Source organism: Nocardioides sp. (assembly GCF_030149505.1).
Classification (GTDB): Bacteria; Actinomycetota; Actinomycetes; order Propionibacteriales; family Nocardioidaceae; genus Nocardioides.
This window is the reverse complement of record NZ_JASBRN010000044.1, coordinates 1-103,300: the sequence shown is the minus strand read 5'-3', so window position 1 is coordinate 103,300 and position 103,300 is coordinate 1. Positions and strand designations below refer to the sequence as shown.

The following is a 103,300-nucleotide window of genomic DNA, read 5'->3' as shown; positions in this document are numbered from 1 at the left end:
TGTGGGTGAGTCGCTAGAGTTACGGCGGCCATAGCGAGAGGGAAACACCCGGTCCCATCCCGAACCCGGAAGTTAAGCCTCTCAGCGCCGATGGTACTGCGATCGCGAGGTCGTGGGAGAGTAGGACGCCGCCGGACATACTTTCGCAGAAGCCCCACCTCTTTCGAGGTGGGGCTTCTGTCATTTCTGGCTGCGCGTGGGCGAGCTGAGGCCGGACGGTCGGCCTCAGGCTCGCTGCCGGTGCCGGCCCGCCGGGCCTCCACAGGGCTGGGCCCCGCGCGCTCGTGCACACCTGCAGCGCGACCGCCTGCGCTCGCCGTCGCCGGCGGCGAGGCTGGTCGCAGGAGGTGGTCGGAAGTGACCCAGGACGTGGAGGACTGCAACGCGGTACGGCTGGTCGGGCGGGTGTCGTCGGCGCCTGCGGCGAAGGAGCTGCCGAGCGGGGACGTGGTGCTGCTGTTCCGGTTGGTCGTGCGTCGGCCGGCCGGGCACGTGTCGAGGCAGAGCGTCGACGTGCTCGAGTGCAGCGTGTGGGTGCCGCGGCTGCAGCGGACCATGGGCGCGTGGCGAGAGGGAGACCAGGTCGAGGTCGAGGGTGCGGTCCGACGGCGTTTCTACCGCGCAGGACAGGCGACGGTCAGCCGCGTCGAGGTCGAGGTGGGCCGAGGTCGGCTCAGGCGTCGCGCAGACGTCGCGTGACGATGCCCGGTCGGGGCTTGGGCTGGAAGGACGTGGCCTTCTCCGGCAGCAACCGGCCCTGGCGCACCACGCTCAGGACCTCGTCGAGGGTCGGTGCGGGGAGCAGCAGGGCGGTCGCCCCGCGGCGGCGGGCTTCGTCGAGTGCCTCCTCGGCCTCATGGTGGTAGCTGATGGGGAGGTCGAGGCCGGCCAGCAGGCGGTCGAGGGCCAGCACGGGGATGCTTCCGGTCGTGGTGAGCGCGCCGGGTCCGGTGCCGGGTGGGGACGGGGTGGGCGGCGGGGTGAGGGTGCGGGACCCGGTGCCGTGCGAGGCGACGACGCGTCCCGGGGCGATGCAGAGCAGCGGGTTGGTCGGCGTCCAGCCGGAGATGGCCCATCCGTGGGCGGTCGCAGCAGCCAGGACGTCGCCGCTGAGCACGCGGTGCACCGCAGCCAGGTGCATCGGGGTGTCGTCGTGGTCGACCAGGACGCTCAGGGCGCGGTCGGCCCCGGGGGTGCCGGAGGTGTGGAGCAGGCGGTGGGCGGCGTACCGGTGGTGACCGTCGGCGAGGAGGGCAGAGGCGTTGCGGAGCTCCTCGGCGACCAGGTCGAGCTCGCTGGGCCGCGTCACCGTCCACCAGCGCTGCCGCTGCTCGCGGAGCGTGCGCACCAGCCGAGGGGGCTCGGAGCAGACCTCACGCAGCAGCGAGCGCAGCGTGCCGGTGCCCCGGTGGACCAACAGGATCGGAGCCGGGTCGACGCGGCCGCGGGCCATCCGCTGCGCGAGCTGCTCGACCTGGTCGGGGTGGACCCGCTCGTGCGGGAGGACCACGCCGCGGCGGGCGTCGGTGGCGCCGGCGGCGAGGTCGAGCAGGCCGACGATGCCGCGGACGGTGTAGCCCGAGGCGGTCCACTCGTGCACCAGCAGCGCCGGTGCGCCCGCGTCGAGCCGCCCGCGCGGTCGGAAGGGGTGCAAGCGCAGTGGCCCTGCGAGGGGTGGGGGGGCCACGACCGGGTCGGACGCGTCCATCGGACCATCGTAGGCTGCCCGGGTGCTGGGCTGGAGCGAACGCGACCTGTGCGACGCGCACGACCTCGTGATGCTCGACCTGGACGGTGTGGTGTACGTCGGTGGGGCGGCCGTGCCTCGAGCCGCGGACTCCATCGAGGCCGCCCGCCGGCGAGGTGCCAGGCCGGCGTTCATCACCAACAACGCCTCCCGGACCCCCGAGACGGTCGCGGGGCACCTCGAGGAGCTCGGTGTCCGGGCGGAGCCAGGTGACGTCGTGACCTCGGCCCAGGCTGCGGCTCGCGTGCTGGCCCAGCGGCTGGCACCGGGGGCGCGGGTCGTGGTGCTCGGCGCGGAGGGGCTGCGCCGCGCGGTCGCGCAGGAGGGCCTGGAGCCGGTCGGGGTGGAGGACGAGGCCGAGGCCGTCGTCACCGGGTACGGGCCCGACGTGCTGTGGCGCGACGTCATGCGCGCGGCGGTGCGGATTCGCGACGGCCTGTCGTGGGTGGCCAGCAACACGGACCTGAGCATCCCGACGCCGTACGGCACGGCGCCGGGTCACGGCGTGCTGGTGGAGACGCTCAGCCGCTTCTCCGGCGTGGAGCCCGTGGTCGCGGGCAAACCGGCGCGGCCGCTGCTGGAGGAGACGGTCCGCCGCGTGGGGGGTGAGCGTCCGCTCATGGTGGGCGACCGGCTGGACACCGACATCGAGGGCGCCGTCGCCCTCGGCCTGCCGTCGCTGTTGGTGCGCACGGGCGTGACCGGCTTGGCGGAGCTGGTCGAAGCCCGGAGGCACGAACGGCCGACGTACCTCTCAGCGGACCTCGGTGGGCTCCTGGGTCCGCACCCGCAGGTCGGCCGGGAGGCCGGGGGGTGGACCTGCGGCGGGTGGCGCGCCACGGTCGCCGACGGTGCCCGGGTGGTCGTGGACGGCGACGGCGGGGAGGACGACTGGTGGCGCGCCGTGGTCTGCGCCGCGTGGGACCACCTCGACCGGACGGGCACGGTGGTCGCCGTCGACGGCCTCGTCCCGCCCGGCGTCGGTGGGCCGCGATAGCCTCCCCGGCATGGACGGGCAGGAGCAGGTGCGGACCGGTGTGACGGCCGTTGACGCGGTGATCGCCTCCGTGGAGTCGCTCGCCGAACGACCGCTGGCCGAGCATGCGGAGGTCTTCACGGCTGCGCAGGAGCGACTGCGCCGCGCCCTCGACGCAGACCCCGACGCACCCGCCCCCGCCCCAGCCGCTCCGGCCGCCCCGACCGGGCAGGACTGACCGCGACGTGCCACCGCGACGGCTGCGCCTGGACCAGGAGCTGGTCCGCCGGGGGCTGGCCCGATCCCGCGAGCACGCCGGGGAGCTGATCGGAGCCGGGCGGGTCACGGTGTCCGGTGCGCTCGCGCGCAAGGCCGCCACCGGTGTGACCACCGACGTGGCCATCGTGGTGCGCGAGGACGCCTCCCGGCCCGACTATGTCTCCCGCGGCGGGCACAAGCTGGCCGGGGCCCTGGACGCCTTCGCCACCGTCGGCCTCGACGTCTCCGGTCGCGTCTGCCTGGACGCGGGTGCCTCCACGGGCGGGTTCACCGACGTGCTGCTGCGCCGGGGGGCGGCCCGGGTGCTGGCTGTCGACGTCGGTTACGGCCAGCTGGCCTGGTCGCTGCGCAACGACGAGCGGGTGGTCGTCCACGACCGCACCAACATCCGCGAGCTGACCCCCGAGCTGGTCGGCGAGCCGGTCGACGTGGTGGTCGGGGACCTCTCCTTCATCTCCCTCGGTCTGGTGCTGGACGCGCTGATCGGCGTCACCCGTCCCGGGGGCGACCTGGCGCTCATGGTCAAGCCTCAGTTCGAGGTGGGCAAGGACCGGGTCGGCAAGGGCGGGGTGGTCCGTGAGCCCGAGCTCCGGGCCGAGGCGGTCCTGGGGGTGGCACGGGCGGCCGAGCAGCGGGGCTGGGGTGCCGTCGCCGCGACCACCAGTCCGTTGCCCGGACCCTCGGGCAACGTGGAGTTCTTCCTCTGGCTGCGGCAGGGGCCCGCCGGTGTCACGTCCGCGCAGGTCGAGGACCTGGTGCGGGGGAGCGACCCGCTGGCCGAGGCCGCGGGTGAGAGGCTGACGCCGTGAGCGACGCACCTGCCGACCGACCGGGCGAGGACACCCCGGACCCGCAGCGTCGGGTGCTCCTGCTGACCCACACCGGTCGCGAGGACGCGCGGGAGGTCGCCCTCGCCTGCTGCCGGGAGCTGTCCGGCCACGGGATCGTGGTGCGGATCCCGACCGCGGAGATGGAGGACCTCGGCATCACCGTCGGCGACCTCGGTCTGCTCGTCGAGCCCGCTCCGGAGGACGGGCGAGCCGGGGAGGGCTGCGAGCTGGCGCTCGTGCTGGGCGGGGACGGCTCGATCCTGCGCGCGGCCGAGGTCACGCACGAGACCGGCACCCCGGTCCTCGGCGTCAACCTCGGGCACGTCGGCTTCCTGGCCGAGGCCGAGCACGACGACGTCGAGACCGTCATCGGCGCGGTGGTGTCACGGCGCTACACCATCGAGGAGCGCACCACCCTCGACGTGCGCGTCCTGCGCGAGGGAGAGGTGGTCACCTCCACGTTCGCGCTCAACGAGGCCAGTGTGGAGAAGGCCGCCCGCGAGCGGATGCTCGAGGTCGTCATCGAGGTCGATGGCAGGCCGCTGTCGCGCTGGGGCTGCGACGGCGTCGTCTGCTCCACGCCGACCGGGTCCACGGCGTACAACTTCAGCGCCGGTGGGCCGATCGTGTGGCCCACCGTCGATGCCTTGCTGCTCGTGCCGATCTCGGCGCACGCCCTGTTCGCCCGGCCGCTCGTGGTCGCACCGACCTCGGTGCTGGCCGTCGAGGTGCTGGCCAACACGGAGGGCTCCGGCGTGCTGTGGGCCGACGGGCGGCGGGCCGTCGACCTGCCTCCCGGTGCGCGGATCGAGGTCCGACGCGGCGAGCGCCCGGTGCGGCTCGTGCGGTTGCAGGAGGCGCCCTTCACCGACCGACTCGTCGCCAAGTTCGGCCTGCCCGTGGAGGGCTGGCGCGGCTCGGCCGAGCGGCGGCGTCGCAGCGAGGCCGGAGGTCCCGCGTGATCGAGGAGATCCGGATCCAGTCGCTGGGGGTCATCGAGTCCTCCACCCTCGAGCTCGGCCCCGGCCTCACGGTCATCACCGGCGAGACCGGCGCCGGCAAGACGATGGTCGTGACGGCCCTGGGCCTGCTCCTGGGAGGCCGCGCGGACAGCGGCGCGGTCCGCACGGGCGCTCGCACCGCGCGCGTGGAGGGCGTCGTGGTCACCGACCGGCTGCCCGACCTCGCCGCGGCGGTCGAGGAGGTCGGCGGCACCGTCGAGGACGAGCGGGTCGTGCTCGCCCGCAACGTCGCAGCCGAAGGTCGCTCCCGGGCCTTCGTGGGCGGGGCCTCGGTGCCCGTGGCCACGCTGGCCAGCGTCAGCGAGCCGCTCGTCGCGGTCCACGGACAGTCCGACCAGCACCGGCTGCTGCGCCCCCGGGCCCAGCGCGAGGCCCTGGACCGGTTCGGCGGCGAGCCGGTGGCTGCTGCCGCCCGTGCCTACCGCGAGCTCTTCGACCGGCTGCGCGCGGTCGAGGTCGAGCTCGAGGAGGTCGTCACCCACGCCCGCGAGCGGGCCCAGGAGGCCGACCTGCTGCGCCTGGGCCTGGAGGAGGTCGAGGCCACTGCCCCCGAGCCGGGGGAGGAGCAGCGCCTGGCCGCCGAGGAGACCCGCCTCGGCTTCGCCGACACGCTGCGCACCGCCGCCGAGCAGGCCCGCGAGGCACTGAGCAGCGAGCACGGCCGCCCCGACGCCCTGGCGACGGTCGGCACCGCGCGGGCGCTGCTGGACGGGGTGCGCGAGCACGACCCGGAGGCCGCCGCCCTCGCGGATCGGCTGGCCGAGCTGGGCTACGTGCTGAGCGACCTCGCGACCGACGTGGCGTCGTACGCCGCCGGGATCGACACCGACCCGGCCCGGCTCGCAGGAGTCTCGGAGCGACGTGCCGCACTCGGACGCCTGACCCGCAAGTACGGCGCGAGCGTCGAGGAGGTCCTCGCGTGGGCCGAGCGCTCGGCGCTGCGCCTGGTCGAGCTCGACGGCACCGACGACCGGATCGAGCAGCTGCGTGCCGAGCGGGCGAGCCTGCGTGCGGGGCTGGCCGAGGCCGCGACCGCCCTCACGGCCCGGCGCGCCGAGGCGGCCGGGCGGCTGGGGGAGCAGGTGACCGCGGAGCTGGCGCTGCTGGCGATGCCGCACGCCCGGCTCACCGTCGCCCTGCGCCGGCACGAGGCCGAGGCGCCGGCGGACCCCGACGCCCCCGGCGTGCCGCTGCTCGTGGACGGCGGCTGGTGGCGTTTCGCACCGAGCGGCCTGGACGAGGTGGAGCTGCTGCTCGCCGCCAACACCGGCTCGGACCCGCGGCCCCTGGACAAGGGCGCCTCGGGAGGCGAGCTGTCGCGGGTGATGCTGGCCGTCGAGGTGGCGCTGGCGGGGACCAGCCCGGTGCCGACCTTCGTCTTCGACGAGGTCGATGCGGGCGTGGGCGGAGCCGCCGCGGTCGAGGTCGGCCGTCGGCTCGCCGAGCTCGCCCGCACCTCCCAGGTGCTGGTCGTGACCCACCTGCCCCAGGTGGCGGCGTACGCCGACCGCCACGTCGTGGTGCAGAAGTCGAACGACGGCACCATCACCAGCTCGGGGCTCACCCTGCTGGACGACGAGGCCCGCGAGCTCGAGCTCTCCCGGATGATGGCCGGGCTCTCCGGCTCCGACACCGCCCTGGCGCACGCCCGCGAGCTGCTCGACGTGGCCCGCGCCGCCCGGGCCGGCTGATCGGGCCGGCTGATCGGGCCGGTGAAGGGTGCCCTGTCCGGACCGGGGCGCGTGGCGAGGAAGCGATCCGCAGCAGATGACCTAGGATGGAGTTCCGTGAGGAATTCAGCCCCGACCAAGCACGTGTTCGTGACCGGGGGCGTCGCCTCCTCGCTCGGGAAGGGACTCACCGCCTCCAGCCTGGGTCGCCTGCTCCGCTCGCGCGGTCTCTCGGTGACGATGCAGAAGCTCGATCCCTACCTCAACGTCGATCCCGGGACGATGAACCCGTTCCAGCACGGCGAGGTCTTCGTGACCAACGACGGGGCGGAGACCGACCTGGACGTCGGCCACTACGAGCGCTTCCTCGACGTCGACCTCTCCGGTCGGGCCAACGTCACGACCGGGCAGGTCTACTCCAACGTGATCGCCAAGGAGCGCCGCGGCGACTACCTCGGCGAGACCGTCCAGGTGATCCCGCACATCACCAACGAGATCTGCGAGCGCATCCTGGCGATGCACGGCGACGACGTCGACGTGGTCATCACCGAGATCGGCGGCACCGTGGGCGACATCGAGTCGCTGCCGTTCCTCGAGGCCGCGCGCCAGGTGCGCCAGACGATCGGGCGCGAGAACTGCTTCTTCGTCCACGTCTCCCTCGTGCCCTACATCGGGCCCTCGAAGGAGCTGAAGACCAAGCCCACCCAGCACTCGGTCGCCGCCCTGCGACAGGTCGGCATCCAGCCCGACGCGATCGTGTGCCGCGCCGACCGAGAGCTGCCCGAGGGCATCAAGCGCAAGATCGCCGACATGTGCGACGTCGACCGCGAGGCCGTCGTCACCGCCGCGGACGCGCCGTCGATCTACGACATCCCCAAGGTGCTGCACCGCGAGGGCCTGGACGCCTACGTCGTGCGCAAGCTCGACCTGCCCTTCCGCGACGTGGACTGGCGCGAGTGGGACGACCTGCTGCGCCGGGTGCACCACCCCGAGGAGGAGGTGCGGATCGCGCTGGTCGGCAAGTACGTCGACCTGCCCGACGCCTACCTCTCGGTGGTCGAGGCGCTGCGCGCCGGCGGCTTCGCCCACCACGCGAAGGCCGAGATCGAGTGGATCGCCTCCGACGAGTGCGCGACCCCGGCCGGCGCGGCGCGGCTGCTGCAGGACGTCGACGCCATCTGCGTGCCCGGCGGCTTCGGCATCCGCGGCCTCGAGGGCAAGCTCGGCGCCCTCACCTACGCCCGCACCCACGGCATCCCCACGCTCGGCCTGTGCCTGGGCCTGCAGAGCATGGTCATCGAGTACTCCCGCAACGTCCTGGGCCTGGACAAGGCCGACTCCACGGAGTTCGACCCCGACACCCCGGAGCCGGTCATCGCGACCATGGCCGAGCAGAAAGCGTTCGTGGAGGGCGCCGGCGACCTCGGCGGCACGATGCGGCTCGGCATGTACCCCGCGCACCTCAAGCCCGGCACGATCGCCCGCGAGGTCCACGGCGAGGAGGTCGTCTCCGAGAGGCACCGCCACCGCTACGAGGTCAACAACGCCTACCGCGAGCGCCTCGAGAAGGCCGGGCTGGTCTTCTCCGGCACCTCGCCCGACGACTCGCTCGTGGAGTACGTCGAGCTCCCGCGGGAGGTGCACCCCTACTACATCGCCACGCAGGCCCACCCCGAGCTGCGCTCGCGCCCGACCCGGCCGCACCCGCTGTTCAAGGGGCTGGTGGGCGCCGCGATCGCCCGCCAGCGCGAGCTGCGGATCCCGATCGACGAGTCGGGCCTGCGCCGCGAGCCGGCCGACGAGGAGTGAGCGCCCGGTGAGCGCCGGGGCTCCTGCCGACCAACAGCCCGACCAGCAACCCGACCAGCAACCCGAGCTGCGTGACCGGGCCGACCGGTGGCCGGTGCGGGAGTCCCGGCACCTGCACCGCGACGCCTGGGTGGTGGGCCTGCGCGAGGACCGGATCACCCTGCCCGACGGCTCCGGCGAGCCGTTCCGACGCCTGGTGCTCGAGCACCCGGGCGCCGCGGTCGTCCTGGCCGTCGACGACCGGGACCGGGTGCTGTGCCTGTGGCAGTACCGCCACGCGGCCGAGCGGACGTTCGTGGAGGTCCCCGCCGGCCTGCTGGACGGTGGCCCGGAGGAGTCGCCGCTGGACGTCGCGCGCCGAGAGCTGGTCGAGGAGACCGGCTACGAGGCGAGCGAGTGGACGCACCTGGTGACGACGTACGCCTCGCCCGGCATCTCGGCCGAGATCGCCCACATCTACCTCGCGCGCGGGCTGACCCACGTGGGCCGCGGCGACTTCGAGCCCCAGCACGAGGAGGCGCTCATGCGCACCGGCTGGGTGCCGTTCGGCGACCTGCACGCGGCGGTGCTGCGCGGCGACGTGCAGGACGCCCCCGTGGTGATCGCGGTGCTCGCTGCCCAGGCTCGTGGTCTGATGTCCCCGTGAGTGCGCGACCCGGTCGAGTCGAGGGCGCCCCATGAGGGTCACCTTCTGCGGTGTGCGCGGCTCCACGCCGGCACCCGGACCCGACTTCGTGCGGTACGGCGGGCACACCTCGTGCGTCGCGCTGGCCCACGACGGGGAGCGACCGACCCTGCTGCTGGACGGCGGCACGGGACTGATGCGGGTCACCGACCTGCTGGGCGCCACCCCGTTCCACGGGACCCTGCTCATCGGGCACCTGCACTGGGACCACACCCACGGCATCCCGTTCTTCCGCAGCGGCAACGCCCACGGCAGCCGGGTCGACGTGCTGATCCCGCAGCAGGAGGCCGGGCGCCGGGGCGACGCGCACGCGACGCTCGCCCGCTGCTTCTCGCCGCCGCACTTCCCGGTGGAGCCGCGCGAGCTCGGCGGGGGCTGGACCTTCGACGAGATCGCCGAGGGCACCCGGGAGCTCGAGGGCTTCGAGGTCACCGCCCGGCAGATCCCGCACAAGGGCGGGCGCACCTTCGGCTACCGCGTCAGCCACGGCAGCACGACCCTGGCCTACCTCTCCGACCACAGCCCGACCAGCGTGGGGCCCGGCCCCGACGGGCTGGGGGAGCGGCACGAGTCGGCGCTGGCGCTGGCCCGCGACGCCGACCTGCTGGTCACCGACGCCCAGCACCTGGCCTCGCAGTTCCCCGACGTCGCCTTCCTCGGCCACGCGAGCGTGGAGTACGACGTCGAGCTGGCCGTCGAGGCGGGGGTGCGCACCCTCGTGCTCTTCCACCACGACCCGTGGCGCACCGACGCCGAGGTCGACGACGTGCTGGCGCTCGCCCGCGAGCGCGCCGCCGGTCGCGTCGAGGTGGTCGCGGCGCACGAAGGTCTCGAGCTCTCGCTCCCGGCGCAGGACGACCCGCGCCGGTAGGGTCCCGGGAGTCCGGACCGTAGAGAAGGAGATCCCTGTGAAGGTCGGCGTCCCGAAGGAAGTCAAGAACCACGAGTACCGCGTGGCCATCACCCCGATCGGGGTGCACGAGCTGGTCGCGCACGGTCACGACGTGGTCATCGAGACCGGCGCCGGGCTCGGCTCCCAGGTCACCGACGAGGAGTACGTCGCCGCCGGCGCACGGATCCTCCCGACGGCCGACGACGTGTGGGGCACCGCGGAGACGGTGCTCAAGGTGAAGGAGCCGGTGGCCGAGGAGTACCACCGCATGCGCGAGGGCCAGACCCTCTTCACCTACCTCCACCTGGCCGCCGACAAGCCGCTGACCGAGAAGCTGCTGGCCCGCAAGGTCACGGGCATCGCCTACGAGACCGTCCAGCTGGGCAACGGCTCGCTGCCGCTGCTCTACCCCATGTCCGAGGTCGCAGGCTGCCTGGCGCCCCAGGTCGGGGCGCACGCGTTGCTCAAGGCCCAGGGGGGCCGCGGGGTGCTGCTCGGCGGCGTCGGTGGCGTCGCCAACGCCAAGGTCGTCATCATCGGCGCCGGCGTCTCGGGCCAGAACGCCGCCAACATCGCCCTCGGCATGGGTGCCGACGTCACCCTGCTCGACACCGACCTGGACAAGCTGCGGATGTCGTTCTGGCGCTACAACAACCAGGTGCACGGCCTGGCCTCCTCCAAGCTGGCCGTCGAGCAGCACGTCCGCGAGGCCGACATGGTCATCGGCGCGGTGCTGATCCCCGGCGCGGCCGCGCCGAAGCTGGTCAGCAACGAGCTGGTCTCGCAGATGAAGCCGGGTTCGGTGCTCGTCGACATCGCCGTCGACCAGGGCGGCTGCTTCGAGGACACCCGGGCCACGACCCACTCCGACCCGACCTACCAGGTCCACCAGTCGACCTTCTACTGCGTGGCCAACATGCCCGGCGCGGTGCCGACGACGTCGACCTACGCCCTCACCAACGCCACGCTGCCCTACGTCGTCGCGTTGGCCAACAAGGGCTGGAGGCAGGCGCTGGCCGACGACGCCGCCCTGGCCAAGGGCTTGAACACCCACGACGGCACGCTCACCAACGTGCCGGTCGGGCAGGCCGTCGGCATCGACGCGGTGGACCCGGCGACCGTCCTGGCGTGAGCGCACCCGCCGGCACGACCAGCCCGCCCGACCCGAGCACCGGCGTCCGGCCGGTGGAGCGCGCCGTGCGGACCTACCTCGACCACCTCGTGGTCGAGCGGGGCGTCGCTGCCAACACCCTGTCCTCCTACCGACGCGACCTGCGGCGCTACCTCGGCTGGCTGGCCGAGCGGGGGATCGAGGACCTGGTCGGCGTCGACGAGCAGGTGGTGACCGGGTTCCTCGTGCGGCTGCGGGAGGGGGACGGCGACCACCCGCCGCTCTCCTCGACGTCCGCGGCGCGCACCGTGGTCGCGGTGCGCGGGTTCCACCGGTTCGCCGTGGCCGACGGGCTGGTCGGGCACGACCCGGCTGCCGGCGTACGACCTCCGCAGCCGGCGAAGCGGCTGCCGAAGGCGCTGCCGCTCTCCGACGTGGAGGCCATCCTGGAGGCGGCCGGCTCGCCGGGCACCGTGCTGGCGCTGCGGGACCGGGCGCTGCTGGAGGTGCTCTACGGCACCGGTGCGCGGATCTCGGAGGCCGTCGGGCTGGACGTGGACGACCTCGACGTCGACCCCGCCACCGGGCAGGGCACGGTGCTGCTGCGCGGCAAGGGTGGCAAGCAGCGGCTGGTTCCGGTCGGGTCCTACGCACTGGAGGCGGTCGACGCCTACCTCGTGCGGGGTCGCCCCGAGCTGGTCTCGACAGGCTCGACCACCGGAAGGGGGCGCTCGGACGGAGGACGGGCCGGCGCGCTGTTCCTCAACGCCCGCGGCGGGCGGCTCTCGCGGCAGTCGGCGTGGACGGTGCTGACCCGCGCCGCGGAGCGGGCCGGGATCACCCGGGAGGTCTCCCCGCACACGCTGCGTCACTCCTTCGCCACCCACCTGCTGGACGGCGGCGCCGACGTGCGTGTCGTGCAGGAGCTGCTCGGGCACGCGTCGGTGACCACGACGCAGGTCTACACGCTGGTGACCGTCGACAACCTGCGCGAGGTCTTCGCCACCGCGCACCCGCGCGCCCGGTGAGGGGACGGTGATTCCGCACTCGTCGGCGGGTGGTGCGAGCGTGGGCGCATGAGCAGCGCAGCGAGTCACGGCTGGCCGGCCCCGGGGGCGTCCGCCGACGAGGTCTACGCCGCCGTCACGTCGTACGCCGCCGGGCGCGGGTTGGAGCTCTACCCCCACCAGGACGAGGCCGTGATCGAGCTGCTCGCGGGCAGCAACGTCGTGCTCGCGACCCCCACCGGCTCGGGCAAGTCGCTGGTCGCCCTCGCGGCGCACGCGGCGGCACTGGCCTCGGACCGGGTGAGCTTCTACACCGCGCCGATCAAGGCGCTGGTGAGCGAGAAGTTCTTCGACCTGTGCGAGGTCTTCGGCGCCGACGACGTCGGGATGCTCACCGGGGACGCGTCGGTGAACCCCGACGCCCCGATCATCTGCTGCACCGCCGAGATCCTGGCCAACCTGGCGCTGCGCGAGGGTCGCGGCGCCGACGTGGGCCTGGTGGTGATGGACGAGTTCCACTACTACGGCGAGCCGGACCGCGGGTGGGCCTGGCAGGTGCCGCTGCTGGAGCTGCCCGACGCCCAGGTGCTGCTGATGTCGGCCACCCTCGGCGACACCCGCGAGCTGCGCGAGGACCTCACCGCCCGCACCGGCCGCGAGACCGTGCTGGTCGACCAGGCCGAGCGCCCGGTGCCGCTGTCGTTCACCTGGTCGCTGGACCCGCTGGCCGAGACGTTGGAGGAGCTGGTGACGACCGGGCAGGCGCCGGTCTACGTCGTGCACTTCACGCAGAAGGACGCCGTCGAGCACGCCACGTCGCTGCTCAACGCGGGCTGGGTCTCGGCGGGCATCTCCCGCGAGCGCAAGGAGCAGCTGGCCGAGCGGATGGCGGGGGTGCGCTTCGCCGCGGGCTTCGGCAAGACCCTCGGCAAGCTGCTGCGCAAGGGGATCGGCGTCCACCACGCGGGGATGCTGCCGCGCTACCGGCGGTTGGTCGAGCAGCTGGCGCAGGCCGGGCTGCTGCAGGTCATCTGCGGCACCGACACCCTGGGCGTGGGCATCAACGTGCCGATCCGCACGGTGCTCTTCACCGGGCTGGCGAAGTTCGACGGCACCCGGATGCGGGTCCTGCGCACGCGGGAGTTCCTGCAGATCGCCGGACGGGCCGGCCGCGCCGGCTTCGACACCGCCGGCTTCGTGGTGGTGCAGGCGCCCGAGCACGTCATCGAGAACGAGAAGGCCAAGGCCAAGGCGGCCGAGCGCGTCGCGTCGGGCAAGAAGAAGTCCAAGGCGCAGCTGCGCAAGCCGCCCGAGGGCACGGTGGTGTGGACCGAGGCGACCTTCGAGAAGCTGGTGGCGGGGGAGCCCGAGCCGCTGGTCCCACGGATGCGGGTCGACAACTCCATGCTGCTCAACGTCCTGTCCCGGGAGGAGGACGCCTTCCCAGTCATGCGGCGCCTGCTGATGGAGAACCACGAGCCGCGCCGCCAGCAGCTGCGACTGGCACGCCGTGCCCTGCGGCTGACCCGCTCGCTGCTGGCCTCCGGCGTCCTGGAGCGGCTCGAGGAGCCCGACGAGCACGGTCGCCGCTACGTCCTGGGCGTGGACCTGCCCGAGGACTTCGCCCTCAACCAGCCGCTCGCGCACTTCGCGCTCGAGGCGCTGGAGGTGCTGGACCCCGACTCGGAGACCCACACCCTCGACGTGGTCTCGGTCGTCGAGGCGGTGCTCGAGGCACCCCGCCAGGTGTTGCTGGCCCAGCAGTGGGCCGCCCGCGGCGAGGCGATCGCGGAGATGAAGATGGACGGGGTCGACTACGACGAGCGGATGGCGCTGGTCGAGGAGGTGACCTGGCCGCAGCCGCTCGCGGAGCTGCTCGGGGCGACGTACGAGGTCTACCGGCGCGCACACCCGTGGCTGCCCGAGGACCTGCTCGACCCCAAGTCCGTGGTGCGCGAGATGTGGGAGCAGGGGCTCTCCTTCACCGACCTGGTCTCGCGCTACCAGCTGGCGCGCTCGGAGGGACTGGTCCTGCGCTACCTCACCGACGCCTACCGCACGCTGCGGCAGACGGTGCCCGAGCAGCACCGCACCGAGGAGCTGGAGCTGCTCGTGGAGTGGCTGGGCGAGACCATCCGGCAGACCGACTCCTCGCTGCTGGACGAGTGGGAGGCCCTGACCGACCCCGAGGGCGCGCTGGCCCGGTTGGGGGCCGAGCTGACCTCGGCGCACGCCCCGCCGCCACCGCCGCGGCCGCTCTCCCAGCAGGGCCGGGCCTTCGACGTCATGGTCCGCAACGCGATGTTCCGCCGGGTCGAGCTGGTGGCCCGCGACGACCTCGACGGGCTGATGGCCCTGGAGCGCGCCGCCGCGGACCGCACCGACCCGCCGCGCGAGGTGCTGATGACCCGCTCGGCCTGGGACGAGGCGATCGAGGCCTACTACGCCGACCACGACACCGTCGACATGGGCCCCGACGCACGCTCGCCGCAGCTGCTCGTGAGGGAGCCGGGCACCGACGAGGAGACCGGCGCCCGGGTGCTGCGGGTGCGCCAGACCGTGCACGACCCGGCCGGTGACCACGACTGGGTCGTCGAGGCGGTCGTGGACCTCGACGCCACCGACGAGGTGGGCGAGCTGGTGATGCCCACGACGGCCTTCCGGCGGCTCTGACGCGTCGTCCCGCGCGCGGGGACGGGCGGGCCGCAGGGGTGGTCCCCACCGCGGGCCCGCGCTGGCAGGCTCCACGGGTGGACGACGCACTGCCCCTCCTGGGCTTCGGGCTGCCGGTGTCGGGGAGCTGGGCCCGCCCCCCGACGATGCTGCGGGTGGCGCAGCGCGCCGAGGAGCTGGACTACCACGCGCTGTGGACCTTCCAGCGCCTGCTCGTGCCTGCCGAGGGCACGATCGACCCAGCGTGGGACGAGCGGAACAACCCGGCGGTCCGCTCGGCCGACGACCCGTCGTACCGCTCGGTCCACGACCCCCTCCTGCCGCTCGCGTACGTCGCCGGCCACACCTCCCGGATCCGGCTCGGCACCGCGACCATCTGCGCGCTCTTCACCCCGCCCGTGGTGCTCGCGACCGCGCTGACCACGGCCGACCACCTCACCGGTGGGCGGCTCGACGTCGGGCTCGGCATCGGCTGGCTCCCCCACGAGTACGTCGCCGCCGGGGTCCCGCAGGAGCGCCGCGGCGCGCGGTTCGAGGAGTACCTCCGAGTGCTCGAGGCGCTGTGGACCGAGGACCCCGTGGAGCACCGCGGCGAGTTCTACGACGTGCCCCGCTCGCACCCCGGCCCGGCGCCGGTGCAGCGGCCGCGTCCGCCGCTGCTGCTCGGCGGCGCCGCACCGGCAGCGCTGCGCCGCGCCGGCCGCGTCGCCGACGGGTGGATCGCCAGCAGCCGCCAGGACCTGGAGCGGATCGGGGAGTCGATCCGCCTGGTGCGCGCCGGCGCCGAGGAGGCCGGGCGCGACCCGGGGACGGTGCGGGTCGTGGTGCGGGCGATCGTCGACCTGCACGAGCGGCCGGTGGGCCGGCGAGAGCCGCTGCAGGGCAGCGTGGACCAGGTCCGCGACGACCTCGTGGCGATGCGCCGACGCGGGGTGACCGAGGTCTTCGTCGACCTCAACTTTTCCCCGCGCGTCGGGTCACCGGACATCGAGCCGGACGTCGCCGAGGAGCACGCCCTGCAGGTGCTCGAGGCGCTGGCACCGCACGCGCTCGGCTGACCCCCGACGCGCCGACACCGGACGCACCGACGCCGGCCGCCCGCAGGCCGGCCGACGTCGGTGGAGCCGCTGGAGACGGGGTCAGGCCGCGTGCACCTTCGGCATGATCTCCTCGTGCAGCTGGCGCAGGTCCTCCAGCGTCTTGGACACCGGCACGTCGGCGAAGGGCGGCCACAGCAGCGGCATGGTGAGGCCGGCCTCCTTGTAGCGGATCAGCATCTCGGTGATCTGGTCCGCAGTCCCGACGAGGATGTTGGACACCTTGCGGTTGTCGGTCTGGTCGGTGGGCTCGTCGGTGATCGTGAACCAGATCATCGAGCTCATCTCGAGGTCGTCGATGGACTTGCCCAGCTTGTCCAGCTCCTCGGCGATCGCGTTGCGCCACTCGGTGAGCTCGCGCGGGGTGTCCTGGATGCCGATCCAGCCCTTGAGGCCGTACTTCGCGACCCGGTTGGCCGAGCGCTTGGGGTCCTTGAGGCCGGAGAACCAGATCGGGGGGCCGGGCTTCTGCACCGGCTGGTGACCGAAGCCGGAGGGTCCGAAGTCGGCGAACTCGCCGTGGTACTCGAAGGTCTCGTTGCTCCAGATGCCCTGGCAGATCTCGATCGTCTCGCGCACGTGCGCGTGGCGGCGGGGGAAGAGGTGGGTGGCGCTGGCGGCGTCGAACTCCTCGGGCATCCAGCCGGCGCCGACACCGACGTTGAGCCGACCGTTCGAGAGGTGGTCGATGGTGGAGCACTCAGCAGCGAAGACCGCCGGGGCGCGGTAGGGCGTGTCGGTGATGCTCATGCCGATCCGCACCTTCTCGGTGCGTGCGGCCAGCCAGGGCAGGATCGGCCAGCCCTGGAACCACTTGCCCGTGCTCATCACCGGCATCTGCAGCGGGAACTGCTCCATCATCCCGAACGGGTACTTCATCTCGCCGCGGTCCGAGGCCTCCGGGACGATGATCCGGTCCAGGGTCCAGACCGAGTCGAAGTCGAGCTCCTCGGCGAGGTCGGTCAGGTCGGCGAGCTCCTGCACCGTGACGTGGTTGCGGAACGTGGGCAGGTACAACGCGAGCTTCATGGGGCCTCCTCGGGGCTTCGACGTCCGCGACCCGGGGATCTCCGGCCCGGCACCGCGTGTGACCCACGCAACACCCGGCGGCGGGCGGGCGACAAGGGATCCCCGCTCAAGGTCTGCTCAACGCTTGGTCAACGCCGGCGGCAGTGAGTCCGTGCCCAGGCGCTCGCGGAGCTCCCGCTTGAGGACCTTGCCGTAGTTGTTGGTCGGCAGCGCGTCGACCAGGTGGTACTCCTTGGGCCGCTTGAACCGCGCGATCCGCTCGGTGCAGGCGCGCTCCAGCGCGTCGTACGTCGGGGAGGACCCCTCGGCGGGGACCACGAAGGCCACCACCGACTCACCCCACTCCGGGTCCGGCCGCCCCACGACCGCGACGGCGGCCACGTCGGGGTGCGTCAGCAACGCCTCCTCGACCTCGCGGGGGTAGATGTTCATGCCGCCGCTGATGATGAGGTCCTTGGAGCGGTCCCGCAGGGTCAGGAAGCCGTCCTCGTCCATGCTGCCCACGTCGCCGGTGTGCAGCCAGCCCCCGCGCAGGGTCTCTGCCGTGGCCTCGGGCTGCTGCCAGTAGCCGGCCATGACGACGCGGCCGCGGACCACCACCTCCCCGACCTCGCCCGGTGCGACCTCGCGGTCCTGCTCGTCGACCACCCGGACCTCGACGTCGGTGCGGGGGAAGCCGACGCCCTGCATCCGCTCGCGCCAGCGCGGGTGGTCGGTGTCAGCGTGGTCGGCCTTGGAGAGCCCGGTGATCGTCATGGGGGTCTCGCCCTGGCCGTAGATCTGCGCCAGCCGTGGACCGAGCGTCGCCAGCGCGACCTCCAGGTCGGCGAGGTACATCGGCGCCCCGCCGTAGATGACCGTCTTGAGCCCACCCAGGCCGGCGGGCCCGACGGCGGTGAGGGCGGGGTCGGTGGCGAGGCGACGGATCATGATCGGTGCCGCGAAGAACGACATGCCGGGCCAGCGATCCAGCAGCTCGAGCAGCTCGGTGCCCTCGAGCGCACCGGAGGTCGGGAAGACGCTCACGGCGCCGCGCGCCAGGTGCGGCAGTCCGTAGAGCCCCGAGCCGTGGGAGAGCGGCGCGGCGTGCAGGACGCTGTCCTCGGCCTCGACCTTGTCGATGTCGGCGTAGTAGCTCAGCGAGGCCATCAGCAGGTTGCCGTGCGTGAGCAGGGCGCCCTTGGGCCGCCCGGTCGTGCCGGAGGTGTAGAAGAGCCAGGCGCCGTCGTCGGGTGAGCGGTCGACCAGCACAGCGGGGGCGTGGCCGACCGCGGCGTCCCAGTCGGCACCGGGGGCGAGGAGCACCCGGAGCCCGGGGAGCCGCTCGGTCAGGTCCGCCACGTCGGCGCGGTGCGCCTCGTCGGTGACCACCAGGGACGTGCCGCTGTCGACGAGGATGTACGCCACCTCCTCGGGGTGCAGCCGTGCGTTGACGGGTACGGCGACCAGGCCGGCGTGCCAGGCGCCGAGCTGTGCCACGAGGTACTCCGGGCAGTTGGCCATGAGGATCGCGACCCGGTCGCCGGGAGCCAGGCCGTACCCGTCGGCCCCTGCGTCGGCGAGGGCGCCGCCCACGGCGGCGACCTCGGTGGCGAAGGCCTCCCAGGTGGCCCGCACCTGCGTGCCCACGGCGAGGGCGGGTCGCCCCCGCAGTCGCCGTCCGTTGCGCTGCACCCACGAGGCGAGGTTCATCCCGTCAACGTCGCGCCGTCGTGTGCGCAGGTCAAGCGCCCGCCGCGGGCGTTGAGGAAGCCTTGATGGAAGCCGGCGCCGCCGCGACCTAGCGTGGGGCCATGAGACTGGACGCCGACCAGGCCAGGGCGCGGCTCGAGGGCCACGTGCACGGGATCTTCTGCACGCTGCACCCCGACCGTGGGCCCGACCCCCAGCCGGTGGTCTACGCGATCAGCCAGGACGGTCACATCGGCGTGCCCATCGACAAGGTGAAGCCCAAGAAGTCCTCCCGCCTGCAGCGCGAGGACAACCTCGACGCCGACCCGCGCGGGGCGCTGCTCGTCGACCACTGGGACCACGAGGACTGGTCGCGGCTGTGGTGGGTCCGCGCCGACACCGAGCACGTCCCGGACCCCGCGGAGGCGCTGGTGGAAGAGCTCTCCGTGCGGCTCGCCGCCACCGTGCCGCAGTACGCCGACCGGCCCTTCCACCGCGTCCTGGTCTGCCGCATCACCAGGATCACCGGCTGGGCGGCCAGCGAGGACTGAGTCCTCCTCGTCGGCCCCCGGGGGCCTGGCCGCCGGACCGGCGGCTCAGCCGGCCTCGCGCCGGCCGTAGCGGTCCAGCCCCAGTCTTTCGCAGGCGGTCGCCGTGGCCGGGCCCGTGCCGAGCCGGATGGCCAGCAGCAGGTCGGCGAGGGTGTCCACGTCCTGCCGCGCCCGGCGCGGCACGTCCGACAGGGGCACCAGGCCCGCCGCCGCGTGCTTGCCGGCCGATCCGGGGCCGTAGCGCACCGTCACCGCGTGCTCGGGCGGCAGCACCAGCAGCGTCGTCCCCGTGCGGGACAGGTCCGGGACGAACGCCCCGCGGTCACCGGAGGAGGTGAGGACCCGGTCGACGTCACCGGGCCGCAGGCAGGGCAGGTCGGCCGGGACGACGCAGACGGCCGTCCCGGGGCGGTCCGCGTGGGCGGCGAGCACCCCTCGGCGCACGGCACCACCGAGGCCTGTGCCGCCGTCCGGGACCACCCGGACCCGGTCGGGGGCGGTGGCACGCAGGTCCTCGGCCACCTCCTCGTCGGAGGTCACGACGACCGCCGCGTCCACGCGTCCGGCCGTGAGCACGGCGCACAGGGTGTCGCGGGCGAACCCCAGCGCGAGGTGGCGGCGGTCCGGGTCCGGCAGCGCCAGGCGCGACTTGGCGTGCGCCAGCTCCTTGACCGGCAGGACCGCGGTCAGGGGCGGACCGCTCATGCGAAGCGGGTGGTCGGTCCGGTGAGGAGGTCGACGCCGGCTCCGGCGAAGTTCGCCAGGTCGGCGACGGCGGCCGCCCCCTCCGGGCCGGACAGCGCGGCCCCCATCGCCTCGGCGTCAGTGAAGGTGAGGTGGGCGACGAAGTAGTAGGCCGGGCGGGCTCCGTCCGGCCCGGGGCCCGGGTGGGTCCCGGTGAAGGACACCAGCCCCGGGAGGGCAAGGCCCAGCGGAGCGTGGACGTCGGCGTAGTGCCGGTCGAAGGCCTCGGTGTCCTCCGGGTGGTGGTAGCAGGCGAGCAGGCTGGCGGTCACGGTGGTCCTTCTTTTGTCGACGGGCGGAGGGCTGGGCGGGGTGGGGCGGTGCGTGGCGGTGGGGTCAGGGGCCGGGCAGGCGGACCCGCATCTCGGTGCCGCCGGGGCCGGTCCGGCCCACGACGAGCTCACCGCCCATCGCGTGGACGAGGCCGGCTGAGAGGGCCAGGCCGAGACCGACGCTGTCGCCGCCGACAAGGGGCTGCGTGCCACCGGGGGCGAAGGGGGTGAAAAGCCGGTCGAGGAGGTCCGGTGCGATGCCGGGTCCGTCGTCGCGGACGGTCAGGACGACCTGACCCGCGTCGCGGGTCGCGGCCACTGTCACGGCGCCGCCGGCGCGCCCATGGCGCACCCCGTTCTCGACGAGGTTGAGCAGCACCTGCCGCAGCCGGCGACGGTCGGCCAGCACCGTCGTCGGCCCGTCCTGTGGGAGCTCCTGGTCGAGGATGGTCGACCGTGCCGCGGCCTTGGCCGAGAGCAGGCCCAGCACCTCCTCGACGACCTCGGCGACCGGGACGGCCGCGACCTGCAGCGGCAGCGCGCCGGCCTCGAGACGGCTGACGTCGAGGACGTCGGTGAGCAGATCCATCACGTGCCCCGCCGCGGCCCCGATGTGGGCGAGCGCCTCGCGCCGGCGGGCCTCGTCGAGGTCGATGGTGCCCAGCAGCTCGGCGAAGCCCACGATGGCCTGGATCGGCGTGCGTGCCTCGTGGCCGACCGCGGCCAGCAGCTGCGACTTGGCGCGCGAGAGCTCCTCGGCGGTGCGCCGGGCGGTCTCCGCCTCCAGGCGCGCCCGGCGGTCGGCCACCAGCTCGGCGTGCCCGATCGCCACGGCGGCGAGGTGGGTGAAGCGGTCGACGAGCCGTTGCTCGCGCGGCGTGGGGGTGTGGGGAGTGCGGTGGTAGACGGCGAAGGTCCCGACGGGCCGGTGGTCACGACCCGCGATGGGGGTGGACCAGCAGGCTTGCTGGCCGGCGGCGGCGGCGGCATCGCGGAAGTCGGCCCAGCGCGGGTCGAGGCGGACGTCGGGGACCAGCACCGGGCGGTTGAGAGCCGCCGCCGTGCCGCACGAGCCGACCCCGTCGGCGACCGGCAGGCCGTCGATGGCGGCGACGTACGACGACGGGAGGCTCGGCGCGGCACCGTGGTGCAGCCGGCCGGTCGGGCGGTCCAGCAGGAGCACCGAGCAGCTGGCGCCCGGCATCAGGCCCTCCAGCGAGCGCAGGATCTCGGTCAGGACGTCGGACAGCGGAGCGGCCTGGGCGATCAGCTCCAGCACCGCGGTCTGCCGGTCCAGCAGGACCGGGGCGTCGAGCCAGTCGCCCTCGTCCATGGTCCCCGGCACCGGTCCGTGTGCGGGGTGGGGACCCAGCGTGGTCACGTGCCCTCCACGAGCTGGTAGCCGACGCCGCGGACGGTGCGCAGGAGGCGAGGGTGCGCGGGGTCCTGCTCGATCTTGCAGCGCAGCCGGTGCACGTGCTCGGTCACGGTGGCCTCGCCGAGCCAGTCCGAGGAGGAGTTCCAGACCCGCTCGAGCAGCTGGCCGCGGGAGAACACGTGCCGCGGGTGCGCCGCGAGGAAGGCCAGCAGGTCGAACTCCTTGGGAGTGAGGTCGATGTCGGTCTCGCCGAGAAGCACCCGACGCGTGCCGGGCTCGATCCGCAGCTCCCCGACCCGGACCACCTCGCCGGAGAGCTCGGGGGAGGTCCGGCGCAGCACCGAACGGACCCGCGCTGCCAGCTCTCCGGGGGAGAACGGCTTGACGAGGTAGTCGTCCGCACCCAGGTCCAGGCCGACGATCCGGTCGGTCTCGCCGCTGCGGCCCGACAGCACGATGATCGGCAGGTCCGCGCGACCGGCATGCCCCTGCCGGACCGAGCGCAGCACGTCGAGCCCGCCGACGCCGGGCAGCGAGAGATCCAGGACGACCAGCGCAGGGCGGTCGTCGGCGATCCTCCGCAGCGAGGCCGGCCCGTCCTCGGCCTCGACCACGCGGAAGCCGGCGTCGTCGAGCTGCCAGCGCACGACGGTGCGGATCGCGGCGTCGTCGTCGACCACCAGCACGAGGGGTGCGCTGTGGTCGGCCGCCTGCTCGCGGACCGCGTGCGTCATGTGTGATGGGTACCACAGGAGGTCGCGCCGGTCACGGGGTCCGGCGGGTGCGTTGTGCCAGCGTTGAGGTGCGTCCGAGGCGGTGTGCCGGGCGCCCGCGGCGATCGCTGCGGCGACTGTGAGCAGGGGCGCCCGACGACGTACGATCCCGTGGTGACAGAGGTAGCCGCCATGCCCGAGATCCCGAGGATCTCCGTCATCGCCTACTTCGGCGACGACCCGACGCGGGTCTACCAGCTCGTGCAGTGGCTGCCGGTGCTGGAGGTCCTCGACGAGGTGCACCCGGTCGGCCTGGTCGTGCGGGATCCCGCCGTCGCCGGCCTGCTCGAGGAGCGCACCCACCTCCGTGTGCTGCTGGCGCCCGAGTTCCAGGAGCTGCGCGCGCTCTACGAGCGCCTCGACGCCGGGGTCGCGCTCTACTGCAACAACTCGATGCTCAACTTCCAGTCGCTGCTGGACCCCCGGATGCTGCACGTCCACGTCAACCACGGCGAGAGCGACAAACAGTCGATGGCCAGCAACAACGCCAAGGCCTACGACCGGGTCCTGGTCGCCGGCGAGGCGGCGGTGCAGCGGCACCTGGCCGCGCTGATGGAGCTCGACGCCTCCCGGCTGGTGCGGGTGGGGCGCCCCCAGCTGGACGTGCCGCGCGAGCGGGTGCTGGCCCCCTCGACCCGGCGGACGGTCCTGTACGCCCCCACCTGGGAGGGCGACGCCGACTACAACGACTACACCTCCGTCGACGTCATGGGGCCGGCCATCGCGGAGGCCGCGCTGTCGGTGCCGGACGTGCGGGTGGTCTACAAGCCGCACCCGAAGGTCGTCACCAGCACCCGGCCCGACGTCCGTGAGGGTCACCGGGCCATCACCGCGCTCGTGACCGCCGCGGCACTGACCGATCCCGAGGCCGGTCACCTGGCGCTGACCAGCGCCGACATCCTCGCGGTCATGCCCGACTGCGACGCGCTGGTCACCGACGTGTCCTCGGTCGGCCTGGACTGGCTCTACCTGCGCAACGAGAAGCCGCTGCTGCTCACCGACAAGCACGCCGACCCCGAGCGGCTGCGCGAGGAGGTGCCGGTCAGCCGGTGCGCCGACGTCGTCGAGCCCGCGGACGTCCACGGGCTCGCCGACCTGCTGGCCGCGCGCCTCGACCACGACGAGCACCACCTGGCCCGGGTCGCCATGCGCCACCACTACTTCGACGACGTCGCGGTGGGGGAGTCCACGACCCGTTTCCTCACGGTCGTCGGCGAGCTGCTCGCGCTGCGCGACCGGCTCCAGGGCGTTGCGCCGACCACGCGCGGGTCGGTCGGCATCACCGCCTGAGCGATCTAGGGTGGCGCGCATGAGCGAGCAGCCCTCCGTGGAGGTCCGGCACGAGCCCGAGCGGTCGCGCTGGGCGGCGTACGTCGACGGCGAGGAGGCCGGGTACGCCGACTACGTGCTGCTCGAGGACCCGCCGCGGGTCGTCTTCCCGCACACGGTCACGCACCCGGCGTACGGCGGGCGCGGGGTGGCCGCGCAGGTCGTCGGCGCCGCGCTGGAGCACGTGCGGGCCGAGGGCGGGCGGCAGGTGGTGCCGCAGTGCTGGTTCGTGGCTCGGCACATCGAGCAGCACCCGGAGCTGGCCGGGCTGCTGGAGGTCGCTCCCACGAGCATCGACGAGGCTCGCCGCAACGGGTTGTAGCGGCCTCCACCCGGCACCTAGAGTGCGCGGGTCGTCCCCGCGCGGCGCCAGGCGCTTTGTCGACATGGGGGCCGGATGAGGAGAGCGTCGTGACCGATGGTGGGATGGCCCCTGTGACCGACCCGCTGCCCTTCGACCGTCCCGACGAGAAGCCGACCATGGGTCCGACCGGCCGCCCGATGCCGGTGCTCCCGGAGCCGACGCCGCTGACCTCGCACGGGCCGGCGCGGGTGGTGGCGATGTGCAACCAGAAGGGCGGCGTCGGCAAGACGACGACGACCATCAACCTGGGGGCCGCGCTGGCCGAGCTCGGCCGCAAGGTGCTGCTCGTCGACTTCGACCCGCAGGGCTCGCTGTCGGTGGGCCTGGGCCTGAACCCGCACGAGATGGAGCTGACGGTCTACAACCTGCTCATGGAGCGCGACGTCGCGCTCGAGGAGGTCGTGGTGCCTACCGGCGTGCCGGGCATGGACCTGCTGCCCTCCAACATCGACCTCTCGGCCGCCGAGGTGCAGCTGGTCCACGAGGTGGCCCGCGAGCAGACCCTGCAGCGGGTGCTCGCGCCGGCGATCGCCGACTACGACGTCATCCTCATCGACTGCCAGCCCTCCCTGGGCCTGCTCACGGTCAACGCGCTGACCGCCGCCGACGGGGTGATCGTGCCGCTGGAGTGCGAGTACTTCGCGCTGCGCGGTGTGGCCCTGCTCAAGACCACCATCGACAAGGTGCGCGAGCGGCTGAACCCCAAGCTGGAGATCGACGGCGTCCTGGGCACGATGTTCGACGGTCGCACCCTGCACTCGCGCGAGGTCATGGAACGGCTGGTCCAGGCATGGGGGGACAAGGTCTTCCACACCGTCATCCGCCGCACGGTGAAGTTCTCCGACTCCACGGTGGCCGGCGAGCCCATCACGACCTACGCCTCGTCCTCGGCCGGCGCCGACTCCTACCGCCAGCTCGCGAAGGAGGTGCTCGCCCGGTGCCTCGACGGGTGAGCATGCCCGCCGCCGACGACCTGTTCCGGCCCACCGCCGAGCAGCCGACCCCGCCTGCCGTCGCCGCCGAGCCCACCGGTGCGGCGCAGACCCCGGCCCCGGGCCCGGCGGAGACCGCCGGTCCGAGGAAGCCCAGTGGGCGGGTGCGGCACGACGAGAAGATGACCGTCTACGTCACCAGCGCCGAGCTGCTCGCCATCGAGCAGGCGCGGCTGCGGCTGCGCAGCGAGCACGGCCTGGCCATCGACCGGGGCCGGCTGGTGCGCGAGGCGCTCGGGCTGGTGCTCGGCGACTTCGAGGAGCGCGGTGGGGCCAGCGACCTGGTGGCCCGCTTGACCGTGGACCAGGAGTGAGCCCGGCCGCCACCGACGACGTCGCCGTCGCGGAGGCGCCGGCGGGGTTCTCGCTGCGCCTGGACAACTTCGAGGGTCCCTTCGACCTGCTGCTGCAGCTGATCTCCAAGCACAAGCTGGACATCACCGAGGTCTCCCTCTCGCGGGTGACCGACGAGTTCATCGCCCACGTCAAGGCGCTCGGGCGGTCCGGCAGCTCGGTCGACGACCTCGAGGAGACCACCTCCTTCCTGCTCGTCGCCGCCACCCTGCTCGACCTCAAGGCGGCCCGGCTGCTGCCCCAGGGCGACGTGGAGGACGAGGAGGACCTCGCCCTGCTCGAGGCCCGCGACCTGCTCTTCGCCCGGCTGCTGCAGTACAAGGCGTTCAAGCAGGTCGCCTCGGTGCTCGAGCAGCGGCTGGCGGGGGAGTCGCGGCGCCACCCGCGGGCCGTCGGTCTGGAGGAGCGCTTCGCGACCCTGCTGCCCGAGGTCCTCATCGGCATCGGCCTGGAGCAGTTCGCTGCGCTGGCCGCCAAGGCGATGGCGCCCAAGCCGGTGCTCGAGCTGCCGACCCACCACATCCACGCCCCCGCGGTGTCGGTGCGCGAGCAGGCGGGCATCGTCGTCGACCGGCTGCGCCGCTCGGGGACTCTCACCTTCCGGGCGCTGTGCGGCGACTCCCCGGACACCCTGACCACGGTGGCGCGGTTCCTGTCCCTCCTCGAGCTCTTCCGCGAGGGGGCCGTCGCCTTCGACCAGGTCACCCCCCTCGGCGAGCTCACCGTGCGCTGGACCGGCGAGGAGGACGCCGACGTCGAGGACCTGGTCACCGACGAGTTCGACGGTGCGCCCACCGACGACCCGGAGGCCGCCGAGCAGGCAGCAGCCCCGACCGACCTGCCCGCTCGGCGCGATGCCGACCACCCCCAGGAGAACCCCGATGAGTGAGGCCACCCCCACCGACGAGACGACGGAGGAGATGCTCGACGTGCCCGTGGCGGCGCTGCGCCCCTCGCTGGAGGCGGTGCTCATGGTCGCCGACCAGCCGCTGGACGCGGTGACCCTGGCCACCGCCGTCGGGCACCCGGTCGAGGACGTCGTGGCCGCGCTCCAGCTGCTCGCCGAGGAGTACGACGAGGCCGACCGCGGCTTCGAGCTGCGCAACGTCGCGGGGGGCTGGCGCTACTACACCCGCGAGGACTACGCCCACGTCGTGGAGCGGTTCGTGCTCGACGGCCAGCAGGCGCGGCTGACCCAGGCGGCGCTGGAGACCCTGGCCGTGGTGGCCTACCGTCAGCCGGTCTCGCGGGCCCGCGTCTCGGCGATCCGCGGCGTCAACGTCGACGGCGTCATGCGCACCCTGCTCACCCGCGGGCTGGTCGAGGAGGCGGGGAGCGACCCCGAGACCGGCGCGCACCTCTACCGCACCACCAGCTACTTCCTGGAGCGGATCGGGGTCACCGGCCTCGACGAGCTGCCCGAGCTGGCGCCGTACCTCCCCGACCTGGAGGACATGGAGGAGGAGCTCGGTGCGCTGGCGACCCAGCACGCCCCGGGCCCCGCCGGCCAGGAGCCCGCCGCACCGTCGGAGCCGGTGGGCGAGGAGCAGGCATGAGCGACTCGCAGGTCCCCGTCGACGAGGACGGGCTGATCCGGCTGCAGAAGCTGCTGGCGATGTCGAACGTGGCGTCGCGGCGCAAGTGCGAGGAGCTGATGCTCGCCGGCGAGGTCGAGGTCGACGGCGAGGTCGTGACCCGGCTCGGCACCAAGGTCGACCCGACGCGCGCCGTCATCCGGGTCCAGGGGCGCCGGCTGCCGCCGGTCTCCGCGCACGTCTACCTCGTGCTCAACAAGCCCCGCGGCGTGGTCTCGACCATGTCTGACCCCGAGGGACGGCGGTGTTTGGGCGACGTGGTCGCGGACAGGCCCGAGCGGCTCTTCCACGTGGGTCGGCTCGACACCGACACCTCGGGGCTGCTGCTGCTGACCAACGACGGCGACTTCGCCCAGCGGATGGCGCACCCCTCCTACGAGGTCGACAAGACCTACGTGGCCGAGGTCGAGGGCGAGGTCTTCCCGCGCACCCTCAAGCAGCTGCGCGAGGGCGTGGAGCTCGAGGACGGGCCGGTCCAGGTCAGCAGCATCAAGGTCGTCGCGGGCAAGCACGGGCGCAACCACCCCGGCCGCACGGTCGTGGAGCTGGTGATCCACGAGGGGCGCAACCGGATCGTGCGGCGCCTGCTCGACCACGTCGGCCACCCCGTGCTGCGGCTGACCCGCACCCGGATCGGCCCGATCGAGCTGGGGCGCCTCGGGGCCGGCGAGCTCCGCGACCTGACCCTCGACGAGCTCGGGCAGCTGCTGGACAGCGCGCAGATGTGAGCAGCGGGGTCAGTAGCCTGACCCGCGCAACCGCAGCACCACCCAGCACCAGTGAGCACCACCAGGCACGACGAGGACAGAGGGAGCAGCACGTGGCGGTCCGGGCGATCCGAGGAGCGACCCAGCTCGAGGAGGACGTGCGCGACCACATGCTCGAGCGGGTCGCGGAGATGGTCACCGACGTGATGACCGCCAACGGCCTCGAGGTCGACGACTTCATCTCCGTGGTCTTCACCGCCACCTCCGACCTGGTCTCGGAGTTCCCGGCCTACGCCGCCCGCCGGCTCGGCTTCGGCGAGGTGCCGCTGCTGTGCGCCCGCGAGCTGGAGATCGAGGGCTCGATGCCTCGCGTCGTGCGGATGATGGCCCACGTCGAGACCGACCGGCCGCGCGCCGACATCACCCACGTCTACCTCCACGGCGCCGCGGCGCTGCGCTCGGACCTGACCCGGGTGCGGTCGCTGCCCGACGGCGATGCCTGAGACCTCGGGGCCCGGTGAGCGACCCGACGGGCTGCCCGCTCCTGAGCGTGGTGACTGGCTGACCGGTCCGGTCCTGGTCGTCGGGGCGGGCCTGCTCGGGACCTCGGTGGGCCTGGCCTGCCGCCGCTCCGGCCTGGAGGTCCTGCTCAGCGACGTCTCCTCCGAGCACGTGCGCACCGCCTCCGGCATGGGTGCCGGTCGACCCCTCGAGCCGGGGGACCGGCCGCAGCTGGTCGTCGTGGCCGTGCCGCCCGACCACGTGGGCGAGGCGGTGCGGGCGGCGCTGGCCGCCCACCCCGGTGCCGTGGTCACCGACGTCGGCAGCGTGAAGACGGGCCCGTGGCAGTCGGTGCACGAGCAGGCCGGCGCGGCGTCGTACGTCGGCGGGCACCCGATGGCGGGCAGCGAGCGGTCCGGGCCGCTGGCGGCGTCCGCCTCGCTGTTCGACGGCCGGCCCTGGGCGATCACCCCGCACCCCGAGAGCGACCCCGCGGCCGTCGAGGTCGTGGAGGACCTGGTGCGGCTGTGCGGTGCGGTGCCGGTGTGGCTGACCCCGCAGGAGCACGACCGGGCGGTGGCGCGCACGAGCCACGTGCCGCACCTGCTCTCGGTGCTCGCGGCTGCGCGGCTGGCCGCCGGTCCGGAGAACCACCTGGCGCTGTCGGGGCAGGGGGTGCGCGACGTCACCCGCGTGGCTGCGGGCGACCCGCGGCTCTACAGCCAGATCGTCGGCGCCAACGCCGACGCCGTGCTCGACCTGCTGGGCGAGGTGCGCGACCAGCTGGACGCGGTCATCGCCGCCGTCGGAGCCGGTGACCGGTCCGCGCTGGAGGACGTGCTCGCCAGCGGTGTCGCTGGCACCCGGGTGATCCCGGCCAAGCACGGCGGCCCCGCGCGGCCCATGCGCTCGGTGTGGGTCTCGGTGCCCGACCACCCCGGCGAGCTGGCCCGGCTGCTGGCCGACGCCGTCGCCTGCGAGGTCAACGTCGAGGACATCCGCATCGACCACGACCCCGGTCGACCCGTCGGCCTGGTGGAGCTGGTGGTCGAGGACACCCGGGCCGACCACCTGCTCGGCTCTCTGGAGTCTCGCGGTTGGGAGACTCACCGGTAGGCTGCCGCCCCGTGGACGACCTGCAGCACCCCTCGACACCAGGCCTCGTGGTGGCCGTCGACGGCACCTCCGGCTCCGGCAAGTCGAGCACCTGCCGCGGGGTGGCGTCGAGGCTGGGCCTGGCCTACCTCGACACCGGCGCGATGTACCGCGCGATGACCTGGTGGATGCTCGAGCACGGTGTGGACGTCCACGACCCCGCCGCCGTCGCCACCCGCTGCGGCGAGCCGACCATCACCTCCGGCACCGACCCGGCCGCGCCGACCATCCACGTCGACGGCACCGACGTCGCCGGGCCGATCCGCGGCGAGGCCGTGACCGGCTCGGTCTCCCCGGTCGCCACCGTGCCCGAGGTCCGCGAGCGGCTGGTGGCCCTGCAGCGCGCCGCCATCGCCGCAGCACCTCAGGGGATCGTCGTGGAGGGGCGCGACATCGCCAGCACCGTGTGGCCGCAGGCGCAGGTCAAGGTCTTCCTCACCGCCGACCCCGCCGCCCGCGCCGCCCGCCGCGCCGCCGAGGAGGGCGGCAGCGACGCCGCCGCCGTCGAGGCCGTGCTGCGCAGCCGCGACGCCATCGACTCCGGTCGCGCCGCCTCCCCGCTCACGCAGGTCGACGGCGCCGCGCACCTGGACACCACCCACCTCACGCTCGACGAGGTCATCGAGGAGGTCGTGGCCCTGGTCCGGGCGGTCGAGGTGGACGCGTGAGCGACCACCTGGCGCTCCCGCGCACCGACCGCACGCCGCACCCGCCGCGCTACCTCCTGCACCCGCTGCGGCCGCTCGCGCGCTGGATCATCCGACGCCGCTACCGGGTCGTGGTCCACCACGTCGAGCGGGTGCCTGCCACCGGGCCGGTGGTGCTCGCGGCCAACCACGCCGGCGTCATCGACGGGCCGCTGCTGGCGATCTTCGCGCCGCGACCGGTGCACGCGCTGACCAAGTCCGAGATGTTCCAGGGCCGACTCGGAGGGTTCCTCCTCCGCTCGGGCCAGGTGCCGCTCGACCGGTTCCGCACCGACGTCGCCGCGGTCCGCTCGTGCCTGCGGGTGCTGCGCGACGGCGGCGTGGTCGGGATCTTCCCCGAAGGTCGGCGCGGCTCCGGGGAGCTCGAGCGCTTCCACCGCGGGGCGGCCTACTTCGCGCTCGCGGCGGGTGCGCCGGTCGTGCCGGTCTCGATGTTCGGCACCCGAGAGCCCGGCGGCTCCAGCGGCTCGCTGCCGCGCCGCGGGGCCACGCTGCACCTCGTGGTGGGCCGCCCCGTCGACGTACCCCACCAGCCCTGGCCGCGCACGCGGGAACAGGTGGGTGAGCTCTCGCGTTCCCTCTGGGAGCACATGCGCGCGGAGCTCGACGCCGCGCGCCGGGAGACCGGCGGCATCCTGCCCGGTCCGCTGCCGCTCGGGGACCTCGAGCCGGACCCCGCCACCGGGGTGAAGGCGCCGCGCACCGAGCCACCCCCGTCCACCGCGCCGTCCACCACGCCCTCCACCCTGCTCCCGCCGACACCGGGGAGCGCCACCCACACCGACGGCCACGAGGCCGCTCGACACGAGCCAGGAGCACCATGACCGACCAGCCCGACCAGTCCCTCGACGCGACCCCGGAGGGCGCCCCGAGGGTGCCGGTGCTGGCCATCGTCGGCCGCCCCAACGTCGGCAAGTCCACCCTGGTCAACCGGATCATCGGCCGCCGCGAGGCGGTCGTGGAGGACGTGCCCGGCGTGACCCGCGACCGGGTGCCCTACGACGCCACCTGGAACGGACGCGCCTTCACCGTCGTCGACACCGGCGGCTGGGACCCGGACGCCAAGGGCATGGCCCAGCGGATCGCCGCCCAGGCCGAGATCGCGATCTCCCTGGCCGACGCGGTCCTCTTCGTGGTCGACGCGACCGTGGGCATCACCGACGCCGACGAGGCGGTCGTGAAGATCCTGCGCGCGGCTGACAAGCCGGTCGTGCTGGCCGCCAACAAGGTCGACGACGCGCGGACCGAGGCCGAGGCCTACGGGCTGTGGAACCTCGGGCTGGGGGAGCCGTGGCCGGTCTCGGCGCTGCACGGACGCGGGTCCGGAGACATGCTCGACGCGATCCTCGCGGCCCTGCCCGAGCCGCCTCCCGAGTCGGACCCCGAGGTCGGGGGACCGCGCCGCGTCGCGATCGTGGGCCGCCCCAACGTCGGCAAGTCCTCCCTGCTCAACAAGCTGGCCGGCGAGGAGAGGGTCGTGGTCGACAACGTCGCCGGCACCACCGTCGACCCGGTCGACGAGCTGGTCGAGCTGGGCGGGCGCACCTGGCGCTTCATCGACACCGCGGGCATCCGCAAGCGGGTCAAGGAGGCCAGCGGGCACGAGTACTACGCCTCGCTGCGCACCGCCACGGCCATCGACCGGGCCGAGGTGGCGGTGCTGGTCCTCGACGCCCAGCAGAGCATCGCCGAGCAGGACGTCCGGATCCTGCAGACCGTCCGCGAGGCCGGCCGCGCGCTGGTGATCGCCTTCAACAAGTGGGACCTGGTCGACGAGGAGCGCCGCTACTACCTCGAGCGCGAGATCGAGCGCGAGCTCGTGCAGGTGCAGTGGGCGCCGCGGATCAACGTCACGGCCAGGACCGGGTGGCACATCGACCGGCTGGTGCCCGCGCTGGACAAGGCCCTGGAGGGCTGGGAGACCCGGATCGGCACCGGTGCGCTGAACACCTTCCTGGGCCGCCTCATCGCCGAGCACCCGCACCCGGTGCGCAGCGGCAAGCAGCCCAAGGTGCTCTTCGGGACCCAGGCGACCACGGCACCTCCGACGTTCATCCTCTTCACCTCCGGCAAGCTCGACGCCTCCTACGAGCGGTTCATCGAGCGCCGGCTGCGCGAGGAGTTCGGGTTCGTCGGGACGCCGATCGTGCTGCAGCAGCGGCCGCGGGAGAAGCGCAAGCGCTGAGGGCGGCTCCTGCGCAGGGCCTGTGGAGGCTCGGGACCTTGGTCCCGAGCCGCCGGGCCTAGGTCCCGGCGACCCCGGGAGGGGGCAGGTACGCCGGGTGCGGGTCGATGGGGCGGGGGACACCCCCTCGCACCAGGAGCCCGACGTGCCGCCTCGCGCAGTGACCCCGAACGGTCGGGAGAAGACCTTCCGCCCTGACCAGATCATCGTCTCCAAGACCGACCCCCAGGGCCGGTTGACCTACGTGAACCCGCTGTTCGTCGAGATCAGCGGCTACACCGAGGCCGAGCTGATCGGGCAGCCGCACAACATCATCCGCCACCCCGACATGCCGCGCTCGGTGTTCCGGCTGCTGTGGGAGCGGATCTCCGGCGGCGAGGAGATCTTCGCCTACGTCGTGAACCTCAGCGCCGACGGCACGCACTACTGGGTGCTCGCGCACGTCACGCCCACGATCGGCGCGGACGGCCGGATCGTCGGCTACCACTCCAACCGGCGTACGGCGGACAAGGACGCCCTCGCCGTCATCACCGACGTCTACGCCAAGCTCCGGGCCGTGGAGCGCTCCGCGCCGTCCACGCCCGAGGCACTCGCCGCGGGCACCGCCCTGCTGGAGCAGATGCTCGCCGACGCCGGCCAGACCTACGACGAGCTCGTGTGGTCGCTCTCCCAGGAGGTGGCGGCATGAGCATCGACGCCCTTCCGACCGACGCCCCCGCGACCGACGCCCCCGCGACCGACGACGGGCTGGCAGCGCTCGAGGAGTCCCTGGCCGCCGTCCCCGCCGAGGTGGGCAGGCCCTCGGCCCGCGAGCAGCAGCTGGAGCGGCTGCTGCTCGCCGTGCGCGACGTGTGCCTGGCCGCCGCAGGTGGTGACCTCGAGCCGCGCGTGCCGCACCTCGGTGACGAGCCGGAGGTCCGCGAGGTCCGCGACGCCCTGAACGGCCTGCTGGACCTCACCGACGCCTACGTGCGGGAGTCCTCGGCCTCGCTGAGCTACGCCAGCACGCAGCGTTTCTACCGCCGGTTCCTGCGTCGCGGCATGAAGGGCAGCTTCGCCCAGGGCGCGAGCACCATCAACGAGGCGATCGACGCGATGGCCGCCACGGCCGACACCCTCGCCCACGAGCGGAGCGAGCGGCTGCGGATGGCCGACTCCTTCGAGCAGGCCGTGATGGGTCTCTCCGACCAGGTCGCCGCCGCCGCCGTGGAGATGGAGTCGGCGTCCAGCAACCTGGCCAGCACCGCCGAGGGCACCGCCGTGCGGGCCGGTCAGGTGGCGGAGAGCTCGCACACCGCCTCCAACGCCGTGACCGTCGCCGCTGCCGCGGTCGAGGAGCTCGCGGCCACCATCTCCTCCATCGAGCAGCAGACCGCGCAGTCCAACGCCGCGGGTGTGGCTGCGGTCGGTGAGGCGGAGTCCACCGCCGCGACCGTCCAGGGCCTGGCCGCGGCCTCCCAGGAGATCGGCGAGGTGATCAACCTGATCAACCAGGTGGCCAGCCAGACCAGGCTGCTCGCCCTCAACGCCACCATCGAGGCCGCCCGGGCGGGGGAGTCCGGCAAGGGCTTCGCGGTCGTCGCCTCGGAGGTGAAGTCGCTGGCCACCCAGACCGCGGAGGCCACCGGTCGGATCGAGGCCCAGGTCAAGGAGATCCAGGGCGCCACCGACGCCGTCGTCGGGGCCATCGACACCATCACCGGCTCGGTGCGGGGGATGGGCGACAACCTCGAGGAGATCGCCCGCACCGTCTCCGAGCAGCGGCAGGCGGCCGGCGAGCTCAGCGAGACCACCACCCGGGCCGCCGCCGCGGTCGGCCAGGTCACCGACGACATCGGCGCCATCGGGGACGCCACGCAGGCGACCAGCAGCGGCGCCGGGCAGATGACGACCGCCTCGCTGGAGCTGGCCAAGCTGTCCTCGCAGCTGCGCACGGAGGTGGCCGACTTCCTGGCCCGCATCCGCTGAGGGAGCGGGCGGAACGACGGTAGATCCACCCACCAACGCGGCCCCCGGCCCCGATTCCGGGCCGGGGGCCGCGCTGTTGTAGTGTTCACGCGCCGTGACGTCGCGATCCGACCGAGCGGCGTTCGGGCTGTGGCGCAGCTTGGTAGCGCACTTGACTGGGGGTCAAGGGGTCGCAGGTTCAAATCCTGTCAGCCCGACCGAAAAATCGCCTCTGGCCTGCGGACACGCAGGGCAGAGGCGATTTCCGTTATTGACGTGGATCCTCAGAATGGTCGTTTACTGGTCGTAAACGATTTCTCGGTCTACGAATCCGCGCTCGCGTCTTCGCTCTCAGCGAGCCGCTCGAGGACCTCGGAGAGGTCGGCTGAGACCGGTGGCTTGGCGATGTAGTGGTCTCGGGTGACCTGGCTCGAGGAGTGGCCGAGCTGTCGCGAGGCGAGCTCCGACGTCGCTGCCTCGGAGATCAGTGTCGCCACCGTCTTGCGGAACGTGTGCGGGGTCACCCATTCAAAGCCGGTGTCTTTGCGGATCTGCCGCCACCGCCGCTCGATGTTGACGACCTGATGCCACGTGCCGTTGCGTGTCGCGAAGACGGCGTCGTTCTCGTTGGGTGTCGCGAACTCCCGGCGCACGCGTAGCAGCTCGGCCGCGAACCGGGGTAGCACCACGGTTCGCCGGCTGGTGTCCGTTTTCGGTGTGGGCTTGCGATACGTGCCCTTCCCGGTCTCGGTCTTGATCGTGCCCGACACCGTGAGGACGGGCAGGTCCCCATCGAGATCCAGGTCGCTCCAGCGCAGGGCCAGGACCTCGCCGATGCGGCACCCGGTGGCGAGCATCAGGTCGATGATGTCGGCCATGTCACTGGTGGCCCTGGGTCCAGGGCGGTCCGCGTTGACCCACCGGCGTACTGCTGCGCGGATTTCGATCAGGTCCTCGACCCGGAGAGCCTTGGTCTCCTGCCTGGGACGGTGGACCCGGGTCGTCCCGCGGGCAGGGTTCGTCGGGATGGCGTCGTGTCTGACCGCGAGGTCCAGCATGGCCCCGAGGACGACCTTGGCCTTGCGTTGCCGGTTCACGCTCTGATCGCGCAACCGCAGCAGGAGCCGGTCCAGGCGCCCCGTGGTGGCCTCGCGGAGCTTCAGCCCGCCAACACTGGGCAGCACCAGGTTGTCCAGCACCCGGCGGTACTCGTTGATCGTGGTCTGCTCGATCCGTCCTTCAGCCTCAAGACCAGAGATCCACAGGTTGGCCAGCTCGATCAGCCGGGTCTCTGCAGTGATGAGCTCGCCTGCTGGCGCGGTGCGCGTGCTCAGGACGTCTCGAAGCGCTCGCTCCGCAGCCGCCTTGCTCGGACCCGTCGCAGTGACACGACGAGTGTTGCCGTCGGTGTCACGGAACCGGGTCAATGCTCGGTAGCTTCCGTCGCGGATCTTCTCGGTAGTGATGGTTCCCCAGGTGCCGAGGGGCAGTGGCGGCCTGGCCATGGCTCTACTCGCCTGCTGCGGGCTCGAGGTGCTCGACGATCCAGGCGTCGAGGTCCGCGCGGCGGTAGCGCAGGCAACCGCCCATCTTCACGGCGCGTGGTCCGAACCCGGGCCGGCGAGTCCGCCATGTGTAGAGCGTCGCCTTCGGGATCGCGAGGTAGGCCGCCGCCTCGTCGATGGTGAGGATCATGCTCTCGTGGCCCGTGTCGACGGTGGTACTCATCGTGTGCTCCTTCGTGATCACGAGGACCAGGTTTGCCCTCGTAGCTGAAGGTGTGCAGCCCACACCGCGCAGGCTGTGGAGAATTGATCCCTGTTCGACCTCCTGGAGCGATCGCAGGTGTCACGCCGAGCGGGGGGTGCCAACTGGACCGACCGACGGGACTCTCTCGGCGCCCTCTGCTGCTACGTGACGTCGGTGGGCGGGTCGTGATCGAGCTTGCTGTGTTTTGCGCTCTTAGCCAGAGGATTGAGGTTCAAATCCTCTGGTGCGCTCGGCCGCAGCTCGCAGGTGTGCGCGCAGGCGCTCTCTCAATGCACACGGTCGTATTGAGGTCTACCTTGCGTGCGGTTCCTGGCCCCAGGAGTCGAACAGCAGGGTCGAGGAGAGCGCGTTGAACGGCAGGGGAATGCCGTGCTCGAGGCCCTTGAGGTGTGCAGCCTTGAGGTCCTTGAGCAGCACCGCCAGGGCCGTGTCCGCGGTCCACCCTGAGACGGAATCCCAGTTGCGGGCGACCCAGCTGTCCCCGGTGGAGACCTTGAAGAGGCTCAGCAGTTCGGACTCGGGAAGGTCGTAATGCGCGCCGAACCTGAGGCCCTCGGCGACGGCATGCATCGTGATCCCCAGGACGAGGTTGTTGACCAGCTTCGCGGCCTGGCTGTTGCCCGGGTTGGTGCCGTAGTAGAAGGTGTGCGAGCCGACGGCCTCGAAATACGGGCGTGCCGCCTCTACTCGGTCCTCATGACCGGAAGCCATGATGGACAGCGTGCCAGCCTCGGCGCCGGAGGCACCGCCGGACACGGCGGCGGCAATGAGCTTCACGTCGCCGGCTTCCTCCACTCGCTGGCCGAGCTCGTTCATCGAGTCGGGATCGAGGGTGCTCATGACGATGATGGTCAGGCCCTGCGGGTTGGCGGAAAGGAGCCGGTCCTCGCCCAGGATGACATCGACGTTCTGGGCGTAGTCGCGCACCATGGACACGATGGCGTCGTCGGACTTCTCCGCCACCTCCGTGAGGGTCTCGGTGACGGTGATGCCTGCGGCGCGCGCCTTCTGGCGGCTGCCTTCGAAGGCGTCGTAGCCGATCACCTCGAAGCCGGCCTTGTTGAGGTTGACCGCCATGGGCAGCCCCATGGTGCCGAGTCCTACGAACCCGATTCTCTTGCTCATGATCAATTCCCTTCGTCGCGATGGGTCAGTTGGCCGCGGGGTCCGTTGCGCCGCGCTCGGTCATGACCTGCCGGAGCAAGGTCAGGGCGTTGAGCACGCGCGGGAACCCGACGTAGGGGATGCCGTGGATCAGGGCACCGACGATCTGCTCCTGGGAGAGGCCGACGTTGAAGCCGACGTTGATGTGCAGCTTGAGCTGCGGCTCGATGCCGAGAGCCGTGAGCATGGAGATCGTCACTAACGTCTGCTCCTGCTGCGTCACGGAGTCGCGGGAGTAGATGTCGCCGAAGGCGAACGAGACGATGTAGTCGGCGAGGTGCTCGTCGAGGTCGCGGTAGGACTCGACCAGCTTGGCGTGGTCGAAGGTGCCGGCGTGCTCGGTGGAGACGAGCTCCATCATCCGGTCCAACCCTCGCTGGTAACGGTCGGTGGGTGTGTTGATCTCGGTCACGGGGTGCTCCTCAGAAGTAGGGGTTGTGCTATCGCTAGAAAAACGCTACGTTGCGTAGCATTATTCCGTAACATCTGGAGGTCTGCCATTGAACGTGCACCCTGATGCACCCGCGACGCCCACTGGTCACGATCGGCGCCGCGCGAGGTCCGAGCGCCTGGTGCTCGGCGCCGCCCGGGAGGTGCTCGCCGAGAGCGGGTTCTCCGGCCTGACCGTCGAAGGTGTTGCCGCGAGGAGCGGGGTGGCCAAGACGACGATCTACCGCCGGTACCGCTCGAAGTCCGATCTTGCGCTCGGTGTCCTGCTCGACATGGTCGGAGAGGTCAGCACCCAGCCCTACCGGCGAGACACCCGGACCGAGCTGGTCGGTCTGGTGGGCAGAACGGCGGAGCTGATGAGCACCACGGTCCTGGGGCGTGTCATGCAGGGCCTTGTCCCTGAGATCGCGGCGGACCCCGAGCTCGCCCGGACCTACCGCGAGCAGGTCGTAAGCCGACGCGTCGCCGACGTCACTGCACTCGTCGAACGAGGTGTGGCTCGGGGGGAGCTGCGCCCGGACCTCGACCCCGAGCTGGTGACCGACATGCTGCTGGGACCGCTCTACTACCGACTCTTCCTCAGCGGCGAGTCCCTCGGTCCCGGCTTCGCGGAGCAGCTCGTCTCGACCCTGATGCCCGTGTTCGCAGCGCAATCATGAGCTGGAACCCGACAGCGTCGGGAAGCTCAGTCGACTGCGGCATCCTGCGTCGCGGGGTGGGGTGGTGCGCTCAGAGCTCGACGATCTGGCGCAGCGCTGTGCCGGCGGCGAGATCGTCCATGGCCCGGTTGATGTCATCGAGCGTGATGCGCGACGAGACCAGTTCTTCGACGGGGAGGCGGCCTTCGCGCCACCACTGGGCGAACACCGGGATGTCCCTGGCCGGGACCGCTGACCCGAGGTAGCTGCCGACCACGGTTCGTGCCTCGGCGACCAGCTGCAGCGGCGAGATGCGCGCCAGCGCGTCGGGCGGTGGAAGGCCCACGGTCACCGTGCGCCCACCCGGCGCGGTGGCGGCCAGTGCTGCCTCGAACGCCCGGGCGTTGCCGGCCGCCTCGACGACGACGTCGCACCTGATGCCGCTCGACGCGAGGTCGCCCGGGTCGAGCACGGTGGACGCCCCCAGCTGACGGGCCTGATCACGCTTGGCGGGCACCCCGTCCACCGCTACGACGTCCCCGCGGCCGAGGGCGATCGCGGTGAGCAGCGCCGCCATGCCGACGCCCCCGAGTCCCACCACCATGACGCTCTGGCCCGGCTCCGGCGGGGCCGCGTTGAGAAGGGCACCGCCCCCGGTGAGGACGGCACAGCCGAGTACCGCAGCGACGTCGGGCGGCACGTCGTCCTCGACCGCGACGACCGATCGGGTGTCCACCACGGCATGGGTGGCGAAGGCTGACACGCCGAGGTGGTGATGCACCGGGACCCCGTCGCGGGTCAGCCGTCGGCCGCCGCCGAGAAGCTCACCGGCAGCGTTGCTGGCCGAGCCGGCGACACATGGCATCCGCCCGTCCGTCGCGCACCCTTCGCAGTGTCCGCAGCGGGGGAGGAAGGTCATGACCACCTGCTGACCCACGCGCAGTTCGGTCACGCCGTCGCCCAGTGCGACGACCCGGCCGCTGGCCTCGTGGCCCAGCAGCATCGGGACGGGGCGAGGCCGGTTCCCGTTCACCACGGACAGGTCGGAGTGGCACACCCCGGCAGCGGCGATCCGCACGAGCACCTCACCGGGGCCAGGGCCCTCGAGCTCGAGCTCGCTCACGGTGAGCGGTCGGGTCTCCGCCCACGGCCCCGGGCGGCCGAGCTCTTCCAGAACGGCGCCGGTGATCCTCATGCAGGGGGCCAGCTGTAGAAGCCCTGGCCGGACTTGCGTCCGAGGTGCCCGACCGCGACCAGCTCCCGCAGGATCGAAGGTGGCGCGAACCGCTCACCCACCTCCCGAGCAAGATGCTCGGCGATCGCGAGACGTACGTCGAGCCCGACGAGGTCGGTGGTCCGCAACGGACCGACCGGGTGCTTGTAGCCGAGCTCCATGGCGGTGTCGATGTCCTCGGCAGTGGCGACGCCCTCCTCGAGCATGCGCATCGCCTCCAGGGCGATGGCGACGCCGAGACGCGAGGAGGCGAACCCAGGAGAGTCCGTCACCGTGATCGCGGTCTTGCCGAGATCGGCGATCCACCCCCTGGACAGGTCGACGAGCTCCGGGACGGTCTTGGCCCCGACGACGATCTCGACGAGCCGGCTGGCCGGCACCGGGTTGAAGAAGTGCAGGCCGATGAAGCGCTCGGGTCGGGCCAGCGTGGAGGCGAGCTCGTCCACGGACAGGCTCGAGGTGTTGGTGGCGACCCAGGCACCCGGAGCTGCGACCTCGATCGCGGCCAGCACCTGGCGCTTGAGCGCTACCTGTTCCGGCACCGCCTCGACGACGAGGCCGCACCCCGACAGCTGGGCCGGCTCCGTGGAGACCGCGAGCCGTGCGACGGCCGAGGGTGCACCCTCCGCGAGATGGCCCCGTTCGGCCGCGCGCGCCAGCGAGGTCTCGATGCGCTCCCGGGCGGTGTCGGCGGACTCGGTGGATGACTCGATGACCGTGACGTGTGCTTCGGCGACGAGGAACGCGTGGGCGATCCCGGCGCCCATCCGGCCTCCGCCGTAGACGCCGACCTGGGTGGGTAGGGTCATTTCTTGTTCCTCTCCAGGAACGCGGTCATGCGTGCCTGCTTCTCGTCGGTCTCGAAGAGCACGGCCTGGGTCAGGTCGTCGATGTACGGGTGAGCGTCGCGCGGAGCGTGAAGAGCCGACTTGGTGAGGCGTACGGCGAGGCCGGCCTGCCGGGTGATCCGATCCGCCCAGCCGTGGCCGGCCTCGAGCAGGGAGTGCGGTTCGACGATCTCGTTGACCAGTCGCAGGGCCAGCGCCTCCTCGGCGTCGAGGAGCCGGCCGGCGAGCAGGATCTCCTTGGCCACCGGCTCGCCGACGAGCTCCCTGAGCCGCCAGGTGGCGCCCGCCGCTGCGAGGATCCCGAGTCCGGGCTCCGGGTTGCCGATGCGCAGGCGCGGGGTCCCGATGCGGAAGTCGCAGGCGTACGCCAGCTCGGCGCCGCCGCCCAGCGCGTAGCCGTCGAGCAGCCCGACCACCGGCATCGGGAGGCGGTGGATCCGGTCGAAGAGACCGGAGTTGATGCCGCGGAGCGCGTCGTCGCGACGTCGCTCCCGCAACTGGGAGATGTCCGCTCCGGCCGCGAAGTTGTCGCCCTTGCCTGCGAGCAGCAGTACCCGCGGGTCGGCCTCGAGTAGGTCGCACACCGCGTGCAGCTCGGTGACCATCTGGTGGTCGATCGCGTTCCGGACCTCGGGGCGGGCGAGGTGTACGACGACACGGTCGGCGTGCTCCTCCACCTCCACCGAGGCCGTCACGGCCGTTCCACCAGTAGCGCGGTGCCCTGTCCCACCCCGACGCACATGGTGGCCAGACCACGGCTCACGTCGCTGCGCTCCATCCGGCCGAGCAGGGTGAGCAGGATCCGGGCTCCCGAGGCGCCAAGCGGGTGCCCCAGCGCGATGGCCCCACCGTCGGCGTTGACGGTCTCCGAGTCGAGCCCCAGCTCCCGGATGCACGCGAGCGACTGGGAGGCGAACGCCTCGTTGAGCTCGACCGCGCCGAGGTCGGAGGTCGACCAGCCGACGCGCTCCATCACCTTGCGGGTGGCGGGGACCGGGCCGATCCCCATGATCTCGGGGGCGACGCCTGCCGAGGCGGAGGCGACGACCCGGGCGCGGGGCCGGAGGCCGTGCCGCTCGACGTACGCCTCACTGGCGATCACCAGCGCAGCAGCCCCGTCGTTGAGCGAGCTGGAGTTCCCGGCGGTGACGATGCCGTCCGGACCGTTGACCGGGCGGAGACCGGCGAGCCGTTCCAGGCTCGTGTCGCGCCGCGGCCCTTCGTCGGTGTCGACCGCTCCGACGGGCACGATCTCGTCGGCGAAGTGGCCGCTCTCGATGGCCTTGACGGCCCGCTGGTGGGACGCGAGGGCGAACTCGTCGAGCTCGGACCGGGTGAGTTTCCACTGCTCGGCGACCCGCTCCGCGGTCTGCGGCATCGACAGCGTCGTGCTCGCGTCGAACCGGGGGTTGGAGAAACGCCAGCCGATCGAAGTGTCGAAGCTCGCCCCGGGCTTGGCCCATGCCTTCGCAGGCTTCTCCGTCACCCACGGGGCGCGGGTCATCGACTCGACCCCGCCGGCCACCACCACGTCGGCGTCACCGGCCGCGACCAGGGAGCGAGCGGTGGCGACGGCGGTCAGGCCGGAGGCGCACAGGCGGTTGACGGTGAAGCCGGGGACGGTGTCGGGAAGGCCGGCAAGGAGGGCGGCCATCCGGGCGACATTGCGGTTGTCCTCGCCGGCCTGGTTGGCCGCACCGAACACCACCTCGTCGACGTCGACGGGGTCTACGCCCGCCCTCGACACGGCCTCGCCCAGCACCAGCGCGGCGAGGTCGTCGGGCCGGGCGCCGGCCAGTGCGCCGCCGTACCGGCCGATCGGCGTGCGTGCGCCGGCGATGATGAATGCTTCCAAGGGGTTGTCTCCTAGGCGGGTTGAGCTCGGGGGAGGGGCCGGGTCAGGCGACGCCGACGGGGCTGCGAGGGAGCTGATAGGCGACGCCACGGCCGATGGCGGCATCGGCTTCCGCGGGGTCAACGCCCGACTCCACGAGCAGCGCGCGGGTGTGCTGGCCCAGAGCCGGGACAGACCCCATCGGTGCCTCGACGTCGCCGAAGGTCGCGGGAGGCAGCAGCCCCTCGATGCTCGCGCCCTCGATGTCGACACTGCGCCAGCGGTCACGAGCGCGAAGCTGCTCGTGGTCGACGACGTGGGCCAGGGTCTTGATCTCGGCGGCCGGGACGCCGGCGGCGGCCAGGCGCGCGTCGAGCTCCCGCGTGCTCCACAGCCGGGTCCGCGCACCGACCTCCGCGTCGCACTCCGCGCGGTGCGCGACGCGCGCCACGTTGGTGGCGAACCGGGGGTCGTCGGCGAGCGCGGGTGCGTCCAGAACCGCGGTGACCAGGGCGCGCCAGCCGGAGTCGTTCTGCACACCGATCAGGATCTCGCCGTCGCTGGTGGGAAACGCGTCGTACGGCGCGATCGCGCTGTGGCTCACACCCATGCGAGCGGGCTGGCTCCCCGTGTGCATCTGGGTGTAGAGGGCGTGACCCATCCACTCGACGGTCGCCTCCAGCATCGACACCTCGATCGTCGCACCGTCACCGGTCCGGTAGCGGCGCAGCAGGGCTGCGACGACGGCCTGCGAGAGGTACATGCCCGAGGCGATGTCGGCGGTGGGGATCCCCGTCTTGACCGGGTCCTCCGGAGTGCCGGTGATCGAGATCAGCCCGGCCTCGGCCTGGATGAGCATGTCGTAGGCCTTGCGCTCCTCCAGCGGCCCGCCCGATCCGTAGCCGGACAGACTCGCCACGACGAGCGCGGGCCTCTCGGCGCGAAGCTCCTCGGCGCCGAGCCCCAGCCGAGCGGCTGCGCCGGGGGCGAGATTCTGGACGAAGACGTCGGAAGCGAGCGCGAGCCGCCTGACGACGGCACGGCCCTCGTCGCTCTTGAGGTCAACCGCGATCGACTCCTTGCCCCGATTCAGCCAGACGAAGTGCGCGCCGGTGCCGTGGACGACGTGGTCGTAGCCGCGGGCGAGGTCGCCGCCGCCGAGCCGCTCGACCTTGATGACGCGGGCGCCGAGGTCGGCCAGGTTGCGCGTGGCCAGCGGGGCCGCGACGGCCTGCTCGACCGCGACGACCGTGACGCCTTCCAGCGGAAGCATCAGGAGGCCTTTCGAGCTGCGCGGAGGAGGCCGCCTCCGATGATGAGCTTCTGGATCTCGCTCGTGCCTTCGTACAGGCGCAGGAGTCGCACGTCTCGGTAGATGCGCTCGACGGGAACCTCCCGCATGTAGCCCGAGCCGCCGTGCACCTGCACGGCGAGGTCGGCGACCTTGCCCACCATCTCGGTGCAGAACAGCTTGGCGGCCGAGGGGGCGATGCGCCGGTCCTCGCCCGTCACGTAGGCGCGGGCGGCCTCGCGGACCATCCCGCGGCCCGCCAGGACTCCGGCCTGCTGGTCGGCCAGCATCGCCTGCACCAGCTGGAAGTCCCCGATCGGCGTGCCGCCCTGGGTTGCGCTGGCGGCGTACGACACCGACTCGTCGAGCGCGCGCTGCGCTGTACCCACGGCCAGGGCTGCGATGTGGATGCGCCCTCGGGCGAGCGACGTCATCGCCGCGCGGTAGCCGACGTCACCGTCGCCTCCGACGAGCGCGTCGGCGCCCACACGCACCTGGTCGAAGCTGACCTCCGCCGTGCGGGAGCCCTCCTGGCCCATCTTGGCGTCCTTGACGCCGACCTCGACGCCGGGCGTGTCCGCGGGGACGAGGAAGACCGCGACGCCGGTGCTCTTCTCGGTCGCCGGCGCGGTGCGGGCGAACACGACGAACAGGCCGGCCTCGGTGGCGTTGGTGATGAACTGCTTGGTGCCGTCGATCACCCAGCCGTCGCCGTCGGGCGTGGCGCTCGTGCGCAGGCCGGCGGGGTTGGACCCGGCACCGACCTCGGTGAGGGCGAAGGAGGCGACGATCTCACCCGACGCGATGCCGGGCAGCCACCGCTCCTGCTGCTCCTCGGTGCCGAACCCGACGAGCACCTGGCCGGCGATGCCGTTGTTGGTGCCGAACATCGAGCGGAAGGACAGGGACGTGTAGCCCAGGGCCATCGCGACCTCGACGTCCTGGACGAGGTCGAGGCCGAGCCCGCCCCACTGCTCCGGGATGGCGTAGCCGAACAGGCCCATCTCGGCGGCCTGGCGACGCAGGTCGTCGGGGATCGCGTCGGTGGACATGATCTCGAGCTCGCGCGGTACGACGCGCTCGTGGACGAACTCGGTGATCTGCTTGAGGACGTCGGCGAAGACGTCGTCGGGGACCTCTGGGTTGCCGGTGTACATGCCCACGACTATGCGCGTCGTATTGTTGCGCGTCCAATACCTGATCATTCATTCGGTGATACCTTCATCTCATGGATGTCGCCCAGCTGCGCGCGTTCCTCGCCGTCGCCGAGGAGCTGCACTTCCGCAAGGCTGCCGAGCGTCTCCACGTGGCCCAGCCGCCCCTGACGCGCACCATCAAGCAGCTCGAGCGCGAGCTGGGCACGACGCTGTTCGACCGCAACACCCGCTCGGTGGCGCTGACCCCGGCCGGACAGGCGATGGTCGAGCCCGCCCGCGAAGTGATGGAGGCGCTGCGGCGCGCCACCGAAGCCGCGCGGTCGGCCGAGCGCGGGGAGGTCGGTCTCGTGCGGGTCGCGTTCGCCGGCGTCTCGACCCATCCCCTCATCGCCACCCTCGCCCGCCGGGTGCGCTCGGAGCGACCGGGCATCGAGCTCGAGCTCTCCAGCCAGAACTTCGCGCTGGCGGCGATCCAGAAGCTGGCCACGCGCGAGACCGACGTCGCGATGGGCCGCTGGGACGTCGTCCCGGAGGGCATCGACGCCCGGGTGGTGACGGAGGACCACCTGGTGCTCGCGGTCCCTGCCACTCACCGGCTCGCCGGCGTCGACGCCGTCCAGTTCGCCGAGCTGCTCGACGAGCGGCTGGTCTCCCTGCCTGTCGACGAGGGGTCGGTGCTGACGGACCGGCTACGACGACTGGCCCAGGCGCAGCGCTTCCTGCCCCGCGTCGCGCAGGTGGCGCCTGACACGCAGACCGCGCTCGCCCTCGTCAGCGCCGAGGTGGGCTGCCTTCTCACCTTGGCATCGGTCGCGGCCAACCAGGGGGATCCACACGTCACCTTCGTCCCCATCGCGGCGAGCGAGGCCGAGGGACTTCCCGACGTGCACCTGCGGGCGGCCTGGCGGGCCGACGAGCGCAGTCCCGCCGTGCGCGCGGTGCGGGACTCCCTGCTCGGGATCGATCAGCTGGACGAGCCGTCGGCGCCCGACGGATCGCGGTCGGCCGGCAGCAGGGTGCGGTAGACCGCGAGGAGCGTCTGCTTGGCCTGCTGGGTCAGGCGCGGGTCGGCCTTGATCGCGGCCTCGACGCCGGAGGCCGAGCCCTCGGTCCCGCCGGTGGCTGCGTCGAGCAGACCGGCCTGTGTGAGCAGGGACTCGGCCGAGATGTTGAGCGCCTTGGCGATCGATCTGAGCACTCGTACGGACGGTTGGTGCATGCCGCGCTCGATCTGGCTGAGGTACGGGTTGGAGACCTCGGCGAGCTCGGCCATCTGCCGCAGGGACAGGTCGGCCAGCTGCCGCTGGGTCTTGATGTAGCTGCCCAGCGCCTGCAGCTGCGGAGTCCACGGGTCGGCCATGCGCAAACAGTACCAAGCATCTGCGAGGTACTTGACGCATCGAGCAAGTGCTGCATAAAGTTTGCAAGGTCGTCGTCACCCACACCCAGAGGAGCAAACAGATGACACAGGCACAGGAGTACGTCCAGAAGGTCACCGACCAGGTGCTCGCCAACGTCCGCACCGCCCAGGCGGCGGCGGTCAGCTCGGTCGGATTCTGGACGCAGACCGCCCAGTCGCTGACCCCGAAGAGCTCGCAGCCCGACGCGGCCGCCTGGTCCGAGCGGTTCCCGCAGCCCGCGGCGCTGGTCGACGGCGTCTACGACGCCTTCGAGAAGGTGATCGCCAACCAGCGCGAGTTCGGGCACCAGCTGGTCGCCGCCGCGCAGTCGGCGCCGAAGCCCGCGGGCGAGACCGCATCCGCCGCCAAGAAGAAGTAGCAGCACGCGGCATCCGGTCGAGGTGGCGCCCACGGGGGACGCCACCTCGACCGCGTCATGTCGGGACGAGGAAGAGGTGCTCGAAGTGCAGCTGGTAGACGAGGACGCGCGCGAGGTCAGGGTGGGCGAGCACGCGGTGGTGGTGAGCGTGCGGAAGACAGGCGGGGTGGGGAGCCGGGGCCTGCCCCTGCTCATGTGTCACGGCGTCGGCCTGGACCAGGCGAAGTGGGGGGAGTTCCGCGAGCAGATCCCCCGGACCACGATCGCCTTCGACGTGCAGCCCGAGCATCTCGGCCGGTGGCCCACCGTCATGGGCTACGCGCGCTTCGTCAGCCGGGTGATGGACCGGCTGGGCGTCCAGCGCTTCGACGTGCTGGGTCTGTCCTGGGGTGGTGTCACTGCCCAGCAGCTGGCGCTGACGCATCCGCGGCGCGTACGGCGGGTGGTGCTGGCGAGCACCAGTCCGGGATTCCTGAGCGTGCCGGTCGCGCCAGCCACGGTCGCGAGCTTCTGGCGACCGGACCGCAGCGAGGCGAACCGGGAGGTGCTGGTCCGGCGGGTCTACGGAGGCGACTTCGTCGACGACCCCGAGCTGCTGAAACGACTGGGCCTGGTCCGCGAGGTCGATGCGGGCGCCTACCGACGTCAGCTGCTCGCGCTCGTAGGCTGGACGAGCGTGCCGTTCCTGCCGCTGCTGGCGCAGCGGACCCTGATCATGCACGGTGACGACGACCCGGTCTTCTCGGTCCACAACGCGCGCCTGATGCACCTGCTGGCTCCGCGGTCGACGCTGGAGGTGGTCCCGCACGGAGGCCACATGTTCCTGCTCAGCCGGCCGGAGTCGAGCGCGCGGGCGGTGACCGACTTCCTCGAAGCGGACGGGCGAGGGCACCGCGCCTGAGGGGCGAGGTCAGGAGAGCAGCGCCTCGTCGTCGATCCCGAGGGCGGTCAGCTTGCGGTAGAGCGTCGTACGACCGATGCCGAGCAGGGTGGCCGCCTTCGACCGGTTGCCGTCGACCTGGCGCAGCGCGGCGACGATCTCGCTGCGCTCCGCCGCCTCGATCCGGGTGAGCGGGCGTCGGTTGGCGGTCTCCCACATCCGCTCGGGCAGGTGGTAGGGGCTGACCGACTTGCCGGGCAGCTCGGCGGCGAGGCCCAGGAGCACCTGGCGGAGCTCGGCGACGTTGCCGGGCCAGTCCCAGCGCATCAGTGACTGCATGGTCGAGGCGGAGAGCACCGGTCGGTGCTGCGGATCGATCTCCGCCAGGAGTGCCTGCACGATGGTGGGCAACTCCTGGCTCCTGCTGGCGAGCGGAGGGACGTCGATCCCCACCGCGACCTGGGACAGGATCCGCACTGCGGACTCCGAGCACCTGTCGAGATCCGCGGTGATGACCAGTCGTCCTGGCGCAGCGTCGTCCGCGAGTGCCTTAACGGCGCTGACCTGGCCGGCGTCGAGGTCCTCGAACCGGCGCAGCACCACGACCCCGCCGGACGCAAGTGCGTCCCTTGCGTCGCCCCGCCACGCGTCCTGACCGACGAGCGCGCCTCCGTCGAGGACGAGCGGGGACTCGTGGCCCTCGGTGCGGAGCCACTCGCGCACGACGTACCACTTGCCGGACCCGCCCGGACCGGTCACGGTGATGGCACTTGCCGAGCGAGCAGCGGTGCGCTGCAGGTTGACGACGAACGCGTCGCGGACCGGGGCAGAGCGGCTCGGCCTGCCGGTAGGGCGGGCCTGCTTGCGGTCGAGGATCTCGACGGCGAAGGCCGCGTCGTCGGTGTCGTCGAGGCGGTGGGCGAGCACCCGGGCATGCAGCGACTGGAGGTCGAGCTCCAGCTCGTGGGGTCCTCGGCCCCAGTCCTTCGCGAGCAGGGAGTCCCACAACCGTGCGTGCATCTCGACGTTGAGGAACGACAGTCCGGTGACGTTGGTCATCACGGTGTCGCTGTTGAGCACGATCACGGGTCCCTTGGCCCGGTGGCGCTGGTAGCTCCGCCCGAGCGTGAGCTCACGCCTGCTGACGGTGGCGCTCAGGTTGTCCACGATCTGCTTGGCACCCTCCCGGGTCATCGCCAGCATCATCATCTCGGCCGCGTCCGCGGGGGCTGCCAGCGACAGGGAGCCGATCACCCGACCGGTGACCGGGTGCCGGATCCCCACACCCGCGCATGCGAGACTCTCCAGGGCCTCGTTGAAGTGCTCGGCCCCGCGCACGAAGACCGAGGCACCTTCCTGGATCGGGGTGCCGAGCCCGTTGGTGCCGATGCTCTCCTCGGAGAAGTCGAAGCCCTCCGCGGCGTTCGCGCTGTCGAAGCGGACCTGCTCGGTGTGGCCGGCGACCCGCCGGGCCACGATCTGCCCCGACCGGTCCGCCAGGAAGATCGCCGTGCCCATGTCCTGCAAGGTCTCGGCGAGCCGGTCGAGGACGGGTCGCGCAGCACGAGAGAGCTCGCTGTCCTCGTCGTACTCGTTGACGAACTGGAAGGCGCCAGTGGTGTGGGTGGCCCCGGCGCTGATGGAGCGACGCCAGCTGCGGTCGATCTCGTCGGAGACCCGGGCCGGCTGGGTGTCCGCGCTGTGCAGCAGGCCGAGGGAGATCAGCGTCTCCTTCGCCGAGCGGACGAGCTCGTCGTCGGCCCGCGGGCGTCGTGAGCCGGCCACAGCACTCGGGTCGTCGGCGGGGCTCACCTCACCAGTATGTAACGACGGTCACATCCGGGGCGAGGTGTGTCTGATACCAGTCGGGTTCACATTGTTCCGCGAGCAGTATCACCCGCGCGCCTCGTGCATCTTCGCGACGTCGGGTCCGCGGGTGTTCCACTTCGGTACAGGTCGGCGTGAGGAGGCAGACCTAGGTTCGCCCTGACCGGCCGGGACGACCACGAAGGAACACCCATGACGAGCACCCCATCCTGGCGAAGGACGTACGACGTCGCGGAACGGGCCGTGGCACCGCACGCAGAGCGCTGGGTGCGCAGCGGGGAGTACGCGCAGGTGACCGCCGCCGCGCTCGGGGTGCGGCGCAGGATCGGACGCGTACTGGACAGCGTCGCCACCACCGGGTGGCACCTGGTGAACCTGCCGGCGCGTAGCGACGTCCAGAAGCTTCGGAGGCAGATCGGCGCGCTCGACCGCGACCTGCGACGCCTGTCGCTGCAGCTGGAGCAGTCCCGGACGGACCGCGAGGGCAGCGGGCAGTGACCACCACGCAGACGCAGGCAGGCTTGGGCCCCCTCGTGAGGCAACAGGTCGGACGAGCAGGTCAGCGCGCACGCAACGGTGTCAGGCTGGCCACCGGGGCAGCACGACCCGCCGTCGGCCAGACGCCGAAGGACGTGGTGTGGCGGCACGGCCGCGTCGAGCTCTGGCGCTACCGGGCCGACGGGAACGGCGACGAGGACGTGAGCGCCCGACCGCCGCTGCTGCTCGTCTTCAGCCTGTTCTCCCGCAGCTACGTCCTCGACCTCCGGCCGGGCAACAGCTTCGTCGAGCACCTCCTGGCCGCCGGCTTCGACGTCTACCTGCTCGACTGGGGCGTCCCGGACGAGCGCGACGCCGCCAACCGGCTCGAGGACTACGTCGACGACTACCTGCCGGCCGCCGTCCAGCGGGTCCGAGAGGTCTCCGGAGCAGAGGAGGTCGACATGCTGGGCTACTGCTTCGGCAGCGTGCTTGCCCTGCTCTACGCCGCACACCACCGTAATGCGCCCCTGCGCAGCCTCACCGTGCTGACCACGCCGGTCGACCTCGAGCACCTGGGCCCCTTCAGCAACCTCACGACCAGGGGCGGGCTGGACGTGACGTCGCTGCTCGACCCCGACGGCAACGTCCCTCCCCACGTCATTCACCAGGCGTTCAAGTCCCTCAAGCCGACAACGGCAGTCACGCAGTACGTCGACCTCTGGCAGGGGCTGTGGAACGACGACTACGTGGCGTCCTACCAGGCGCTCATCGGATGGGCCACCGACCACGTGCCCCTGCCCGGCGGCGTCGCGCGCCAGCTGGCGGACATGCTCGACGACAACGCGATCGTCAACGACCGCCTCGTCATCGGCGGGGACCGGGTGCACCTGTCCGACATCACGGTGCCGTTCCTCACCGTGCTCGCCAACCAGGACCACATCGTCCCGGAAGCCTCGGCGTCGCCGCTCATCGACCTCGTCGGATCGACGGACAAGCACGAGCTGCGGCTCGACGGCGGGCACGTCGGGCTGCTGGTGGGGCGCACCGCCGCGAGGACCACCATCCCCACGATCATCGACTTCCTGCTCCAGAAGGGTGGTCCGAGATGACCAACCTCGCCAGCATCCTCACCGCGTCTGCCGCCCGGCACGGACGGCGGGCCGCGGTCCGCCTCGACGCCACAGCCCTCAGCCACGCCGAGCTCGACGACCTGAGCGCCCGAGCCGCCGGGCTCCTGCGCGCTCGCGGTGTCGGCCCGGGGGACCGCGTTGGCCTCATGCTGCACAACGTGCTGGAGTTCCCCGTCCTCTACTACGCCGTGCTCCGCGCCGGGGCCGTCGTCGTCCCGATGAACCCGCTGCTGAAGGCACCCGAGGTGGAGCACCAGCTGCGCGACTCGGGTGCGCGGCTGGTGCTCGTGTCACCCCACGCCGCTCCGGAAGCCCGGCTCGCCGCTGCGGCGGTCGGCACGGAGGTCGTGGAGGCCGACGACGACCTGCTGCGGACGGTCCGGGCGCTGGTGCCCGAGCCGGGGCCGGTGGCGCGCTCCGACGACGACACCGCCGTGATCCTCTACACCTCCGGCACGACGGGTACGCCGAAGGGCGCACAGCTGACGCACGCGAACCTGCGCCTCAACGCGCTGGGCTTCGGCGGGCTCGTCGAGCTGACCGAGCACGACGTCGTCATGGGCTGCCTGCCGCTGTTCCACGCCTTCGGCCAGAGCAACGTGCTCAACGCCTCGATCGCCGTCGGCGCCAGCGTGAGCCTGGTGCCCCGTTTCGACGCCGGTGCCGTGCTCGAGCTCGTCGCACAGGACCGGGCGACCGTGTTCGCCGGCGTCCCCACGATGTACGTCACCATGCTGGAGGCAGGCGCCGCGGCCTCGGACACGTCCAGCCTGCGGGTGTGCGTCTCGGGCGGTGCGTCACTCCCGCTGGAGGTGCTGTGCGGGGTCGAGCAGGACCTCGGTACACCGGTCCTCGAGGGCTACGGCCTGTCGGAGACCTCGCCCACCGCGACGTTCAACCGCCCGGGTCGTTCGAGGGTGGGTTCGATCGGCGTCCCGCTCGACGGCGTCGAGCTCAAGCTCGTCGACCGGCACGGCGTCGAGGTGGGCCCTGGCGAGGTGGGTGAGATCGCCATCCGCGGCCACAACGTGATGAAGGGGTACTGGGACCGACCTGGGGCCACCGCAGCGGCCATCGTCGACGGGTGGTTCTACAGCGGCGACCTGGCCCGGTGCGACGAGGACGGCTTCTACTACGTCGTCGACCGCAAGAAGGACCTGGTGATCCGCGGAGGGTTCAACATCTACCCCCGCGAGATCGAGGAGGTTCTCTACGCGCACCCGGCGGTGCTCGAGGCCGCCGTCATCGGCGTTCCCCACCCCACGCTGGGCGAGGAGGTCGCCGCCGCGGTCACCCTGCGTCCGGGCCGCCACGCGACCGCCGAGGAGCTCCGCGAGCACGTCAGGGCTCGCGTGGCGGCGTACAAGTACGCGCGCCACGTCTGGGTCGTCGACGCGCTCCCCAAGGGGCCGACCGGCAAGATCCTCAAGCGCGAGATCGACGTCCCGCAGGCCGTCACCGCCCTGGCGGGTTGACGGCAGCCCGGGCCGCCTCGGCCGCGCGGGCGTGGGCGGCGACGTCGTCGACCAGCTGCGGCCAGAGCGGCTCGGGGAGGTTGTGCCCCATCCCAGGCACCACGACCAGCCGGGCGCCCGGGACCGCGTCCGCGGTGGCCAGGCCCCCGGCCACCTGGACCAGCGGGTCGTCCTCGCCGTGGATGACGAGGGTCGGCACGTCGAGCTCGCGAAGTCCCGGCCGCCGATCGGGTGACGCCAGGATCGCGGCGTACTGCCGGGCCACGCCGGCGGCGTCGTAGCCGCGGGCGTACGCGCGGCGCGCGACGTCGGCGAGACGGGTCTCGTCGAGTGGGTAGGCCGGGGAGCCGATGACGCGGTAGACCTCCAGTGCGCGCTGGGCGGCTGTGTCCTCGTCGGTCGGTGGTGGCAGGAACAGGGCCGCCATCGCCTCGGGTCGCGGCGCACCGAGTTCGCGTGACGGGGTCGACATGATCGAGGTGAGGCTGCGGACGCGGCCGGGGCGTGCGATGGCGAGCTGCTGGGCGATCATCCCGCCCATCGAGGCTCCCACCACGTGTGCGGACTCCAGGCCCAGCGCGTCGAGCAGCCCCTCGACGTCGCGGGACATGTCGACCAGCGTGTACGGCGGGGGAGCGGCAGCGGGGTCGCCTGTCATCAGCGCTCCGATGTCGGGGACACCAGCCGCGTCGAGGTGCGTGGAGAGCCCCACGTCGCGGTTGTCGAAGCGGACGACGTGGAACCCCTCGTCCGCGAGTCGGGCGCAGAACCGCTCGTCCCAGCCGAGCATCTGGGTCGCCAGCCCCATGACCAGCAGCAACGGCGGGTCGGCAGGGTCTCCGAAGGACTCGTGGGCGAGGTCGACGTCGCCGACGGTCGCACGCTCCACCTGGTCAGTCATGGGCCTTCTCCTCAGGTCGTGGTGTCACGCCAGCGTCCCTCGGCGAGGTGTCGAGTGAGGTGTTCCACATCGGTACAGGTTGTGTCGTCGCGCCAAACCTAGTGTCGCTGATCACACCAGCCATCCCAGGCGAACCACACCAGAGAAAGAAGCAGTGACATGAGTGATCAGCAGCCCGTCGCCGGAGTCGAGCAGGATCCCCTCAAGGCGCTCTACGCCGACTGGTCGGACATCCTGGCCACCACCGAGAACCTGACGATCCGCCTGTTCCGCAGCATCTTCGACGAGTGGCACCAGCCCACCGCCGAGCCGACCGACGTGACGTACTCCGAGGGCGTCGTCGGCGGCGTGCCCGGCATCTGGGTCCACCCGGCCGGTGCCGACGAGTCCAAGGTCCTGCTCTACACCCACGGCGGCGGCTTTGCGGTCGGCTCGGCATCCAGCCACCGCAAGCTGGCGGGCCACTTCGCCAAGGCCCTCGGCGTCACCTCCTTCGTGCTGGACTACCGACGCGCTCCGGAGCACCCGCACCCCGCCAGCCTGGAGGACGCAGTCGCGGTCTTCGACGCGCTGGTCGAGAGCGGTGTCGCGCCGGAGGACGTCACCACCATCGGCGACTCGGCCGGTGGCAACCTCGCTGTCGCCACGGCGCTGTCCCTCAAGCAGCAGGGCAAGCCGCTGCCGGGTGCGGTCATCGCGCTGTCGCCCTGGCTCGACATGGAGAACAAGGGCGAGACGCTGGTGACCAACGACGCCACCGACGCGCTCATCACTGTCGGGCTCCTCGAGGGCATGATCGCCGGTGTCCTCGGCGACCAGACCAGCCCCACGGCGCCGCTGGCCAACCCGCTCTACGGCGACTACGTCGGCTTCCCGCGGCTCTACATCACCGCCGGCGGCGACGAGTCGCTGCTCGACAACGCCACGCGCCTCGACGAGCTGGCCACCGCCGCAGGGGTCGACGTGACCCTTTCCGTCGTCGACGGCCAGCAGCACGTCTTCCCGTTCAACGCCGGCCGCACCGCTGCCGCCGACGACCAGATCGCCGCCATCGCGAAGTGGTACGCCGGCTGACCGCCGGGCCACGTCCACCGACACCCTCACGGAGACTCCCATGACCACCCTGACCACGACCGGGCCCGGCCCGGACGCCACCGCTCCTGTCGACTACGACGCGATCGTCATCGGCGCCGGCTTCGGCGGCATCTACATGCTGCACAAGCTGCGCAACGAGCTCGGCCTCTCGGTGCGTGCCTACGACCGCGCGGGCGGCGTCGGCGGCACCTGGTACTGGAACCGCTACCCGGGCGCCCTCTCCGACACCGAGGGCTTCGTCTACCGCTACTCCTTCGACAAGGACCTGCTGCAGGACTACGACTGGAGCACGCGCTACCTCAAGCAGGCCGACATCCTGGCCTACCTCGAGCACGTCGTGGAGCGTTTCGACCTGGCCAAGGACATCCAGCTCGAGACCGGGATCGCCGCGGCAGTGTTCGACGAGGCGACCAACCGGTGGACGGTCACCACCGAGCATGGCGAGACGGTCACGGCGACGTACGTCGTCACGGCGCTGGGCCTGCTCTCGAAGATCAACATGCCCAACATCCCCGGCATCGAGACCTTCGCCGGCGACATCATCCACACCGGCGCCTGGCCCGACGAGCACGAGTTCGCCGGCAAGCGAGTCGGCGTGATCGGCAACGGGTCCACCGGCCAGCAGGTGATCTCGGCGGTCGCACCCGAGGTCGAACACCTGACGGTCTTCATGCGCACTCCGCAGTACAGCGTGCCTGCGGGTGACCGGCCGATGACCCCCGAGGAGGTCGCCGCCATCAAGGGCGACTTCGACGGGATCTGGGACCAGGTGCGCAGCTCGGTGGTGGCCTTCGGTTTCGAGGAGAGCGCCGTGCCCGCGATGAGCGTCTCGGAGGAAGAGCGGCAGCGTGTGTTCCAGGAGAACTGGGACATCGGCGGCGGCTTCCGCTTCATGTTCGGCACGTTCTGCGACATCGCGACCGACCCCGAGGCCAACGAGGCCGCGGCGTCCTTCATCCGGTCGAAGATCAAGGAGATCGTCAAGGACCCGGAGAAGGCGCGCATCCTCACGCCGACGGACCTCTACGCCCGTCGCCCCCTGTGCGCGAACCACTACTACGAGACCTTCAACCGCGAGAACGTCTCCGTCGCCGACCTCAAGACCCACCCGATCGTCGAGATCGTGCCCGAGGGCGTGCGCACGGCGGACGGCAAGCTCCACGAGCTCGACGTGCTGATCCTCGCCACCGGGTTCGACGCCGTCGACGGCAACTACATGGCGATGGACCTCCGGGGACGCGAGGGCCGGACGATCAACGAGGCCTGGGCGGACGCTCCGACCAGCTACCTCGGGATCACCACCCACGGCTTCCCCAACATGTTCATGATCCTGGGTCCCAACGGTCCGTTCACGAACCTTCCGCCGAGCATCGAGACCCAGGTCGAGTGGATCGGCAAGCTCGTCGCCGAGGCGCAGGAGCGTGACGCCGCAGTCGAGCCGTCCGCCGAGGCCGAGCAGGCCTGGACCGAGACCTGCCAGACCATCGCCGACATGACCCTGTTCCCGAAGGTCGACTCCTGGATCTTCGGCGCCAACGTGCCCGGCAAGACCAAGACCGTCATGTTCTACATCGGCGGGCTGGCCAACTACCGCGCCCAGCTCGACGAGGTCGAGGACGCCGGCTTCAAGGGGTTCGAGTTCACCCCCGCCGTCCAGCCAGCACTCGCCTGACACATCCGGCGGCGGCCCCCATCCGGCGGCCGCCGCCGGCCTCATGGGGCCCGGCCGACTGGTCGATCCCATCCACCCACGAACACCTGCGAGGAACCATGCGCGCATTCGCCGTACCCGAGGCAACCACCACAGACCTCACCGAGATCGAGCTCCCGACGCCCGCGCCTACGGGAACCGAGGTGGTGCTGGAGGTGGTCCGGTCCGGGGTGTGCCACACCGACACCCACCTCCGGGCGGGCTACTACGACCTGGGCCGGCGCGGCCAGATGCGCCTCACCGACCGCGGTGTGCCGTACCCCCTGGTCATGGGCCACGAGGTCGTGGGCGTTGTGATCGCTGCCGGTCCTGACGTCCAGGACGTCGAGGTGGGCAGCACCCGGCTGGTCTATCCCTGGGTGGGTTGCGGTGAGTGTCCGCCCTGCCTGGACGGCCGGGAGAACGCCTGTCCCAGGGGCCGCAACATCGGTGTGGCCCGAGCCGGCGGCTACGCCGAGCAGGTGCTCGTGCCGCACCCCCGCTACCTCGTGGACATCGAGGGCCTCGACCTCAGTTGGGCCGCCACGATGGCCTGCTCCGGGCTGACCGCCTACAGCGCCGCGCGCAAGGTGCTGCCGCTCCCTGCCGACGCGCCGATCGTGGTGATCGGGGTCGGGGGAGTAGGCCTGACGGCCGTGGCGACCCTGAGCGCCCTGGGCCACCGCGCCATCTGCGCCGTGGACACCTCGCCCGCCAACCTCGCAGCCGCGCAGGAGCTCGGCGCCTCTCACACGGTGACGGCCGAGGGCGACGACGTGGCCGCGAAGCTGCTGGCGACGACGGGTGGCCCGGTGCCCGCCGTGATCGACTTCGTCAACAACGACCACACCGCGCCCGTCGCCTTCGAGGCCCTCGCCAAGGGAGGCCACATGGTGCAGGTCGGTCTCTTCGGAGGCGAGATGACCATCCCCACCGCCCTGTTGGCGCTCAAGATGATCACCATCCAGGGGAGCTTCGTCGGAACCCTCCCCGAGCTCCACGAGGTCGTCGAGCTGGCCAAGCGGGGCGACATCCCGCGCATCCCGGTCCACGACGCGCCGCTCGACCTCGCTGGCGTGACGGTCTCGCTGGACCGGCTCGCCGCCGGTGGCGTCACCGGCCGCATCGTCCTGAAGGGAGCGGAGAAGTGAGCAAGTACGTCTCGACCGACCCTGCCACCGGTGTGGTGGTGAAGGAGTTCGACAGCGCGACCGATGCCGAGGTGGACTCGGCTGTGGAGGCAGCCCACACGGCGTACGGCGCCTGGCGGCGTGCCGACGTCGCGGAGCGCACCGGCCTGCTGCAGCGGATCGCGGACACCTACCGCGAGCGCTCCGAGGAGCTCGCTGCACTGATGACCACGGAGATGGGCAAGCCCGTCGCCCAGGCGAGGGGAGAGGTCGCCCTGGCTGCCTCCATCTTCGAGTATTACGCCGCGAAGGGACCGGAGTTCCTCGAGGAGGAGCAGCTGGACATCGCCGGCCAGGGCAGCGCGGTCGTGCGCACCGAGGCCATCGGCGCGCTCGTCGGCGTCATGCCTTGGAACTACCCCCACTACCAGGTGGCCCGCTTCGTCGCGCCGAACCTGCTCCTCGGCAACACGATCCTGCTGAAGCACGCGAGCAACTGCCCGCAGCAGGCGCTCGCGATCGCCGACCTCGTCGAGGCCGCCGGCGCGCCGGCGGGCGTGTACCAGAACGTCTTCGCCACCAACGATCAGGTCGCGCGGATGATCGCTCACCCGTTCGTCCAGGGCGTCTCGCTGACCGGTTCCGAGCGAGCCGGCCAGGCGGTGGGCAGCGTGGCCGGAGCGCACATGAAAAAGTGCGTGCTCGAGCTCGGCGGCTCCGACCCCTTCATCGTGCTGGCCGACGCGGACCCCGCCGCTGCAGCCCGGGAGGCCGCGACGGGCCGCTTCGCCAACGCCGGACAGGCCTGCACGTCGTCCAAGCGCATCATCGTCGAGGACGCCGTCTGGGACTCGTTCCTGGAGGAGTTCCTCCGTCAGGCTGCGTCCTGGCAGCTCGGCGACCCCGCCCGGGACGAGACCAAGCTCGGTCCGATGTCTTCCGTGGCCGGGCGCGCCGACCTCGAGGGGCAGGTCCAGGACGCCGTGGCCAAGGGCGCGACCGTGCATCTTGGCGGATCCGCACCAGACGGACCGGGCGCGTACTACCCGGCGACGGTGCTCTCCGGCGTGGACACGACGATGCGTGCCTACCAGGAAGAGCTGTTCGGTCCGGTCGCCGTTCTCTACCGGGTGAGGTCCGCTGAGGAGGCGGTCGCGGTCGCGAACGACTCGCCGTTCGGCCTCGGTGCCGCGGTCTTCGGCGGAGACGAGGACCACGCGCGTCAGGTCGCCGACCAGCTCGACGTCGGGATGGTGGGCATCAACACCACGATCAAGAGTGCTCCCGACCTGCCCTTCGGTGGGGTCAAGGCCTCGGGGGTCGGGCGCGAGCTCGGCCGGTTCGGGCTCGACGAGTTCGCGAACAAGAAGCTCGTACGCAAGCTGACGAGCTGATACTGGGCGAGGTGCCGATGCGGGCGCTGATCCCGCTGTTGCAGGGTCCGTGGACGTTTACTGGTCGTAAACCCCCGCGAGATCGAGCAGACGCGTCCCCATCAGCGCAAGCGACTGCATGCCCGAATGCGGCTGTTTCGGCAGGTCAGGACCTATTCGGGCACGCTTCGCCAAGTGGGCGCCGACCGCATGGTCAGCGTCAAGGGGTCGCAGGTTCAAATCCTGTCAGCCCGACCGGACACGATCGAGACGAGAGGCCGTCCCCGCCGCGGGGGCGGCCTCTCGCTCGTCCCGGCGCCTGCGGCGACACGCAACCGGGGCCCCGCGGATCGCCCCGGTTCTCTGCTGGGGGCGTGCGTGACCAGTGCCTGCGCGATCAGCGGTCGAGGGCGGCCATCTCGAGGACGAAGCGGTCCCACGGACGTCGGTCGCGGAGGCGGTGGCGAGTTGCCTGTTCTCGGGTCGCACCGCCGGCCGCCGACCACATCGCCTAGCGTCAGCCCGTGACTCCTCGATCCGCCCGCCCGGTCCGGGCCTCGCGCCTGCCGGCTCCCGGTCCCACCGGTGGCACGCAGGACGCCCGTGGACAGGCGCCGCGGCGTCCCCACGAGGACGACTTCCTCGACACGCCGCCCGGGCTCGCGCAGCTGGCGCCGGGAGCAGTCATCCGCAGCCGTCGCGTCCGGGTCGCGCTGCTGGGGCTGGTGCCGCAGCAGCGGATCGAGGCGTGGCAGGTCGCCTACCGCAGCACCGACCTGCACGGTGAGCCCGAGGTGGCGGTCACGACGGTGATGCGACGCAGGGGAGCGGTGCCGACCGCGCTGGTCGCCTACCAGTGCGCGATCGACGCGGTCTCGGACCGGTGCTTCCCGTCCTACGCGCTGCGGGCCGGCGCCCGCGCCTGGGGCGCGCTGCCGCAGTTCGAGATCCTGCTCATAGCGCGGCTGCTCGACCTCGGGTACGCCGTCAGCGCCTGCGACCACGAGGGCCGGCTGGGCACGTTCGCAGCTCCGAGGGAGCCGGGCTACCGGGTCCTCGACGGCGTGCGGGCCGCCCTGGCCCTCGAGGACGCCGGCCTGCCCGGCGACCTGCCGGTCGGGATGTTCGGCTACTCCGGTGGGGGCATGGCGACGTCGTGGGCCGCCGAGATGGCCCCGACCCACGCCCCCGAGCTGCCGATCGTCGGTGCCGTGCTGGGCTCGCCGGTGGGCGACCCCGGCGAGGCGTTCATCAAGCTCAACGGCGGATTCTTCGCCGGTCTGCCCGCCCTCGTGGTGGCGGGGCTGCGACACGTCTACCCGGGGCTGGCCGAGGTGGTGCGCGAGCACGCGTCGAGCGAGGGCAGGCAGCGACTGGACCGGTTGGAGCAGCTCACCACGACCGAGGCGTGCCTGCGCTACGCGCTCGACGACTTCGACGACTACCTCGACTCCCCGCTCGCGGACGTCCTGGCGCTCCCCGAGGTCCTGCACGTCTTCGACGACCTCCGGCTGGGCCACCACGCCCCGACCTGTCCACTGCTGGTCGTCCAGTCCCGGTGGGACCAGATCATCGATGTCGACGACGTGGACAGCCAGGTGCAGCGATACGCCGACCGGGGTGCCGACGTGCTCTACCTGCGCGACGGGGCCAGCGAGCACATCAGCCTGATGCTGCTGGGGTTCCCCGTCATGCTCGGCTGGCTCGAGCGACGGTTCGAGGACCACCGGGCAGCGTGCCACGGGGTTGCCGCGCCCCCCGCCACGGGCAACCGTGACCACCTCTCGCTGGCCCTGCTGCCGTCGTCCTGGTCGGGCTTCGCCGGTCTGGGCGTGGTCGCCGTGCGCACGGTCCTCGGACGCGGCTGAGCCCCGCAGGCGACGACCTGCCCGGCCACTGCCCGGGCGAGGCTGGTGCTGCCTGGTCAGGCCCACCACGCGCTGCCGGCGAGCACCACCAGCACGCCGAGCTCGACCATGCCGATCCGGCCGGGACGCAGCGAGGGGTCGCGCAGCAGGTGGGTCCGCAGGGCCGCGAGCGTGGCCGGCATGAGCGGCCACGGGGTCCCCGTGACGGCGAGGCCGGTCGCTGCGGCCAGGCAGGCCAGCGAGAACCACCGCGAGGCCCGGGCGAACCCGGGGCGGCGGCGCTCGCGGATCAGCGACTTCACGTGCAGCGTCGAACCGACCAGGGCCAGCGCGCAGACGGCGGTCAGCAGGGCGAGCGTCCCGTCGAACGTCGGCCACGGCGGGACCCAGCCGCCGCGTGCACCGACGCCGACCAGCACCGGCACCATGAGCGCGCACTGGGCGACCAGCACCAGGTCGTTGCCGAGCGCGCGCTCGCGCCGGGCCCGCGCGTAGGTCAGCGAGACGGCGTACCCGAGGCCGTAGAGCACACCGACCCAGACCAGCCAGGGCCGCCAAGCCACCGAGGCGGCCGCGGCCACGCCGGCGAGCGGCAGCCACAGCCGCAGCGCCCGGTCGAAGCGGTGGGGGCGCGGCGCGGTGAGCCGGCCGGTGAGCGCCCAGGCTGCGGGGTACGCCGCCACCCAGGCCAGCACCACGGGGACCAGCGCCGGGTGCCACGACAGCGCGGGTGCGGCGAGGAACACCGGGAGCGCCAGGAACGCCCACGCCCCGTGCTGGTCGGGCACCAGCCGGCCGGGTCGCCCAGGACGAGCAGGGCTCGCCGGGCGCGCCGCAGCGGCCCGGTCGGACGCGCCGGGCCGGTCGACCCGCGCGCCCCGGTCAGTGGTCGACATCGGCCCTCCCCACGTCGTGTCCCGGCCACGTGGGTGTCCGGGACGGGTCGCGCCCAGCGTCGTACGCCGCGGGCGCGAGGGGAAGGGGCGCGGGTCCCGGCGGATCTGGGTCGTTGGTCCCGTGCGCGGGCGGCGGCGCGGTGGCAGGGTGGACCGGGCCGGGAGCGGGAGAGCACCAGGAGGTCCGCATGTCGCAGGGGTACGCCGCACGCGAGGGTCACAGCAGGCCGGAGACCGGCCCGCCCGGCGGACTGGTCTCGGTGCTGGAGCGCTGGGAGGCCTCCGGCGGGCACTGGGAGGTGCTCGTGCAGCGCGAGGAGTGGATCGAGGTGGCGCTCGTCAGCTGCGACGGGGAGCAGATGAGCCGGGTCAGCAGCCCGCGCACCTCGGTGCTGCGCTCCTACCTCGACGGCCGCACGGTCAGCACCGACTGAGTCGGCGCCCGGTCGGCGTCCACGTGCGCGGTCGTCCCGCGGGCCTCGACCACCGCCGGTCTACCCTCCCGTCGTGGCCACCCTCGACGCGCGCCTGACCCTGCCCAGCGGACTGGTGCTGCCGCACCGCATCGCCAAGGCGCCGATGACCGAGAACCTCGCCGACGCCGACAACCAGCCGACGCCGGCCCTGGAGCAGCTCTACCGCCGCTGGGCCGCGGGTGCGGCCGGCGGCCTGCTCGTCACCGGCAACCTCATGGTGGACCGGCGGTTTTTGGAGCGCAGCCGCAACGTCGTGGCCGACGCCCACCTCGACGTGGCGCGCCTGGCCAGGGTCCGCGAGGCGGCCGCCGGCAGCCCGGTCATCGCCCAGCTCAACCACCCCGGCCGCCAGACCAACCGCTTCGTGGCCTCGCGGCCGGTGGCGCCCAGCGCCGAGGCCGGTGCGGTGAAGATGATGGGGCTCTTCGCCAGGCCGCGCGCCCTCACCGACGCCGAGGTCGAGGCGATCGTCGCGGCCTTCGGCGCCGCCGCCCGCCGCTGCGAGGAGGCCGGGCTGGACGGCGTGCAGGTCCACGCCGCGCACGGGTACCTGCTGGCGCAGTTCCTGTCGCCGTACGTCAACCGGCGCACCGACCGCTGGGGCGGCGACCTCACCGGTCGCTCCCGCGCCCTGGTGGAGTCGGTGCGCGCCGTGCGCGCGGCCACCGGTGACGGCTTCACCGTCTCGGTGAAGCTCAACTCCTCCGACTTCCGCCACGGCGGCTTCACCGAGGACGACGCCGAGCAGGTCGTGCGGCTGCTGGTCGAGGAGGGCGTCGACCTGATCGAGATCTCCGGCGGCACCTACGAGAACCCCGCGCTCTTCGGGGAGGTCGAGGGGCTCGGCACCGGCACCGCTGCGGGCGGTGGGAGCCACAAGGAGGCCTACTTCGCCGGCTTCGCCCGCCGGGTCCGCGAGAGCGCCGGCTCGGTGGCGCTGATGCTCACCGGAGGCATCCGCACCCGCGAGGCGATGGAGGCGCTCCTCGCCGACGGCGGTGTCGACCTGATCGGTCTCGGCCGCCCGCTGGCGATCGAGCCCGACCTCACCGCCCGCCTGCTCGCCGGCGAGACCGGTCGTCCCCTCCCGCGCTACACGCTGCCGACCGTCGCCGGCCTGGCGGGGGAGTCGGAGTGGTACGAGACGCAGATCGCCCGGATGGGCCGCGGCCTGGAGCCCGACCCCGGGCTGCGGGCGATCAGCGCCGCGTCGCGCTTCGTCTCCGGCGAGGCCGTGCGCGGCATCGGCGGGCGACGCCGTCGGGCCCGGCTGGTCACCTCGGCCGGGCGCTCCTAGGCGCCGGGGACGATCCGCAGGTCGCGCACCGCGCCGTCGCCCAGGGCGCTCAGCGCTTCCTGGTAGGCCGCGGAGTCGTGGCAGGCCACGGCGGCCGCGACGTCGGCGAACTCGATGATGACGCAGCGCTCCGCGCGCCCGGCCTCGTACGTCGCCTCGGGCAGGCCCCGGGCCAGGAACCGTCCCCCGGCGGAGACGATGGCGGGGCCGGCGAGCTCGGCGTACGCACGCAGCTTCGCCTCGTCGGTGATCTCGAGGTAGCTGCTGACCCAGTAGGCACTCATGGGGGCCATCCTGCCCGAGGCGGGGACGGACCGCGCGGGCTGCTCAGCGGGCCGTGACCGGCAGCAGGCCCAGCACCCCGTCGACGGTGTCGTCGAGCAGGTCGGTGGCGCCGTCGGCGGTGCCCTCGACGAGCGAGGTGACCGGCGCGAGCGTCCCCCCGGTGGCGCTGTCCACGACCGAGACGACGGTGGTGACGACCGGGTCGAGGAGCGAGGAGGTCAGGCCGGGCTGCTCACTCGGAGGCGCGGGAGGAGGGCCGGACGGGGGAGCCTCAGGACCCCCGGGGCCACTCGGGGCGGGGCCGTCGGAGGCGCCGGCACCTCCGCCGGTCGCGGGCACCGGGAGCGGGGCGATCGGGGCACCGGCACCGACCACGGGCTGGGCCGGAGCGGGCGTCGTCGGGTCGTCGGGGTCGCTCTCGGGTGCGGTGCCCGAGACCGGTGACGGGTCGTCCGGGGCGAGGAAGGGCAGGACCCCGCCCAGTGGACCCACCCCGACCTGCACGGCGAGGATGGCGAGGACGCCTCCGATCACGATCGCGGCGGCACCGGCCAGGGCGGCGACGGGGCGTCGGCGCACGGGCACCGGGACCGCGAAGCGGGTGGGCGGTGCCTCGTCCGGGTCGGGGAGGGAGACGGCCGCGGCGGCCGTTCCGAGCGCGGCGTCGAGCGCGGCGTCGAGCGCGGCGACGGCCTCCTCGGCCGCGGTGCGGAGCAGCCCGGCCACCGGGGTGCCGTCGGCGGCTGCGGCGAGCAGCACGAGCCGCACCCGGTGGCGGGGGGTCGGGCCGGGGGTGGCCAGCACGTCGGCGTACCCCAGCAGGCGACGGGGCGAGCGTCCCGGCTCCGCGACGACCCCGGACCAGGCCGGTCGGGTGCTCGCGAGCCAGGCGCCCGCGCGCTGGGTCCCGTCGGCGACACCGGGTGCCAGTGCGGCGAGGGCGCGGTCCTCGCGCACGCACTCCTCCAGCAGGCGCGCCACCAGCCCACGGTCGGCGGGCAGGGGCGGTACCACCTGCCAGCCGCCGTCGGCTGAGGGGGTGCCGGGGGAACCGGCGGGGGAGGTGGCGCTCATGCTCGCTCTTCGTCGCGCGTCGAGCCGTCGGTGGACGGACACCCCATGATGCCCGGACGGGGACGGTGTGCGTGGGAGGTTGGCCGCATGCGCGAGATCAGGCCGGGTGACGGTGGGCACGTGGTCGTCGTGGACGGGCACCTGCAGTCCCACGTCAACCTGGGCGACCCGCGACGCCTCGTCTTCGACTACGTCCGCCGCCTCGGCGACCTGGTCGACGTGCTCGCGCCCGAGGGCACGCCGCTGCGGGTCGTCCACGTCGGCGGCGCCGGCATGACCCTGGCCCGCTACGTCGCCGCCACCCGACCGCGCTCCTCCCAGGTCGTGCTCGAGCCCGACGAGGAGCTCACCGAGCTGGTGCGCCGCGAGCTGCCGCTGCCCCCGCGCAGCGGCATCAAGGTCCGCCCGGTCGACGGCCGCACCGGGCTGCCGGCCCTGCCCGACGCCCGCGCGGACCTCCTCGTCCTCGACGCGTACGACGGTGGGCGGGTGCCGCCCGAGCTCCTCACGGCCCCGGCGCTGGCCGAGGTGGCGCGGGTGCTGGCCCCGCACGGGTCGGCGCTGCTCAACGTCGCCGACCAGGCTCCGTTCCCGCTGGTGCGCACGGCGGTGGCCGGGCTGCGCGCGGTGCTGCCGCACGTGGCCGCGGGGATGGAGCCCGCCACCAGGCGGGCGCGTCGGCCCGGGAACGTCCTGCTGCTGGCGAGCCGGCAGCAGCTCCCGGTGGCGGACTGGCGGAGCCGCTCGAGCACCGGCGTGGCCCCGTACCGGGTGCTGGACGGTGAGGGAGTCTCGGCGTCGTTCGGCGGGGGGACTCCCGCCGAGGACCCGGACACGGCATGCTGAGCCGGGTGAAGACGACGAAGCGACGCCTGACCCGACCCGCCGCGCTCCTGGGAGCCGGCCTGCTCACCGCCTCGCTCGCGCTCACCGGCTGCGGCGGTGGCGACGACATCGAGGCCTACTGCGACACCCTGTCCACCGCGAAGGAGGACATCGACGCGCTGGAGGCGGGCGACCCCGGTGCCTTCAGCACCGCCTTCGAGGCGTTCGAGACCCTCTCGGAGGAGGCCCCCGAGGAGGTCGCCGACGAGTGGGCGACCATGAACGAGGGTGTCCAGCAGATCGAGGACGCCTTCGCCGACGCCGGTCTGGAGCTCGACGACCTCGGCGACGTCATGACCGGGGAGATCCCCGAGGGCGTCGACATGGAGAAGCTCCAGGAGCTCGGCCCCACGCTCGAGGAGCTCGACAGCCCGGAGTTCCAGGAGGCCTCCGACGCGATCTCCGAGCACGCCGAGCAGGAGTGCGACATCACGCTGGGCGAGTAGCCCGGCTGCGGGGGCGGTGGGCGGTGCCCTGCCGCCCCCTAGACTGGGCGGGCGTCGGCCACCGGTCGGCGCCCGCACCCCCTGACGCAAAGGACCCAGAGCTCCGCTGATGGACGGCTCCCAAAGTCGCCCGCTCTCCCCGCCCCCCGCCCCTCGATCTGCCCGTCGCGGCGCTGAGGCGGCACCGGCGAGGGGAGAGCGACCATGACCCCCCTCCTGCTCCTTCTCGTCGCGCTGCTCCTCGTGGTGGCGTGCGGCATCTTCGTGGCCGCGGAGTTCTCGCTCGTGGCCGTCGACCGCAACAAGGTCGACCAGCTCGTCGCCGAGGGCGACCAGGGTGCGCTCGGTGTCCAGCGGGCGCTGCGCTCGCTGTCGACCCAGCTCTCCGGTGCCCAGGTCGGCATCACGGTGACCAACCTCGGCATCGGGTTCCTCGCCGAGCCGGCGATCTCCGAGCTGCTGCGCGACCCGCTGACCGCCGCGGGCGTGCCCGACGGTGCGGTCTCCCCGGTCGGGCTGGCGCTCGCCCTGGTGATCAGCACCATCTTGACCATGCTCTTCGGCGAGCTGGTGCCCAAGAACTTCGCCATCGCGGTGCCGCTGGCCACCGCGCGGGCCACGCAGGGGCCGATGCGCTTCTTCACCGCGGTCAACACCTACCCGATCCGCTTCCTCAACGGCTCCGCGAACAAGATCGTGCGTCGCCTGGGCATCGAGCCCCAGGAGGAGCTGCGCTCGGCGCGGAGCTCCTCCGAGCTCGCCTCGCTGATCGCGCGCTCGGCCGACGAGGGCACCCTCGACGCCGACACCGCCGAGCTGATGGAGCGCTCGGTGGAGTTCGGCACCCGCTCTGCGGGCGAGATCATGACCCCGCGCGTGCGCACGCTCTCCCTGGAGCTCAACGACCGGGCCCAGGCGGTCATCGACCTGACCCGCGCCAGCGGCCACTCGCGCTTCCCCGTCCTCGACGAGGACGACAACGTCGCCGGCACCGTCCACGTCAAGCACGCCGTGGCGCTGCCGCTGCACGAGCGCGCCACCACCAAGGTCAAGCACCTCATGGTCAAGCCGATCGTGGTGCCGGACTCCCTGCGCCTGGACCCGCTGCTGTCGCTGCTGCGCGAGGACGGCTTCCAGATGGCCGTCGTGCTCGACGAGTACGGCGGGCACGCCGGCATCGTGACCCTCGAGGACGTGATCGAGGAGATCGTCGGCGACATCGCCGACGAGCACGACCGGGCCGGCTCCCGCGGCCGCCAGCGCCGCGACGGCAGCTGGACGCTGTCGGGGATGCTGCGGCCGGACGAGGTCGAGGACCTGACCGGCATCGAGCTGCCCGAGGACGAGGCCTACGACACCGTCGGCGGACTCGTGATGCGGGTGCTCGGCAAGGTGCCCGAGAGCGGCGACGTCGCCGAGGTCGCGGTGCCCGACCGCAGCGACCCCGAGGAGGTCCGCGAGCGGCTGGCCGCCCTCACCGTCGAGCACATGGACGGCCTGCGCGTCGACCGCGTCTCGCTGCGCCTGCTCGGCCCGGCCGCGACGGACTCCACGGACGAGGAGGGGGCGCACCGATGAGCGACCTCACCGCGCTGCTCGTCGCCGTCCTGCTGCTGGCGGCCAACGCCTTCTTCGTGGGGGCGGAGTTCGCGCTCGTCTCCGCCCGCCGCTCCCAGATCGAGCCGCTGGCCCAGTCCGGCTCCCGGATCGCCCGCACCACGCTGACGGCCATGGAGAACGTCTCCCTCATGATGGCGGGCGCCCAGCTGGGCATCACCATCTGCTCGGTCGGGCTCGGTGCCGTCGGGGAGCCCGCCGTGGCGCACCTCCTCGAGCCGCTCTTCGAGCGCGCCGGGGTCAGCGAGTCCCTGCTGCACCCGGTCTCCTTCGTGGTCGCGCTGACCATCGTGGTCTTCCTGCACGTGGTGCTGGGGGAGATGGTGCCCAAGAACATCGCCATCGCCGGGCCCGACCGGGCCGCCCTCGTGCTCGGGCCGCCGCTGCTGGCGGTCGTCACCGTGCTGCGCCCGCTCATCGTCTCGCTCAACGCGGTCGCCAACCGCACGCTGCGGCTGCTGGGCGTGGAGCCCAAGGACGAGCTGTCCTCGGCGTACACCCGTGAGGAGGTCGCGGCGCTGGTCGAGGAGTCGCGCGGCGAGGGCCTGCTGGAGGACGACGAGTACGACCGCCTCGCCGGCGCCCTCGGGTTCACCGAGAAGACCGTCGACGCGGTGCTGCTCGAGGCCGGGTCGCTCACCACCGTCACCCGCGGCTCCAGCGCCGCGGACGTCGAGGCGCTGTGCGCGGCGACGGGCTTCAGCCGCTTCCCGGTCGCCTCCGACACCGGCGAGCTGGTCGGCTACCTCCACATCAAGGACGTGCTGGAGCCCGACGAGGAGCGGCGGCTGCGCCCGGTCGAGGACAAGTGGGTGCGCCCCTTCGCGCCGGTCTCGCCGGGCGACCTGCTCCACGACGTCCTCGAGCAGCTGCAGCGCCGCGGCGCCCACATGGCCCGCGTCGTGCGGCCCGACGGGGTGACGGTCGGGCTGGCCACGCTCGAGGACGTCATCGAGGAGCTGGTCGGCGAGATCCGCGACGCCGCGCACCACGACGAGCCGACCGACGCACCTGCGCCGACCGGGCCCGCCGCGCAGTCCGCGTCGGGTCCCATGCCCTAGGGTCCGGGGCGTGACGGAGAGCGCGGCGCGGCAGGCGGACGCCGGGGTGTGGACCCTGCCCAACCTGCTCAGCGCCGTCCGGCTCGCGCTCATCCCGGTCTTCCTGTGGCTGGTGCTCGGCCCCGAGGCCGACGGCTGGGCCCTGGGCCTGCTCGTGCTCTCCGGCGTCACCGACTGGCTCGACGGCTGGCTGGCCCGCCGCTGGGGGCAGACCTCGGTGCTGGGCCAGGTGCTCGACCCGGTGGCCGACCGGCTCTACATCCTGGCCGTGGTGGTCGGGCTCGCCCTGCGCGAGGTCATCCCGTGGTGGCTCGCGGTCTCGCTGCCGCTGCGCGACGCCCTCATGTGGCTGCTCGTGCCGCTGCTGCGCACCCGCGGCTACAGCGCGCTGCCGGTCCACTTCCTCGGCAAGGCCGCGACCTTCAACCTGCTCTACGCCTTCCCGCTGCTGCTGCTCGGTGACGGCGAGGGCGTGGTCGCCGACCTGGCCCAGGTCTTCGGCTGGGCCTTCGCCATCTGGGGCGTCGGCCTCTACTGGTGGGCCGGGGTCCTCTACGCCTGGCAGGTGCGCAAGCTGCTCATGACCACGCCGCGCCGCGCGCGCCAATCCGGTACGGCGGCCTGAGCCGTGCCCGGCACCGACCGGCCCCCCGCAGGGCCCGCGACGCGCGAGCAGCGCGCCCCGGGCACGGTGGACGACGCGCGCAGCCGCGCGGCCACCCCGTTGCTGGACCTGCTGACCCAGCAGTCGCTGGACGAGGACTACGTCCACGTGGCTCGGCGCCGGGCAACCGCGGGGGAGGAGCCGCCGCGCGGTGTGCGGGCCCACCGCACCGCTGCCGTCGTGGTCGCCGTCTTCGGTGTGCTCGTCGCGACCGCGGCCGTGCAGACCGCCCGGGGCGCCGACGAGGCGCAGTCCAGCCGGGTGGTGCTGGTCGAGCGCGTCATCGAGCGCCGTGACACCGTCACCGCCCTCCAGGACCGGATCCAGGAGCTGCGCGGCGAGGTCGAGGACGGCGAGCAGTTGTTGGCCACCGTCACCGGCAACCGGCTCACCGCCGAGGGTCGGCTGCGCCGCCTCCAGGTCCGCACCGGCTTCATCGGGGTGCGCGGGGAGGGCGCGCGGGTCACGATCACCGACGCCCCCGCAGGCGGTGAGCTGATCCGCGACACCGACCTCCAGCTGCTGGTCAACGGGCTGTGGCAGGCCGGCGCCGAGGCGATCAGCATCAACGGCGAGCGCCTGACCGTCCGCACCGCCATCGAGAACTCCGGCACGGTGGTCAACGTCAACAGCCAGCCGCTGCGATCCCCCTACGTGCTCTCGGTGGTCGGCAACCGGCGTACCCTCCAGGCAGACCTGCTGGCCAGCCCGAGCGGCCTGGCGGTCGCAGACCTGGTCACCCGTTTCGGGTTCGGCTTCGAGATGGTCCCCGTCGAGGAGCTGGTCCTGCCAGCGGCGGCGCCCCGGGTCCTGCGGCACGCCGAGCTGCTCGTCGACGCCGACCCCCGAGAAGCCGAGGGAGACACCCCGTGATCGCCGCACTCGGCCTGCTCGTCGGGATCACCCTGGGGCTGCTGCTCCAGCCCGACGTACCGCTCTCCCTCGAGCCCTACCTGCCGATCGCGGTGGTCGCCGCCCTCGACGCCGTCTTCGGCGGGCTGCGCGCCTACCTCGACGGGATCTTCGACGACAAGGTCTTCGTCGTCTCCTTCGTCTCCAACGTCGTGATCGCCTCGGCCATCGTGTGGTTGGGCGACCAGCTCGGCGTCGGCGGTCAGCTCTCGACCGGTGTCATCGTCGTGCTCGGCATCCGGATCTTCTCCAACGTCGCCGCGATCAGACGGCACCTGTTCCATGCCTGAGCCGACGAGCCCTGGCCCCGGGTCGGGCCAGGACCCGGTGCCCGCGGAGGAGACCGGGCGTGCCCGCCTGCGCCGGGCGCTGCTGCGGCCCTCGCGCAGCCAGGTCGTCGTCGCGGTCCTGCTGGCGGTCGTGGCCTTCGCCGCCATCGTGCAGGTGCAGACCGTCGAGGACGACGACACCTACGCCGGCTACCGCGAGCAGGACCTGGTCAACGTCCTGTCCGGCCTGGCCGGCGCCTCGCGCCGCGCGCGCGCCGAGATCACCCGCCTCGAGACCGCGCGCGACGAGCTGGTCTCCGACACCGATGCGGAGCGGGTCGCCCTGGAGCAGGCGACGAGCGAGGCCGACAGCCTGAGCATCCTGGCCGGCCTGGTGCCCGTGACCGGCCCGGGCATCCGGATCACCATCACCGAGGTGACCGGCCGGGTCCGCGCCGACACGATGCTCAACATGGTGCAGGGCCTGCGGATCGCCTCGGCCGAGGCGATGCAGATCAACGGCACCGTCCGGGTCGTCGCGCAGACCTCCTTCACCGATGCCGAGGGCGGTCTCGTGGTCGACGGGCAGCAGCTGTCGGCGCCGTACGTCGTGGACGTGATCGGCGACCCGAGCGCCCTCGCCGGTGCGATGTCGATCCTGGAGGGCCCGCGCGTGGACCTGCAGGACGACGGTGCGGAGGTGGAGGTCGTCACACTCTCCTCCCTCGACATCGAGTCGGTGCGCCAGCCCGTCGAGCCCGAGTTCGCCCAGCCCGTGGACCCGCAGTAGCCCCAGCCGCAGTAGCCTCACCCGACCTGCCTGACCCGCCGGACAGCCCGACCTGGAGGAGACACCTTGTACCCCGACGACCTGCAGTACACCGCGGAGCACGAGTGGGTCCGCACCCCCGGCGAGCACGAGGGCGCGGTGCGCATCGGCATCACCCACTACGCCCAGGACGCCCTCGGCGACATCGTCTACGTCTCCCTGCCGGAGGTGGGGGAGAGCGTCACCGCCGGCAGTACCTGCGGCGAGCTGGAGTCGACCAAGTCGGTCTCCGACGTCTACGCGCCGGTCACCGGTGAGGTCGTGGCCCGCAACGAGGCGCTCGACGCGACCCCCGAGCTCGTCAACGACGACCCGTACGGCGGTGGCTGGCTCTTCGAGGTCGTCCCCGCCGGCGAGGTGGGCGAGGGGCTCATGGACGCGGCGGCCTACCAGGCCTCCCTCGAGGGCTGAACCCACCGGTCGACCAGCCCTCGCGCCACCCGAGCGGGTTCCCCGGTCCGGGGTTGCCCGACCCTCCATCACTGGTAGGTTCGGCGGAACCCTCACTCTCCACCCGGCGGTGAGGGTTCCGCGACCGGATCGTCCAGCGCAGCACGAGGAGACCCCGATGCCGTTCTGCACCGCCTGTGGCCGGCAGAACCCCGACGACGCCCGCTTCTGCTCCCAGTGCGGGACCCGGCTCGTCACCGCCGACCCCGCCCCTGAGGCCTCGCGCGGCGAGACGACCGCGACGATCTCGATCGCGGCCGGCGACGCGCGGGTGGAGACCTCAGACCGCCAGCTCAACCCGGTCGACGCCGCCGCCGTGGACGCGCTCCCGGTGGGCCACGCCCTGCTGGTGGTGCAGCGCGGGCCCGGGTCGGGCAACCGCTTCCTGCTCGACACCGACACGGTGACGGCGGGTCGCCATCCCGACAGCGAGATCTTCCTCGACGACGTGACGGTCTCGCGCCGGCACGCGGAGTTCAAGCGCGACGGCTCGACCTTCACCGTCTCCGACGTGGGCAGCCTCAACGGCACCTACGTCAACCGCGACCGGATCGACACCGTGCAGCTCAAGGACGGCGACGAGGTGCAGGTCGGCAAGTACCGCCTCGTCTTCTTCTCCGGCCACGAGGTCCAGGGCTGAGCGTGGTGACCGGCTCGACCGCCCCGCTCGGGTCGAGCACTGCCCGGATGAACATCGGGCAGGTGCTCGAGCAGCTGCGCCCCGACTTCCCGGGCGTCACCATCCCGAAGATCCGGTTCCTCGAGGACAAGGGGCTGATCAAGCCCGAGCGCACGCCCGCCGGCTACCGCAAGTTCTCCGACGCCGACGTGGCGCGGCTGCGCTACGTGCTGCGGATGCAGCGCGACCACTACCTCCCTCTCAAGGTCATCGGGGAGCACCTCGACGCGATCGACCGCGGCCTGGAGCCGCCGCCGATCGAGCCGGTCGTGCCGACGGTGCCCACGGTGGCGCTCGCTGCCGACGGCACGCCGAGCCCGGAGTCCTTCCGGCGCACCGACGACCTGAGGCTCTCGCGCAAGGAGCTCCTCAAGGTCGCCGAGGTCGGCGAGGAGCTGCTCGCGCAGCTGGAGCAGTTCGGCCTCGTGGGTCCGCGCCCGGGCACCGGGCACTACGACACCGACGCCCTGGTGGTGGTGCGCACCGCCCGCGAGCTGGCCGACTACGGCATCGAGCCGCGCCACCTGCGCGCCTACAAGGCCGCTGCCGACCGCGAGGTCGGCCTGGTCCAGCAGGCCGTCGCTCCCTTGCAGCGCAGCCGCGACGCCGCCGCGAGCGCCCGGGTGGCCGAGGCCGCCTCGGAGATCGCCGCCCTGTCGGTGCGGCTGCACGCGACGCTGGTCAAGTCCGGCCTGTCGCGCTGATCGAGGTCACGGCCCGTCCCCGCCGTACGTCGTGGACGTGCGCGTAGGGTGGTGGCATGCGCGAGGTCGACGTCATGGGAGTCAGGGTCGAGATGCCCTCGAACCAGCCGATCGTGCTCCTGCGCGAGGTGGCCGGCGACCGGTACCTCCCGATCTGGATCGGTGCCGTGGAGGCCACGGCCATCGCCTTCGCCCAGCAGGGCGTGACCCCGCCGCGGCCGCTGACCCACGACCTGCTCAAGGACGTGCTCGAGGCCACCGGCAACACCCTCGACGAGGTGCGGATCACCGACGTGCGCGACGGCGTCTTCTTCGCCACCCTCGTGCTTGCCTCGGGCACCGAGGTCTCCGCGCGCCCCTCGGACTCCATCGCCCTGGCGCTGCGCACCGGCTCCCGCATCGTCTGTGCCGAGGAGGTCCTCGACGAGGCCGGCCTGGCCGTGCCGGCCGAGCAGGAGGACGAGGTCGAGAAGTTCCGCGAGTTCCTCGACCACGTCACCCCCGAGGACTTCGAGGCCCCCTCCGACTGACCCGGGTGCCGCTCGGCGGGAAAGTCTCAGGCTCAGGTTGAGGGTTCGACACGCCGGGGAGTTCTTTGACCGGTGTCCCGGCACCGCCTACCTTGAACTGTCTTCGTTGTAACTCCACCGCCGTGGTTCACCCCGGACCGCCGGCACCCTTCCCCGGAGCTACGCCCAACGGAGTAGACCCCCGGAGGACCGCGTGAACGAGCACGAGCAGGAACTGCGCGACAGCGTCGACGTGGAACGTGCGGCCGAGGCCGCCGACGAGCAGGGACTGCTCTTCACCGACGACGTCTCGCCCCTGCCGAGCGACCTCGGCTACCGCGGTCCCACGGCATGCAACGCCGCGGGCATCACCTACCGCCAGCTCGACTACTGGGCCCGCACCGGCCTGGTCGAGCCGACTGTGCGCGGCGCCAAGGGGTCGGGCTCGCAGCGTCTCTACTCCTTCCGCGACATCTTGATCCTCAAGGTCGTCAAGCGGCTGCTGGACGCCGGCATCTCGCTGCAGCAGATCCGCACCGCCGTCTCGCACCTGCGTGAGCGGGGCACCGACGACCTGACCCGCGTGACCCTCATGAGCGACGGCGCCTCGGTCTACGAGTGCACCTCCAACGACGAGGTCATCGACCTGCTGCAGGGTGGCCAGGGCGTCTTCGGCATCGCGATCGGCGGTGTCTGGCGCGAGATCGAGGGCACCCTCGCCGAGCTGCCCTCCGAGCGCACCAGCGAGGAGGCCACCGCCGAGCCCAGCGCCAACGACGAGCTGGCCGCGCGTCGGGCCGCCCGCTCTGCCGGCTGAGCCTTCGCGCCGCCGGACCAGAGGGCCCGGCACCCGTACCTCCGACACCGATCCCGTGCCGCTCGCCGGCACGGGATCGCTGCGTTCCGCACCTGTCCCACTGGTAGATTCACCGCACAGCTGACCATCCCGCGCGGGAGAGTCCTCCTGCCGCCCGTCGGGCAGGGGGCGCCGAAGGGGCAATTCCTCCCCGGAACCTCTCAGGCACCCGGACCGCGCAGGACAGGCGACTCTGGAGCGCGTGCGTGACAGAGGGGGAGGGAACCCGGACGCCCACTCCCAGGAGCCCTTCACCCATGAGCGCAGCTTTCGCCGACCGCCACATCGGCCCCCGTCCCGCGGAGGTCGAGGCGATGCTCGCCGCGGTCGGCTTCGACTCCCTCGAGGCGCTGATGAGCGCCGCGGTCCCCAGCGGGATCCGCTCCGCGGCCGCGCTCTCGCTGCCCGAGGCGGCCACCGAGACCCAGGTCGCCCGTGAGCTGCGCGACCTCGCGGCGCGCAACCGCCCCGCCGAGCCGATGATCGGCCTGGGCTACCACGGCACCACGACGCCGCCGGTCATTCGCCGCAACGTGCTGGAGGACCCGGCCTGGTACACCGCCTACACGCCGTACCAGCCGGAGATCTCGCAGGGCCGGCTCGAGGCTCTCATCAACTTCCAGACCGTCATCGGCGACCTCACCGGCCTGCCGACCGCCAACGCCTCGCTGCTCGACGAGGGCACCGCTGCGGCCGAGGCGATGACGCTCGTACGACGGGCCAACCGCAAGTCCGCCGGACCCTTCGTCGTGGACGCCGACGCGCTGCCGCAGACCATCGAGGTCGTGCGCACCCGGGCCGAGGCCATGGGCATCGAGGTCGTCGTCGCCGACGTCTCCGCCGGTCTGCCCGACGGCCTGGAGCAGGTCTGCGGCGTGCTGGTGCAGTACCCCGCTGCCTCCGGCGAGGTCCGCGACCCGCGCCCGGCGATCGAGGCCGCGCACGAGCGCGGGGGACTGGCCGTGCTGGCCTGCGACCTGCTGGCGCTCACGGTCCTCGAGTCGCCCGGCACGCTGGGCGCCGACGTCGCCGTCGGCTCCTCGCAGCGCTTCGGCGTCCCGCTCTTCCACGGCGGCCCGCACGCCGGGTTCATGTCGGTGTCCGAGGGCCTGGAGCGGCACCTGCCCGGCCGCCTGGTCGGCGTCTCGATCGACGCCGAGGGCCGCCCGGCGTACCGGCTGGCGCTGCAAACCCGCGAGCAGCACATCCGCCGCGACAAGGCGACCTCCAACATCTGCACCGCGCAGGTGCTGCTCGCCGTCGTCGCCGGGATGTACGCCGTCCACCACGGTCCCGACGGGCTGCGCGCCATCGCGCAGCGGACCCACGGGCTCGCGGCGCGGGCGGCCGCCGCGCTGCGCTCGGCCGGGCTGGAGGTGCCCACCGGCGCCTTCTTCGACACCATCCGGGTCTCGGTGCCCGGGCGCGCCGACGAGGTCGTGGCCGCGGCCCGCCAGCAGGGGCTGCAGGTGCTGCGCGTCGACGCCGACACCGTGGGGCTGTCCTTCTCCGAGGTGAGCACCGAGGAGACGCTGGCCGCGGTGCTGAGCGCGTTCGGGGTCACGGACCCGGCGGCGTGCGCCGACGACGCGGCCGACGCGCTGCCGGCCGCCCTGGCTCGGACCACCGACTACCTGACCCACGAGACCTTCCACTCCTACCGCTCCGAGACCCAGATGCTGCGCTACCTGCGCCGGCTCTCCGGGCGCGACTACGCGCTGGACCGCGGGATGATCCCGCTGGGCTCGTGCACGATGAAGCTCAACGCCACCGTGGAGATGGAGCCGGTGAGCCTGCCGGGCTTCGCCGACCTGCACCCCTTCGTCCCGGCCGAGGACGCGGAGGGCTACCACGAGCTGGTCTCGACCCTGGAGGCCTGGCTGGCCGAGGTCACCGGCTACGACCGGGTCTCGATCCAGCCCAACGCCGGCTCTCAGGGCGAGCTCGCCGGGCTGCTGGCGATCCGCGGCTACCACCGCGGCAACGGCGACACCCAGCGCGACGTGTGTCTGATCCCCGGCTCCGCGCACGGCACCAACGCCGCCTCGGCGGTCATGGCCGGGATGCGCGTCGTGGTGGTGAGGTCCAACGAGGACGGCTCCGTCGACCTCGACGACCTGCGCACCCGCTGCGAGGAGCACGCGGACACCCTCGCCGCGATCATGGTGACCTACCCCTCGACCCACGGCGCCTACGAGGAGGGGATCACCGAGCTCTGCAAGATCGTGCACGACCACGGCGGCCAGGTCTACGTCGACGGAGCCAACCTCAACGCGCTCGTCGGGTGGGCCCGTCCCGGTGAGTTCGGCGGGGACGTCTCGCACCTCAACCTGCACAAGACCTTCTGCATCCCGCACGGCGGCGGCGGCCCCGGCGTCGGTCCGGTGGCGGTGCGCGAGCACCTCTCGGCGTACCTGCCGACGCACGGCATGCACCCGGACCCGGCGAGGCGCGAGGGCATCGGCCCGATCTCGGCGGCGCCGTACGGCTCGGCCGGCATCCTGCCGATCTCCTGGGCCTACGTGCGGCTGATGGGGGCCGAGGGGCTGATCCGCGCCACCGCGACGGCGGTGCTGGCCGCCAACTACGTCGCGGCGCGGCTCGGTGAGCACTTCCCGGTGCTCTACCGCGGGCACAACGGCCTGGTCGCGCACGAGTGCATCCTCGACGTCCGCGAGATCACCAAGGACACTGGCGTCACCGTCGACGACGTGGCCAAGCGGCTGGTCGACTACGGCTTCCACGCCCCGACCATGTCCTTCCCGGTGGCCGGCACGCTCATGGTGGAGCCGACCGAGTCCGAGGACCTGGCCGAGATCGACCGGTTCTGCGACGCGATGATCGCGATCAAGGGCGAGATCGACCGGGTGGCAGCGGGGGAGTGGACCCCGGAGGACTCACCGCTGCGGCGCGCCCCCCACACCTCGCGTGCGCTCGTGGGCGAGTGGGACCGGCCCTACTCCCGCGAGCTGGGCGTCTTCCCCACCGGCATCGACCCGGACAAGTACTGGCCGCCGGTCGCCCGGATCGACCAGGCCTACGGCGACCGCAACCTGCAGTGCTCGTGCCCGCCGCTGGAGGCGTTCGCGGAGTAGGCCACGACGCGGGAAGGGCCCGTCCCCACGATCGTGGGGACGGGCCCTTCCTGCGTACTGCCGCTGCTGCTCGGCCGATCAGGCGATCGGCGTCTTGGTGACCGTGAGGTCGTAGCGGAACGCGTTGTCGCAGTCGAGGTCGGCGTTGCGCTTCTTCCAGGTGAGGACGAGGTCGGCCGCGAGCGGCTTGTGCACGCCGTCGACGACGATGTGCTGGCCGGCGTCCTCGCGTTCCTCGTGGACCTCGACGGGCTCGCCGTCGCGGACGACCCGGCCGGCGAGGACGACCCGCTTGCCGTCCATCCGGCCCTCCTGCTGGAGCTCGCCTCGCCGGACCATCCGGCCCTCGGGGTCGGTGATCCAGAAGGACTCTGCGTCCTCGGCGCCGACGGCGACGACGAGCTCGTTGCCGTAGGTGCGGTTCTCGTAGACCGAGACCATGGCCGGCTGGCCCTTCCAGGTGCCGGCGCACTCGATGAGCACGCCCTTCTCCTGCGTGGTCTCGCTGGTGGGCTCGGTGGGCTCGCTGGTGGGCGTACCGGTCGGCGTCGGGGTCGGGTCGCCCGGCTCCGAGGCGGTCGCCGTCGCCCCGGTGGGCAGGGCCAGGGCGAGCGCGGTCACCGCGGTGGCGGTCAGACCGAGGATCGCGCCGAGGGTGCCCCGAGTGCGGCGGATGGTGGTGCTGCTGGACATGGTGGGTCTCTCCCGTGCTGGCGGTGCCGGGATCGCCGGCGCCTGGTGTGCTGTCACGGGGGATACGCCCCACCCCGGGGTCCGGTTGCACGGCCCCGACGTGGTCTGGACCAGCGGGTGAGGGCGGGGCTACTGCGCCTGCGAGACGCTGGACATGTTGAAGTCCGGCACCCGCAGCGCGGGGGTGGCGGTGCGGTTGAAGTAGTCGTCGCCCCACTCGCGGCTGAAGCTCGGCACGGTCGCACTCGCGTGGCTGAAGCGGCGCAGCAGGTCCACCGGGCTCTCGTTCCACCGGAAGTTGTTGACCAGCCCGGTGATCTCGCCGCCCTCGACGAGGTACACCCCGTCGCGGGTCAGGCCGGTCAGCAGCAGGGACTGTGGGTCGACCTCGCGGATGTACCACAGGCAGGTCACCAGCAGCCCGCGCTCGGTGCCGCGTACGAGGTCCATCACGTCCCCGGAGCCGCCGTCGACCTCGAGCACCAGGTTGTCGACGTACGGCGTCAGCGGCTGGCCGGTCATCGCGGCGGTCTGCCGGGTCTGGATCAACGAGGTCAGCTCGCCGTCGCGGATCCAGTCGGTCGGGCCGAGCTCGAGACCGTTGTCGAAGACCGACCGCTCGTCGTCCGAGGAGCCGGTCACCGCGAAGGGCAGGCACTCCAGGCCGGGGTACGCCGGGTCGGAGTGCAGTCGCACGCCGGGCGCGGCGATCCGCTCGCCGATCCGGGTGCCGCCGCCGCGTCGGGAGTAGACCGACTGGCCCTCGTGGGCGGCACGGGCGCCGGCGTACCAGTAGGCGTCGATCATCAGGTCGGCCACCGAGGTGGGCGGCAGGATCGTGTCGTAGCGCCCGGCCGGCAGGTCCACGCGGCGCGCGCCCCACCCGAGCCGCTGCTCGAGCTCGGCCTCGAGGGCCAGCGCGTCGACGTCGGCGAAGTCGCGGGTCGCGCCGCCGACCCAGGCGGACTGGGTCAGCGCGGCGTCCTTGCCGGTGCAGGCGTAGTGCCCTGTCGGCTGGACGTGGCGCAGCCGCAGCCCGGTGGTCGAGCCGAGGTAGGTGGTGCTGACCCGGTGCTCGACGAACCCGTAGAGCACCCGTCCGGCCGCACCGGCGCGGCCGAAGGCCTCACCCAGGGCCGGCGCGAAGGTGTCGAAGACGTGGATGTCGGTGGCGGCCGGCGGCTCGTCCCAGTCGGGGCTGACCCGATCGCGGACGAGGTCGGCCGCGTCCTCGGCGGGGGAGCCGGCCCGGGCTGCGGCGTCCGCGGCGCGGACCAGCTCGGTCACCTGGGCCTGCGTGGCCGCGCTGCCGGAGACCGTGCCGACGCTGGTGCCCTCCGGTCCGCGCACGAAGCTGATGACCGAGACGTCGACGCCGTGCATGACGCCGTTGGTGGTGAGGGTGTTGTTGGCCCAGCGCAGGTTGGCGTCGGTGCCGTTGGTGACCACGACCATGCAGTCGTCGGCGGTCGTGGCGTGCAGGCCCTGCTCGACCAGGCTCTGGGGGGAGATGGTCACTGGCCGCCCTCCTGGGTGGTGTTGAGGATGCGCACGCCGCGGAAGAGCGCGGTGGGGCAGCCGTGGCTGACCGCCGCGACCTGGCCGGGCTGGGCCTTGCCGCAGTTGAAGGCACCACCCAGCTCCCAGGTCTGCGGGCCGCCGACGGCCTCCATCGAGCCCCAGAAGTCGGTCGTGGTCGCCTGGTAGGCGACGTCGCGGACCTGGCCGGCGAGCTCGCCGTCGCGGATGGCGTAGAAGCGCTGCCCGGTGAACTGGAAGTTGAAGCGCTGCATGTCGATCGACCACGACTTGTCGCCGACGACGTACAGCCCGCGCTCGACGCGGCCGATCAGCTCCTCGGTGCTGGGCCCGTCTGGGGCCGGCTGCAGGGAGACGTTGGCCATCCGCTGGATGGGGATGTGGCCGGAGGAGTCGGCGTAGGCGCAGCCGTTGGAGCGTCCCTCGGGGTGCTCGGGCCCGGCCAGCTCGGGCTTCATCGCGCCCATCGGCCGGTCGAGCTGGTAGCCCACGAGCACGCCGTCCTTGACGATGTCCCACGCCTGGGTCTGCACGCCCTCGTCGTCGTACCCGACCGTGGCCAGGCCGTGCTCCACGGTGCGGTCGCCGGTCACGTTCATGACGGGCGAGCCGTACTGCAGGGTGCCGAGCTTGTCGTAGGTCGCGAAGGATGTCCCGGCGTAGTTGGCCTCGTAGCCCAGGGCACGGTCCAGCTCGGTGGCGTGGCCGATCGACTCGTGGATGGTCAACCACAGGTTGGAGGGGTGGATGACCAGGTCGTAGGTGCCGGCCTCGACGCTGGGTGCCTTGAGCTTCTCCGCGAGCAGCTCGGGCACCTCCTCGATCTCGGCGTCCCAATCCCAGGCGCCGTCGGCGGCACTGCCCGCGACGTACTCCCACCCGCGTCCGACCGGCGGCGCGATCGAGGCCATCGAGTCGAAGGTGTCGGCGCCGGTGCCCATCGCCTCGAAGCCGGGCTGCATCCGCACCCGCTGCTGCGTGGTGCGGGTGCCGGCGGTGTCGGCGTAGTACTTGTTCTCCTGTACCGCCATCACGAACGCGGTCGCGTGGTCGACGGCCGCGCCTGTGCGCAGCCGCTCGGTCCAGCCCGTGAGGACGGCGGCCTTCTCGGCGGTCGGGACGTCGAAGGGGTTCACCGCGTAGGAGGACACCCAGGTGACGTCGTCGTACGTCGGCTCGGGGGCGATCCGCACGGGCGTGGTCGTCATCGCGGCGGCGACCTCGGCGACCGAGACAGCGGCCTCGGCGACCCGGCGGGCCTCCTCGGGGGTCAGCACCACGCCGGAGGCGAAGCCCCAGGCGCCGCGGTGCACCACGCGCACGGCGAACCCGAGGTCCTCGACGTCGCTGGCGGACTGCAGCACCCCGTCGCGGGCCCGCAGGTGCTGGGAGCGCACCCGCTCGAAGCGGAAGTCGGCATGGGTCACGCCCAGCTCCACGGCCCGGGCGAGGGATACCTCGCCGAGGTGGCGGAACGGGAGCGCGAGGAACGAGGGATCGACCTCGGGTCGGCTCATGGGCGGCAACCTACACGCGGGACCGGGCCGGGTTCACGTGCCGTGGCGCAGGACGACCGTCGAGCCGGAGCGGCCCTTGGCGACGTGCAGCTGGACCGGGATGCGGTCGCGCATGTCGGCGACGTGGCTGACGACGCCGACGACCCGGCCGCCCTCGCGCAGGGAGTCGAGGGTGTCCATGACGTCCTCGAGGGTGTCGGCATCCAGGGAGCCGAAGCCCTCGTCGACGAAGAGGGTGTCCAGCTCGGCGCCGCCGGCCTCCTGGCTGATGACGTCGGCCAGGCCCAGCGCCAGGGCCAGGGAGACCACGAAGGTCTCGCCGCCCGAGAGCGTGACCGGGTCGCGGCTCTCCCCGGACCAGTCGTCGCGCACCCGCAGGCTCAGCCCGCCGCGGGTCTCGCCGGCGCCGCGGCGCCCGGTGTGCTCCAGGGCGTAGCGTCGGTCGGTCATGCCGGCGAGCCGCTCGTTGGCGGCGGCCACCACCTGCGAGAGGCGCCAGGCCAGGACGTACGCCGACAGGCGCATCTGCAGGCTGTTGTCGGCCGAGCGACCCTCGACGAAAGCAGCCAGCTGCGAGACCAGCGCGAGCTGCTCGCGGACCGGTTGCCAGGCCGCCAGGGTGCGCTCGAGGTCGACCAGCAGCGCGGTGAGGCGGCCGCAGCGCTCGGTCAGCCCGGCCGCGGCGGCGCGGGTGCGACCCAGCCCGGCGAGCGCCTCGGCGTGGGCGCGCTCCAGGGCGGGAAGATCGGCAGGCGCCTCCTGGTCGGGGTCGCCGGGCTGCTGGTCCCCGCGGTCATCGCCGGCCAGCACCTCGGTGACGGCCGCCACCCGGGTGCGGTGGTGCTGCGCGGACTCCTCGAGGCGGGCGAGGTCGGGCTCGGGCAGCGCGGCGGCGAGCGCGTCCTCGACGGTGGCGATGTCGGCCCGCGCCAGGACGTCCTGCACGTGGGCCTCGGCCTCGGTGAGGGCACGGTCCGCGGCGGCGCGCGCCACCAGCACGGCGCTGAGGTCGCGCACGGCGCGCTGGCGCTCGGCCAGGGCCGCCTCGAGCGCGGCCAGGTCGGGCCGGCCCTCGGCGTACGACGCCTCGCGGTCGCTGTCCTGCGCGGTGCCGACGGACCCGGTCTGGGTCTCGACGGCCAGCAGCAGGTCGAGGAGGTCGGGCTCGTCCGCGTGGGGGTCGTCGTCGGTCGGATCGGCCTCTCGTCCGGCCTCCGGCTCCGCGCCCTCGGGGACGGACCCGTCGGCGGCCAGCGCGCGCAGCGCGACGAGGGCGGCCTCGCGCAGGTCGGACTCGGCCCGCTCCACCTCGCCGACGGCGGCACGGTGCTGCTCCCGGGCCTCGGCGAGCGCGAGCCGGGCGTGCTCGAGGGCCTGGCCGTGCGCGGCCAGCTGCTGCTCGAGGCGCTCGAGCGCCTCGGCGGCGGCAGGAAGCGCGTCGCGTGCGTGAGTGGCCTCCGCGACCAGCGCGTCGAGGGTGAGCAGCTCCTCGGCTGCCGCGGCGGGGTCGAGGCCGTCGGCCCGCTCCAGCAGCAGGATGCGCCGGACCTCGAGGTCGCGCACGTCCATGGCCCGCAGGTGCTCGGCGGCCTTGTCGTCGTCGAGGCGGCGCTGGGCCTCGCGCTCGCCGGCGGCGTCGGGGTCGCCCGGGGCAGCCTCGGCCTTGGCGGGATGCTCCGCCGATCCGCAGACGGGGCAGCAGGCACCGACGGCCAGGGCGCCGGCCAGCTCGGCGGCCATCGACTCGATGCGCGCCTCGCGGACCGTGAGCAGCTGCTCGTGCGAGGAGGCGGCGCGCTCCCTTGCCTCCAGGTGGGCCAGCCGCGCCACCTCCAGGTCGCGCTCGACCCGCAGCACCTCGAGCGCCGCGTCGCGTCGCTCGACCAGTGCTGCCCGAGCGGTCTCGTGGACCGGGAGGGTCGACGCGGTGGTGCGCAGGGCGGTGAGCTCGTCTCGAGCCGCGACGATCCGGCCGGGCAGGACCGCGCCGGTGGACTCGCAGTCGGCGAGCCGTTCCTCGGCAGCGGCGCACGCCGCGCCCAGCTGCGGCAGCCGGGCCTCGGTGCGCTGCAGCAGCACCAGCCTCGGGAGCGACGCGCGCACGGACCCCAGCGCCTCGCCGAGCGCGTCCTCGAGCCGGGCCAGGACGGCGGTCGCGTCGGGTGGTCGGTCGGCGTCGGGCACCGCCAGCCCGTGCAAGGACGGCAGGGGCGCGAGCGGCCCGTCGAGCAAGGCGGTCGCGCGGCGGGCCAGCCGGTCGACCTCGTGGCGGGCCTGGTCGCGCCGAGCTGCCGCGACCCCGACGGGGGAAGCACGACGCGCGGCGTCGAGCGCGGCGACCTCGCGGGCGTGCTCCTCGGCGCGCTCCTGGAGGCGAGCGTGCTCTGCCGCGGCGGCCGCACGGCGACGTCGCCGCTCGTCGGCGGCCCGGGCCTCGGCGAGACGCTCGCGGGACTGCTCCTCCTCGTGGGCTGCGGAGGCGACCTGCTCGGTGGTGCTGGAGAGCGCGGCCGCCACGTCGGTGCGGGCGGCAGCGGCCCAGGGGAGGAGCCCCTCGGCCCAGCCCTGGGGGTCTGGGGCTGGCAGGCCCGCGGTCTCGCTCACCCGGCTGGCGAGGTCGGCCAGCCGCTCCTCGACCTGCGCGGACTCCTGGCGCAGCGCACGGCGACGCTCCTTCAGCCAGGCCTCGACGTCCTCGAAGCGGCCGGTGCGGAAGAGCTGCTGCAGCAGCGCGTGCCGCTCCTCGGAGCGGGCGCGCAGGAACGCCTGGAACTGACCCTGCGGGAGCATCGCGACCTGGGTGAACTGGGTGCGGGTCATGCCCAGCAGGTCGCTGACGAGCTGGCCGGTCTCGTCGAGCCGGGTCGAGAGGGTGCGCCACTCGGGCTGCTCGGGCGGGCCGCTCCGCTCCGAGACCACCACCGAGGCCTGCTCGGTGGTCCAGCCGGTGCCCTTCTTCTTGGGGCGCTCCCACGAGGGGGAGCGGACCAGCCGCAGCCGGCGGCCGCCGACGCTCAGCTCCAGCTCGACGCGAGGAGGTACGCCGGGGGCGGCGTGGTCCGACCGCAGGCTCTTGGCCTTGCCCCGGTCGCCGGGCACATCGCCGTACAACGCGAAGCAGACCGCGTCGAGGATGCTCGTCTTGCCGGCACCGGTGGCACCGGTGAGCAGGAAGAGCCCGCCCTCGGAGAGCCGGTCGAGGTCGACCTCGACCGTGCCGGCGAAGGGGCCGAAGGCGGTCACCTCGAGGCGGTGCAGCCTCATCCGGCCTCGACCCGGCGCTCGGCGGCGAGGTCGTCGTCCTCGCAGCAGCTGTCGACGGCCTCGCGCAGCAGGGCGGTCTCGGCCTCCGAGGGGCCGCGCCCGCGCAGGGTCGTGACGAAGTCCGTGACCACGTCGAGGTCCGTGCGCCCCGTCGTGCGGGCAGCGGGCAGACCGCCGACCACCGGCAGCGCGGCCTCGAAGGCCAGCACGAGCGTGTGCGGGAAGCGCCGGCGCAGCCGCTCCATCGCCTGCGAGGGACGCTCGGTGTCGGTGAGGGTGACCTGGATCCAGGAGTCCTCGTGCTCGGTGTGCCGGGGGTCGGCGAGCAGCTCCTCGAGGGTGCCGCGCAGCCGGGCGAGCCGACGCGGGACCGGGGCCTCGACCAGCTCGGCGTGCACCTGGCCGGTGGCGTCGAGGTCGACCAGCCAGGAGCCCTTGAGGTGGTCGGTCTCGGAGAAGGAGTAGGCCAGGGGCGAGCCGGAGTAGCGCACGTGGTCGGCGAGTACGTGGCGACCGTGGAGGTGGCCGAGCGCGACGTAGTCGATGCCGTCGAAGGTGGGCAAGGGGACCAGGGAGACGCCGCCGACGGAGATGTCGCGCTCGGAGTCGCTGGCCATCTCCCGCTGCTCCTCGGGGCGGCCGGTGCCTCCGACGAACGCGTGCGCCAGCACCACCGAGCGGGTGCCGGGCCGTCCGGCCAGGTCGGCGCGCACCCGGCGCATCGCCTCGCCCAGCGCCGCCTCGTGGGATCGCTCGGCCAGGCCCCAGGGCTCGCGGACCGCCTCGGGGTCGAGGTAGGGCAGGCCGTGGACGGCCACCGGGCCGTGCTCGTCCTCGAGCAGGACGGGGGTGCCGACGCCCGCGGGGTCGGTGCGCAGGTGGACGCCGGCCGCGTCGATGAGCCGGGAGCTGAAACCGAGCCGGCGCGCGGAGTCGTGGTTGCCGCTGGTGAGGACCACCCGGGCGCGGGACGCGGCGAGCCGCGAGAGCGCCTCGTCGGCCAGCGCCACGGCGTCGACCGGCGGCAGGGCGCGGTCGTAGACGTCGCCCGCGACCAGCACGACGTCGATCCGCTCGGACTCCACGACCTCCAGCAGGTGGTCGACGAAGCTCGCCTGGTGCGCCAGCATCCCCTCGCGGTGGAAGGACCGGCCCAGGTGCCAGTCGGAGGTGTGCAGCAGGCGCATGGGACGACCGTAGGAGGGGGCGCCGACAACGGGGTGGACCCACGCCGACCACCCCCCGGGCAGGATGTCGGGGTGCGAGTGGACGAGCCCGTGGTCGTGGTCGGTGCCGGGATCTCGGGGGTCGCGTGCGCGCGGGTCCTCGTCGGGGCCGGGGTGCCGGTGGAGCTGGTCGACCGCGGTCGTCGGCCGGGTGGCCGGATGGCCTCGCGCCGCCACGAGGGCCGCCCCGCCGACATCGGGGCCTCCTACTTCACCGTCTCCGACCCCGCGTTCGAGGAGGTCGTGCGCCGCTGGGAGGCGGCCGACCTGACCCGCCCCTGGACCGACACCTTCGGGGTCGTCTCCGCCGCGGGGGAGCGGTCCATGACCACCGGCCCCGTGCGCTGGGGGACCACCGGTGGCATCCGCTCGCTGGTGGAGGCCCTCGCCGTGGACCTGCCCATCACCCACGCCCACGAGGTCGCCGAGGGCGCGGTGTCGCTGCGCGACGGCACGCCCACCGTGGAGGGCCGCCCCGCCCGCGCCGTCGTCCTCGCCATGCCGGACCCGCAGGCGGTGCGGCTGGTCGACCCCGCGGCGCACCCGGACGCGGTGGCGGGGCTGACGACGGCGTACGAGGCCGTGCTGGCGCTCACCGCCGTCTGGGACGAGCGGTGCTGGGAGGAGCTGCCCGACGGGCTGTTCGTCAACGACGACCCGGTGCTGTCGTGGATCGCCGACGACGGGCGGCGGCGCTGCGACGGGGGACCGGTGCTCGTCGCGCACTCGACCGACGCCCATGCCCGCCCGCACCTCGCCGACCCGCCGGCCGGCGGCCCGGAGATGCTCGCCGCCCTGCAGCGGTACGCCGGGATCGACCGCGACCCCGTCCACAGCGCGGTCCACCGCTGGACCTTCGCCAAGCCCGCGCACGGTCGCCCGGAGACCTACCTGCTCACCGACACCGGCGTGGGTGCCTGCGGCGACTCGTGGTCGGAGAAGCCGCGGGTCGAGGGCGCCTGGCTCTCGGGCACCGCGCTCGGGCAGGAGCTGGTCCGCCGGTTCGGCTGAGTCCGACCTCACGCCTCGCCCCGTTCCGCTGCGCGCGCCCGGTCACTAGCGTCCTGCCGTGACCCGCACCTGGACCCGCGCCGACCTCACCTTCGCCTCCGGCGACGGCAGCTGCGCCGCCTGGCTCTACACGCCCGAGGGCGTCACCCGCGACGCACCCGGTCCCGTCGTCGTGATGGCGCACGGGTTGGGTGGCCTGCGTACCGAGCGGCTCGACGCCTTCGCCGAGCGGTTCGCGGCCGCCGGCTACTCCTGCCTGGTCTTCGACTACCGCACCTTCGGCGCCAGCCCGGGGGAGCCGCGCGAGCTGCTCGACATCGCCCGCCAGCGCGAGGACTGGCGCGCTGCGGTCGCCGTCGCCCGCACGCTGCCGACCGTGGACCCCGCCCGGGTCGTGGTGTGGGGCACCTCCTTCAGCGGTGGGCACGTGCTGGTCACCGCCGCCGAGGATCCTCGGATCGCCGCCGCGGTCTCGCAGTGCCCGTTCACCGACGGCCTCGCCTCGGCGCTGGCGATGGACCCGCTCACCTCCGTCCGCGTGACCGCCCTCGGGCTGGCGGACCTCGCCGCGACCGCTCTCGGACGTGGCCCTGTCCGGGTCCCGAACTACGGCCGGCCGGGCTCCGTCGCCCTCATGACCGCCCCCGATGCCGCCCCCGGTTTCGAGGCGCTCATGCCCGACGCCGCCGCCGGGCCGAAGCGGGTGCCGGCCCGCATCGCCCTGCAGGTCCCGCTGGCCTTCCCCGGCCGCCGGGCCAAGGACGTGCGCTGCCCCCTGCACGTCGTCGTCTGCGAGCGCGACACCGTGGCTCCGGCCAAGCAGACCCGCCGCCACGTCGAGCGCGCCCCGCACGCGGAGGTGCTCTCCTACGACACCGGCCACTTCGACATCTACGTCGGCGAGTGGTTCGAGCGCAACGTCACCGACCAGCTGGCATTCCTGCAGCGCCACGTACCGATCGGCTGAGACGTGTCGCCGGCGCTCGGAGCCAGACGGTCACACCGAGCACGCCGCCTCACACCTCACGCCCGGCAGCAGCTCGACTCGCACGCGACGGGACCGCCGTGACCGCCTGGGCACGACGGGCCGACCAGCCGGACCGCGCCTCGCTCGACCAGCCGTCGGGGCGTTGCCGCGCCGCTGGTCCTCGTGCCGAAAGTGCATCTCCGGCTGCGGCCGAGCGCGGGAATCGAGGTGCGTCCGCGTGACCCTCCGGGTCAGGATGCCGTGGTGACCGACTGGGCGCCGCCACCGACTCCCGCATGGGTCCTCGACCTCATGGGAGCGGTGGAGCGTGCCTTCGAGAAGACCGGCCAAGCCACACCGACCTGGCCGGACCCGCACCCGGACCGGGAGGTCGCGGAGGAGGAGTACTCCCGGCTGACCGACCCCGACAGGTACCGCATCCTCGACGCGCGGGTCGATGCCTGGTCCGCGGTCCTCGGTGCGCGTGGGATCGCGACGCTCCAGGACCGGGGGCTCGCGTCGTGGCTGCCTGGGCGCGGTCGCGGCCGGTCCGCCGCTCCTGTCGAGCAGGTGCTGGTGCCACGCCAGGTCGGCGGGCTCGGCCTGGCCGTCGTTCGCTGGTCCACCGCACCACGGCGCTTTGGGATCGATCTGGGCCTCGTCGCGCCTGGCGACGACACGTCAGTCCTCCTCGAGTCGATCCCGGGCTGCGGCTGCGACGCCTGCGACTCCGGCTCTGCGGACCTGCTGGAGCAGCTCGACGAGTGGGTTCTCACTGTCGTGCGCGGCGGGATCCTGCACGCCCGCTCGGCGGAGGCGTCCATCAGTCGCACCTTTCACGGCTGGCAGAGCTCGGGCCGCTGCTCCGAGGCATGGCTCGACCCCGGCACGCCTGCGCCAGAGGGTGTTCGGCGGTGGGCGGGTGCACCCTGGCTGGACACCCAGGACAGCGAGCGACGCATCGCACCTGTTGGGCGGCCCTGAGCGTGCAGGACGTCGCTCCCTGCGAGCTGCACGTCCGCTCGTCAGTCGTGGGCGGGGGCGGCCGAGGTCGTGCCGGTGGAGTGAGCCCGGTCCCGATGCGGGCGACCACTCACCCCCCGACGTACGCCGCCAGGTGCTGCCCGGTGAGGGTGGAGGCGTCGGCGACGAGCTCGGCGGGGGTGCCCTCGAAGACGACCCGGCCGCCGTCGTGGCCGGCGCCGGGGCCGAGGTCGAGGATCCAGTCGGCGTGCGCCATCACGGCCTGGTGGTGCTCGATGACCACGACCGAGAGCCCGGAGTCGACGAGCCGGTCGAGCAGCCCCAGCAGGTTCTCCACGTCGGCGAGGTGGAGTCCGGTGGTGGGCTCGTCGAGGACGTAGACCTCGCCCTTCTCCGCCATCTGCACCGCCAGCTTGAGCCGCTGCCGCTCGCCGCCGGACAGGGTCGAGAGCGGCTGGCCGAGGGTGACGTAGCCCAGCCCGACGTCGGCGAGCCGGTCGAGGATCTTCACCGCCGCGGGGAGCCGCGCCTCGCCCTCGGAGAATTGCTCCCGGGCCTCGGCGACCGACATCTCGTGCACCTCGGCGATGTCCTTGCCGCCGAGGGTGTGCTCGAGCACCTCGGCGCGGAAGCGCCGGCCCTCGCACTCCTCGCAGGGTGACTCCACGGTCGCCATCACGCCGAGCTCGGTGAGGATGACGCCCGCGCCGTTGCAGGTCGAGCAGGCGCCCTCGGAGTTGGCGCTGAAGAGCCCGGGCTTCACGCCGTTGGCCTTGGCGAAGGCCTTGCGGATCGGCTCGAGCAGCCCGGTGTACGTCGCCGGGTTGCTGCGCCGCGAGCCCTTGATCGCGCCCTGGTCGACGACGACCACGCCGTCGCGGCCGGCCAGCGACCCGTGCACCAGCGAGCTCTTGCCCGAGCCCGCGACACCAGTGACCACGCACAGCACCCCCAGCGGCACGTCGACGTCGACGTCCTGCAGGTTGTGGGTGGACGCCCCGCGGACCTCCACGACCCCCGTCCGCGATCGCACCGACTCCTTGAGCCGGGCCCGGTCGTCGAGGTGCGTCCCGGTCAGCGTGCCGCTGTCGCGCAGGCCCGCGACGTCGCCCTCGTAGACCACCTCGCCGCCCTCCGACCCGGCCCGCGGGCCGAGGTCGACGACGTGGTCGGCGATCGCGATGGTCTCGGGCTTGTGCTCGACGACGAGGACGGTGTTGCCCTTGTCGCGCAGCTGCAGCAGCAGCTGGTTCATCTGCTCGATGTCGTGCGGGTGCAGGCCGATGGTCGGCTCGTCGAAGACGTAGGTGACGTCGGTCAGCGAGGACCCGAGGTGCCGGATCATCTTGGTGCGCTGCGCCTCGCCGCCCGACAGCGTCCCGCTGGGCCGGTCGAGGGAGAGGTAGCCCAGGCCGATCGCGACGAAGGAGTCGAGCGCCTCGCCGAGCACCGTCAGCAGCGGCGCGACCGACGGCTCGTCGAGCTCGCGGACCCAGCCGGCCAGGTCGCTGATCTGCATCGCGCACAGGTCGGCGATCGACCGGCCCCGGATGCGCGAGGAGCGCGCCGCCTCGGTGAGCCGGGTGCCCTCGCACTCCGGGCAGGTCTGGAAGGTCACCGCTCGCTCCACGAAGCGCCGCACGTGCGGCTGCATCGCCTCGGGGTCCTTGGTCAGCATCGACTTCTGGATCTTCGGGATGATCCCGTCGAAGGTGAGGTTGACCCCCTCGACGTTGATCTTGGTCGGCTCCGACCACAGCATCGTGTCCAGCTGCTTCTTCGTGAACTGCTTGATGGGCTTGTCCATCGGCAGGCCCATCCCGGCGAACAGCCGGCCGTACCAGCCGTCCATGGAGTAGCCCGGGACGGTCAGCGCGCCCTCCGAGAGCGACTTCTCCTCGTCGTACAACGCGGTGAGGTCGACGTCCTTGACCGAGCCGGTGCCCTCGCAGCGCGGGCACATCCCGCCGAGGTAGACCTCCTGCTTCACGACCTTCTTCTCGACCCGACCACCCTTCTCCGTGGTCATGACACCGCCGGCGCGGCGGGTCGGCACGTTGAAGGAGTACGCCGTGGGCGGACCGACGTAGGGGTCGCCGAGGCGGCTGAAGAGGATCCGCAGCATCGCGTGCGCGTCGGTCGCGGTGCCGACCGTGGAGCGGGGGTTGGCCCCCATCCGCTCCTGGTCGACGATGATCGCCGTCGTCAGCCCCTCCAGGACGTCGACGTCGGGCCGCGCCAGGCTCGGCATGAACCCCTGCACGAAGCTGCTGTAGGTCTCGTTGATGAGCCGCTGGCTCTCGGCGGCGACCGTGCCGAAGACCAGCGAGCTCTTGCCCGATCCCGACACCCCGGTGAACACCGTCAGCCGGCGCTTCGGGATCTCGATGCTGACGTCCTTGAGGTTGTTCTCACGGGCGCCGACGACCCGGATCAGGTCGTGGCCGTCGGCCGGGTGGGTGCTCACGGTGTCTCCTTGGGACGCAGGCGGGGGCGCGGGCTGATCCTGGCACGCAGCGCGGACGTGCGCTGGGAGGGCCGACGGGACCGACCGGACCCAGCTGCCGAACTCATCGCTGTGGCACGGCCGGCCCCGGGTCGAGCAGCGCGTTCATCCCCACGGGTGGGATGAGCGACGGCCGGTCCGGGCACGGTCCCGGGACCGGGCCAGCACCGACGCGGCCCGGGGGAGGGAGTCAACCGTGTTGCAGAGCATCGTCTCCAGGTTCGTCGGAGGCCGTCGAGGTGCGGCCCCGGCCGCCCGCTCGACCAGGCCGGCTGGCGGCACCGCCACCGACGCGGCCATCGGTCGCGGCGTGCGGGGTCTGCTGGGCAGGTTCACCCGCCGCTGAGGGGTGGCGCGGTACGCCGGCCGGCTCCACGTGGGGGGTGGGTCAGCCGGCGTACCGCACGACCCGGTCGGGCCGGGTGAACGCCCACAGCGCGAGCCCGTGCTCGGCGGCCAGGCGCACCGACAGCGAGGTCGGTGCGCCGACGGCCACGAGCGAGCCGGTGCCCGCGGCGACCGCCTTCTGCACCAGCTCGAAGCCGGCGCGGCCGGAGACGACGAGACAGGCTTCGGCGGGCGAGAGCCCGGCGAGGACCCGGGCCCCGGTCACCTTGTCGACGGCGTTGTGCCGGCCGACGTCCTCGCGCACCACGAGCACCTCGCCGTCGGCGGTGCACAGGGCGGCGGCGTGGGAGCCGCCGGTGCGGTCGAAGACCGCCTGGGCGGCCCGCAGCCGGTCCGGCAGCGACCGCACCACGTCGGCGGCCGGGAGCGGTCCGGTCCAGCCGCCGGGGGCAGCCACCGAGAGCGCGTCGGCGAGGCTGTCGGCGCCGCAGACCCCGCACGCCGACGACCCGGCCGAGGAGGCCTCGTGCCGGTGCGCGAGGTCGCGCAGCGGGGGAGCGGCCAGCGTCACCGTGACGGTGTTGTAGGCCTGCTCCTCGGTGAGGTCGGCGTCGGTGCAGTAGGCCACGCCCGCGACTGCGCCGGGGGTGTCGTCGACCAGGCCCTCGTGGCGCACCCAGCCCGCGGCCAGCTCGAAGTCGTGGCCGGGGGTGCGCATGGTGACCCAGGCGCGCCGGGGCGCGGCACCGGGCCAGGTGAGCCGCAGCTCCAGCGGCTCCTCTCCGACGAGCCGGTCCTCGCGGCGACGGGTGACCTCGTCCCCGCTGCCGTCGAGGACGTGCTCGACCACCCGTGAGCGGACGGTCGGGCCGGGGCGTCGGTTCACCCGGCGCCCCCGAGCGAGGCCCGGGCGGCGAGGGCGGGGAAGCGCGCGGCGACGGCGTTGCGCCGCTCCAGCTGGTCCACGGCGTCCACCAGGCGGCGACGTACCGGCGCGGGCAGCCGCTCGTCGGTGCGCAGCGGGGCCAGCAGTGCCATCGCCTCGTCCCCGACCATGCAGGTGGGGAAGAAGTCCTCGGCGACGTCGGCCTGCACCCACCCCGAGTGCGCGGCGGCCGCGGCCGCCAGCCCGTGGGCGTACCGCTCGACGTACGGCTCCAGGAGCGCGCGCTGGCTCTCGCGCCACATGCCGGTGCCGGCGGCCTCGAGCTCGTAGTTGGGCACCGAGACCGCGCCGGTGAAGCGTTCCAGGGCGAACTCCTTGGCCGCGACCGTCGGCATCGACGCGACCGCGCGGGTGTGCTCGACCCGGGAGACCGCGGTCGGCTCGGCGGCCAGGGCGGCGTCCAGCTCCTCGCGGTCGGTCTCGCCGAGGACGGCCAGCCGCACCCAGATCCGCCAGCGCAGCTCGAGGTCGGGCTCCAGGCCGTCGGGCAGGTCGCGGCCCAGCAGCCAACCGCGCAGCAGCGCCGGGTCGGCAGCGGTGGCGACCGCGGCCTGCACGGTGCCCAGCTGGAGGGTCGAGCCGGGCTCGTGCGCCTGCGCCGCCGACAGGGCCACCCGGTGCAGCCGCGAGGCCGCCTCGGCCGGGTCACCGGCCAGCGGCACGGCCGAGCGCAGCAGCCACGGGACGGTGTAGGTGAGGCCGGAGTCCTGGGTCTCGACCGGGAGCCAGGCCTCGGCGAGGTCGACCACCGCGTCGGGGGCCACCTCGGCGTGGTGGAAGCCGCTGCGCACGGAGTTCCACGCGCCGGCCCGCACCATCGGGTCGGTGGTGGTGGCGACCAGGCCCGGGAGCAGCGCCAGGGTCAGCTCGTCCGGCTCGCAGACCGCCCAGGTGTCCTCCCACGGGTCGATGAGCACGGCCTGGCCGGTCGGGACCTCGACGGGGGTCCGCTCGCCGGCGACCTCCACCGGGGTCTCGGACCAGTCGCCGCCCGCGGGAGCGGTCGCCAGCCGCAGCGCGTGCGAGCGGTCGGCGGGGTGCTCGGCCGGGGGAGTGCGGACCAGCTCGCCGGCGATGCGGTCCAGGCGGATGCGGTCCGGGCCCGCGGTGACCAGCCAGTCGCCGGAGAACCTCCCGAAGCCACCGGCGCCGGCCCGGGTCCAGGAGTCGAAGAGGTCGTGCATCGTGGCGTTGCCGAAGCGGTGCCGGGTCAGGTGGTCGCGCACCCCGGCCAGGAAGACGTCGTCGCCGAGCCGCGCCGCCAGCTGCTTGAGGATGCTCGAGCCCTTGGCGTAGGAGATGCCGTCGAAGTTCTGCAGTGCCGCCAGGGCGTCCTCCTCGCCGTTGCCGGCGACGGGGTGGGTGCTCGGGCGCTGGTCGGCGACCAGCCCCCACTGGCGGCGGGCGAAGGAGTTCTGCACCCACGCGTCGTCGTACTCCGTCACGTCGGCGGTGACCCGGACGCCCATGTACTCGGCGAAGGACTCGTTGAGCCACAGGTCGTCCCACCACAGCGGGGTCGTGATGTTGCCGAACCACTGGTGGGCCATCTCGTGGGCCACCGTCGTCGCCCGCTGGATCCGCACCGCCCGCGTGACCTTGCTGGTGAACACCAGCGGGTCGCGGAAGGTGACGCACCCGGGGTTCTCCATGGCCCCGGCGTTGAACTCCGGCACGAAGGCCTGGTGGTAGTCCCCGAAGGGGTAGCGGATGTCGAAGAGCCGGTGGAACTCGTCGAAGCACTGCTTGGTCATCGTGAACAGCTCGTCGGCGTCGCGCTCGAGGTCCGCGGCGATGCTCTGCCGCGCGGACAGGCCCAGCGCGATCCCGTCGTGCTCGTCGCGCACCAGGTGGTAGGGCCCCGCGACCAGGGTGACGAAGTACGTCGACAGCGGCTGGGACCGCTCCAGCTCCCACACACCCGGCTCGGGGTTGGTCCCCGGGGCGTTGCCGATGACGACCCAGTCCTCGGGTGCGCGCACGTGGAAGGTGTAGGGCGCCTTGAGGTCCGGCTGGTCGAAGCACGCGAAGATGCTGGGTGCGGCGTCCATGAAGGACATGCCGTAGACGTAGTGCCGACCGTCTGCGGGGTCGACCGAGCGGTGCAGGCCCTCACCGTCGTTGCGGAAGGGCATGACCGCGTCGACGACCAGCTCGTGCCGGCCCTCGGTCAGCGACAGGGGCAGCCGCCCGGCGCGCAGTGTGTCGACGTCGAGGGGTGCCCCGTCGAGGTGGATCGATCGCACCGCGGTCGGCTTGAGGTCCAGGAAGGTCTCGCCGGCCTGGGAGTCCAGGGTGATGCGGGTCAGCGAGCCGAAGGTCTCCTCGCTGCTCGCGAGGTCTAGGGTGACGTCGTACTCCTGCACCCGCAGGAGGGCCGCGCGCTGCTGGGCCTCGCTGCGCTGCAGGCCGCGGACGGGCGGGGTCGGGGTGGCTGGGCTGTCCTCGCTGGTGGGCACGGGCCGACCCTACGACCGCGGTGGCCACCACAGACCGGCCCACCCGGGTGGGTCGGCGCGGCCGCGGGACGGGCGCCGGAGGGCCGCAACAGGACACGGTCACGTAAAGGTCCAGACATTTCCCTCATGTCGGGCAACCAACCCGGCTCCCGGGACGTCACCATGTCGACGGACGCACTTCCGCGTCCGCACTCGAGGGAGGACACAGCGCGATGACGCGTTCGATCCAGGCACGTCGGGCTCGGGCCCTGGCTGCCACCACCGCGGCCGGGCTGGCGCTCGGCACGCTCGCCGTCGCCGGCACGACCGGCACGGCCGTCTCCGCGGAGCCGGCAGCCGACTGCGCGGCGCCGTACGACGCCAGCCTGCTGCAGCGCGGTGACGCCGTCACCGGCCTGACCGTCGACGAGGGGACCACCCCCGAGGCGTTCACCGGCGAGGTCATCGGTGTCCTCGACGACGGCATCGCCGCCGGGCTGGACATGATCATGGTCGAGCTGGACTCCGAGGCCATCCAGCGCGCCGGCGGCATCTGGCAGGGCATGTCCGGCTCGCCGGTCTACGTCGGCGACCAGCTGGTCGGCGCCGTCGCCTACGGCCTGAGCTGGGGCCCCTCGCCGATCGCCGGCGTCACGCCGTTCTCGGAGATGGACGACTACCTCGGTCGCTCCGCCCAGCGTCCCGCCGCGAAGGTCGCGGTCCCTGACAGCGCCGCCCGCGCCATCGCCCGCGAGAGCGACGTCAGCCGCTCGCAGGCCGCGCAGGGCTTCGCCCAGCTGCCGGTGCCGATGGGCGTGGCGGGCATGTCCGCCTCGCGCCTGGCCCAGGCGCAGCGCTACGCCGCCGACCAGGGCAAGGGCTACCTCGCCCCGTCGACGTTCGCCGCCGGCCGGATCGGCCGCGACACCGCGCGTGCCGCGGCGCCGGAGAGCGTGGTCGCGGGCGGCAACATGGCCGCCTCGATCTCCTACGGCGACGTCTCCTACGCCGGCGTCGGCACCGTGACCTCGGTGTGCGACGGCGAGGTCGTCGGCTTCGGCCACCCGTTCAACTTCCTGGGCGCCACGACGCTCGGCCTGCACCCGGCCGACGCGCTGTACGTGCAGCCGGACTCGCTCGGCGCGCCGTTCAAGGTCGCCAACATCGCGCCGCCGACCGGCATGATCGACAACGACCGGCTGACCGGGATCAGCGGCGCGTTCGGCACGCTGCCCGACGCCGCCACCGTCACCTCCACGGTGACCTACGGCGAGCGCTCGCGCACCGGCTCCTCCGACATCTACTTCACGCCCTTCTCCGCTGACGTGACCTTCGGCCAGCAGATCGTCAACCACGACCGCGTCATCGACGGGATCATGGCCGGCGGCGAGGACCTGTCCTGGACGATCGAGGGCACCGACGAGACCGGGGCGCCGTTCACCCTGAGCTGGGCCGACCGCTACATCTCCACCTTCGACATCACCTTCGAGGCGTCCTGGGACCTCGCCGACACCGTCTACAACCTCTCGCGGCTGCCGGACGTGTCGATCGACTCCATCACCACCGATGCCGCGGTCGACGACGACGACTCCTCGATCAAGCTGGTGGCCGTCGAGCAGCTGCGCGGCGGTGAGTGGACCAAGGTCGGGCGTCGCTACGGCATCAAGGCCGAGCGCGGCGAGCTCCTGCGGGTGCGCGCGGTCCTCAAGGCCGCCGACGAGTCGCTGAGCTACGTGCCGTTCTCCACCCGGATCGGCAAGAAGGCCCAGAGCGGCTTCCTCAACGTCATGGGCGGTGCCTCGGACTGGATCAGCATCTGGGGCGCGAAGTCCGTGGCCGAGATCCAGGAGGCCTACGCCAAGGCCGCCAGCAACGACCAGGTCGTCTTCAACCTGCGGATGAAGGGCAACGGCGGCAAGGTCATCGTCCCCAGCGAGGACCAGGCCTCGGTCGTCACCGGCCGCAAGGGCTACTTCGTCGACGTCGACGGCGGTCGCGGCGGCCCGCAGTGCCGGGGCTGCTGATCCACCGCGGCTAGCGAGCAACCACTGGTGCGGCTCTGGCACCCGGCGCGAGCCGGGGTCAGAGCCGCACGAGCATCTTGCCGGTGTTGCCGCCGGTGCCGAGGGCCAGGAACGCCTCGACGCAGCGGTCCAGCCCGTCGAAGGTCGTCTCCCGTGCGACCAGGCTGCCGTCGGCGAGCCAGCCGCCCACGGTCCGGTAGAACTCCCCGGCGGCCTCGCGGTGGTCGGAGACGATGAAGCCCTGCAGCCGCAACCGGCGCTGCACCAGCCGCACGAGGTTGCGGGGTCCGGGAGGCATCTCGGTGGCGTCGTACGTCGCGATCGCGCCGCAGGCCGCGACTCGGCCGAAGTCGGCCATGTGCTCGATGGCCGCCTCGAGCTGGTCGCCGCCGACGTTGTCGAAGTAGACGTCGATGCGACGGCCGTCCAGCGCGGTGCCGAGCTGGCGCACCAGCGAGCCGTCGCGGTAGTCGAAGGCGGCGTCGAAGCCGAGCTCCTCGGTGAGCCAGCGGACCTTCTCCGGGGAGCCGGCCGAGCCGACGACCCGCGAGGCGCCGAGCAGGCGGGCCATCTGCCCGACCAGCGAGCCGACCGCGCCGGCCGCGCCGGAGACGTGCACGACCTCGCCCTCCTGCAGGCCGCCGATGCGGGTCAGCCCGACGTACGCCGTGAGGCCGGGCATGCCCAGCACCGAGAGGTACGCCGAGGCAGGGGCGAGGCTGGTGTCGACCTTCCGCGCCTCGGCGGCATCGACCAGCGCGTGCTCACGCCAGCCGGCCATGTGGGTGACGACGTCACCGGGGGAGAGGTGGTCCACGCCGCTGGCCAGGACCTCACCGACGGCCCCGCCCTCGAGCGGGGCGTCCAGGGCGTAGGGCGCGACGTAGGACTCGGTGTCGTTCATCCGCCCGCGCATGTAGGGGTCGACCGACAGCACGGTGTTGCGCACCAGCACCTGGCCGGGCGCCGGGTCGGGGAGCTCGACCTCCACGGTGCGGAAGTCGTCGGTGGTGGGACGCCCGACGGGGCGGCGGACGAGGTGGATCTCGCGGGTGCTGGTGCTCATGCCCGCCGATCCTGCCAGCGTCCCGCCGCCCCGACCGGGTGGGAGGTCGCCCGGGTCAGCCCTGGACGCCCAGGGCGAACTCGACGCGACCGCCCTCGTCGACGGCGGCGTCGAGGACCTTGTCGTCGAGCATGGTCGCGGCGTTCTCGTCGAGGTAGACGGTCGCGCCGTCCTGCTCGAGGACCTGGTCGCCGGGCTCGGCGGTCGCGGCCGTGGTGACGTTGAGCCCCGCCTCCGGGCCGGGCTCGGCGGAGATCCGGAGCCCGGATCCCTCCGTGCCGCCCTGCTGGTCGGCGATCTCCTTGACGATGAGCGTGGCGTTCTGGGTGAGGGTGAGCATGGCTCGCCTTCCGTCTCGCGTGCGTGTGGTCAGCTGTCCACCGTGCCGGTTACGCGCGGCTCGATCAAGCCGACGGCGTGTCGTTCACCCGGTCGGGGACCCTGGCGGCGGCGGGGTGGTCGCTCTGGCACGCTGTGCCCATGGCTGAGGAGCAGGCAGGACAGCAGGGCCGCGACGAGACCCTGCGCGAGATCGACATGGTCCGGATCGGCGACAAGCGCTACAAGGCCACCAACGGTCGCGGGGGAGTGCTGCCGATCGGTGGCGGCGACGACCCGGACTTCACCCCCGTCGAGCTCCTCCTCGCCGCGCTCGCCGGCTGCGGCGCCATCGACCTGGACTACCTCACCGGCAAGCGGGCGCCCTTCGCCTCCTTCGCCGCGCACGCGGAGGGTCACAAGGTCCGCGACGAGGGCGGCCACCACCTCACCGGGCTCACCGTCACCTTCGACGTGACCTTCCCCGAGGGGGAGGGCGGCGACGCGGCCCGCGGCTCGCTCGCGCGCTCGGTGCAGCAGATCCAGGACCGGCTGTGCACCGTCGGTCGCACCGTAACCCTCGGGGACCCGGTGGAGTACCGCACCGGCGACCTGTCCGGCGCCCTCCTCGAGCCCTCCGACGACTCCGTCGCAGCCCGGCCCGCCCCGGCCTCCCGAGCGGAGCCTGCGCAGCCGTGACCGGCGCGCCCTGGACCGCCGTCCCGGCCCAGCACGGACGGCGCTTCGTCGTCACCGGGGCCACCAGCGGCATCGGCCTGCTCACCGCCCAGGTGCTCGTGCACCGCGGCGCCGAGGTCGTGCTCGCCGTGCGCAACCCGGAGAAGGGCGCGCAGGCGGCAGCCGGCATGACGGGACCCGGTCGGGCCGTCGTGGAGCGGCTCGACGTCTCGGAGCTCTCCTCGGTCGAGGCCTTCGCCGACCGGATCGGCGATGTCGACGTGCTGGTCAACAACGCAGGCATCCTCGGGGTGCCGCAGGGGACCTCCGTCGACGGGGTCGAGCTGCACCTGGCCACCAACCACCTCGGCCACCACGCCCTGGCGCTGCGGATGCTGCCGCGGATCGGCGACCGCGTCGTGGTCGTCTCGAGCAACTCCCACCACCACGGCGACCTCGACGTGACCGACCTGGACTGGTCCCGGCGCGGCTACCAGCCCTACGCGGCGTACGCCGCCTCCAAGCTCGCCAACATGCTCTTCCTGCTCGAGCTGCAGCGCCGGCTCACCGAGCAGGGCTCCTCGCTGCGCGTCACCGGCGCGCACCCCGGCACCACCGCCACCGCGATCACCTCGAGCAGCGGGCGCGGGTGGCTGAGCTGGGTCGGGTCGTGGGGGCACCACCTGGTCGGGATGCCGGTGTGGCGCGGCGCGCTGCCCACGTTGTACGCCGCCACGATGGACGTGCCGGGCAACTCCTACGTCGGTCCGGACGGCTTCAAGGAGTTCTTCGGCTGGCCGACCCTGGTGGGTCGCAGCGCCCGTGCCTCCGACCCGGACCTCGCCCGGGCCTGCTGGGACGCCTCGGTGCGACTCAGCGGGGTGGACCTCGGCCTGCGCTGACCCGCCCCGGGTCAGCTTGTGCTGACGGTCTCCAGCACCACGGGGGTCGCTGGCGGGCCGTCGGGCTGGCCGGTCGAGGTGCCGTCGGCCGCCACCTCGCGGAGCACCTTGAGGCCGGCCTTGTCGACCTGGCCGAAGACGGTGTACTCGGCCGGGAGCGGGGTGTCCTCGTAGACCATGAAGAACTGCGAGCCACCGGAGTCGGGGTAGGGCGTCTTGGCCATCGCCAGCGTGCCCGCGGGGTAGGTCTCGTCGCCGGTCAGCTCGTCGGGGATCGTGTAGCCCGGGCCGCCCGTGCCGGTCGCCGTCGGGTCGCCGCACTGGAGGACGAAGATGCCCTGCGTGGTCAGCCGGTGGCACTCGGTGCCGTCGAAGTAGCCCTGCTCGACCAGGGACACGAACGAGCCCACCGTGCACGGCGTGCGGTCGGCGTCGAGGGTCGCACCGATCTCACCGGCGCTGGTGGAGATGGTGACCTCGACCTCGCCCTCGACCTCGGGGTCCGCCGGCGGGGCCTCGATGCCCTCCACCGACGGGCTGCCGTCGGCAGGGTAGGCGCACTCGCCCTCGGCGGGCGGCTCGAAGGAGCCTGCGTCGCCGCTCTCGCTGGCCGCGGACGCAGGCGTGTCGGTCGCGGTCTCCTCGCCGTCGTCCCCGCACGCGGAGAGCGCGCCGAGGCAGACGAGGGTGGTCAGCGCGGCCACGGCGCGCGTCGTCGAGCGGGGGGAGCGGCGGGTCAGCATGGCGCCGATCGTAGACAGCCCACCTGGGAGGCCGCTGAGGACAGTCAGGAGTTGAGCCCGCGGGCCGCCACGTCCCAGGCGCGCAGCCGCCCGGCCTCCTCGACCCAGAGCACGTCGGCGAGGTTGACTGCGGCGCACACGTGGTTGGGCACGACGTCGACCTGGCTGCCCAGGCGGGGGCGGCGGCCGGGCCACTCCACGACCGCGTGGTGCTCGGCCAGCGATACGACGCGCGCCCTTGGGCGCTCGAGGATCCGCCCGTAGCCGGTGGCGTACGCCGCGCGGTCGGCGCCCAGCGCCTTCGAGCCGGCATCCAGCACGACGCGGCCGCCGGCATGGCTGACCACCGTCGCCCGGGCGGTAAGCGCGATGTCGTCGGGGTCGACCGTGCCGAGCTCCCACTGCTGGGCGTCGCCGAAGACGTAGACCCCGGGGCGCAGCTCGGTCACCCGCCCCAGGTCGCCGCTGGCCCCGGCGCTGCCCAGGCTCGCGGCCAGCGTGGGGGTCGAGCCCCCGGACACGACGCGGCAGTCCAGGCCCGCGGCCTCCACCGACTCCCGGGCCACGCGCAGGGCCGTCGCCTCCGCCGCGACCACCACGTCGGCGGCCCCGCGGGCGTAGCCGTGGCCCGGGAACGTGAAGACGCCCCGGACCGGAAGCCCGACCCGGGCGGCGGCCTTCGCCACGTGCCCGGCGTCCTTCGGGGGCACACCGGTGCGGTGGTGCCCGGAGTCCACCTCGACCAGCACCTCGATGCCCGAGCCGCCGAGGCGGCGACCGCCGTTGGCGGCGGACTCCACGGAGTCCACCCCGATCGCGACCCGGGCCTGCTCGGCGAGGTCGCGCAGCCGCTGGGCGCGGGCGTCGTCGACCCAGATCGGGTAGGCGATGAAGACGTCGGTGCAGCCGCCGCGGACGAACGCCTCGGCCTCGCCGACCGTCGCCACGGTCAGGCCGACCGCGCCGCTCGCGAGCTGGAGCCGGGCTATCTCGAGGCTCTTGTGGGTCTTGGCGTGCGGTCGCAGCGCGATCCGGGCGCTGGCCGCCTGCTCGGCGACGTGGCGCACGTTGCGGCGCAGCCGCCCGAGGTCGACGCGCAGGTGCGGCGTCTCGACGGGCATGTCCGCCACCGTAGCGGCCGGCCCGGCCCGGTCCGGCGAGGCCCTTCTAGGCGGGGTCAGGCTCGGTCGGAGGTGGCCAGCTGCGGTGCCGGTGCGACCGGGCCGCTGGTGGCAGGGGAGCGGGGGATGAGGGCCGCGATCGCCACGCCCAGGAACGCGGCCGCGGCACCGATCGCGAAGCAGGCCTGGAAGGCGCCCTCGGTCGGGACGCCGATGCCGCCCAGGTCCACGGTGCTGCTGGTGAGGACCGTGCCCATGAGGGCCGCAGCCAGGGTGGTGCCGAGCGAGCGGGAGAGTGCGTTGACCCCGACCGCCGAGCCGGCCTCGTGCGGGGGAGAGGCGTCGAGCACGAGCGCCGGCATCGCGGCGTACCCGATCCCGACCCCGACGCTGATGACGATCGAGGCGACGGCGAGCTGCCAGGCGCTGGCCGTCATCACGAGGGCCAGGAGGTAGCCAGCACCCAGGACGGCGGCGCCGATCATCAGGGTGGCCTTCGGGCCCAGGGTGCGCATGAGACGGCTGGAGACCGGCGCGAAGGCCATCATCATCAGCCCGCCCGGCGCCATCCAGAGACCGGCGGCGAGGATCGACTGACCCAGGCCGTAGCCGAGCACCTCCGGCAGCTGCAGCAGCTGGGGGACCACGACGGCCTGCGCCATCATCCCCATGCCGACCGCCACGGCCGCGACGTTGGTGAGCAGCACGGGGAGGCGGGCGGTGGCGCGCAGGTCGACGAGCGGCTCGGCGGTGCGCAGCTCCACGGCACCCCAGGCGACCAGCACGAGCAGCCCGACGACGATGAAGCCGAGGGTGCGGCCCGAGGTCCAGCCCCACTCGCTGGCCTTGGAGATTCCGACGAGGAAGAGGACGAGCCCCAGCGCCAGGCCGAGCGCGCCGCCGACGTCGAAGCGGGCGGGCGTGGTGTCGACGTCGCGGGGGACCAGCACCAGCATCGCGGCCAGCACGGCGGCGCCGAGGCCGGCGGAGACCCAGAAGAGCACGTGCCAGTCACCCACCTCGACGATCCAGGCCGACAGCGGGAGCCCGATCGCGCCCCCGACGCCCAGCGTGGCGCTCATCGCGGCGATGGCCGAGCCCGCCAGGCGCGGCGGCACGACCTGGCGCAGCAAGGCGATGCCGACGGGGATGTAGCCCATCGCCAGGCCCTGCAGTGCGCGGCCGACGAGCATGGGGGCCAGGGAGTCCGAGAGCGCGCAGACGACGGAGCCGACGACCAGCAGCACGGCGCTGGCGACGAGCACCCGCTGCTTGCCGACGATGTCGGCGAGCCGGCCCATGACCGGCATGGTCACGGCGGCCGCCAGCAGGGTGATGGTCACGACCCACGCGGTGCTGGAGGCGGTGCTGCCGAGCAGTCGGGGGAGCTCGCCCTGGATCGGGATGACCATCGTCTGGGTCAGCGAGGCCGCCAGGCCACCGGAGCACAGCGCCACCACGGCGGCCCAGGGGTGGGTCGCACGGTCGGGGGCCGGGGCGGTCGCTGAGGTCGTCACCGGGACATGAAGTCACATGATGGTTGCTAGTAGCAACTATCGGCTGCAGTGACGTGCGTCGCACGTGGTGGTCGTCGGTCCGCAGTGGCAGGGTGCCGGTCATGGGCGATGGGCAGGGTGCGCGCAGGTTCGTCGAGGAGGACCTGTCCGGAGCGCGTTTCGAGCGGTGCGACCTGACCGGCGCCGGGGTGCGGGGAGCGCCGTGGGTGGGCTCGAGGTCGACGACCCGTGGCTCGGCCGGCTGGGCGAGGTGAGGGGGCCGCCGTGGGTCGCGATCTACATTACTGGAGACCCTGCGTATCAAGGTTGGTCGTATCGCGCAGGCAAGTCCCGGCCTGCACCAGGTGAGAACCGACGGGCGCTTGCCGGCGTCGCCCGTCTGGTTTGCGTGTAGATCTCACGCGTCGCTCGCAGCGAAGGTA

General features: G+C 73.0%; 99 protein-coding genes, 1 tRNA gene, 1 rRNA gene and 1 riboswitch. Of the genes, 64 read left to right on the top strand and 37 right to left on the bottom strand.

What is annotated here, in order from left to right:
* Nucleotides 1-20: 20 nt before the first annotated feature.
* Together rrf and Q1V71_RS08480 are read left to right on the top strand one after the other, a co-directional pair.
* Nucleotides 21-137 (top strand): 5S ribosomal RNA (gene rrf / locus Q1V71_RS08485).
* Between the two features lie 220 nt (nucleotides 138-357).
* Nucleotides 358-699, top strand: coding sequence for a single-stranded DNA-binding protein (locus Q1V71_RS08480; RefSeq protein WP_300642857.1), 342 nt, complete (start codon nucleotides 358-360; stop codon nucleotides 697-699).
* Here Q1V71_RS08480 and Q1V71_RS08475 read toward each other — a convergent pair.
* The gene (locus Q1V71_RS08475; RefSeq protein WP_300642855.1) at nucleotides 674-1,708 is read right to left on the bottom strand and encodes a DUF1015 family protein; all 1,035 of its coding nucleotides are present in this window, start codon (nucleotides 1,706-1,708) and stop codon (nucleotides 674-676) included. The genes Q1V71_RS08480 and Q1V71_RS08475 overlap by 26 nt on opposite strands.
* Nucleotides 1,709-1,730: 22 nt before the next feature.
* Here Q1V71_RS08475 and Q1V71_RS08470 point away from each other — a divergent pair, with 22 nt between their 5' ends.
* The 12 genes from Q1V71_RS08470 to Q1V71_RS08415 all read left to right on the top strand — a co-directional run bounded on the left by Q1V71_RS08470 (nucleotide 1,731) and on the right by Q1V71_RS08415 (nucleotide 15,759).
* Nucleotides 1,731-2,744 (top strand): HAD-IIA family hydrolase, encoded by a 1,014-nt coding sequence (locus tag Q1V71_RS08470; RefSeq protein WP_300642853.1) that lies wholly within the window; start codon nucleotides 1,731-1,733, stop codon nucleotides 2,742-2,744.
* A gap of 10 nt (nucleotides 2,745-2,754) precedes the next feature.
* On the top strand, nucleotides 2,755-2,961 hold the full coding sequence (locus tag Q1V71_RS08465; protein WP_300642852.1) for a hypothetical protein: 207 nt from the start codon (nucleotides 2,755-2,757) through the stop codon (nucleotides 2,959-2,961).
* A 7-nt stretch (nucleotides 2,962-2,968) separates the two neighbouring features.
* Nucleotides 2,969-3,811: a TlyA family RNA methyltransferase gene (locus tag Q1V71_RS08460; RefSeq protein WP_300642850.1), complete on the top strand. Its 843-nt coding sequence runs from the start codon at nucleotides 2,969-2,971 to the stop codon at nucleotides 3,809-3,811.
* Nucleotides 3,808-4,794: an NAD kinase gene (locus tag Q1V71_RS08455; protein WP_300642848.1), complete on the top strand. Its 987-nt coding sequence runs from the start codon at nucleotides 3,808-3,810 to the stop codon at nucleotides 4,792-4,794. The genes Q1V71_RS08460 and Q1V71_RS08455 overlap by 4 nt, the downstream gene beginning before the upstream one ends.
* Nucleotides 4,791-6,545 carry a DNA repair protein RecN gene (gene recN, locus Q1V71_RS08450; RefSeq protein ID WP_300642846.1) on the top strand — a complete coding sequence of 585 codons (1,755 nt, stop codon included), beginning with the start codon at nucleotides 4,791-4,793 and terminating at the stop codon, nucleotides 6,543-6,545. Before Q1V71_RS08455 ends, recN begins: the two co-directional genes overlap by 4 nt.
* Before the next feature lie 96 nt (nucleotides 6,546-6,641).
* Complete coding sequence (locus Q1V71_RS08445; protein ID WP_300642844.1) at nucleotides 6,642-8,333, top strand: CTP synthase; 1,692 nt, start codon at nucleotides 6,642-6,644, stop codon at nucleotides 8,331-8,333.
* Nucleotides 8,334-8,340: 7 nt separating this feature from the next.
* Nucleotides 8,341-8,979 carry an NUDIX domain-containing protein gene (locus Q1V71_RS08440; protein WP_300642842.1) on the top strand — a complete coding sequence of 213 codons (639 nt, stop codon included), beginning with the start codon at nucleotides 8,341-8,343 and terminating at the stop codon, nucleotides 8,977-8,979.
* Between the two features lie 31 nt (nucleotides 8,980-9,010).
* Entirely contained in the window at nucleotides 9,011-9,889 is an 879-nt protein-coding gene (locus tag Q1V71_RS08435; protein ID WP_300642840.1) for an MBL fold metallo-hydrolase, read from the top strand.
* A gap of 37 nt (nucleotides 9,890-9,926) precedes the next feature.
* Nucleotides 9,927-11,042: an alanine dehydrogenase gene (gene ald, locus Q1V71_RS08430; protein WP_300642838.1), complete on the top strand. Its 1,116-nt coding sequence runs from the start codon at nucleotides 9,927-9,929 to the stop codon at nucleotides 11,040-11,042.
* 65 nt (nucleotides 11,043-11,107) lie between these two features.
* The gene (locus Q1V71_RS08425) at nucleotides 11,108-12,049 is read left to right on the top strand and encodes a site-specific tyrosine recombinase XerD (protein WP_300642862.1); all 942 of its coding nucleotides are present in this window, start codon (nucleotides 11,108-11,110) and stop codon (nucleotides 12,047-12,049) included.
* Nucleotides 12,050-12,097: 48 nt separating this feature from the next.
* Nucleotides 12,098-14,701 (top strand): RNA helicase, encoded by a 2,604-nt coding sequence (locus Q1V71_RS08420; protein WP_300642836.1) that lies wholly within the window; start codon nucleotides 12,098-12,100, stop codon nucleotides 14,699-14,701.
* A 77-nt stretch (nucleotides 14,702-14,778) separates the two neighbouring features.
* Complete coding sequence (locus tag Q1V71_RS08415) at nucleotides 14,779-15,759, top strand: TIGR03619 family F420-dependent LLM class oxidoreductase (RefSeq protein ID WP_300642834.1); 981 nt, start codon at nucleotides 14,779-14,781, stop codon at nucleotides 15,757-15,759.
* An 81-nt stretch (nucleotides 15,760-15,840) separates the two neighbouring features.
* Here the strand turns inward: Q1V71_RS08415 and Q1V71_RS08410 are convergent, their stop codons facing one another.
* Entirely contained in the window at nucleotides 15,841-16,827 is a 987-nt protein-coding gene (locus tag Q1V71_RS08410) for an LLM class flavin-dependent oxidoreductase (protein ID WP_300642832.1), read from the bottom strand.
* Between the two features lie 117 nt (nucleotides 16,828-16,944).
* Complete coding sequence (locus Q1V71_RS08405; RefSeq protein ID WP_300642831.1) at nucleotides 16,945-18,519, bottom strand: AMP-binding protein; 1,575 nt, start codon at nucleotides 18,517-18,519, stop codon at nucleotides 16,945-16,947.
* 101 nt (nucleotides 18,520-18,620) lie between these two features.
* Here Q1V71_RS08405 and Q1V71_RS08400 point away from each other — a divergent pair, with 101 nt between their 5' ends.
* Nucleotides 18,621-19,049 (top strand): pyridoxamine 5'-phosphate oxidase family protein, encoded by a 429-nt coding sequence (locus Q1V71_RS08400; RefSeq protein WP_300642829.1) that lies wholly within the window; start codon nucleotides 18,621-18,623, stop codon nucleotides 19,047-19,049.
* 45 nt (nucleotides 19,050-19,094) lie between these two features.
* Here the strand turns inward: Q1V71_RS08400 and cofC are convergent, their stop codons facing one another.
* The 4 genes from cofC to Q1V71_RS08380 form a co-directional block, all read right to left on the bottom strand.
* Nucleotides 19,095-19,754, bottom strand: coding sequence for a 2-phospho-L-lactate guanylyltransferase (gene cofC / locus Q1V71_RS08395; protein WP_300642827.1), 660 nt, complete (start codon nucleotides 19,752-19,754; stop codon nucleotides 19,095-19,097).
* Nucleotides 19,751-20,065 (bottom strand): EthD family reductase, encoded by a 315-nt coding sequence (locus tag Q1V71_RS08390; protein WP_300642825.1) that lies wholly within the window; start codon nucleotides 20,063-20,065, stop codon nucleotides 19,751-19,753. Before Q1V71_RS08390 ends, cofC begins: the two co-directional genes overlap by 4 nt.
* Nucleotides 20,066-20,129: 64 nt before the next feature.
* On the bottom strand, nucleotides 20,130-21,446 hold the full coding sequence (locus tag Q1V71_RS08385) for a GAF domain-containing sensor histidine kinase (protein WP_300642823.1): 1,317 nt from the start codon (nucleotides 21,444-21,446) through the stop codon (nucleotides 20,130-20,132).
* Nucleotides 21,443-22,177 carry a response regulator gene (locus Q1V71_RS08380; RefSeq protein ID WP_300642821.1) on the bottom strand — a complete coding sequence of 245 codons (735 nt, stop codon included), beginning with the start codon at nucleotides 22,175-22,177 and terminating at the stop codon, nucleotides 21,443-21,445. Before Q1V71_RS08380 ends, Q1V71_RS08385 begins: the two co-directional genes overlap by 4 nt.
* A gap of 153 nt (nucleotides 22,178-22,330) precedes the next feature.
* Here Q1V71_RS08380 and Q1V71_RS08375 point away from each other — a divergent pair, with 153 nt between their 5' ends.
* The 15 genes from Q1V71_RS08375 to Q1V71_RS08305 all read left to right on the top strand — a co-directional run bounded on the left by Q1V71_RS08375 (nucleotide 22,331) and on the right by Q1V71_RS08305 (nucleotide 34,270).
* On the top strand, nucleotides 22,331-23,506 hold the full coding sequence (locus tag Q1V71_RS08375) for a CDP-glycerol glycerophosphotransferase family protein (RefSeq protein ID WP_300642819.1): 1,176 nt from the start codon (nucleotides 22,331-22,333) through the stop codon (nucleotides 23,504-23,506).
* A gap of 19 nt (nucleotides 23,507-23,525) precedes the next feature.
* Nucleotides 23,526-23,867, top strand: coding sequence for a GNAT family N-acetyltransferase (locus Q1V71_RS08370; protein ID WP_300642818.1), 342 nt, complete (start codon nucleotides 23,526-23,528; stop codon nucleotides 23,865-23,867).
* A gap of 104 nt (nucleotides 23,868-23,971) precedes the next feature.
* The gene (locus Q1V71_RS08365; protein ID WP_300642860.1) at nucleotides 23,972-24,862 is read left to right on the top strand and encodes a ParA family protein; all 891 of its coding nucleotides are present in this window, start codon (nucleotides 23,972-23,974) and stop codon (nucleotides 24,860-24,862) included.
* A 2-nt stretch (nucleotides 24,863-24,864) separates the two neighbouring features.
* Nucleotides 24,865-25,215, top strand: a complete 351-nt coding sequence (locus Q1V71_RS08360) for a hypothetical protein (protein WP_300642859.1) — start codon at nucleotides 24,865-24,867, stop codon at nucleotides 25,213-25,215.
* The gene (locus tag Q1V71_RS08355) at nucleotides 25,212-26,144 is read left to right on the top strand and encodes a ScpA family protein (protein ID WP_300642816.1); all 933 of its coding nucleotides are present in this window, start codon (nucleotides 25,212-25,214) and stop codon (nucleotides 26,142-26,144) included. The genes Q1V71_RS08360 and Q1V71_RS08355 overlap by 4 nt, the downstream gene beginning before the upstream one ends.
* Nucleotides 26,137-26,811 (top strand): SMC-Scp complex subunit ScpB, encoded by a 675-nt coding sequence (gene scpB / locus Q1V71_RS08350; RefSeq protein ID WP_300642814.1) that lies wholly within the window; start codon nucleotides 26,137-26,139, stop codon nucleotides 26,809-26,811. Before Q1V71_RS08355 ends, scpB begins: the two co-directional genes overlap by 8 nt.
* On the top strand, nucleotides 26,808-27,578 hold the full coding sequence (locus Q1V71_RS08345; RefSeq protein WP_300642813.1) for a pseudouridine synthase: 771 nt from the start codon (nucleotides 26,808-26,810) through the stop codon (nucleotides 27,576-27,578). Before scpB ends, Q1V71_RS08345 begins: the two co-directional genes overlap by 4 nt.
* Nucleotides 27,579-27,670: 92 nt before the next feature.
* The gene (gene aroH / locus Q1V71_RS08340; protein WP_300642811.1) at nucleotides 27,671-28,060 is read left to right on the top strand and encodes a chorismate mutase; all 390 of its coding nucleotides are present in this window, start codon (nucleotides 27,671-27,673) and stop codon (nucleotides 28,058-28,060) included.
* Nucleotides 28,053-29,174: a prephenate dehydrogenase gene (locus tag Q1V71_RS08335; protein WP_300642809.1), complete on the top strand. Its 1,122-nt coding sequence runs from the start codon at nucleotides 28,053-28,055 to the stop codon at nucleotides 29,172-29,174. Before aroH ends, Q1V71_RS08335 begins: the two co-directional genes overlap by 8 nt.
* Nucleotides 29,175-29,185: 11 nt before the next feature.
* A complete protein-coding gene (gene cmk, locus Q1V71_RS08330) occupies nucleotides 29,186-29,881 on the top strand; it encodes a (d)CMP kinase (RefSeq protein ID WP_300642807.1) in 696 nt (231 codons plus the stop codon).
* Nucleotides 29,878-30,744, top strand: a complete 867-nt coding sequence (locus Q1V71_RS08325; protein ID WP_300642805.1) for a 1-acyl-sn-glycerol-3-phosphate acyltransferase — start codon at nucleotides 29,878-29,880, stop codon at nucleotides 30,742-30,744. Before cmk ends, Q1V71_RS08325 begins: the two co-directional genes overlap by 4 nt.
* Nucleotides 30,741-32,105: a ribosome biogenesis GTPase Der gene (gene der / locus Q1V71_RS08320; protein WP_300642803.1), complete on the top strand. Its 1,365-nt coding sequence runs from the start codon at nucleotides 30,741-30,743 to the stop codon at nucleotides 32,103-32,105. Before Q1V71_RS08325 ends, der begins: the two co-directional genes overlap by 4 nt.
* Nucleotides 32,106-32,250: 145 nt before the next feature.
* The gene (locus Q1V71_RS08315) at nucleotides 32,251-32,793 is read left to right on the top strand and encodes a PAS domain S-box protein (protein WP_300642801.1); all 543 of its coding nucleotides are present in this window, start codon (nucleotides 32,251-32,253) and stop codon (nucleotides 32,791-32,793) included.
* Nucleotides 32,790-34,073: a methyl-accepting chemotaxis protein gene (locus Q1V71_RS08310; RefSeq protein ID WP_300642799.1), complete on the top strand. Its 1,284-nt coding sequence runs from the start codon at nucleotides 32,790-32,792 to the stop codon at nucleotides 34,071-34,073. The genes Q1V71_RS08315 and Q1V71_RS08310 overlap by 4 nt, the downstream gene beginning before the upstream one ends.
* Nucleotides 34,074-34,196: 123 nt before the next feature.
* A tRNA-Pro gene (locus tag Q1V71_RS08305) sits at nucleotides 34,197-34,270 on the top strand.
* A 105-nt stretch (nucleotides 34,271-34,375) separates the two neighbouring features.
* Here the strand turns inward: Q1V71_RS08305 and Q1V71_RS08300 are convergent.
* From Q1V71_RS08300 to Q1V71_RS08285, 4 genes are all read right to left on the bottom strand, one after another.
* A complete protein-coding gene (locus Q1V71_RS08300) occupies nucleotides 34,376-35,557 on the bottom strand; it encodes a site-specific integrase (protein ID WP_211731718.1) in 1,182 nt (393 codons plus the stop codon).
* A gap of 4 nt (nucleotides 35,558-35,561) precedes the next feature.
* Nucleotides 35,562-35,780, bottom strand: coding sequence for a helix-turn-helix domain-containing protein (locus Q1V71_RS08295; protein ID WP_211731719.1), 219 nt, complete (start codon nucleotides 35,778-35,780; stop codon nucleotides 35,562-35,564).
* Nucleotides 35,781-36,113: 333 nt separating this feature from the next.
* Complete coding sequence (locus tag Q1V71_RS08290; RefSeq protein ID WP_211731720.1) at nucleotides 36,114-36,947, bottom strand: NAD(P)-dependent oxidoreductase; 834 nt, start codon at nucleotides 36,945-36,947, stop codon at nucleotides 36,114-36,116.
* Between the two features lie 25 nt (nucleotides 36,948-36,972).
* Entirely contained in the window at nucleotides 36,973-37,398 is a 426-nt protein-coding gene (locus Q1V71_RS08285; protein WP_211731721.1) for a carboxymuconolactone decarboxylase family protein, read from the bottom strand.
* Nucleotides 37,399-37,558: 160 nt separating this feature from the next.
* Between Q1V71_RS08285 and Q1V71_RS08280 the strand changes: the two genes are divergently transcribed.
* On the top strand, nucleotides 37,559-38,095 hold the full coding sequence (locus Q1V71_RS08280; RefSeq protein WP_211731722.1) for a TetR/AcrR family transcriptional regulator: 537 nt from the start codon (nucleotides 37,559-37,561) through the stop codon (nucleotides 38,093-38,095).
* Nucleotides 38,096-38,165: 70 nt separating this feature from the next.
* Here the strand turns inward: Q1V71_RS08280 and Q1V71_RS08275 are convergent, their stop codons facing one another.
* Genes Q1V71_RS08275 through Q1V71_RS08250 form a run of 6 tightly spaced genes read right to left on the bottom strand, consistent with a single transcriptional unit; the run spans nucleotide 38,166 to nucleotide 44,438 of the window.
* Entirely contained in the window at nucleotides 38,166-39,269 is a 1,104-nt protein-coding gene (locus Q1V71_RS08275; protein ID WP_211731723.1) for an alcohol dehydrogenase catalytic domain-containing protein, read from the bottom strand.
* Nucleotides 39,266-40,117 (bottom strand): 3-hydroxyacyl-CoA dehydrogenase family protein, encoded by an 852-nt coding sequence (locus tag Q1V71_RS08270; RefSeq protein WP_211731724.1) that lies wholly within the window; start codon nucleotides 40,115-40,117, stop codon nucleotides 39,266-39,268. The genes Q1V71_RS08275 and Q1V71_RS08270 overlap by 4 nt, the downstream gene beginning before the upstream one ends.
* Nucleotides 40,114-40,851 carry an enoyl-CoA hydratase/isomerase family protein gene (locus Q1V71_RS08265; protein ID WP_211731725.1) on the bottom strand — a complete coding sequence of 246 codons (738 nt, stop codon included), beginning with the start codon at nucleotides 40,849-40,851 and terminating at the stop codon, nucleotides 40,114-40,116. The genes Q1V71_RS08270 and Q1V71_RS08265 overlap by 4 nt, the downstream gene beginning before the upstream one ends.
* The gene (locus Q1V71_RS08260) at nucleotides 40,848-42,011 is read right to left on the bottom strand and encodes a thiolase family protein (protein WP_249216397.1); all 1,164 of its coding nucleotides are present in this window, start codon (nucleotides 42,009-42,011) and stop codon (nucleotides 40,848-40,850) included. The genes Q1V71_RS08265 and Q1V71_RS08260 overlap by 4 nt, the downstream gene beginning before the upstream one ends.
* A gap of 43 nt (nucleotides 42,012-42,054) precedes the next feature.
* Nucleotides 42,055-43,263 carry a CaiB/BaiF CoA-transferase family protein gene (locus Q1V71_RS08255; protein ID WP_211731726.1) on the bottom strand — a complete coding sequence of 403 codons (1,209 nt, stop codon included), beginning with the start codon at nucleotides 43,261-43,263 and terminating at the stop codon, nucleotides 42,055-42,057.
* Nucleotides 43,263-44,438, bottom strand: coding sequence for an acyl-CoA dehydrogenase family protein (locus Q1V71_RS08250; RefSeq protein ID WP_211731727.1), 1,176 nt, complete (start codon nucleotides 44,436-44,438; stop codon nucleotides 43,263-43,265). Before Q1V71_RS08250 ends, Q1V71_RS08255 begins: the two co-directional genes overlap by 1 nt.
* Before the next feature lie 71 nt (nucleotides 44,439-44,509).
* On the opposite strand from Q1V71_RS08250, the gene Q1V71_RS08245 reads away from it, so the two are divergent.
* A complete protein-coding gene (locus Q1V71_RS08245; RefSeq protein ID WP_300642789.1) occupies nucleotides 44,510-45,463 on the top strand; it encodes a LysR substrate-binding domain-containing protein in 954 nt (317 codons plus the stop codon).
* On the opposite strand, the gene Q1V71_RS08240 is transcribed toward Q1V71_RS08245, so the two are convergent.
* Nucleotides 45,403-45,798 carry a helix-turn-helix transcriptional regulator gene (locus Q1V71_RS08240; RefSeq protein ID WP_211731729.1) on the bottom strand — a complete coding sequence of 132 codons (396 nt, stop codon included), beginning with the start codon at nucleotides 45,796-45,798 and terminating at the stop codon, nucleotides 45,403-45,405. The genes Q1V71_RS08245 and Q1V71_RS08240 overlap by 61 nt on opposite strands.
* A gap of 101 nt (nucleotides 45,799-45,899) precedes the next feature.
* On the opposite strand from Q1V71_RS08240, the gene Q1V71_RS08235 reads away from it, so the two are divergent.
* Nucleotides 45,900-46,217, top strand: coding sequence for a hypothetical protein (locus tag Q1V71_RS08235; protein WP_211731730.1), 318 nt, complete (start codon nucleotides 45,900-45,902; stop codon nucleotides 46,215-46,217).
* Nucleotides 46,218-46,302: 85 nt separating this feature from the next.
* Nucleotides 46,303-47,118: an alpha/beta fold hydrolase gene (locus tag Q1V71_RS08230; RefSeq protein ID WP_211731731.1), complete on the top strand. Its 816-nt coding sequence runs from the start codon at nucleotides 46,303-46,305 to the stop codon at nucleotides 47,116-47,118.
* Nucleotides 47,119-47,127: 9 nt separating this feature from the next.
* Here Q1V71_RS08230 and Q1V71_RS08225 read toward each other — a convergent pair whose 3' ends face one another.
* Nucleotides 47,128-48,909: a helix-turn-helix domain-containing protein gene (locus Q1V71_RS08225; RefSeq protein ID WP_211731732.1), complete on the bottom strand. Its 1,782-nt coding sequence runs from the start codon at nucleotides 48,907-48,909 to the stop codon at nucleotides 47,128-47,130.
* Nucleotides 48,910-49,116: 207 nt separating this feature from the next.
* On the opposite strand from Q1V71_RS08225, the gene Q1V71_RS08220 reads away from it, so the two are divergent.
* Genes Q1V71_RS08220 through Q1V71_RS08210 form a run of 3 tightly spaced genes read left to right on the top strand, consistent with a single transcriptional unit; the run spans nucleotide 49,117 to nucleotide 52,009 of the window.
* Nucleotides 49,117-49,422 carry a hypothetical protein gene (locus Q1V71_RS08220; RefSeq protein ID WP_211731733.1) on the top strand — a complete coding sequence of 102 codons (306 nt, stop codon included), beginning with the start codon at nucleotides 49,117-49,119 and terminating at the stop codon, nucleotides 49,420-49,422.
* Between the two features lie 35 nt (nucleotides 49,423-49,457).
* Entirely contained in the window at nucleotides 49,458-50,513 is a 1,056-nt protein-coding gene (locus Q1V71_RS08215) for an alpha/beta fold hydrolase (protein ID WP_211731734.1), read from the top strand.
* Entirely contained in the window at nucleotides 50,510-52,009 is a 1,500-nt protein-coding gene (locus Q1V71_RS08210) for a long-chain fatty acid--CoA ligase (protein WP_211731735.1), read from the top strand. Before Q1V71_RS08215 ends, Q1V71_RS08210 begins: the two co-directional genes overlap by 4 nt.
* Here the strand turns inward: Q1V71_RS08210 and Q1V71_RS08205 are convergent.
* A complete protein-coding gene (locus tag Q1V71_RS08205) occupies nucleotides 51,990-52,910 on the bottom strand; it encodes an alpha/beta fold hydrolase (RefSeq protein ID WP_211731736.1) in 921 nt (306 codons plus the stop codon). The two genes, Q1V71_RS08210 and Q1V71_RS08205, sit on opposite strands and share 20 nt — an antisense overlap.
* A gap of 159 nt (nucleotides 52,911-53,069) precedes the next feature.
* Between Q1V71_RS08205 and Q1V71_RS08200 the strand changes: the two genes are divergently transcribed.
* From Q1V71_RS08200 to Q1V71_RS08180, 5 genes are all read left to right on the top strand, one after another.
* Nucleotides 53,070-53,984, top strand: coding sequence for an alpha/beta hydrolase (locus Q1V71_RS08200; RefSeq protein WP_211731737.1), 915 nt, complete (start codon nucleotides 53,070-53,072; stop codon nucleotides 53,982-53,984).
* 40 nt (nucleotides 53,985-54,024) lie between these two features.
* A complete protein-coding gene (locus tag Q1V71_RS08195; RefSeq protein WP_211731738.1) occupies nucleotides 54,025-55,677 on the top strand; it encodes an NAD(P)/FAD-dependent oxidoreductase in 1,653 nt (550 codons plus the stop codon).
* 98 nt (nucleotides 55,678-55,775) lie between these two features.
* Nucleotides 55,776-56,846 carry an alcohol dehydrogenase gene (locus tag Q1V71_RS08190; RefSeq protein ID WP_211731739.1) on the top strand — a complete coding sequence of 357 codons (1,071 nt, stop codon included), beginning with the start codon at nucleotides 55,776-55,778 and terminating at the stop codon, nucleotides 56,844-56,846.
* Nucleotides 56,843-58,219: an NAD-dependent succinate-semialdehyde dehydrogenase gene (locus tag Q1V71_RS08185; RefSeq protein WP_211731740.1), complete on the top strand. Its 1,377-nt coding sequence runs from the start codon at nucleotides 56,843-56,845 to the stop codon at nucleotides 58,217-58,219. The genes Q1V71_RS08190 and Q1V71_RS08185 overlap by 4 nt, the downstream gene beginning before the upstream one ends.
* Nucleotides 58,220-58,722: 503 nt before the next feature.
* Nucleotides 58,723-60,066: a lipase family protein gene (locus tag Q1V71_RS08180; protein WP_300642781.1), complete on the top strand. Its 1,344-nt coding sequence runs from the start codon at nucleotides 58,723-58,725 to the stop codon at nucleotides 60,064-60,066.
* 56 nt (nucleotides 60,067-60,122) lie between these two features.
* Here the strand turns inward: Q1V71_RS08180 and Q1V71_RS08175 are convergent, their stop codons facing one another.
* On the bottom strand, nucleotides 60,123-60,962 hold the full coding sequence (locus Q1V71_RS08175; protein WP_300642779.1) for a YwiC-like family protein: 840 nt from the start codon (nucleotides 60,960-60,962) through the stop codon (nucleotides 60,123-60,125).
* 188 nt (nucleotides 60,963-61,150) lie between these two features.
* Here Q1V71_RS08175 and Q1V71_RS08170 point away from each other — a divergent pair, with 188 nt between their 5' ends.
* Entirely contained in the window at nucleotides 61,151-61,396 is a 246-nt protein-coding gene (locus tag Q1V71_RS08170) for a hypothetical protein (RefSeq protein WP_300642778.1), read from the top strand.
* Nucleotides 61,397-61,469: 73 nt separating this feature from the next.
* Nucleotides 61,470-62,735: an NADH:flavin oxidoreductase gene (locus Q1V71_RS08165; RefSeq protein WP_300642776.1), complete on the top strand. Its 1,266-nt coding sequence runs from the start codon at nucleotides 61,470-61,472 to the stop codon at nucleotides 62,733-62,735.
* On the opposite strand, the gene Q1V71_RS08160 is transcribed toward Q1V71_RS08165, so the two are convergent.
* Nucleotides 62,732-63,019 carry a DUF1330 domain-containing protein gene (locus tag Q1V71_RS08160; protein WP_300642775.1) on the bottom strand — a complete coding sequence of 96 codons (288 nt, stop codon included), beginning with the start codon at nucleotides 63,017-63,019 and terminating at the stop codon, nucleotides 62,732-62,734. The genes Q1V71_RS08165 and Q1V71_RS08160 overlap by 4 nt on opposite strands.
* A gap of 43 nt (nucleotides 63,020-63,062) precedes the next feature.
* Nucleotides 63,063-64,094: a hypothetical protein gene (locus Q1V71_RS08155; RefSeq protein ID WP_300642773.1), complete on the bottom strand. Its 1,032-nt coding sequence runs from the start codon at nucleotides 64,092-64,094 to the stop codon at nucleotides 63,063-63,065.
* Between the two features lie 87 nt (nucleotides 64,095-64,181).
* On the opposite strand from Q1V71_RS08155, the gene Q1V71_RS08150 reads away from it, so the two are divergent.
* From Q1V71_RS08150 to Q1V71_RS08115, 8 genes are all read left to right on the top strand, one after another.
* Nucleotides 64,182-64,940, top strand: a complete 759-nt coding sequence (locus tag Q1V71_RS08150) for a spermidine synthase (protein ID WP_300642771.1) — start codon at nucleotides 64,182-64,184, stop codon at nucleotides 64,938-64,940.
* A 5-nt stretch (nucleotides 64,941-64,945) separates the two neighbouring features.
* Nucleotides 64,946-65,425: a hypothetical protein gene (locus tag Q1V71_RS08145; RefSeq protein ID WP_300642769.1), complete on the top strand. Its 480-nt coding sequence runs from the start codon at nucleotides 64,946-64,948 to the stop codon at nucleotides 65,423-65,425.
* 204 nt (nucleotides 65,426-65,629) lie between these two features.
* Entirely contained in the window at nucleotides 65,630-67,003 is a 1,374-nt protein-coding gene (locus Q1V71_RS08140) for a hemolysin family protein (protein WP_300642767.1), read from the top strand.
* Nucleotides 67,000-68,103 carry a hemolysin family protein gene (locus Q1V71_RS08135; RefSeq protein ID WP_300642766.1) on the top strand — a complete coding sequence of 368 codons (1,104 nt, stop codon included), beginning with the start codon at nucleotides 67,000-67,002 and terminating at the stop codon, nucleotides 68,101-68,103. The genes Q1V71_RS08140 and Q1V71_RS08135 overlap by 4 nt, the downstream gene beginning before the upstream one ends.
* 10 nt (nucleotides 68,104-68,113) lie before the next feature.
* Complete coding sequence (locus Q1V71_RS08130) at nucleotides 68,114-68,728, top strand: CDP-alcohol phosphatidyltransferase family protein (protein WP_300642764.1); 615 nt, start codon at nucleotides 68,114-68,116, stop codon at nucleotides 68,726-68,728.
* Nucleotides 68,729-68,731: 3 nt separating this feature from the next.
* On the top strand, nucleotides 68,732-69,640 hold the full coding sequence (locus Q1V71_RS08125; RefSeq protein ID WP_300642762.1) for a DUF881 domain-containing protein: 909 nt from the start codon (nucleotides 68,732-68,734) through the stop codon (nucleotides 69,638-69,640).
* The gene (locus tag Q1V71_RS08120) at nucleotides 69,637-69,969 is read left to right on the top strand and encodes a small basic family protein (protein ID WP_300642760.1); all 333 of its coding nucleotides are present in this window, start codon (nucleotides 69,637-69,639) and stop codon (nucleotides 69,967-69,969) included. The genes Q1V71_RS08125 and Q1V71_RS08120 overlap by 4 nt, the downstream gene beginning before the upstream one ends.
* Nucleotides 69,962-70,738: a DUF881 domain-containing protein gene (locus tag Q1V71_RS08115; protein WP_300642758.1), complete on the top strand. Its 777-nt coding sequence runs from the start codon at nucleotides 69,962-69,964 to the stop codon at nucleotides 70,736-70,738. The genes Q1V71_RS08120 and Q1V71_RS08115 overlap by 8 nt, the downstream gene beginning before the upstream one ends.
* A 17-nt stretch (nucleotides 70,739-70,755) precedes the next feature.
* Here Q1V71_RS08115 and Q1V71_RS20040 read toward each other — a convergent pair whose 3' ends face one another.
* Nucleotides 70,756-70,830 (bottom strand): hypothetical protein, encoded by a 75-nt coding sequence (locus Q1V71_RS20040; RefSeq protein ID WP_367280134.1) that lies wholly within the window; start codon nucleotides 70,828-70,830, stop codon nucleotides 70,756-70,758.
* Here Q1V71_RS20040 and gcvH point away from each other — a divergent pair.
* The 6 genes from gcvH to gcvP all read left to right on the top strand — a co-directional run bounded on the left by gcvH (nucleotide 70,805) and on the right by gcvP (nucleotide 77,070).
* The gene (gene gcvH / locus Q1V71_RS08110) at nucleotides 70,805-71,188 is read left to right on the top strand and encodes a glycine cleavage system protein GcvH (RefSeq protein WP_300642756.1); all 384 of its coding nucleotides are present in this window, start codon (nucleotides 70,805-70,807) and stop codon (nucleotides 71,186-71,188) included. The two genes, Q1V71_RS20040 and gcvH, sit on opposite strands and share 26 nt — an antisense overlap.
* 157 nt (nucleotides 71,189-71,345) lie before the next feature.
* Nucleotides 71,346-71,867: an FHA domain-containing protein gene (locus Q1V71_RS08105; RefSeq protein ID WP_300642754.1), complete on the top strand. Its 522-nt coding sequence runs from the start codon at nucleotides 71,346-71,348 to the stop codon at nucleotides 71,865-71,867.
* Between the two features lie 47 nt (nucleotides 71,868-71,914).
* Nucleotides 71,915-72,610, top strand: a complete 696-nt coding sequence (locus tag Q1V71_RS08100; RefSeq protein WP_300642753.1) for a MerR family transcriptional regulator — start codon at nucleotides 71,915-71,917, stop codon at nucleotides 72,608-72,610.
* Between the two features lie 56 nt (nucleotides 72,611-72,666).
* Complete coding sequence (locus Q1V71_RS08095) at nucleotides 72,667-73,140, top strand: bifunctional nuclease family protein (protein ID WP_300642751.1); 474 nt, start codon at nucleotides 72,667-72,669, stop codon at nucleotides 73,138-73,140.
* Nucleotides 73,141-73,354: 214 nt separating this feature from the next.
* The gene (locus Q1V71_RS08090) at nucleotides 73,355-73,936 is read left to right on the top strand and encodes a MerR family transcriptional regulator (protein WP_367280133.1); all 582 of its coding nucleotides are present in this window, start codon (nucleotides 73,355-73,357) and stop codon (nucleotides 73,934-73,936) included.
* 124 nt (nucleotides 73,937-74,060) lie between these two features.
* A riboswitch (glycine riboswitch) is annotated at nucleotides 74,061-74,162 on the top strand.
* Nucleotides 74,163-74,232: 70 nt separating this feature from the next.
* Nucleotides 74,233-77,070, top strand: coding sequence for an aminomethyl-transferring glycine dehydrogenase (gene gcvP / locus Q1V71_RS08085; RefSeq protein ID WP_300642748.1), 2,838 nt, complete (start codon nucleotides 74,233-74,235; stop codon nucleotides 77,068-77,070).
* 78 nt (nucleotides 77,071-77,148) lie between these two features.
* Here gcvP and Q1V71_RS08080 read toward each other — a convergent pair whose 3' ends face one another.
* The 5 genes from Q1V71_RS08080 to Q1V71_RS08060 all read right to left on the bottom strand — a co-directional run bounded on the left by Q1V71_RS08080 (nucleotide 77,149) and on the right by Q1V71_RS08060 (nucleotide 85,270).
* Complete coding sequence (locus tag Q1V71_RS08080; protein WP_300642746.1) at nucleotides 77,149-77,763, bottom strand: hypothetical protein; 615 nt, start codon at nucleotides 77,761-77,763, stop codon at nucleotides 77,149-77,151.
* 129 nt (nucleotides 77,764-77,892) lie between these two features.
* Nucleotides 77,893-79,281: a metallopeptidase TldD-related protein gene (locus Q1V71_RS08075; RefSeq protein WP_300642745.1), complete on the bottom strand. Its 1,389-nt coding sequence runs from the start codon at nucleotides 79,279-79,281 to the stop codon at nucleotides 77,893-77,895.
* Nucleotides 79,278-80,819, bottom strand: a complete 1,542-nt coding sequence (locus Q1V71_RS08070; protein ID WP_300642743.1) for a TldD/PmbA family protein — start codon at nucleotides 80,817-80,819, stop codon at nucleotides 79,278-79,280. The genes Q1V71_RS08075 and Q1V71_RS08070 overlap by 4 nt, the downstream gene beginning before the upstream one ends.
* A 33-nt stretch (nucleotides 80,820-80,852) precedes the next feature.
* Entirely contained in the window at nucleotides 80,853-84,083 is a 3,231-nt protein-coding gene (locus tag Q1V71_RS08065) for an SMC family ATPase (protein WP_300642741.1), read from the bottom strand.
* Nucleotides 84,080-85,270, bottom strand: coding sequence for an exonuclease SbcCD subunit D (locus Q1V71_RS08060; protein ID WP_300642739.1), 1,191 nt, complete (start codon nucleotides 85,268-85,270; stop codon nucleotides 84,080-84,082). The genes Q1V71_RS08065 and Q1V71_RS08060 overlap by 4 nt, the downstream gene beginning before the upstream one ends.
* 72 nt (nucleotides 85,271-85,342) lie before the next feature.
* On the opposite strand from Q1V71_RS08060, the gene Q1V71_RS08055 reads away from it, so the two are divergent.
* The 3 genes from Q1V71_RS08055 (at nucleotide 85,343) to Q1V71_RS08045 (ending at nucleotide 88,271) form a co-directional block, all read left to right on the top strand.
* Nucleotides 85,343-86,320 (top strand): FAD-dependent oxidoreductase, encoded by a 978-nt coding sequence (locus Q1V71_RS08055; protein WP_300642737.1) that lies wholly within the window; start codon nucleotides 85,343-85,345, stop codon nucleotides 86,318-86,320.
* Between the two features lie 58 nt (nucleotides 86,321-86,378).
* On the top strand, nucleotides 86,379-87,287 hold the full coding sequence (locus Q1V71_RS08050) for an alpha/beta hydrolase (protein ID WP_300642736.1): 909 nt from the start codon (nucleotides 86,379-86,381) through the stop codon (nucleotides 87,285-87,287).
* 264 nt (nucleotides 87,288-87,551) lie between these two features.
* Nucleotides 87,552-88,271 carry a DUF6226 family protein gene (locus tag Q1V71_RS08045; RefSeq protein WP_300642734.1) on the top strand — a complete coding sequence of 240 codons (720 nt, stop codon included), beginning with the start codon at nucleotides 87,552-87,554 and terminating at the stop codon, nucleotides 88,269-88,271.
* Nucleotides 88,272-88,380: 109 nt separating this feature from the next.
* Here the strand turns inward: Q1V71_RS08045 and Q1V71_RS08040 are convergent, their stop codons facing one another.
* From Q1V71_RS08040 to pepN, 3 genes are all read right to left on the bottom strand, one after another.
* A complete protein-coding gene (locus Q1V71_RS08040; protein WP_300642732.1) occupies nucleotides 88,381-90,738 on the bottom strand; it encodes an excinuclease ABC subunit UvrA in 2,358 nt (785 codons plus the stop codon).
* Between the two features lie 427 nt (nucleotides 90,739-91,165).
* Nucleotides 91,166-92,011 (bottom strand): formate dehydrogenase accessory sulfurtransferase FdhD, encoded by an 846-nt coding sequence (locus Q1V71_RS08035; protein WP_300642731.1) that lies wholly within the window; start codon nucleotides 92,009-92,011, stop codon nucleotides 91,166-91,168.
* Entirely contained in the window at nucleotides 92,008-94,530 is a 2,523-nt protein-coding gene (pepN, locus tag Q1V71_RS08030) for an aminopeptidase N (protein WP_300642730.1), read from the bottom strand. The genes Q1V71_RS08035 and pepN overlap by 4 nt, the downstream gene beginning before the upstream one ends.
* Before the next feature lie 212 nt (nucleotides 94,531-94,742).
* Between pepN and Q1V71_RS08025 the strand changes: the two genes are divergently transcribed.
* Nucleotides 94,743-96,533 (top strand): SpoIVB peptidase S55 domain-containing protein, encoded by a 1,791-nt coding sequence (locus Q1V71_RS08025; RefSeq protein ID WP_300642728.1) that lies wholly within the window; start codon nucleotides 94,743-94,745, stop codon nucleotides 96,531-96,533.
* A 58-nt stretch (nucleotides 96,534-96,591) separates the two neighbouring features.
* On the opposite strand, the gene Q1V71_RS08020 is transcribed toward Q1V71_RS08025, so the two are convergent.
* On the bottom strand, nucleotides 96,592-97,599 hold the full coding sequence (locus Q1V71_RS08020) for an NADP-dependent oxidoreductase (RefSeq protein WP_300642726.1): 1,008 nt from the start codon (nucleotides 97,597-97,599) through the stop codon (nucleotides 96,592-96,594).
* 55 nt (nucleotides 97,600-97,654) lie between these two features.
* Nucleotides 97,655-97,939, bottom strand: a complete 285-nt coding sequence (locus Q1V71_RS08015; RefSeq protein ID WP_300642724.1) for a Fe-S cluster assembly protein HesB — start codon at nucleotides 97,937-97,939, stop codon at nucleotides 97,655-97,657.
* Between the two features lie 140 nt (nucleotides 97,940-98,079).
* On the opposite strand from Q1V71_RS08015, the gene Q1V71_RS08010 reads away from it, so the two are divergent.
* Both Q1V71_RS08010 and Q1V71_RS08005 read left to right on the top strand, forming a co-directional pair.
* Complete coding sequence (locus Q1V71_RS08010) at nucleotides 98,080-98,616, top strand: OsmC family protein (protein ID WP_300642722.1); 537 nt, start codon at nucleotides 98,080-98,082, stop codon at nucleotides 98,614-98,616.
* Complete coding sequence (locus Q1V71_RS08005) at nucleotides 98,613-99,497, top strand: SDR family NAD(P)-dependent oxidoreductase (RefSeq protein ID WP_300642720.1); 885 nt, start codon at nucleotides 98,613-98,615, stop codon at nucleotides 99,495-99,497. Before Q1V71_RS08010 ends, Q1V71_RS08005 begins: the two co-directional genes overlap by 4 nt.
* An 11-nt stretch (nucleotides 99,498-99,508) precedes the next feature.
* Here the strand turns inward: Q1V71_RS08005 and Q1V71_RS08000 are convergent, their stop codons facing one another.
* Genes Q1V71_RS08000 through Q1V71_RS07990 form a run of 3 tightly spaced genes read right to left on the bottom strand, consistent with a single transcriptional unit; the run spans nucleotide 99,509 to nucleotide 102,878 of the window.
* Complete coding sequence (locus Q1V71_RS08000; protein WP_300642718.1) at nucleotides 99,509-100,240, bottom strand: peptidylprolyl isomerase; 732 nt, start codon at nucleotides 100,238-100,240, stop codon at nucleotides 99,509-99,511.
* Nucleotides 100,241-100,284: 44 nt separating this feature from the next.
* A complete protein-coding gene (locus Q1V71_RS07995; protein ID WP_300642716.1) occupies nucleotides 100,285-101,361 on the bottom strand; it encodes an alanine racemase in 1,077 nt (358 codons plus the stop codon).
* A gap of 56 nt (nucleotides 101,362-101,417) precedes the next feature.
* Nucleotides 101,418-102,878 carry an MFS transporter gene (locus tag Q1V71_RS07990; protein ID WP_300642714.1) on the bottom strand — a complete coding sequence of 487 codons (1,461 nt, stop codon included), beginning with the start codon at nucleotides 102,876-102,878 and terminating at the stop codon, nucleotides 101,418-101,420.
* Nucleotides 102,879-103,300 lie beyond the last annotated feature (422 nt).

Excerpts from the sequence above, each read along its gene's own strand:
- Q1V71_RS08105 (WP_300642754.1), top strand. The coding sequence starts at position 71,346 with ATGCCGTTCTGCACCGCCTGTGGCCGGCAGAACCCCGACGACGCCCGC.
- cofC (WP_300642827.1), bottom strand. The coding sequence starts at position 19,754 with ATGAGCGGTCCGCCCCTGACCGCGGTCCTGCCGGTCAAGGAGCTGGCG.
- der (WP_300642803.1), top strand. The coding sequence starts at position 30,741 with ATGACCGACCAGCCCGACCAGTCCCTCGACGCGACCCCGGAGGGCGCC.
- Q1V71_RS08200 (WP_211731737.1), top strand. The coding sequence starts at position 53,070 with ATGAGTGATCAGCAGCCCGTCGCCGGAGTCGAGCAGGATCCCCTCAAG.
- Q1V71_RS08100 (WP_300642753.1), top strand. The coding sequence starts at position 71,915 with ATGAACATCGGGCAGGTGCTCGAGCAGCTGCGCCCCGACTTCCCGGGC.
- Q1V71_RS08420 (WP_300642836.1), top strand. The coding sequence starts at position 12,098 with ATGAGCAGCGCAGCGAGTCACGGCTGGCCGGCCCCGGGGGCGTCCGCC.
- Q1V71_RS08150 (WP_300642771.1), top strand. The coding sequence starts at position 64,182 with ATGCGCGAGATCAGGCCGGGTGACGGTGGGCACGTGGTCGTCGTGGAC.
- Q1V71_RS08400 (WP_300642829.1), top strand. The coding sequence starts at position 18,621 with ATGAGACTGGACGCCGACCAGGCCAGGGCGCGGCTCGAGGGCCACGTG.
- Q1V71_RS08170 (WP_300642778.1), top strand. The coding sequence starts at position 61,151 with ATGTCGCAGGGGTACGCCGCACGCGAGGGTCACAGCAGGCCGGAGACC.
- Q1V71_RS08335 (WP_300642809.1), top strand. The coding sequence starts at position 28,053 with ATGCCTGAGACCTCGGGGCCCGGTGAGCGACCCGACGGGCTGCCCGCT.
- Q1V71_RS08275 (WP_211731723.1), bottom strand. The coding sequence starts at position 39,269 with ATGAGGATCACCGGCGCCGTTCTGGAAGAGCTCGGCCGCCCGGGGCCG.
- Q1V71_RS08250 (WP_211731727.1), bottom strand. The coding sequence starts at position 44,438 with ATGTACACCGGCAACCCAGAGGTCCCCGACGACGTCTTCGCCGACGTC.
- Q1V71_RS08025 (WP_300642728.1), top strand. The coding sequence starts at position 94,743 with ATGACGCGTTCGATCCAGGCACGTCGGGCTCGGGCCCTGGCTGCCACC.
- Q1V71_RS08270 (WP_211731724.1), bottom strand. The coding sequence starts at position 40,117 with ATGACCCTACCCACCCAGGTCGGCGTCTACGGCGGAGGCCGGATGGGC.
- Q1V71_RS08465 (WP_300642852.1), top strand. The coding sequence starts at position 2,755 with ATGGACGGGCAGGAGCAGGTGCGGACCGGTGTGACGGCCGTTGACGCG.
- Q1V71_RS08135 (WP_300642766.1), top strand. The coding sequence starts at position 67,000 with ATGAGCGACCTCACCGCGCTGCTCGTCGCCGTCCTGCTGCTGGCGGCC.
- Q1V71_RS08290 (WP_211731720.1), bottom strand. The coding sequence starts at position 36,947 with ATGAGCAAGAGAATCGGGTTCGTAGGACTCGGCACCATGGGGCTGCCC.
- Q1V71_RS08370 (WP_300642818.1), top strand. The coding sequence starts at position 23,526 with ATGAGCGAGCAGCCCTCCGTGGAGGTCCGGCACGAGCCCGAGCGGTCG.
- Q1V71_RS08015 (WP_300642724.1), bottom strand. The coding sequence starts at position 97,939 with ATGCTCACCCTCACCCAGAACGCCACGCTCATCGTCAAGGAGATCGCC.
- Q1V71_RS08380 (WP_300642821.1), bottom strand. The coding sequence starts at position 22,177 with ATGACGCACGCGGTCCGCGAGCAGGCGGCCGACCACAGCGCACCCCTC.
- Q1V71_RS08245 (WP_300642789.1), top strand. The coding sequence starts at position 44,510 with ATGGATGTCGCCCAGCTGCGCGCGTTCCTCGCCGTCGCCGAGGAGCTG.
- Q1V71_RS08155 (WP_300642773.1), bottom strand. The coding sequence starts at position 64,094 with ATGAGCGCCACCTCCCCCGCCGGTTCCCCCGGCACCCCCTCAGCCGAC.
- Q1V71_RS08475 (WP_300642855.1), bottom strand. The coding sequence starts at position 1,708 with ATGGACGCGTCCGACCCGGTCGTGGCCCCCCCACCCCTCGCAGGGCCA.
- Q1V71_RS08300 (WP_211731718.1), bottom strand. The coding sequence starts at position 35,557 with ATGGCCAGGCCGCCACTGCCCCTCGGCACCTGGGGAACCATCACTACC.
- Q1V71_RS08140 (WP_300642767.1), top strand. The coding sequence starts at position 65,630 with ATGACCCCCCTCCTGCTCCTTCTCGTCGCGCTGCTCCTCGTGGTGGCG.
- Q1V71_RS08080 (WP_300642746.1), bottom strand. The coding sequence starts at position 77,763 with ATGTCCAGCAGCACCACCATCCGCCGCACTCGGGGCACCCTCGGCGCG.
- Q1V71_RS08360 (WP_300642859.1), top strand. The coding sequence starts at position 24,865 with ATGCCCGCCGCCGACGACCTGTTCCGGCCCACCGCCGAGCAGCCGACC.
- Q1V71_RS07995 (WP_300642716.1), bottom strand. The coding sequence starts at position 101,361 with ATGCCCGTCGAGACGCCGCACCTGCGCGTCGACCTCGGGCGGCTGCGC.
- Q1V71_RS08115 (WP_300642758.1), top strand. The coding sequence starts at position 69,962 with ATGCCTGAGCCGACGAGCCCTGGCCCCGGGTCGGGCCAGGACCCGGTG.
- Q1V71_RS08345 (WP_300642813.1), top strand. The coding sequence starts at position 26,808 with ATGAGCGACTCGCAGGTCCCCGTCGACGAGGACGGGCTGATCCGGCTG.
- Q1V71_RS08060 (WP_300642739.1), bottom strand. The coding sequence starts at position 85,270 with ATGCGCCTGCTGCACACCTCCGACTGGCACCTGGGCCGGTCCTTCCAC.
- Q1V71_RS08255 (WP_211731726.1), bottom strand. The coding sequence starts at position 43,263 with ATGCTTCCGCTGGAAGGCGTCACGGTCGTCGCGGTCGAGCAGGCCGTC.
- Q1V71_RS08310 (WP_300642799.1), top strand. The coding sequence starts at position 32,790 with ATGAGCATCGACGCCCTTCCGACCGACGCCCCCGCGACCGACGCCCCC.
- Q1V71_RS08195 (WP_211731738.1), top strand. The coding sequence starts at position 54,025 with ATGACCACCCTGACCACGACCGGGCCCGGCCCGGACGCCACCGCTCCT.
- Q1V71_RS08405 (WP_300642831.1), bottom strand. The coding sequence starts at position 18,519 with ATGAACCTCGCCTCGTGGGTGCAGCGCAACGGACGGCGACTGCGGGGG.
- Q1V71_RS08010 (WP_300642722.1), top strand. The coding sequence starts at position 98,080 with ATGGCTGAGGAGCAGGCAGGACAGCAGGGCCGCGACGAGACCCTGCGC.
- Q1V71_RS08210 (WP_211731735.1), top strand. The coding sequence starts at position 50,510 with ATGACCAACCTCGCCAGCATCCTCACCGCGTCTGCCGCCCGGCACGGA.
- Q1V71_RS08235 (WP_211731730.1), top strand. The coding sequence starts at position 45,900 with ATGACACAGGCACAGGAGTACGTCCAGAAGGTCACCGACCAGGTGCTC.
- Q1V71_RS08410 (WP_300642832.1), bottom strand. The coding sequence starts at position 16,827 with ATGAAGCTCGCGTTGTACCTGCCCACGTTCCGCAACCACGTCACGGTG.
- Q1V71_RS08190 (WP_211731739.1), top strand. The coding sequence starts at position 55,776 with ATGCGCGCATTCGCCGTACCCGAGGCAACCACCACAGACCTCACCGAG.
- Q1V71_RS08070 (WP_300642743.1), bottom strand. The coding sequence starts at position 80,819 with ATGAGCCGACCCGAGGTCGATCCCTCGTTCCTCGCGCTCCCGTTCCGC.
- Q1V71_RS08435 (WP_300642840.1), top strand. The coding sequence starts at position 9,011 with ATGAGGGTCACCTTCTGCGGTGTGCGCGGCTCCACGCCGGCACCCGGA.
- Q1V71_RS08365 (WP_300642860.1), top strand. The coding sequence starts at position 23,972 with ATGGCCCCTGTGACCGACCCGCTGCCCTTCGACCGTCCCGACGAGAAG.
- Q1V71_RS08065 (WP_300642741.1), bottom strand. The coding sequence starts at position 84,083 with ATGAGGCTGCACCGCCTCGAGGTGACCGCCTTCGGCCCCTTCGCCGGC.
- Q1V71_RS08240 (WP_211731729.1), bottom strand. The coding sequence starts at position 45,798 with ATGGCCGACCCGTGGACTCCGCAGCTGCAGGCGCTGGGCAGCTACATC.
- scpB (WP_300642814.1), top strand. The coding sequence starts at position 26,137 with ATGAGTGAGGCCACCCCCACCGACGAGACGACGGAGGAGATGCTCGAC.
- Q1V71_RS08205 (WP_211731736.1), bottom strand. The coding sequence starts at position 52,910 with ATGACTGACCAGGTGGAGCGTGCGACCGTCGGCGACGTCGACCTCGCC.
- Q1V71_RS08220 (WP_211731733.1), top strand. The coding sequence starts at position 49,117 with ATGACGAGCACCCCATCCTGGCGAAGGACGTACGACGTCGCGGAACGG.
- Q1V71_RS08020 (WP_300642726.1), bottom strand. The coding sequence starts at position 97,599 with ATGAGCACCAGCACCCGCGAGATCCACCTCGTCCGCCGCCCCGTCGGG.
- Q1V71_RS08000 (WP_300642718.1), bottom strand. The coding sequence starts at position 100,240 with ATGCTGACCCGCCGCTCCCCCCGCTCGACGACGCGCGCCGTGGCCGCG.
- Q1V71_RS08095 (WP_300642751.1), top strand. The coding sequence starts at position 72,667 with ATGCGCGAGGTCGACGTCATGGGAGTCAGGGTCGAGATGCCCTCGAAC.
- Q1V71_RS08175 (WP_300642779.1), bottom strand. The coding sequence starts at position 60,962 with ATGTCGACCACTGACCGGGGCGCGCGGGTCGACCGGCCCGGCGCGTCC.
- Q1V71_RS08295 (WP_211731719.1), bottom strand. The coding sequence starts at position 35,780 with ATGAGTACCACCGTCGACACGGGCCACGAGAGCATGATCCTCACCATC.
- Q1V71_RS08160 (WP_300642775.1), bottom strand. The coding sequence starts at position 63,019 with ATGAGTGCCTACTGGGTCAGCAGCTACCTCGAGATCACCGACGAGGCG.
- gcvP (WP_300642748.1), top strand. The coding sequence starts at position 74,233 with ATGAGCGCAGCTTTCGCCGACCGCCACATCGGCCCCCGTCCCGCGGAG.